Raw genomic sequence first — 115,343 nt, forward strand, 5'->3', positions numbered from 1 at the left:
TGCGAGGCGCATGCTGAGCATGGGCCGACCGCCCTCCCCCATCCCCTCCCGCCTGCGGGAGGGGCGTGTTCGTGGCGACCGACACGCGCCAGCCGGGACCTTATGATCCCGCCGCTCTCGACCGGCACGCCCCTCCCGCAAGCGGGAGGGGATGGGGGAGGGCAAGGTGTCTCACCGAGCCCCCACCCCGTTACCGGATACAGGCATCCAGCCCCTGCCGCCGCACCACGCCCACATAGCGCGCGATGACGTTGCCGTGCCTGCGCACGAACCCGGTCGGCGCCACCGCCGCGCGCTTCTTGGGCAGCGGCAGCACCGCCGCGATCCGCGCCGCCTCGGTCGGCGACAGATGCGAGGCGTCATGCCCGAAATAGCGCATCGCCCCGGCATTGGCACCGTACGTCCCGATCCCGGTCTCGGCGATGTTGAGATAGACCTCCATGATCCGCCGCTTGCCCCACAGCGTCTCGATCAGGAAGGTGAACCAGGCCTCGAACGCCTTGCGGACATAGCCCCCATTCTGGAACAGGAAGGCGTTCTTGGCGGTCTGCTGGCTGATCGTCGAGCCGCCGCGGATCCGCCCGCCCTTGGCGTTGCGATAGGCGGCGCTGGCCATCGCCTTGAAATCGAATCCGTTATGCGAGCAGAAACGGGCATCCTCGCCCGCGATCGCCGCGCGCGCCATGTCGGGGTCCATCTCCGACAAGGGCATCCAGTCCTTGGTCACGCCATGCCCGCCGATCACATCGCCCAGCATGGTGAAGGTGATGGGCGGCGGCACGAAGCGATAGATGCCGACCCAGACGACACTGACGATCACAAAGGCGAGCGCGGCCTTCAGGGCCCAGCGAGCGATGCGGAACATGGGTGGGCTTTAGCGGGGTTTGCGCGGCAGGTCACTTGCAACCGAACCCCGTTCCCCGGCGAAGGCCGGGGCCCAGTTCCTTCACGATCGAAGGCGCGCAAGGCGGTGCGTGGGAGGCAGAGCGACCCGCTCGGAAATGCCTCCCACGCCCATTCAGCCACCGCCCCAAACTCCAAAGCAACTGGGCCCCGGCCTTCGCCGGGGAACAGGTGTCACACCGTCCAGATCAGGACATTGCCGACCAGCACCACCGCCATCACCAGCATCAGCACCCCCTTGCGCCGATCCCCGCGCCGGATCGTCACCACCCCGCCGGCCACACAGGCAAAGGCCGCGAGCATGGCGACCCCCGGCGCCGCCTGGGCGATGGCCTCCGTCATCCGGCCAGCACGCGGGCATAGGCGGCACGGTCGACATTGCCGCCCGACAGGATGACCAGCATCCCGTCCTCCGCCGCCACCTTGCCCGCCAGCAAGGCCGCCAGCGCCGCCGCGCCGCCCGGCTCGACCACCAGCCGCAGCCGTTCGGCGGCGAAGCGCTGCGCCGCCGCCACCTCCGCCTCGGACACCGCGACGCCCTCCGCCCCGCGCCGCGCCAGCACCTCGAAGGTCAGCGGCGACACGCGCGTCGTCTGGAGCGAGTCGCAGGCGGTCGGCGGGGGGTTATCGCCCACCGGCTCGATCCACCCGGCCTCCAGCGAGCGCCGCATATCGTCCCAGCCCTCGGGTTCCACCACCGTCACCCGCGCTTCGGGCAGCGCCAGCGTCAGCCCCGCCGCCAGCCCGCCGCCGCCGCAGGGCGTCACGACATGGGTGGGCGCGGGCAGGCCCAGCGCGGCCATCTGCGCCGCCGCCTCGACGCCCGCAGAGCCCTGCCCCTCGATCACCCAGGGATCGTCGAAGCTCGGCACCAGCGTCGCGCCGCGCGCCTCGGCCAGTCGCCGGGCGATCAGCTCGCGGCTTTCGGTCGCGCGGTCATAGTCGACGATCTCCGCCCCCAGCGCGAGCGTCCCCTCGCGCTTCGAGGGCGGCGCATCGGCGGGCATCACGATGGTCGCGGCGATCCCCAGCCGCCGCGCGGCCCAGGCGATTCCCTGCGCATGATTGCCCGAGGAGAAGGCGACGACCCCACGCGCCCTGGAATCGGCGTCCAACGCGGTTAATCGATGCCATGCGCCGCGCAGCTTGAACGCGCCGATCGGCTGCAAGGATTCGGCCTTGAAGGCCACCGCTTTCCCATTGATATTCAATGAGAATAGCGGCGATGGCGGCAACACCCGCGCGATCTTTTCGGCGGCGTCGCGGACCCCGGCTTTTGTCGGCTGTCTTAGGATTGTCACTTTTTATCTCCGCCTCGCTTTCTACCGCTTTACATTAGAAAAAGTGGACCCTATTTCGCGCCTCCGCTGCCCCATGGGACTTCCAACCGCAAGGCAGCTTTTTGTCACCGTATGCCGTCAGGCAATTGGAGGTCCCTTGAGTTGCACCAGAATCATCGCGCGCTGGGGCTAGCTGCCCACTCGACCGCCGTCCCCTCCAACCTGGAGCGCGGCATCGACATCGCCAAGCGTCGCCCGGCTGATCCGGTCACGCTGCTTCGCCCGCACGCCGCTGCGCGCGCCGCCCGATTCTTCGTCGAGAAGTTTCCGGGTCGCTCGATGTATGCGGTGAAGGCGAATCCGTCGCCGGATCTGATCCAGATCCTGTGGGACAATGGCATCACCCATTTCGACACCGCCTCGATCGCGGAAGTGCGGATGGTGAAGTCGGTCGTTCCCCAGGCCGTCTGCTGCTTCATGCATCCGGTGAAGTCGGAAGAGGCGATCGCCGAGGCCTATTTCACGCACGGCGTCCGCACCTATTCGCTCGACAGCCTGGAAGAGCTGGAGAAGATCGTCCGCGCCACCAACGGCGCGACCGACCTGACCTTGTGCGTCCGGATGCGCGTGTCGTCCGAATATGCGAAGCTCAGCCTGGGATCGAAGTTCGGCGTCAGCCTGGAAGAGTCGAAGGACCTGCTGATCGCGACCCGCCAGGTCGCCGACGCGCTGGGCATCTGCTTCCATGTCGGCAGCCAGACCATGACCCCCGACGCCTATTCGGCGGCGATGGAGCGGGTGCGTGCGGCGATCGTCGCGGCGGCGGTCACGGTCGACGTGATCGATGTCGGCGGCGGCTTCCCCTCGGCCTATCCGGGCATGACCCCGCCGCCGCTGGAGCGTTTCTTCGAGACGATCCACCGCGCGTTCGAGAGCCTGCCGGTGTCCTATTCGGCCGAACTCTGGGCCGAGCCGGGCCGTGCGCTGTGCGCCGAATATTCGTCCGTCGTGGTGCGCGTCGAGCGTCGCCGCGGCAATGAGCTGTACATCAACGACGGCGCTTACGGCGCGCTGTTCGATGCGGCGCATATCGGGTGGAAGTACCCCGTCCAGCTGCTGCGCGAGCCGGATTCCGACGCGCGGGACATGGACTTCAGCTTCTGGGGCCCGACCTGCGACGATCTCGACTATATGCAGGGTCCGTTCCCGCTGCCCGCGGACACGAATACCGGCGATTATTTCGAGATCGGGATGCTCGGTGCCTATGGCCAGGCGATGCGGACCCAGTTCAACGGCTTCACCTGTCACGAGTTCGTCGTGACCGACGACGAGCCGATGTTCTCGGTCTATCGCGACGAGGCCGAGCACGCCCTCCCCGCGAACGTCGTCAAGCTGTAACCCGGCGACTTTAGCACCTCCTTTATCCCCTTCCGCTTCGGCGGGAGGGGAATGGGGTGGCATTGCGGTGTCCGCCGCGATAAGGCCCCTTCGCATACCGGCCCTGCCCCGCGCAGGTCCGGGCCAGCCGGGTTACCGCGTCCCCAATAACGACGACGGCTTCTCGATGATGATGGAACCATCATGACCGACACGATCAACGACAACCGCCCCAACGATCTCAGGAAGGCCGAGCTGCTCTCCAGCGTGGTCGAGCATATTGACATCACCAAGTTCGACGCGCGCCCGATCATCGATTCGATGGGCAAGATGAGCTTCACCAGCCGCGACCTGGCGCGCGCGACCGGCATCTACAACCAGATGCTGGCCGACAAGGACTGCTCGATCTTCCTCGTCATCGCGGGTTCGACCTCGGCGGGCGGCTGCATGGACCTCTATGCCGAGCTGCTGCGCTCGAACATGATCGACGGCGTGGTCGCGACCGGCGCGTCGATCGTCGACATGGATTTCTTCGAGGGCCTGGGCCACAAGCATTACCAGGCGCTGGAAGTGCCGGACGACAACACGCTGCGTTCGCTCTACATCGACCGCATCTACGACACCTATATCGACGAAGAGCAGCTTCAGGACTGCGACCACACGATCGGCAAGATCGCGGACTCGCTGGAGCCCAAGGCCTATTCGAGCCGCGCCTTCATCCGCGAGATGGGCAAGTATCTGGCCGAGCACGGCAAGAAGGACAACAGCCTGGTCAAGCTCGCCTATGAGCATGACGTGCCGATCTTCTGCCCGGCCTTTGTCGATTCGTCGGCGGGCTTCGGTCTGGTCAAGCACCAGGTCGAGCGTGCCAAGGAAGGCAAGCCGTACATGGTGCTCGACGCGATCGCCGACTTCCGCGAACTGACCGACATCAAGATCAAGGCGGGCACCACCGGCCTGCTGATGATCGGCGGCGGCGTGCCGAAGAATTTCATCCAGGACACGGTTGTCTGTGCCGAGATCCTGGGCCATGAAGACGTCGAGATGCACAAATACGCCGTGCAGATCACGGTGGCCGATGTTCGTGACGGTGCCTGCTCGTCCTCGACGCTCAAGGAAGCGGCGAGCTGGGGCAAGGTCGATACCGCGCTCGAGCAGATGGTGTTCGCGGAAGCGGGTTCGGTCATGCCGCTGCTCGCCTCGGACGCCTATCATCGCGGCCACTGGCGTGAGCGCGCGAAGCGTCGTTGGGGGGCTATTTTCGACTGATGTTGGACTTCTTGGAACGTGAGCAGCTTGCCTATCTGATCATCGGCGTGATCCTGCTCGCGGCGATAGCATTCGCGATTCCCTATTCCCGTCGTCGCAAGCGCGAAAAGCTGCGGCGTCGGGGGATCAAGAAGTACGGACATTGAGAAAAAGGGCGGAACCGCAGGGTTCCGCCCTTTTTTCTTGCCCGGCACGCGCCCTCCCGGCAGGCTTGCCCCGATAACGCCGTGCGGCGCGGATGGAGAGGATAGGATGATCGACCGACGCTCTGTGATCGGAGCCATGGCGAGCGTGCCGCTGGCCGCCCGCGCCGCCGCGCAGGCCGCACCGGCCTCCGCCACGGGCATGACGCCCTGGCCGCCCGCCGAGCATTTCCCCCTCTGGCCCGGCCGTCCGCCCGGCGCGCGCGCGACTTTGCCTAGCCCCCGTCCCTCGATGAACGGCCCGGCGGGGCAGCAGCAATTGTGGCTGCGCGGTATCGCCACCCCGATCGTCGCGGTCTTCCGGCCCGAGCGGCCCGACGGTCGCGCCGTGCTGACCATTCCCGGCGGCGGCTATGGCTTCGTGTCGGTCCAGAATGAGGGGATCGACGTCGCGCGGACGCTCAACCCGCATGGCATCACCGTCTTCGCACTCGCCTATCGCCTGCCCTCCGAAGGCTGGGACCATCAGGCCGACGTCCCGCTCCAGGATGCGCAGCGCGCCATGCGGCTGATCCGCGCCAATGCGGCGCGATACGGCATCGACCCGGCGCGGCTGGGTATCGTCGGCTTCTCGGCGGGCGGGCATCTCGCAGGCTCGCTGACCGTGGGTTATGACGACCGGGTCTATGCGCCGGTCGATGCCGTCGACCGCCAATCGGCGCGCCCGCGCTTTTCGGGGCTGGTCTATCCGGTCGCCAGCCTGTCGACGCCGACCACCCATGCCGGATCGCGCGACAATCTGTTGGGCCCCAATCCCGATCCCGCGACCAAGGCGCGCTATGACAGCCCGCGCCGGATCACGGGTACCACGCCGCCGCTGTTCCTGGTCCATGCGGTCGATGACGGGCTGGTCCCGCTCGACCAGTCGCTCGACCTGCTGAGCTGCGCCCGCGCCGCCAAGGTGCCGGTCGAGGCGCATTTCTTCGAAAAGGGCGGGCACGGCTTCGGCGCGCTGGGCGCCCCCGAAGGCGCTCCCGCGCGGCTGTGGCCCGATCTGTTCGACCGCTGGATCAACCAGACGCTGGGGGCGTGATGCCCAAACCCCCGTTCGCCCAGTGCGAACGGATGGGGGATAGCCCCTCAGAACAGCCTTTGCAGGCTCCGCTCCAGCATCAGCATCTGCCACAGCGTCCGGCCATGGTCGGCCCGCCCCGCCCGGTGGTCGGCGGCCATGCGCCCCAGTTCGGCCAGCTGGAACCAGCCCGTCTCGCGCAGCAGCCCCGATTGCGCCAGCCTGGCCGCCTCGTCGGCCAGGGCGCCGCGAAACCACGCGCTGATCGGCGTGACGAAGCCCATTTTCGGCCGGTAGAGGATGTCGCGCGGCAGATAGGGCTCCAGCGCCTTCTTCATCAGCCATTTGCCCTGCCCGCCGCGCACCCGCATCGCGGCGGGCAGGCGGGCGGCATATTCCACCAGGCGATGGTCGAGCAGCGGCTCGCGCGCCTCCAGCCCCACCGCCATCGAGGTGCGGTCGGTCTTGGTCAGGATATCGCCGGGCAGCCAGATCTTCAGATCGGCATATTGCGCGCGGTCGATGGCGTCGCGGGCAGGCGCGTCGCGCATCGCCGCGACATAGCGATCCTCGGCCCGGTGGCCGCCCAGCGCCGCCTTCGCCTCCGCCGAAAACAGTCGCGCGCGCCATTCCGGGCTGGTGACGCCCACCGCCCGCGCATAGGCCTCCGCCCCGTCCATCCCCAGCGCCAGCAGCGTCGTCTTGGCACGCAGCGGGCGCGGGGCCCAATCGGCCTTGGGATAGAAACGCCCCAGCGTCCCGAACAGCCCGCGGCGCAGGTCCGCCGGGAACAGGCCGCGGACCCGCTCCTCGCCCGCATGGAAGACATGGCGGCGATAGCCCGCCATCGCCTCGTCCGCGCCGTCGCCGGACAGCGCGACGGTGACATGCTCGCGCGCCAGCTGGCACAGCCGATAGGTGGCGAGCGCCGAGGCATCGGCAAAGGGCTCGTCGAAATGCGCGACCAGCGTGTCGATCAACGTGAAGTCGTCGGCGCGCACCACCCGCTCGACATGGTCGGTGGCGAAACGCCGGGCCACGGTGCGGGCATAACCCCGCTCGTCATGCCCCGCCTCCTCGAAACCGATGGTGCAGGTGCGCACCGCGCGCGGGGACGCCTCCGCCATGAGCGCGACGACGCCCGAGCTGTCGACACCGCCCGACAGGAACGCGCCGAGCGGAACGTCCGCCACCATCCGGCTGGTCACCCCCGCCCGCATCCGTGCAAGCAGTTCCTCGCCCATCCGCGCGGCCGATCCGGTTTCGCGGTCGGAAAAATCCACGTCCCACCATTGCCGGGGAGACGGAATGGCCCGCCCCCGCTCGATCAGCAGGAAATGCCCGGCGGGCAATTTGTGGACGCCGCCCATGATGCTGGCATCGTCGGGGACATAGCCCAGTGCCAGATAATCCTCGACCGCGCGGATATCGGGCCGTCGCCGGAACAGCGGATGCGCCAGTACCCCCTTCATCTCCGAGGCGAAGGCGACCGCGCCATCGGGCAGCTCGGCCCAGTGGAGCGGCTTCACCCCCAGCCGGTCGCGCGCCAGGAACAGCGCCCCCGCCCTGGCGTCATGCACCGCAAAGGCGAACATGCCGACCAGCCGGTCGAGCATCGACGGCCCCCAATGCCGCCAGCCGTGCAGCAGCACCTCGGTATCGCCATCGGTGCGGAACACCGCGCCGCCCGCGCGCAACTCTTCGCGCAATTCGCGGTAATTATAGATTTCGCCGTTGAAGCAGACCGCGACCTCGCCATCGACCATCGGCTGGGGCGAGCCATCGACATCGATGATCGACAGCCGCGCATGGGCGAAGCCGACACCGGGCGCGGTCCACAGGCCCTGCCCGTCCGGCCCGCGATGCGCCTGGGCGCCGATCATCGCGCGCAGCCGGGCGGGATCGACCGGCTTGGGCGTGGCGGGATGGAACAGACCGGCGATACCGCACATGGGATCAGCGCCGCCCGGTCAGACGGTCGGCGAAGCGATCGATCGGCCCCAGCGCCTGGACGAACGCCGCGATCGCCTGGCGGTCATCCCCCTCGCTCGACACATGGACGGCGACCGCCACCTGGCGCCGGCCGAGCAGTCTGGCCTTCATCGTCTCGATCTTCACCCGTCGCATGTCCGGGGTCAGCGTATCGCCGATCCGGTACCAGCTCGCAACGACACGCTGCATGGTCCGGCGATCGGGCGTCGTCTCGATCAGCCGGGTCGCATCGCCGCCCGCGACGGGCGCCAGATCGGCGACGCGGATCCAGGGATCGGCTTCGTGCAGGATGCCCGTCCCGAACGCGCCCAGCTTGCCGCCCTCGCGCTGCTGCGGGAAGATGCCGACCGCCAGATCGACCTGATGCCCCTGCCCGTCGGCATAGGTGCGCAGCAGCACCTTCGCACCGGGATAATAGGGCCGCCATTCGCTGATCTGCGGCGCGGGGGTCCAGCCGGGCACGTCGGGCAGCGCCATATGCGGGGGCAGCATGGCGACGCGCGACCCGGCAAAGCCGCTCCAGCTGGGGTAGAGCGCGGTGATCATCACCGCCAGGATCGCGGCGAGCAGCGGGTCGATGCGGCGGCGCGGAATGGCGGAGAGGCGCGCGGGGTCGAAGGCGGGATCGTCGGGCGACCGGTCGAAGAACTGCCACCCGATCGCCAGTACCGCCGCCATGACGAAGGCGAAGAACACCCAGCCGAAGATGATGTGATCGACGCCCCCCGCCACCTCGATCGAGGTGAGGTCGGCGGCGAAGATCGTTCCCCAGGCGCGGATGCCGTTGGCCAGCACCGGCACGATCACCGACACGATCAAGAACACCGCGCGCCGCCAGGGCGAACGGAAGCAGAGATTGGCGACCAGCGCCGCAAAGGCGATCATCGCCAGGACGAACTTGGACCCCGAACACGCCTCCGCCACCTCGAACCAGTAGCGCCCGGCATGGATCAGCACCCCGTCCGCGCTGGCGGGGATGCCGCTCCAGTCGAGCAGCGGCATGACGATCGCCACGGTGATCTGCTGAAGCGGCTTTTCCAGTTCCGCGCCGAACGGCACCAGGAACCAGGCATAGGCCAGCGGGAACAACAGCCCGCGCGCGACCATCGGCCCCAGCAGCGTGACGACCAGCGCCTCCAGCGTCGCGACCAACCCCAATTGCCGCACCAGCGCGACCGTGGCGGACTCGCCGAGCAGCCATAGGAACCCGCCCGCCGCGACGAGCAGCAATCCCGGCCACCAGGCGACCGGGGTGAGTTGCTTCAGCTCCGGCCGCCGCTGCCAGATCAGCCAGCCGACGACCGGGCCGATGAACAGGCAATGGCCATAGGTCGTGCTGGTCCACCAGATCTCGACCAGATGCGCGACGTCGCGGCGCAGGAGGAACAGGACGAACAAAGCCGCCACGCCGAGCAGCGCCAGATGATAGCCCCAGCGTCCCGGCTTCACGACACCATATCCTTCATCAGCCGGTCGAGCGGCACCAGCCGCGCGCCCCAGCCGTAACGCTCCATCACCCGCGCGCGCGCGGCGGGGTTGGTGGCGGGGCCGTTCAGCGCGGCGAGGACGCGGGCCGCGAAATCCCGGTCGTCCGCCGCCACCGCGATGGTGCCGCCATGATCGATCCCCTCGGCGGCGGCGCGCGACGCGACGACGGGGCGGGCCATCGCCATCGCCTCCAGCACCTTGTTCTGGATGCCGCGCGCCAGCATCAGCGGCGCGATGCAGACCGCCGCCCCCGCCAGCCATGGCCGCGTGTCGGGCACCTCGCCGGTGACGATCACCGCCTCGCCCGCCAGCCGTCGCACCGACGCGGCGGGCGCGCGGCCGACAATGGCGAAGCGCGCATCCGGCCGGACGGCGCGGATGCACGGCAGGATGGTCTGGGCGAAATGGATCACCGCATCGATATTGGGGCGATAGTCCATCTGCCCGGTGAAGACGATCAGCGGGCCGTCCCGCACCACCGGCGCCACCGCGCCGGGCGCATGGACGGTCGCGTCGATGCCGTTCTCGATGGCCAGGACATGGCCCTGCCCGCCCTGGCTGCGGAACAAGGCGGCTTCGGCCTCGCTGACGAACAGGGTCGCATCGGCATCGCGGGCGACGCGGCGCTCAAAGGCCGACAGACGTTTCGCCTCGCGCGCCAGCATCCAGGCCCTGGGGCCGGTCGCGCCATCCGCCATCGCGGCGAACTTGGCCGAGTCGACGTCCACCATGTCCATCACGGTCGGCCCTTGCCCGCGATACTGCGCCATCTGGCCCGAAAAGACATAGGTCGCGGCCACCCCGCCCTGCCGCACCCCGGCCACCGCCCGCGCCATGGCGGGATGGGCAAAGGCGGTCAGCGAGACCGGGCGGCCGGTCGCCAGCGCCTCGACGGCGGCGCGCGGCATCCCCTTGGTACGGGGGATCACATGGCAACTCGCCAGCAGGTCGCGGAATGCGGGCGGCGGATCGCGCTCGGCCTCGCTTTCGGCAAAGGCGCAGAGATGGATGCGCCAGTCGCGCGCCAGATGCCGCAGGATGTGGAAGCTGCGGATCTTGTCGCCGCGATCGGGGGGAAAGGGCACGCGGTGCGCGAGGAACAGCAGGTCCCTCACCCCAGCCCCCGTGCGATCACCGGCCCCGCGATCCGCGCCGCCCAGACCGGCATCCGCTTCCAGATGGCGATCATCGCGGCATATTTGGGGTTGAGCGGATTGATCGCGCGCGGCCCATGGATGCTGCGGCTGGCATAGACCAGCGGCCGCCCCTCGAACCCCCAATTCTTCTTGAACGCCGCCGCGCCGGTCCCGACCTTCGACCGGCCGAAATCGAAGCGGTGGCAGCCGCGCGACCGCGCGTGCCGCATCAGCGCGAAATACATCAGGTCGTTGGCGCGCAGGCCCCGCGCCGCCTGCGTGCCCCCGCCCCAATAGGGATAGACGGTGCCGCCATGATACAGGCTGAGCACGCTCGCCACCGCGCGGCCGCGATGGCGCACGGTCAGCACGTCCGCGTCCAGCCGCGCCGCCGCCTCGCGGAACAGCCGCGCCGGAAAGACCGGGGTGCCCAGATTGCGGACCGATTCGGCATAGACGCGGTAATGCTCGGCCAGCATCGCCGGATCGGCGCCGGTCTGCACGGTCAGCTCATTGGCCAGCGCCTTGCGCACCTCGGCCCGCTGCTTGCGCGGGATGGTCTTCAACTCGGCCTCGTCATCGGCGGCGATCGAGCGGACGAAACCCAGATAGCTGTCGGCGTCGGGCGTCCAGCCATCCGGCACCGGCCCTCCGCGCAGTTCGACCGACTCGATGCCCCGGTCGCGGGCGAGCGTCCAGGCCGCCTCCGCCAGCAGGTCCACGCCCTCGCCCAGCACACCGCCATCGACCCCGAAGCCCGTCGACACCATCGCCGCGCCGAACAAGGGCGAGCGAATCTCGCTGAGCGGCAACAAGCCGACCAGATCGCCGCTGCGCTCCGCGACCAGGCAATGCGCCTTCTGGCCACAGCCCGCCGCCCCCGCCAGCAGCCAGCCGGTGCGATGAAAGGGCGTGCCACCGGCGGCATCGACGAACGCATCGATCCGCGCACGCTCCGTTTCGCGCGCCAGATCGGCGACGCGCAGGGTCGGCAGCGTCGCGCTCATGCCAGCTGTGCCGCTTCCCTGGCCGCCACCTGATCGACCCGGCCCCAGTCATGCCGCCCGAGCAGCGCGCGCAGCTTGCCCTCCATCGCGCCCAGCCGCGAATAATGGCGGATGCGCGAGCGAAGCGGGGCGGCGGTGACGCGCGGCTGGCCGGGATCGATCTCCCAGGGGTGGAAATAGAACATCGCGCCATGCCGGTCGCGCTCGACCTGCCCGATCGCGATGTCGGTCAGCTTGGCGGGCAGCATCCGGAAGAAGCCGCCGCCGGTCGCCAGCCGCCGCTGGCCGAACTGCGCCACCGTCACCGGCAACTCGATCAGATCGGCATCGGCCAGCGGCCGCCAAGCATAGCGCGGCGAGGCCGCCCAGCCATAATGGTCGTGCCGCAGCGGCGCGACGCTGGAGGAATAACGATAGCCCGCCTCCGCCAGCACGGGATGCGCCCAGGGGGTACGGGTGTCGATCGAGAAGCTGGGCGCGCGATAGCCGGTCACCGCCTGCCCGCCCGCATCCTCGATCGCCGAGCGCGCGCGGAGCAGATCGGCGCGGAACTGGTCGGCGGTCATGGTGAAGACGCGCTGATGGTCCCAGCCATGGCTGGCCATCTCATGCCCGGCGGCGACGATGCGACGGATCAGACCGGGATGGCGATGCGCAACCCAGCCCAGCGTGAAGAAGGTCGCGCGCGTCCCCGTCTCGGCGAACAGCGACAGGACCGCATCGGTATTGGCCTCGACCCGGCTGTCCAGCCGGTCCCAGTCGGCCTTGTCGATCGTCCGTTCGAAGGCGCCGACCTGGAACCACTCCTCGACATCGACCGACATGCCATGGAGCGGCCGGGCCGCGCCGGGCTCAGGCGGCATGGCCCCAGGCGCCCGTGCGGATCGTCGGGCTTTCCTCGCGGCGGGGCTCGCCACGCGCGTCGGCATCGCTCCAGTCGACCATCAGCGTCAGCACCCGGCGCAGCGCCGCCTCCTGCTGCTCCAGCCGCGCCTCCAGCCGCGCGATCCGCTCCTCCAGCGCCGCGACCGGCGACGGATCGGCGGCGGCCGCCGGGGCGGGCTTGGCGGGCTGGGGTTCCGGCGCGGGCCTGGGCTCGGGGATCGGGCGCAGCGATACCGGCTCGGGCGCGGGCGGCGGGGCGACGATGCGCGGGCTGCCGCCCTGCCCCGTCTGGCTGTCGGGCATGATCCGGGTGCGGACAATCGGATCGGCCATCGCGGCGGGCGCGGGCGCGCCGTTCAGCGTCGCGGCGCCCAGCGTCCCCAGCCCGAAGACCGAACGGTCGAAGGCAGGTGCGGCGGCCTGGGGCGGTGCGATCGGGGCGGGCTCGGGCTGTACCCCGGCGTCGCGCGAGGCCGCGAACCGATCGCCCCCCATATCGGCGGCCATGTCGGCGGCGACGCTCTTGACGGTTTCCTCGCCGATCAGCTCGACCCCCTCGACCGCCGCCTGCAACAGCACGCGGCCCGCCAGCACGTTCAGACGGCGCGGGACGCCGCCCGACACCTCGTACAGCGCGTCGAACGCGTCGGCGGCGAAATCGGGGCGGCCGGTCCATCCCGCCACCGCCAGCCGGTGCGCGATGTAATCGGGAACCTCGTCGGCCTCCATCGGGTCGAGATGGTGGATGGCGATGACCCGCTGGCGCAGCTGCTCGATGGCGGCCGAGCCGAGCAGGCGCTCGCGGAATTCGGGCTGTCCGACCAGCAGGATCTGGAGCAGCGCATGCCCCCCTGCCTGGAAATTGGACAGCATGCGCAGTTCCTCGAGCGAGGCGAGCGGCAGCGCCTGCGCCTCGTCGACGATCAGCAGGATGCGACGCCCCTCGCGCGCGACGCCGTTCAGCGCGCGCTCGATCGCGGCCAGCAGGCCCGCCTTGGACAGACCCAGGCTGTCGACGCCCAGCTGTCCGGCGACGGTGCGGAGCAGGTCGTTCGGCTCGATCGCGGTCGACACGATATGGATGACGCGCAGGCGGCGCGGGTCGAGCGTCTCGACGAGATGGCCGACCAGCGTGGTCTTGCCCGCGCCGACATCGCCGGTGATGACGATGAAGCCCTCGCCCTGCGCCAGGCCATAGCCGAGATAGGCCATTGCCTTGCCGTGAGTCGCCGTCTCGAACCAGAAACGCGGGTCCGGCGTCAGCTGAAACGGGCGCTCGCCCAGACCAAAATGCGTCTCGTACATCATCGTGCCTTTCGGCCGGTCAGAACTGGTATCGTGCCGCGATCAGGGCCTGCGCCGACAGCGCGCTGGACAGGTCCCCGACCGTGAAGTGATACAATCCCACCGACGCGGTTGTTCCGAGCCGACCGAAGTTGCGGTAATAGCTGGCGGTCGATCCCAGCGACACCACGTCCTCGGCCCCCGCCAACTTACTGGCATAATAGTTAACGAAGCCGTTAACGTTAAGCCCCGAATTCGGGCCGAGCGCATGGCCGAAGAAAATCTGCGCGTACCAGCTTTCGTCCTCGGTCCCATAGACGACGAGGCCCGGCGCGTTCTGCGGCGCGAAGAGACGGCGATTGGTATAGCCCAGCCCCAGTCCCAGGGTCGAGCGGCCGCGCGTCATCGACACCATCGCATCCAGTCCGCGCGCGCGGTAGAGCGAGGTCTGCACCGATTGCAGCGCGTCGTTCAGGCACCCGCCCGGCGTCGTGCCGCTGGTCGAGAACACGCATCCGTTGAACTGCTGCCCAAAAGCATCGCGCGTCTCGACGAAATTGGTCGGCAGATTGGACAGGCCATCGCGCAACTGCCGCCCGAAGGTCTGGATGCCGTCATAGACCGCGACCTGCATGACGACGTTGCGCGACGCCTGATAGCGCGCGACGCCGGTCACGCTGAGCGAGCCGTAACGCTCGCCGACATGCCCCTCCACCGAGGTCCGGCGATCGGGACGCCAGATCACGCCCGCATCATAATAAACGCCGTCGGTGCGATAGGCGATGCGGCGCGGGCCGGTGGGCGCGGTGACAAAGCGGCCCCGGCTGTCGACCAGCGGGCGTCCGGCGGCGTCGACCGCCGCGTCGCGCTGGCTGCTCTCGATCCGCTCATAGCCGACCCCGGCGGTCAGCGCGACATAGGGGGAAATGGGTTTCAGCACGTCGCCGCGCACGAACCAGCCCTCGTAACGCTGCGCCAGCTGCTCGGCATCGTCGCGCTCATAGGAGGCGTTGAGCGACAACCCGACCGGCAGGACCGCGCCGGGGCGGACATTGGCGCTGACCGTCGCCAGCTGGTTCCAGCTGTCGCTGAAATAGTCGAGGCGCGGCTGGCCCGGCGCGATGCCGCCAAAGCCCGGCGTGTCGACGCGGGTATAGCCCAGCCGGTAATTGGCGCCGATCTGCACCGGACCGGCGCGGGTGGTCAGGACCGGACCGATATAGGCCGAATAGAGCTGCGAGATATTGTCGGTATCGCCGACCAGCACGCCTGGCGCGGCGCCGCGAATGTCCGAGCGCGTCCGCGTGGCGAGCGCGCCGCCGTCCAGGGTCAGGTCGCGCGTCAGCCGATAGGCGCCGCGCGCCAGCCCGCTATGGATGTCATTGTCGGCATAGCGATCGTTCCAGCTGAACCGATGTTCGTAGCGATAGCTGAGCTGCGCCTGCGCGCGCGGGGTGCTCACCTGCGCATTCACGCCCGCCGCCAGGCTGGTGAAGGTCACCACATCGCCGCCGTTCAGATCGGCGCTCAGCAGTTGCCCCACCTCGATATAGGGGGCGATGCGGACACGCGATGCGGTGCCGCCTGCGGGCGCGGGCGCGACGCCGGGGGCTGCGCTGCCCGGCGCGGATGTGGAGGGGGGCGTGGCCATGCCCTGCACCTGCGCCGCCAGCGCCGACGGCCAGGCCGCCAGACCCAGCGCCGAGGCGATCAGGACCGGCCGCGCCGCCGTCACCGGGCGTCGTCCTTGCCATATCCGCCATAATAGCCGAACCGGCGGCTGCCCGGCACGAAGGCGACGCTGTTGAGCACCAGCTGGATATGCTCGCACGCATCGAGCAGCGCGATCGCGCCCGCGACCTCGCTCTCGGGCGTGCGGTCGGCGCGGACGACCATCATCACCTGCCCCGCCAGCATCGCCAGCACCGAGGCGGACGAGGCGGCCAGCGCGGGCGGCGAGTCGAAGATGACCAGGCGGCGCGGATTGGCCGACAACAGCCGCTGCAACACCGTCCGGGTCCGCGCCGAGGCGAGCAATTCGGTGTCGCTGGCGCTGCGCGTGCCGCAGGGCAGCACGGACAGATGCGGCACGTCGGTCCGGATCACCAGATCCTCAACATCGATCGCGCCATCGTCGAGCGCGTCGAGCAGCCCCGGCCCCTCGGCCAGCCCCAGCCGGTCGAGCACGTCGGGCTTGGCGACATCGGCGTCGACCAGCAGCACCTCGGTATCGCGCTCGGCGGCCAGCGACAGCGCCAGATTGACCGCGCAGAAGGTCTTGCCGTCCTGCGGCCGCGCCGAGCAGATCAGGACGGTGCGCGCCTTGTCGGCATCGCCCGTCTCGACCAGGCGGCGGCTGGTGATGATCAGCTGGCGCTTGACCAGCCGGAACTCCTCGGCCAGCGGCCCGACCGGTGCGCCGGGGACGATCATGCCGTTCTCGGCCAGCATCGCGCGGTCGACCATCGCGACGTCGCTGAAGCCGGGATTATATTCGCTCGCCAGGAATTCCTCGTCGCCCGGCTGCGCCAGGAACTCGGCCGGAATGCCGCTCAGGCTGGCGGGAAATTCGGGATCGGGCGCACTGTCTGGCGCGACCATGGCGGGCGGTGTCCGTTCGGGCGCGACGATACCGGGCGGCGTCCGGTCCACCTCGCCCGGCGTGGCAGACGTGGCGTCTTCCTCCCGCTCGCTCTCGGGCATGACGGGCGCGCGGACAAAGGACTGGAAGTCATAGACATTCGCCGCGCGTTCGAGCAGCGAAGGCTCCCGCCGGGGCCGGTTCGGTTTCAAGGGCTTGGTCATGCCGCCATACCCCGCTGCAATAGCTCGATCGCGACCACCATCCCATAGGCCGCGCCCAGCGCCGCCGTCCCGCCGAGGAACAATTTCATCCGCTTGGCCCGCACCTCGGCCTGCGCGCGCGTGACGACCTCGCCGATCGCGCCGATCACCGGCAGCCCCATCGCGCGTTGCAGCGAATGCGGCGTGGTGAAGGTCTGGCGCAGCTTGGACAGGGCAAAGGCGGTCCCGATCCCCAGTCCCAGCGCGGCCAGGAACACGCCGGTCAGCAGCAACAGGCGATTGGGCGCGGTCGGCGTGCGCGGATAGGTGGGCGGGTCGATCACCGAGAAGCGCATCGAGTCGGTCTGGTTCTGCGCCTGTCCGCGCAGCGCGACCTGCTCGCGCTGGCGCAGCAACTGGTCGTAACTGTCCTTCAGCACCTGATAGTCGCGGTCGATCGCCCCCTGCTGCGCCGCCGCCTCGGGATCGGTCGACAGGCTGGCGTTCAGCCGGTCGAGGTCGTTCTGCAACTGGCTCTTGCGCATCTTCAGGCTGGCGAGCTGCGCCTGCTTCTCGGCGGCCATCGACTGGAGCGACATGTAGAGCGGGTTGGGCTGCCCGCCCGCCCCGCCGCCCGGCGGCTCGGCCCGCGCGGCGGCCTGCGCGACCGCCAGCTGGTTCTTCAGCGCGATCACGTCCGGATGGCTGTCGGTATAGCCGCGCGCCCGGGCATCGGCGAGCTGGCCCTGAAGCGTCGCCAGCCGCGCGCGCGCGGGGCCGGCGACCCCGCCGCCCTCGCCCACGGTGCGCGGCGTGCCCGCCAGCTGCCCCTGCACCGCCGCCACGCTCGACTGGGCGGCGGCCATGTCGCTGTCCACCTGCGCCATTTGCGAGCGCGCCAGCCCGATCCGGTCGGCGACCGATCCGCTGCCCGGCAGGCCGCCCAGGAACTGGTTCTGATACTGGGCGCGCTTGGCCTCGGCGATCTGGAGCTGTTTCTGGCGATCGTCCAGCTGCTTGTCGAGAAAGGCCAGGCTCTGGTTCGTGTTGTTGCGATCGCCGACCAGATTGGATTCGACGAAGATGTCGATCAGCTTCTGCGCCACCTGCTGCGCCAGCTTGGGGCTGGACTGGGTGACGGTCAGCTGGAAGATCGTGTCCTGCTGGTTCTCGATCTTGATCGACTGGGCCAGGGCCGAGACGCGCGCGGCGACGTCGGCATCGCTCGACACCGTGCTGGCCAGGTCGGTGCCGCGCACCACCTTTTGCAGGTTGATCGCCGAAATCAGCGTCTGGCGCACCTGATCGACCGAATCCATCTGGCTGGCCTGGGTCGAGGCGATGCCGTCGGGCAGGATCTGCGCATTCTGCACCGCGATGCGCGCGCGCGATTCATACCGGCTGGGGATTTGCGAGACGAACAGCCAGCCCGCGATGCACACCGCCCATGCGACGCCCAGCGCCAGCCAGCGCCGGGTCCAGATCGCATGGATCGCTATGCGGATTTCATCCTGGATGCTCGACATGCGCAGGCGCGACCTTAGAACATCGACTCGGGGATGATGATGACGTCGCCCGGTTCCAGCCGGACATTCGCCTTCGAATCGCCCTTGCGAAGCAGGTCGTTGATCTGAAGCGCATATTCGCGCTGCTTGCCGGTCTCGCGATCGGTGCGCACCAGCTTGGCCTTGTTGCCGGCCGCATATTGGTTCAGCCCGCCCACCGCGATCATCGCATCGAGCAGCGTCATGTTGGCGCGGTAGGGGATGGCGGCGGGCTTTTCGGTCGCGCCGACGATCCGCACCTGCTGGCTATAGGTGCCGGAGAAATTCTCGACGATCACCGACACGATCGGGTTGGAGACATATTCCGACAACGCCTTCTTCATGTCGTCGGCCAGCATCGCGGGCGTCTTGCCGACGGCGGGCATGTCGTTGACCAGCGGCGTGGTGATGCGGCCGTCGGGGCGCACCTGGACCTTGGTCGACAGGTCGGGATTGCGCCAGACGAAGATGTTGAGCTGGTCGAGCGGGCCGATGACATATTCCTCGCCCGGCTGCTCCTTGCGCGCGACATAGCCCGCCGAGGGCAATTCGGGGTCCGGCCGCCCGGTCGAACAGGCGGTCAGCGTCGAGGCCGCCAGGCCTGCGAGCAAGAGGGGACGGGCGAACGATGCCATCGAAGGAGTCTCCTGAACCCTGTTATCCCGGCCGGAACGAAGGGCAAATTGCGCAGCGTCGCTATGCCATGAAGAGGTGAACAGAGCGTTAGTCGCTGTGATCCCTCGGCAATAGCTCGGCCGCAGGAGCATGTCCCAAAAAGGCACAAGGACTGGCGGTGGCGCCATAGGCCCCGGCCAGGAAGATGGCGACGACATCCCCGACATCGCCGCGCGGCAGGGCGATCCGGTCGCCCAGCCGGTCGAGCGGGGTGCAGAGCGGCCCGACCACCGACACCGTCTCGGTCGCCTCGCCGCCCATCGCATGCGCCAGCGCCAGCGGATAGTTGCGCCGGACGACGGTGCCGAAATTGCCGCTGGCTGCGAGCTGATGGTTGAGGCCGCCATCGAGGATCAGGAAGGTCTCGCCCCCGCTCTCCTTGCGATCGACCACGCGCGCCAGATAGACCCCGGCCTCCGCCACCAGCCAGCGCCCCAGTTCGATCGCGAACCGGCTGTCGCGCAGGATAGCGGGGCGCGCCGCCACCGCCGTCTCCAGCGCGGCCCCCACCCGCTCGATGTCGAGCGCGGTATCGCCCGCGAAATAGGGCACGCCGAAGCCGCCGCCCAGATTGACCAGCGGCGGCGCCTGCCCCGCCTCCTCCGCCAGCCGCGCGGCGAGCGCGATGGTGGCGGCCTGCGTATCGATGATCGCCTGCGGATCGAGCGCCTGGCTGCCCGCATAGATATGGAAGCCGCGCCAGTCCGCGCCCGCCGCGACCAGATGGCGGACCAGCGCGGGCACCCGCACCGCGTCGATCCCGAAGGGCGACGGCCGCCCGCCCATCTTCATCCCCGAGCCGCGCAGCTCGACATCCGGATTGACCCGCACCGCCAGACGGGGGCGCACGCCCAGCCGTTCGGCGATGGCGAGCGCGCGGGTCGCCTCGCCTTCGGATTCCAGATTGATCGTCACCCCGGCGGTCAGCGCGGCGGACAGCTCGGCATCGCGCTTGCCCGGCCCGGCAAAGCTGACCGGACGCCCCAGCCGCTCGACCTTCGCCAATTCGCCCGCCGAGGCGACGTCGAAGCCGTCGACCAGCTCCGCCATCGCGGCGAGCAGCGGCGGGAACGGATTGGCCTTGATCGCATAATGCAGGTCGATCGCGGGAAAGGCGGCGCGGAACCGCGCGACCCGTGCCGCGACGATGGCGGGGTCATAGACGAAAACCGGGCCGTCCCGCTGCGCCAGCCAGTCCGGCGCAGTGCGCCCGGCGATCGTCAGCATCCCCCGCTGGCCCGCATATTCGGGGGGGATCGGCCCCATCGGCTTCATGACGTCATATCCTTGTCGGCGATCGCGCGGCGCAGGGCGGCGCGGTCCAGCTTGCCATTGGCGTTGCGGGGCAGTTCCTCGCGCCAGTCGATGCGCGCGGGCTGCATGAAATTGGGCAGGTCGCGCTTCAGCCGCGCGCGCAGCGCGGGTTCGTTCGCCGGATCGCCCGCCAGGACCAGCACGATCGCCTGTCCCTGCGCCTCGTCCGCGACGCCGATCGCCACCGCCTCGCGCGCCTCGCCACCCGACAGTGCGGCTTCCTCGACCTCCTGCGGGCTGATACGGTTGCCCGCGACCTTGATCATCTCGTCATCGCGCCCAACGAAGCGGAGCAGGCCGTCCGCCCCCTCCACTACCGTATCCCCCGACCAGACCGCACGGGGCCAGCCGGGCGCGGGGCGGAAACGCTGCGCGGTCCGCTCCGCATCGCGCCAATAGCCCTGCGCGACCAGTGGCCCGGCATGGACCAGCTCGCCCGGCTCGCCCGGCGCGGCGCGGGTTCCGTCGGGACGCAGCACCATCACCTCGGCAAAGGGGATCGCGCGGCCGATCGCGTCGGGATTCGCGTCGATCAGCGCGGGGGCGAGATAGGTGGAGCGGAACGCTTCGGTCAGCCCGTACATGGCGTAGAGATCGGCCTGGGGAAACCGCTCGCGCAATCCCCGCACCAGTCGCGGGGTCAGCGCGCCGCCCGAATTGGTCAGCCGCCGGATCGGCGCGACCGCCTCCTCGGGCCAGTCGATCGCCAGCAGCTGCGTCCAGAGCGGCGGCACCCCCGCCAGCACCGTCGCGCCGTGCCGCGCCACCGCCTTCACCACGTCGCGCGGGGTCAGATAGTCGAGCGGCGCCACCGCCCCTCCGGCCGCCCAGGTCGAGAGGAGCTGGTTCTGGCCATAGTCGAAGCTGAACGGCAGGACGCCGAGCACCCGGTCCTGCGGGGTCAGCCGCAGATAGTCCGCGACGGCGATCGCCCCGAACCACAGATTGGCGTGGCTCAGCATCACCCCCTTGGGCCGCCCCGTCGAGCCGGAGGTGTAGAGGATCGCCGCCAGCGCCTCCGGATCGGCGGAGGATCGGGGCAGCGCCTCGCCCTCCCCCGCCTCGGTCGCGACCAGGACGCCGGGGGGTATGTCGCCTTCCTCCAGCGTGGCGGCGCGCGGGGCGTGGGTCAGCAGCATCGCGGCCCCGCTGTCCGCCAGGATATGCGCGACCTGCGCCCGCTTGAGCAGCGGATTGACCGGCACATGGACCAGCCCCGCGCGCGGCGCGGCGAGCGGCATCAGCGCGGCGACGCGCGTCTTGGGCAACCATGTCGCGACCCGCGCGCCGGGGGCGAAACCCTGTGCCGCCAGCCATCCCGCCAGCCGCGCGACCGCCGCCTCCACCTCGGCGAAGGTCAGGGCGGCGTCGCGTTCCAGCAGGGCGGGCGCATCGGGTACCCCGCGCAGGACATGGTCGATGGGCAGGGCGACGGGTTGGGGGGCCATGCGCGTCATCTACAGCCGGGGGTGGTGGAAAGTCGAGCCGAGTGGGTGTGGCGGACGGTTGGCGATATGGCGGCCCTCCCCCAACCCCCTCCCGCCTGCGGGAGGGGGCTTTTGACGCGAGCGCTTCCACCCTTTCCTCTCCCCTCCCGCAGGCGGGAGGGGTTGGGGGAGGGCCTGGGACTCCCGCCCCCGCCCAAAGCCCCGAAGCCCCCAAAACCCAAAGCCGTTGCCCAACGCGCCCGCCCGGACTAACGCTGGGGGCGATACCAACAACAGGGCGACAGGGATTGGGACTCCAGGCGAACGGGGATGTGGACGCGACGGTGCGCGGCGTGCTGGCCGATGTGCTGGGGCTGTCGCATGAGCGCGTGGCCGGTTTCACCGCCGAGACGCCGCTGTTCGGCGCGCTGCCCGAGCTGGACTCGATGGCGGTGGCGGGCGTGCTGACCGAGTTGGAGGATCGCCTGGGCATCCTGATCGAGGATGACGAGGTCGACGGCGAAATGCTGGAGACCTTCGGCCAGCTGGTCGCCTTCGCCAGCGCCAAGGCGCCCGCTTGATCGACTATTATGACTGGCCCGGCGGGCGCGAGGCGATGTTGCGCTTCGGCCCCGCGCAAGGGCCGGTCGTGCTGGTCGCGCTCCCCTTCTGGGAGGAAGCGAACCGGACGCGGGCGCTGGCGGTGGCGATGCTGCGGCGGCTGGCCGATCACGGCATCGGCGGCGCGTTGCCCGACTGGCCGGGGACCGGGGAGAGCCTGATCGACACCGAACAGGCCAGCATCATGCAATGGCGCGATGCGCATCAGGCCGCCGCCGAGGCGCTGGGCAACCGGCGCTGTTACGGCGTATCGATCCGGGCGGGGACGCTGATCGACGGCTTTGCCCTGTTGTCGGGGCGCTGGCACCTGGCGCCGATGACCGGCGAGGCGGTGCTGCGCGACGTGATCCGCCTGCGCGCCGCGGCGGGGCTGCGCGGCGACGAGCATGGCCTGTTCGGCGCGGAATCGCCGGTGCGGATCGCGGGCAACCGGGTCTCGCCGCACTTCCTGGCCGGACTGGCGGGGGCTGAGCCCTATGACCAGCCCGGCGTGCCGCGCCGCGTCGTGCGCCTCGGCCATGACCGCGCCCCCGCCGACCGCACCATCGATGCGGTGCCCCCCTGGCGCCGCGCCGAGCCGCAGGAAGACCCCGAACTCGCCGCGACGCTGGCCGAGGATATCGCGCACTGGATCGCCTCATGCGAAGGCTGATCTCCTTCCCCTGCGACGGTGCGATGCTGGTCGGCACGCTGGACGAGGGCGCCCTCGACACCGGCCTGCTGATCGTGTCGGGCGGCAACGAGCCGCGCATGGGCGCGCATCGCGGCCAGGCGATGCTGGCGGCGCGCATCGCGGCCAAGGGCTATCCGGTGTTCCGCTTCGACCGGCGCGGGGTCGGCGACAGCGAGGGCGTCAATCGCGGCTGGGAGTCGAGCGGCCCCGACATCGCCGCCGCCGTCCACGCCTTTGCCGAGGCGAGCGGGTGCGCGCGGATCATCGGCTTCGGCAATTGCGACGCCGCCGCCGCGCTCGCGCTCCACGGGCGCGAAGCCGGGCTCGACGCGGTGCTGCTGTCCAACCCCTGGCTGTCGGACGAACCCGACGCGCTGCCCCCCGCCGCCGCGATCCGCCGCCATTATGCCCGCAAGCTGATGGACCCGCGCGAATGGCTGCGCGCGGCGCGAGGGGCGGTGGATTTCGACCGGCTGCGCCAGGGGCTGAGCAAGATCGCCGCGCCGCCCGCCCCGCTCGACGCGACCGCCGCGCCGCTGCTCGACGCGATCGGTCACTGGGGGGACAGCGCCGCGATCATCCTGGCGCGCGGCGATGCGACCGGGGTGGCGTTCCGCGCGGCGGCGCGCGGCCATGGCTTTCCGATGACCAGCATCGCGACGGACTCGCACAGCTATGCCGACGCGCTGGACGCACTGGAGCGCGAGATCCTGGCCCGGCTGGCCGAGGCGGCGGCATCGGACGGACCGAGCGCTTTGCACGACGGTATAACGGAACTCAAAAATACCGATTAACACGTTTTAGGATAATGGTTTTTTCCGGAACGCCTCTCCGCTCCGTCTATTGGATCGGGCAAGGAGAGACGGTCCATGAACGAACGCCCCACCCCACCCCAACCCGAACAGCAGCAGGACATGCCCGGCGAGACGGAGGCGATGACCCCCCGTCCCGATCATGGCGAACACAGCTATGTCGGCCATGGCAAGCTGACCGACAAGAAGGCGATCATCACCGGCGCGGACAGCGGTATCGGCCGCGCGGTCGCCATCGCCTTTGCCCGCGAGGGCGCCGATGTGGTGATCTCCTATCTGTCGGAGGATGAGGACGCCGCCGAGACCCAGCGGCTGGTCGAACAGGCGGGCCGCAAGGCGCTGCTGATCCCCGGCGACGTCAGCGATCCGGCGCATTGCCGCACCATCGTCGAGCGCGCGGTCCAGACCTTCGGCCGCGTCGACATCCTGGTCAACAACGCCGCGCACCAGGCCAGCTTCCAGGCGGTCGAGGACATCAGCGACCAGGAATGGGAGGTGACCTTCGCCACCAACATCCATGCGATGTTCTATCTGGTGAAGGCCGCCCTGCCGCACATGGGCGAGGGCGCGTCGATCATCAACACGACCTCGATCAACGCGGACAAGCCCAACCAGCAACTGCTCGCCTATGCAACGACCAAGGGCGCGATCCACAATTTCACCGCCGGGCTCGCCCAGATGCTCGCCGAGCGCAACATCCGCGTGAATGCGGTCGCGCCGGGGCCGGTCTGGACCCCGCTGATCCCCTCCACCATGCCGCCCGAGGCGGTGAAGAGCTTCGGCCAGCAGACCCCGATGGGCCGCGCGGCACAGCCCGCCGAACTGGCCCCGCCCTATGTCCTGCTGGCGAGCGGCGAGGCCAGCTACATCAGCGGCGCGACCATCCCCGTCACCGGCGGCACCCCCTTCCTCTGATCCCGAAACGAAGGAGCGATGATCCATGGCTACCCTCCCCAATGACGTGGTCGCGGCGGTCTTCGTCGCCGGACTGAAGAACGCCCATGCCGTCGAGCATCAGGCGCTGGCGCTGATCGACCGGCAACTCGACCATCTGTCCAACTATCCCGACGTCGCCGACCGGCTGCGGATGCACCGGGGCGAAACCGAGCAGCAGATCGTCCGGCTGGAAGACATACTCGACGGGTTCAACGAGAGCCGCTCGGTGCTGAAGGACGCCGCGCTGTCCTTCTCGGGCAACATGGCGGCGCTGGGCCATACCTTCGCGCCCGACGAAATCCTGAAGAACAGCTTCGCCAATTTCGCCTTCGAGAATTTCGAGGCGGCCAGCTACAAATCGCTGCTGACCATCGCCGATGTCGGCGGCTTCGGCAGCGCCGCGCCGCTGCTCACCCAGTCGCTGAACGAGGAACTCGCGATGGCGGCATGGGTCGACGACAACAATGCCGCGCTGACCCGCCGCTATCTCGAACGCCGCGCCGCGGGCGACACCGCCAGCCACTGATCCGACACCCCCCGAACCAAGCGAGGCCGACCATGTATTATCACGACAAGCGCCTGCAATATCCCGTCCGGGTCGACAGTCCCGATCCCCTTTTCGCCCGGATGCTGCAACAGGCGATCGGCGGCGTGGAGGGCGAGATCCGCGTCTGCATGCAATATTTCTTCCAGGCCTGGGGCAATCGCGCGCCCAGCCCGAAATATCGCGACATGCTGCTGAATACGGCGACCGAGGAGATCGGTCATATCGAGATGCTGGCGACCGCGGTCGCGCTCAATCTCGACAAGGCGCCCGCCTCGCTTCAGGAGGAAGGTGCTGCGGACAGCATCGTCGGCGCGGTGATGGGCGGCGAGAATCCCCGTCACGCGATCGAGGGCACACTCCACAAGCATATCCTGTCGACCGGCCTGGCGGCGCATCCGTCGGATTCGGACGGGGTGCCGTTCGACATGAGCCATATCTATGCCAGCGGGAACATCGCCGCCGACATGTATTGCAATGTCGCGGCGGAAAGCACCGGCCGGGTGCTGGCGACCCGCCTCTATCACGCCGCGCACGACCAGGGGATGAAGGACATGCTCCATTTCCTGATCGCCCGAGACACCATGCACCAGGAACAATGGCTGGCGGTGATCGAGGAACTGGGCGGCAAGGATGCGCTCCCCATCCCCAATTCCTTCCCGCAGGCGAAGGAAAATCAGGAGCATAATTACGACTTCTTTCGTCACCTCGGTCGACGGCACCTATCCCGAAGGGCGCTGGACGCAGGGGCCGAGCCTGGACGGGCGCGCCGAATTCTCGGTCTTCCGCAACGAACCCATGGGCGAGGAGCCGGTCCTCGGCCCCGCCCGGCCGGACAGTTGCGCCCAGGCCGAGCAGATGGCGGAAAAGCCGGTCGCGTAGGACCGCCTGCCCTCCTTCCCGCTTCGGGCAGGAGGGGCCGACGCCCAAGCCGCCCCGGTCCACCCCGACCGGGGCGGTGTCGCATCGGGCATCCGGGCGGCTATCCCTCGGGAAATCCACCACTTGCCTCGCATTCGCCTCTCCGCCAGTCTGGCCCGATGATCCTTCCGCTTCTGCTCGCCGCCGCCGCGTCCTCCGCGGCCACCCCCTCGCCCGCCCGGTTGAAGGCCGATGTCGAAACGCTGGTCGGCTTCGGCACGCGCCACACCCTGTCGACCACCACCGACCCCAAGCGCGGGATCGGCGCCGCGCGCGACTGGGCCGCGCGACAGTTCGAGGCGATCGGGCAAGGCTGTGACGGCTGCATCACCGTCGAACGGATCAATCGCCGCTTCACCGGCCCGCGCGCGCCGAACGGCGTGATGGTCGAGGATGTGCTGGGCATCCAGCGCGGGCGCGACCCGAACCGCGTGGTCATCGTCGGCGCGCATATCGACAGCCGCGTCACCGACGTCATGGATGCGACTTCCGACGCGCCGGGGGCCAATGACGACGCCTCGGGCGTGGCGCTGGTGCTGGAGGCGGCGCGCATCCTGTCGAAGCAGCGTTATGACGCGACCATCGTCTATGCGGTCTTTTCGGGCGAGGAACAGGGGCTGTGGGGCGCCACCCTGCTCGCCGACACCGCCAAGCAGCGGAACTGGCGCGTCTCGGCGATGCTGAACAACGACATCGTCGGCAACACAATCGGCCAGGGCGGCGTGCGCGAGGCGCGCTGGGTCCGCGTCTTCTCCGAGGGGATTCGCGCGTCCGAAGACCTGCCCCAGCAGATCCAGCGGCGCGGCAATGGCGGCGAGGATGACGGCCCCAGCCGCGCGCTCGCCAAGGCGATCGATGGCGTGGCGGACAAGCTCGGCGGACTCGACGTCTTCCTCGACCGGCGGCCCGACCGGTTCGGGCGCGGCGGCGACCATGAGCCGTTCCTGAAGCTCGGCTATCCCGCCGTCCGCTTCTCGGTCGCCAACGAGGATTGGGACGCGCAGCACCAGGATCTGCGCAAGGAAGGCAATGTCGCGTTCGGCGACACCATCGACAAGATGGATTTTCCCTATCTGGCCAAGGTGACGGCGATCAACATCGCCACGCTGGCCCGGCTGGCCGCCGCGCCGCCCGCGCCCGACAAGGTGACGATCAGCGGGGCGCTGTCGCGCGATACGCAGGTGGAATGGGCCCCGGTGCCGGGCGCGGTCCGCTATCGCGTCCACTGGCGGCGCAACGACACGAGCCAGTGGAGCCAGTCGCGCGACGTGACCGAGACGAAGACCGTGCTGAGCCAGACCCCGGTCGACGATCACTTCGTCGGCGTGTCGGCGGTGGCGGCGGACGGATCGGAAAGCCTGGTCACCTTCGGCGGGCGCTGACGCCGCCGCATCCCCGTCCATCAGTTGGGATGCCGCCCCGTGGGAGTAGACGGAGCGGCATCCCGATTATCGACCCGGCGTCTCTCGGGTCGAAAATCCCCCCTGGGGGAAGGCTTCAGCGACGGACCAGCTTGCTCCGTATCCGCGCCCGGCGCGGGGCCTGGCGCACGACTTCGGTCGTGGTGGTCGTCGTTGTCGTGGTAACAGGTGCCCCCTGTACCACAATCGTTGTCACTGTGGGAGCGGGATAATAATAGCCGCTATCATAATAACCTGGCTGGCCTTCGGCGAGCGTGCCGACGGTCGTCGTGGTGGTCACGGTGGTCCCGTCCCGCGTCACGATGCGCCGCCCCAGGGCCGGCGGCGGAGGCGGCGGGGGCGGATAGTCACCCGGATAGCCATAATCCGGCGCGCCGTAATCGTCATGGCCCGGCGGCATCCGACGCCGCCGATCCTCGGCCCGGTCGATGGCATAGCCCGCCACCGCGCCGACGCCCGCGCCGATCAGCGTCCCGCCCAGCCGGTCGCCGCGCCCCGCCACCAGATTGCCCGCGACGCCCCCGGCGACCGCGCCGATGGCCGCGCCGCCCAGCCCGTCGTCACGCCGGACCGGCGGCGGCGGCGGATAGCCACCGGCATGACCCGCCTGCCCCGCTCCGTCCCAATCGACGTCATGGACGCTGTCATAGACCGCCCCGCGCGGATCGATCAGGACCGCGTCGTCATAATAGCGCGTCCAGCGATAACCGACCGGCGGCTGCGGCAGGCGATAGACCGCCCAGTCGGACACGCCGAAACGCGGGCTGTTCCAATAGCCCGGCACGACCATCCCGCGCACCGGCCGACGATAGGCGGGCCAGCCGCCCGGCGCATTGGCCCCGCCCCACCAGCGTCCGCCGACCTTGCTGCCCCAGCGATCCGGGCGGACCGGCGGCACGCCGACCGTGCTGGTCGAGACGATCGGAGCCGCCACCGGCCCGGACGCGGCGTCTAGGCCGGGGCGCGGATAGCTGGCCCCGGCCCGACCGGGCCCCTGCCCTTGCGCTGTGACCGGCGCGCCGAGCGCCAGGGTCAGCGTAAGGGCGATCAGAGGCGAGGTGGTGCGCATGGCGTAAAATTCCCCTGTATCAATGCGAAGGACGTCCCCTAAACGCCTTTGCTAAAACACGCTTTGATACCAGCGCGCCATCATCGCCGATAGCGCTGCCCCGCGTCCCGAATCGGATCAGCCGGATCAGTCGGCCGCCGCCGCCAGTCGCGGCGCGAGCAGCGTCACCAGCGCCTCGCACCCCGCCTGATCCTCGGCATCGAAACGGCTGGGCTCGGGGCTGTCGAGATCGAGCACGCCGATCACCCGTCCGTCATGCAGGACCGGGACGACCAGTTCCGACCGGCTGGCCGCATCGCAGGCGATATGGCCCGGAAAGGCATGGACATCGTCCACCCGCTGAGTCTCGCGGGTCGCGACCGCGGCACCGCACACGCCCTTGCCCACCGGGATGCGGATGCACGCCGCCTTGCCCTGAAACGGGCCGAGCACCAGTTCGCCCCCCACCATGCGGTAGAAACCGGCCCAGTTGAGATCGGGCAGATATTGCCAGATCAGCGCCGAGGCGTTGGCCATGTTGGCGACCGCATCCGCCTCTCCGGCGGTCAGCGCGTCGAGCGCGGCATGGAGGTCGCGGTAAAGCTCCGCCTTGGATCCGGCGGCGATATCGAATTGGTACATATCCCGAATGTAGGCGGGTGCGGGCGCGACGTCATCCCCCGCCGACCAGCTTGCGCCGGGCATTTTATTGTCCTACAAATCGCGCGACAAGATAAGGAGAGGCCGTGCCCACCGAGCCATCAGACGTGACGCCCGCCTATATCGCGATCGACTGGGGCACCACCAACCGCCGCCTCTATATCCTGGCCGATGACGGCACGATGCTGGACACGGTACGCGACGATCGCGGCGTGTTGTCGATGCAGCCGGATTCCTATCCCGATGAGATCGCCGCGATCCGGACGCGGTTCGGCAAGCTGCCGATCGTCGCGGCGGGGATGGTCGGGTCGACGCGCGGCTGGCGCGAGGCGGCCTATGTCCCCGCCCCGGCGGATCTGGCGATGCTGGCCGGTGCGGCGACCCGCATCGCCGATCAGGACGTCACCATCGTCCCCGGCATCTCGCTGCTGACCGCGACCCGCGCCGATGTGATGCGCGGCGAGGAGGTGCAGGTGCTGGGCGCGATCGCCGCCGGGCTCGCCCCCGCCGATGCGCTGTTCGCGCAGCCGGGGACGCACAACAAATGGGTGCATACCCGGGACGGCCGGATCACCGACTTCGCCACCACCATGACCGGCGAGCTGTTCGCGCTGGTCAAGGGGCATGGCATATTGGCAGGGATGCTCGATGGGCCCGTGGCGGACGGCCCCGCCTTTCGCGACGGCCTGGCGCGTGGCTTCGGCGCGTGCGACCTGACGGCGGCGCTGTTCGGGGTGCGCGCCTCGGTGCTGCTCGGCCGGATCGCGCCCGAGGACGCGGCGGCCTATGCCAGCGGACTGCTGATCGGCAGCGACATCGGCGCGGTGCCGGACATGGCGGGGCGCACCGTCCACCTTCTGTCCAGCGGCCTGCTCGCCGACCTCTACACCATCGGGATCGCGGCGCGGGGCGGCACCGTCGTCGCGCTCGACAGCCATGCCGGTTTCCTCGCCGGACTTCACGCCATTCGGGAGCATTTGTCATGACCGACCCCGCCGCACGGTTCGCCGCCGCCTTTGCCGCCTGCCCGCTCGTCGCGATCCTGCGCGGCCTGACCCCGGACGAGGCGATCCCCGTCGCCGACGCGCTGGTGGAGGCGGGCTTCACGCTGATCGAGGTGCCGCTGAACTCGCCCCAGCCCTATGACAGCATCGCCGCCATCGCGGCGCATGTCGGGGACAAGGCGATCGTGGGCGCGGGCACGGTGCTGACCACCGAGCAGGTCGACCGGGTGAAGGCGGCGGGCGGCACGCTGATCGTCTCGCCCAACACCGACACCCAGGTCATCGCGCACAGCGTGGCGGAAGGGTTGATCTCGCTGCCCGGCTATTTCACCCCGTCCGAGGCCTTTGCCGCCCTGAAGGCGGGCGCCCACGGGCTGAAGCTGTTCCCCGCCGAGGGCGCTTCGCCGACCTTCCTGAAGGCGCAACGCGCCGTCCTGCCGCGCGAGGTCGCGGTGCTGGCGGTCGGCGGAATCACGCCCGACAACATGGCCGAGTGGCGCGCGCATGGCGCGGACGGCTTCGGCCTGGGCTCCAACCTCTATCGCGCGGGCAAGCCGGCGGCGGATGTCGCCGTGTCGGCGCGCGCTTATGTCGAAAAGGCACGCTGATACCGATGACCGACACGATCCGCCTCGCGCTGGTCGGCATGGGCAAGATCGCCCATGACCAGCATGTCCCCGCCATTGCGGGCAATCCGGCCTTCGAACTGGTCGCCACCGTCAGCCGCTCGCCCAACGGGGTCGACGGCGTGCCGCATTTCCACGACATCGCAGAACTCGCGCAAAGCGACGTGACGGTCGATGCGGTGGCGCTGTGCACCCCGCCGCAGGTCCGCCACGCCATCGCCGCCGCCGCGCTGGAGAACAACTGGCACGTCTTCCTCGAAAAGCCGCCGGGCGCGACGCTGGCCGAGGTGGCGGTGCTGGAGGAACTGGCGGCCAAGGCGGGCGTGACGCTGTTCGCCAGCTGGCATTCCCGCTATGCGCTGGGGGTCGAGCCCGCGCGCGAATGGCTGTCCGCCCGCAAGGTCACGTCGGCGGCGATCACCTGGCGCGAGGATGTGCGGCAATGGCATCCGGGCCAGGCCTGGATCTGGGAAGCGGGCGGCTTCGGCGTGTTCGATCCGGGTATCAACGCGCTGTCGATCGCGACGCACATCATGCCCCAGCCCTTCTTCATCGAGCGCGCGACGCTGGACTTCCCCGCCAATCGCGACGCGCCGATCGCAGCCGACGTGGCGTTCCGCACGACCGACGGCACGCCGGTCACGCTCGACCTGGACTGGCGGCAGGAGGGGCATCAAAGCTGGGACATCGTCGTCGAGACGACCGACGGCACGCTCAGGCTGGCCGAGGGCGGCGCGGTGCTGACCCTGCCCGACGGCTCGACCCCGCACCGCGAAGAGGGGCTGCACGGCGAATATCCGGGGCTCTATGCCCGCTTCGGCGAATTGGTGAAGGGCGGCCGCTCGGACGTCGACATCGCCCCGCTGCGCCACGTCGCCGACGCCTTCATGCGCGGCAAGCGGCGCGAGGTTGAGGATTTCGTGGAGTAAACCGAACCTCGGCTCAGCCTGAGCCGAGGGACGGGATAAAGGAAAGGCCGATCGTCCGCAGGGACGACCGGCCTTTTCCGTTCGGGGATCGGCGGAGCGCCGGGGCACTCCGCCGGGGGCGTGGATCAGAAGTTGATCGTCGTCCCGATCGCGATGTTGCGGCCCAGCGTGTCGTAACGCTGCGGGATGGTGTTGGTCCGCGCTAGGCTGATATTGTACGAATCCGGCACGATCGGCGCGGACTTGTCGAACAGGTTGTTCGCGATCAGGCGCAGCGAGAACTGCTTGGCGATCGCGAAGTTGAGTGCCAGGTCGAAATAATTCTGCGGCGCGACGCGGTAATAGTTGGTCAGCGCCCGATCCGGCGTGCCGCCGATCGCGGAGTCGCCCGAATTGTTGGCGTTGGTCAGCGAGCCGACATAGCGCCAGTTGAGCGATGCGCTGAACTTCTTGTCGACCGTGGTGTAGGTCGTGCGCAGGCCATGGCTCCACTTCGGGATCAGCTGGCCGCAGCCATTGCCATAATAGCCCGCACAGTTGCGCTCGGGCTGAAGCGGCGAATCCTGGCCACCCGCGGCGGTGGTCAGCGAGCCGTTGAAGCCGAAGTCCAGACGGCCGATCGACTCCAGCGTCAGCGCATATTGCGCCTGGAAGTCCCAGCCCTGCGCGATCGAGGTGTAATAGTTGGTCGTGCCCTGGCGGATATAGCCGCCGTTGAACAGCTGGCCGGTGGTCGCGTTGCGGACGATGCCCTGGCAGAAGAACTGGTCGCCGCCCGAACGCAGACAGCCATCGGTGTAATAGCTGTAGTCGTTATAGCCGAGCGAGTTGTCGATCTTGATGCGATAGCGATCGACCGAGAAGACCAGCCCCTTGATGAAGCGCGGCTTCACGACCAGGCCATAGGTCTGGGTATAGGCGGTTTCCGGATCGGCGGTGAAGCCGCCCGAACGCACCGCGCAGGCGCTGCTGCCGTTGGGCGTGGTGCCGTTGCTGCACAACAGGTCGCGGCTGCCGTACAGCGCGTCCGACAGGCCGGTGGCGCGGCAGACCTCACGCGATGCGATCGGCGCGCCATAGGTGACGCCATTGGCGCCGGTGGTCACGGTCGGGGCGCAGAAGTCGGTGAAGGTGCCCGATCCGCCGCCCACGAACTCGACATTGCTCGCCTGGCGGATCTCGACCACGGTCGGCGCGCGCTGCGCCTTGTTGAACGAGGCGCGGAAGGTCAGGTCGCTGACCGGGGCATAGACGCCCTCGATCTTCCAGGTGTTGAACGCCTTGGGATTGCTGCTGTACTTCGAGACGCGATAGCCACCATTGACCTGCACCAGCTCGGCAAAGGGCTTGTGCTCGATCAGCGGGGCCTGGACCTCGATATTGGCCTCGACCACATCCTGGCTGAGGTTCGTGTCGGTGCCGCCCAGCGCGGCGCGATAGGCACTGTCGGCGCGCGACGTCAGCGTGTCCTTGCGATATTCGGTGCCCAGCGCGATCGCCAGACCCTGTTCGGCGAAGGGCGAGGTAATGCCGTACTTGCCGAGGTCGCCGGTGACATTGGCCTGGACGTCGTACAGCGTGCCGGTGGTTTCCGACGTGCCGGTGCCGAACAGATAGTTGATCAGCGCCGGGTTGTTGTTGCCCGCGCTGAAGATGTCGAAGGGCACGCAGCCCGCCGCGCCGCTGGCGCAGACCGGGTTGGCCGCCGTGCCGCCGACATTCACCGCATTCTGCAGCGTGCCGGGAACGCGGAAGCTGGGCGTATAATCCTGATGGTTGCGGGCATAGACGCCGCCGACATCATAGGTCCAGGCGTCGCCCACCTTGCCGCGGACGCCGCCGGTCAGGCGGACGCCGGTGTTGATGAAGGTGTCGGGCCGGTCGTTATTCTCGCCCAGGCGATAGGCGAGCGTGACGGGCACGCTGGTCACGCCGGTGGCGCATCCGATCGCGGTCGCCTGCGTCCCCGACAGATAGGGGTTGTTGCAGTTGACGTTGACGGTGCCGCTCGCGATCGTCGGATAGTTGGTGTACGACTTGTCGCGGAACCAGATGCCCGAGGCATAGAGCTCGGCTTCCGGCGCCAGGTCCAGCGTGGCGAAACCGCCCGCATTCACCCGCTCCGAGGGGCGCTGATAGGCATAGCCGCTGAAATAGTTGGACGCATTGCCCTGCCCCGCGCCGAACGGCACGAAGGTGCGCGTTCCGTCCGGATTGTTGACATATTGCGCGCCCGCATTCGGGCCCGACTGGGGCGTGATGAGGCCGCTGGTCGAGCTGCTGGGCGTCAGGCCGCAGGACAGCGGGCCGTTGAGCTGCAACTGGGTAAGATAGCAGCCCGCGTTCGAGCGCGAGGTCAGCGCGATCTCGTTAGTCTGGCGATAGTTGACGAAGCCGCTGACGTGCAGCTTGTCGTCGAACAGCTTGGTGCCCGCCGTCAGCGTCAGGTCGGCGCGGCCGCCGTCATTGGTCAGGCCCCGCGCGCTGCCGAAACCGGCGGCGCGCGCCAGCGGCGACACGATCGTGTCCTTGTTGTAATGGTTGAAGAAGTTGTAGTTCGCGTCGAGCTGAACGCCCTCGAAATCCTTGCGCAGGACGAAGTTGACGACGCCCGCGACCGCGTCCGAGCCATAGACCGACGAGGCGCCGCCGGTCAGCACGTCGACGCGCTGCAACAGCGAGGTCGGGATGATGCCGACGTCCTGGCCGTTCTGGGTGCCCAGCCGCTTGCCGTCGATCAGGACCAGCGTGCGCTCGAAGCCCAGGGTGCGCAGCTTGATGCGCTGGCGACCGTCGGAGTCGTTATAGGTCTGCTGGCTGTCGGGCGCGACCTGCGGCAGACGGTTGAGCACGTCCTCGACATTGACCGCGGCCTGGGCCTGGATGTCCTGGCGCGTGACCGAGGTGATCGGCGCGGCGGAGGCGAGGTTGGGACGGGTGATGCGCGTGCCGGTCACGACGACGTCGCCGCCGCCCGGGCTGGCCTGCGGGGTGCCGGTGATCGCGGCCGAGCGGGTGGCGGCGGCATTCGCGCTCAGATCGCCCGGATTCTGGTCGGCGCCGGTCTGCGGCGCATCCGCCTGGGCACCGGTGGTTCCGGTCTGCTGCGCGATGGCGGGCGCGGCGAGCATCATCGACGCGGCCGAGAGGGCCAACCATGATGCGGACTGCTGGATTCTCATACGTCTCCCCTAAGGCCCAAGGCTGATTTTGTCGGGCGCGGGAGAAAGACAAACATTTTGAGGAATTTGGTCAATACCTAAACCATACCTTTATGCCCCCAAGGATGGCATTGGCCTGGAACTGTAACCGGAAAGACACAATTATTAACGATTTGAAACCTTTGCATGACAGCGCCGCCATATTCCCCGGCGGCCCCGGACGGCCGCACGCCGCCGACTCGCCTAGCGGGTGATCGCGACGGTCACGCCGGGGCGGGCAATTGGTGTTATATCGGTTTGCAGGCTTGCGGCTCCGCGCGGGGCCGCGCACAATCGGGCGACGAAACGCCCGGCGATCGCGGGCGGGGGGAGCAAGCGTGATGAAAGAAGGTCGACGGGGTTTTCTGGGTGGGATCGCCACGCTGGCGGGGATCGGTACGGGGCTGGCCGCCGCGCCCGCCCGCGCCTTTGCGCAGGCCGCCGGGCCGCGCTCGACGATCGTGTCGACCTGGGATTTCGGCGCACCGGCCAATGACGCGGCCTTTGCCGCCGGGCGGGCGGGCGGATCGCTGATCGACATGGTCGAGGCGGGGGTGAAGGTGCCCGAGGCCGATCCGAACAACCATTCGGTAGGCTATGGCGGCTATCCGGACCGCGACGGCCATGTCACGCTCGATGCCGTCATCATGGACGATGCGGGCGGCGTCGGCGCGGTCGCCGCGCTGGAGGACACGGTCCACGCCATCTCGGTCGCGCGCGCGGTGATGGAGCATACGCCGCACACCTTCCTGGTCGGCGAAGGCGCGACCCGCTTCGCGCGCGATCGGGGCTTCCCGCGTACCAACCTGCTGACGCCCGAGGCGGAGAAGGCGTGGCGCGAATGGCTGAAGACGCAAAACTACAAGCCCGTCGCCAATAGCGAGACCGGCACTTACGGCGCGGGCCGCCCCGGCACGCCGGGCGGCGCGCTGGACCATGACACGATCGGGATGCTGGCGCGCGATGCGAGCGGGCGGATGGCGGGCGCCTGCACGACCTCTGGCATGGCGTTCAAGATGCGCGGGCGCGTGGGCGACTCGCCGCAGGTCGGCTCGGGCCTCTATGTCGAGCGCGGCGTGGGCGGCGCGACCTCCACGGGGCTGGGCGAGGAAGTCACCCGCACCGTCGGCACCGCGCGCGTTGTCGCCTCGATGCGCCATGGGCTGAGCCCGCAGGCGGCCTGCGAGGAAGCCGCCCGGCATATCGCCGCCCTGCGCGGCGATGCGATCAAGGGGGTGCAGGTCGGCTTCCTGGCGATGGACACGGCGGGACGGATCGGCGCCTTCTGCCTGTTGCCGGGCTTCACCTATGCGGTGACGGACGCCGCCGGGCGGACGCGGGTGGAAAAGGCCCCGTCGCTGTTCAAGGCATAACCTTCCTCCCCGGCACGGGGAGGTGGCAGGCCGAAGGCCTGACGGAGGGGGGCTTCTACGCAGGACGTCCTTTGCGGAAAGCCCCCTCCACCACCGCTTCGCGGCGGTCCCCCTCCCCGTGCCGGGGAGGATCTATTCCCCCTCGCCCCCATCGGCGATCAGCGCGTTCAGGTCGCGCAGCGCCTTGACCAGCCCCAGCCCGCGCGGCCCCGCGATATAGCGTGGCGCCCATTCGGGCTGGAACTTCTCCTTATAGGCGCGAAGGCCGCGAAAGCCGTAGAAACGCTCGCCATGCCGGAACACCAGCGAGGCCAGCTTGGCCCAGGTCGGGGCCATACGCCGCCCGCCGACCCCGGATAGCGGCGCCAGGCCCAGCGCGAACCCGCCATAGCCCTGCGCCTGCCCCCACAGCATCAGCTCGACGAACAGATAGTCCATCACCCCACCCGGCGCGTCCTCGACATGGCGCATCAGGTCGACCGACAGCTCGCGGCGATCCCCCGCTTTCCACAAATTGGCGAAGGCGACGATCCGCCCCTCCACCCGCACCAGCGCACAATCGGTCATCGCCAGATAGGCGGGGTCGAAGCGGCCCAGGCTGAACCCCTTCTCGCCATGCCCCTTGGCCATCAGCCAGTCGTCGGACACCGCGCGCAATTCGGGCAGGATCGCCGGCACCTCGGCGGCGGGCAGGATCGTGAAGCTGGCATTCTCGCGCGTGCGGAAACGGTTGAGCGTCTGGCGAAGACCGCGCATCCGCCCGCCCTCCAGCGCGAAACGCCCCAGGTCGATCAGCGCCTCCTCGCCATATTTGATGATCTGGAGCCCCATCTCGATCGCGATCTCCAGCGCGTCGGGGGTGATCTGATACAGCATCAACCGGCCTTGCGCGGCGTCGGCCATGGTGCGCAGCTGCCACAGCAAATCGGCCCAGGCGGCGCGCGGCCCGACCGGATCACCCATCGCGATCCAGCTGGTCCCGCGCACCTGATACATCACGAAGGCGTCGTCCTCGGGCGAGAACAGGAAGCGCTTGTCGCCGAGCAGCGCCAGCGCGGCATCGGTCCGCTCGGCCTGTCCGACGATGGAAAGCACCCGGTCCATCGCGGGGTGGTCGGTCTCCCCCGGCGGCGCGGCGAGGAACAGCCGCCACAGCCCCGCCCCCGCCAGCATCACCGCGACGCCCAGCGCCGCGCGCAGGAAACGCGAGGCGTCGTCGGACAGCGCGAACCGCCACCACAGCGATTCCTGATAATCGACATGCTTATAGGCGAAGAAGCCGATCCACCCCGTCCCGACGATCACCACCGCGACGCTGAACAGCCAGGCGGGCGACAGCGGCCGCGCGACCAGCGAGGTGCGCCGGTAAAAGGCCCGGCGGCTCATCTGGAGCAGCAGCGCGATGGAGAGGCAGACCGCCGCCTCCTCGTAATCGATGCCCTTGGCCAGCGAGAAGACCGCGCCCGCGACCAGCAGCGCACGCGCCGCCAGGCTCGCCCCGTCCAGCCGCCGGTACAGCCCCGGCGCCAGCAGCAGCAGCCCGGTGCCGACCAGGCTGGCGGCGAAATGCGACGCCTCGATAAAGGGCAGCGGCAGGATATGGACGAGGTGATGGACGCGCTGCGGAATGGCGGGCAGCGACCCCGACAGCAGCAGGATCGCCCCGCCCCCGAAACAGGCCGCGCTGAGCAGCGTCGGGGCCACGCCCAGCAGGACGCGGCGAATATCCCGCAACGCCTTGATCGGCCGCCGCCGCGCCTCGTCCCAGGCGAGCAGCGCGATGCCCAGGCCCAGCGGCAGCAGGTAGTAGAGGACGCGGTAGGCGATCAGCGCGGCGAACAGCTCGGTCCGGTCGACCGGCACCGTCGCCAGCACCACCGCCTCAAACACGCCGATCCCGCCGGGCACATGACTGACCAGCGCGACGATGATCGCCAGCGCATAGGCGAGCACGAAGGCGGGCAGCAGCTCGGGCGAGGCGCCCGGCAACAGGACGAACAGCGCCGCGCTGGCGCAAAGCAGGTCGAGCGAGGCGATGCCGATCTGCGCCAATGCCTGCCCCGTCGTGGGCAGCGGCACGCTCCAGGCGCGCCAGCCGACCCGCTTGCCCGGCCGCAGCGCGCAGAGCAGGATCAGCGCCAGCGCCCCCGCCACCACCGCCGCACCGACCCAGCGGACCGCGCTCTGCCCCAGCACCAGCGCGTCGAGCGTGACCGGCCCCTCATGGAACACCAGCCCCAGCCCGGTGACGCTGAACACCCCGAACCAGAAGGTCGCGCTGGCGATCGCGATGACGCGGGCGATGTCGGGACCGTCCAGCCCGGCGGCGGCATAGACGCGGTAGCGCGCCGACCCGCCGGTCAGCAGCGCCAGCCCCAGATTGTGGCTGAGCGTATAGCTGGTGAAGGACGCCATCGCCGCCGTCCGCCAGCGCAGCGGCCGCCCGATCACGCGCAGCGCGATCACGTCGTAGAAGGTCAAGGCAATATAGCTGGCGACGGTCAGCGCCGCCGACAGCATGATCTGGTGCGGGTCGATCGCGTAGAAAGCCGCGCGGACATCGGCCAGCCGGATCTGGCGGGTCAGATGATGCAGCGCCGACAGCCCCAGCGCGACGAGCAGCACCACGGCCGCGACCGCGAGATAGCCGCGCCGTGCCTTGGCATAGCCAAGCGCCCGGTCGAGCCATCCCATGTCCCCCGCCCCTTCCGTCATGCGCCGCCCCCCGGCGAACGCGACACGACGAGACGGCATAGATCGCCGCCCGCCGCCTTATGGCCCGTCATGGCCGCAAACCTTTCATCCTCTACGCACACCCACCCATCGCCCGCCCACACCCCTGCACGACGCAGCGACCCGCCATGGCCATAGGACCGTCCCTGCCCCTGTCACCTTTCGGCCACCTGACAAGTGTGTCATGTGGATACAAGCGATTTGATGACAGAAGCGTCACGTCTCGCCCACCCTCCCCTCAGGTCGCGATCGATAGAAGGACAGGTGTGAAACGCCTCGCCCGCCCTGCCTCCGCCCATGCCGCCTCGCCTGCGGCCATGGATCGGCGCGTCCCGGCCGGACGGGCGTCGTGAAGGGGTTGCGGATCGTCGGCTGGGGCGCGGCGGCCGTCGCGCTGCTGGGCGCGGGGGCGGTGGCGCTGCTCGTCGGGCACTTGCCGCTTCGCGCGGGCATGCGGACGGGCACGACGCTTTATGGCGCGACCTTCGTGCCGATGGGCGACGACCGGCCGGGCCTGGTCGTCACCAGCCTGCGCAGCGACCTGGACGGTGATCCCGGCACGATCGACAATCTGCCGCTGCACGTCGGCGATACGGTGGTGGCGGTCGACGGTCGCCCCGCCACCTCCTTCTCGCTGCTGCGCGACGAGGCGCTTCGCAATCCCGAAGCCCCGCTCCGGCTGCGTATCATGCGCGACCATGGCCTCCACACGATCACGCTGCTAAGGACCGGATCGGGAGGACTGCGTGGCCAACAGGATTTTGTTGATCGAAGATGATCGCTCGACGGCGGATTATATCGCCAACGGGTTGCGTGAAGAGGGATTCCTGGTCGACCATGCGGCCAATGGGCGCGACGGCCTGTTCCATGCGACCGACGGCACCTATGACTGCGTCGTGCTGGACCGGATGCTGCCCGGCATGGACGGCATGGCGGTGCTGGCCGCGATCCGCGCCGCCGGGATCGAATCGCCGGTCCTGATCCTGTCCGCCATGTCCTCGCCCGAGGACCGGGTCGCCGGGCTGACCTCGGGCTCGGACGATTATCTGACCAAGCCCTTCGTCTTCGCCGAGCTGCTGGCGCGCATCCGGCTGCTGATCCGGCGCGGCGGCACGACCGGCAACGCGCCGCAGACCAAGCTGGTGTGCGACGACCTGGAGATGGACCTGCTCGCCCACCGGGTCCGGCGCGCGGGCAAGCCGATCGAGCTTCAGCCGCGCGAATATCGGCTGCTCGAATATCTGCTCCATCATGTCGACCAGGTCGTGACCCGCACCATGTTGCTGGAAGGGGTGTGGGATTTCCATTTCGACCCCAACACCAACGTCACCGACGTGCATATCAGCCGGTTGCGCAAGAAGATCGACGAGGGCTTTGCCCGGCCGCTGCTCCACACGGTGCGCGGGTCCGGCTATAAGCTGGGGGTCGAGAAATAGCCTCGGGCGTCTTCCGTTCGACCACGCTGCGCTTCGCGCTGCTGGTCTTTGCGCTCCAGCTGGTCGGCGCGGGCGCGATGGTGGCGACCGTCCGCCACCTGACCCGCGGCGAGATCGCCGACCAGGCCGAGGACGCCGCCAGCGACCTGAGCGACGAACTGGCGGGCATGTGGCGCAGCGGCGGGCAGGCGGCGGTGCGCGCGGCGGTCGCGCGGCGGCTGACCACCGACCGGGTGCCGCTGTCGGTCATCCTGCTGACCGATGCGCGCGGCCGCTTCGTCACCGGCAATATCGCCGAATGGCCGCCCAACGTCCCCACCCCCGGCGCCGCGACGATCGAGATCTTCCGCATCGGCCATTCGCAGCCCGAGCGAATGCGCGTGCTCGCCACCCGCCTACCCGATGGATCGCGGATGCTGGCGGGGCATGTCGTCGAAAGCGAGCTGCGTGTCGCCCGCGCGATGGAGGAGGCGATGGCGGTCGGCATGGCGGCGGCGATCGTGCTGGCCGCGCTCGCCGCCTGGATCGCGGCACGGATGATCGAGCGGCGGCTGGAGGATACGGTGGCGACCGCCCATGCGGTGGCGGCGGGCGAGCTGTCGCGGCGGGTCGTCACCAAGGGCGGCGACGACGCCTTCGACGCGCTGGCGGGGGCGGTCAATGCGATGCTCGACCGGATCGCGCTGCTGATGACCGAACTCAAGATCGCGACCGACGGACTGGCGCACGACCTGCGCTCGCCGCTGACCCGGTTGCGCGCCACGCTGGAACGCGCGCTGGCCGAGACCCAGGACGAAAGCGCCAGGGTGTCGGTCGGCCGCGCGCTGGAGGAAGGCGACCGGCTGCTCGCGATGCTCGACACCGCGCTGCGCATCAGCCGGGCCGAGGCGGGGCTGGGCCGCGACGCCTTTGTCGAGGCCGATCTCGCCGCCATGGCGCGCGACGTGGCCGACATGTTCGAGCCGCTGGCCGAGGATCGCGGCATGACGATCCGGGCCGAGGCGCCCGACCGGCTGGTGGCGCTGGTCCACCGCGAACTGCTGGGCCAGGCGCTGGCCAATCTGGTCGACAATGCGCTGAAATACGGGTCGGGCGCGGTGACGGTGCGGGTCGAGCCGGGCCCGGTCCTGATCGTCGCCGATGACGGCCCCGGTATCCCGCCCGAGCGGCGTGACGAGGCGCTGAAACGCTTCGGACGGCTGGACGCGGCGCGCAGCGAGAGCGGCGCGGGGCTGGGCCTGTCACTCGCCAGCGCGGTGGCGCATCTGCATGGCGGCACGCTGGCGCTGGAGGATCATGCGCCGGGGTTGCGGGTCCGGATGACGCTCGCGCCCGACGCCCGTTCCGCCTGAACGACCACCTCCGTTCAGCCTGAGCGAAGTCGAAGGCCACGCTCGACGGCAAACGGCGTGGCCTGTGCTTCGACTTCGCTCAGCACGAACGGTGGTCGTCAGGGAATTTACGCCCCGACATTCCCCGTCCGCTCGAGCTTGCCCCAGCCGACGATCCACCCGCCGATCGCCGAGCTGATCGCGCGGAGTACGACCCAGTACATGATCTGGCGATAGACCAGCCGCTGCGCGACCAGCAGATGCGCGGGGTAGCGCACCCGGTTGCCGTCCAGCCGATAGGCCAGCCATCCGCACAGCACGTCGATCGCGGTGAAGGCCGTCCAATAGGCCGCCATCTGGAACACGTCGGTGCTGGTCTGCGCCCAGCCATGCTGCGCCACCCGCACCGCCGTGCCGATGATCGACAGGATCAGCGCCAGGTCGATCAGCGGCGAGATCGCGGCGAAGATGATCTGGAACAGCCAGGCCTGGGGCAGACCGACCCGCGCGAGCCCGGCGGGCTGGCCGGTGCGGATCACCCGGCGATGCTTCCACAGGCATTGCAGCGTGCCGAACGCCCAGCGATAGCGCTGCTTGGCCAGCGCCTTGAAGCTCTCGGGCGCCTCGGTCCAGGCGACGGCGCGCGGATCATAGGTGACGCGCCAGCCCGCCCGCTGGATCGCGATGGTCAGGTCCTGATCCTCCGCCAGCGTATTCTCGGGATAGCCGCCCACCGCGTCGAGCGCGGCACGCCGCCACGCCCCCACCGCGCCGGGCACCACCGTCATCGCATCGAATCCGGCCAGCGCGCGGCGTTCCAGATTCTGCGCGGTGATATATTCGACCGCCTGCCAGCGGGTGACGAGGTTCACCCGGTTGCCGACCCGCGCATCGCCCGCCACTGCGCCCAGCTTCGGGTCGGCGAACCAGCGGGCAAGCTTGGCGATGGTGTCCGGCTCGAACTGGGTATCGGCGTCGAGCGCGATCACCACCTCGCCCGCCGCGTCCTGCAACGCGCGGTTCAGCGCCGCCGCCTTGCCGCCATTGGGCAGGGTGAGCAGTTGGACGCGCGGCTCGTCGGCAAAGGCCTCGCGCACCACCGCGCTGGTCCCGTCCTTCGATCCGTCATCGACCACGATCACCTGCAATCCGGGATAGTCACTGGCCAGCACGCGGGTCACCGACTGGGCGATCACGCGCTCCTCGTTGAAGGCCGGGATGATGACCGAGACGCTGGGGGTGTATTCCGGCGGGACCGGCTTGGACTTGCGCCCCTGGAACCAGGCGAGCCCCGCCATCACCACCGCGCGTGCGATACCCAGCGCGATCGCCAGATAGAACAGCCAGGCGAGCGATGCGGACAGAAAGGCCAGCACCACGAAGATCGCGACGTCGGTGCGCACCGCCAGCAGGTCCTTTCCGTCGACCACCGGCATCGCCTGGTCGCGGCTGACCCCGACCAGCTGCGAGGCAGCCACGAAGCGATAGCCCTGTGCGCGCAGCGTATCGATGATGCGCGGCAACGCCTCGACCGTCTGCTCGCGGTCGCCGCCGCCATCGTGCAGCAGGATGACATTGGCCGAATTGTCGGCCGTCGCGCCGTGGACCTGGTCGATCGTCTGCTGGACGATCTGGTCGGTGCCGGGACGCTGCCAGTCATTGGGATCGACGTGCAGCCCGACGACCGTATAGCCCAGATTCTGCGCGACCAGCGCGGGGTCGATCTCGTCGGCCGTGGTCGGCTCGGCGTCGCCGAAATAGGGTGCGCGGAACAGCGTCGTCGACCGGCCGGTATAGGCCTGGATCAGCCGCTTGGTCGCGTTCAGCTCCAGCTTGATCGTGCGCGCGCCCGTCGTCGCCATGTTGGGATGGGTATAGCTGTGATTGCCCAACTCGCTGCCGCCTGCGACGATGCGGCGGAGCAATTGGGGATGCTGCAACGCATTCTCGCCGATCACGAAGAAGGTGGCGGGCACATGCTCGCGCTCCAGCACGTCCAGGATCTTGGGCGTCCATTCGGCATCGGGCCCGTCGTCGAAGGTCAGCGCGACCGTCTTGGGCAGCGCACCGGCGCGCTGCACGACATAGGGGGTCGGATAGGTGCGATAGACCTCGTTGCGGATCACCCCGTCCTTGTCATAGCGCAGGTCGCGCTGCCCCTCGGTCGGCTGCGCGGTGATGCGCAGGATCTCGCCCGTCCCCTCGACATCGACGTTCAGCGGCGAGGCGACCGCGCCCAGCCGCGGGATGACCCCGCGCGCCGTGCTGCGGAACGCGGCGAAATCCGCCCACAGGCCGGGATCCTCGGACCCCAGCTGCCAGAAGGCGATGTCGTCGATGCCGAGACGCTTCAGCGCCTGGAGCTGGTTCCAGCTGGTCGCGGCGTCGAGCATCCAGACGGTGTGATGCTCGCCATTCTCGTCATAGGCGAAACCCGCATTGCCGCTGGCCGGGTCGAAGCTGACCTTCGCCTGGCTGTCATGCGCGATCAGCCAGGCTTCCTCGATAGACTTGGATTCCGCCGGGCCCTTGGCGGGCCAGTCATAGGCATAGCTGCCGAGCGCGACGATCAGCTTGTCGCGGCCGACCTCGCGCAGCGCCTTTTCGGAGGATTGCAGGAACCAGGGCTGCGCCGCGATCGGGCCGGGGGTGCCGGTCTGCCAATGCTGGTCATAGGCCATCAGGATGATGCGGTCGACAACGCGCGCCAGCCGCTGCAACTGCCACGCCTCGTCCTCGGCGGGGACGGTGACGGCCAGCACCGCGCCCTTGGGCAGATGCGCCTTGATCCGCTGGAGCAGCCGGGGATAGCCCGCCATGGCGCTGGCGGGCAGGTTCTCGAAGTCGATGACCAGGCCCGACTGGCGATTGGCCGTCACCGACTGGCCGAGCCGGGTGGCCAGCTTCTCGGACGCCGCCGGGCTGGCGATGATCCGCGCGATCGTCGTGCCGTCCCATTCGTCGGCGGTCAGGTTCTGAACCATCGGCAACAGCCGGGGCGGCCGGGCGGCGCGGGACAACAGGGTGGCGAGCTTGGGATCGTTACTGATCGTCAGTTCGCCCTTGGCGCCCGCGACGTTCATCAGGCTGGGCACCAGCCAGTCGATCTGCCCCATATGCGCATGGAGCGACGCCAGCGCCGAGTCATTGCCGGGCGTGTAGAAGGCGATGGTCAGCGGGCTATGCCCTTGCGCCACCGACCGGCGCGGCAACCATGCGCCGCGCCGCCCCTTCAGCTGCGCGGTCGGCTCCAGCGTCATCGCCTGGCGCCGCGCGAAGGGCAGCGGCAGCACGCCCGAGTTGGGCACCGCGACCAGTGTGGTCGCAAAGGCGATCGCGGCGACGATCACCGACAGGATCAGGACGGCCACCGCACGCCGCGCCCACGCGCCCCGACGGCCCGTCGGGTCAAAGAAGATCGGCTTGGTCACTGCGTCGGTCCCCGGTTCGTTACCATATGATGCGGGTGCCCCTATGCCGCCCGCATGTTTCCATCCCCCCGCCGATGGCAGACGTCGCGCATAGAGCGGGTGATCGCGATATTACAGATTTTTCATGTGACGGCCGCGCCCCGACACATCGATGCATGGCAAGTAGCCGCCCGACCCTTTAGGAAAGGTTATGTCCGTTCTACTTTCACGTCTTGGCCGCCATCGCGGGCGTATCCTTGCCGGGGTTGCGGCATTGCTCGTCGGCGGCATCGCCATCCTGCTCTATTCAGGCAATTATTTTGCACGCGACCCGGTCATGCGCTTTCCGGCGCAGGGGCGGGCACAGCCGATCCTGGTCCTGTCCCTCTCGGGCGACATGGGGCTGCGCTATGGCATGGGGGGCGTGGTGGCGCGCGGCCTGAGCGCGGCGGGGATCGAGGTCATCGGCATCAATTCGCCGGTGCTGTTCCGGGTTCACCGGACGCGCGAACAGGTCGATGCGGTCATCGCCGACGCGGTCCGCCGCGCCGTCGCGGAGGCGGGCGACCGGCGGCTGGTGCTGGTGGGGCAATCCTATGGCGCGGACATGCTCCAGACCGGGCTGGCGCACCTGCCCGCCGATCTGCGCGCACGGGTGGCGGCGATCGTGCTGGTGGTGCCGGGGCAGACCGCCTTCTTCCGCTCCGACCCGACCGGGATCGCCTATATGGGCAAGCCGGACAGCTATGCCATCACCACCGCGCGTACGATCGACTGGGCCCCGCTCACCTGCATCTATGGGCTGAAGGAAAAGGACAGCCTGTGTCCCCTGCTGAAGGGCGGTCCGGCCAGGGTGATCGGCCTGCCGGGCAATCATTATCTGGACCATGATGACGCAAAGCTGGTCGCCGCCGTGCTGGCGGCGGTGCACGGCGGCCCCTCCCCCGCCGCGCGGCGGTAACGACGGAGGAGGGGCGCGCCGCGGGTCAGGCCGGCAGCGACTCGATCGGCGCGGCGGCGCCGGTCCGCGTCCGCCAGATCGCCGCACAGCCCGGCGCATAGGGCTTGGCCATGACGGTCGACACGGTCATGTAGCGCGCCGTCGCGCTGTCGCGGGTCAGCGTCAGGTGCAGCCAGCCCTTGTCCTCCTGGTCGCAGAAGCGGACGACCTTCGGATTGGCCGCCGCGATCTCGCGGCCGATCCCGGGCATCATGTCGCCCCAGGACGGGCTGGTGATCGAGGTGCCCGCGAACTCGGCCGCGACCAGCGTGCCGTTCGCATCGTACAGGTCGTTCGCCCAGGCCGCATGGCTGTCGCCCGACAGGACGACCGGCCGACTGCCCGCGCGGCGAAAGGCGGCATAAAGCCGCTCGCGCGCTGCCGGATACCCGTCCCAGCTGTCGAAGTTGAGCGGCAGGCCCGCGCGATACCCGGCCTGCGCCTTGGCCAGATTGCGATGCTCGGTTTCGGACAGGCGCTCGGTCAGTTTGGCATAGCCCGCCGGACCCATCTGCTTTTCCAGATCGGGGCCGTCGATCCGCGCCATCACCACCTGGTTGCCGATCACCTGCCACGCCGTGCCCGCCTTGACCGAGCGGGTCAGCGTCCGCTCGATCCAGTCCAGCTGGTTCGCGCCCAGCAGTTCGCGGTCGGGTCGGGCGCGCTCGGCCATCATCGCGGCATATTCGTCCGGCTCGGGCGCGGCGCCCTTGGCATGGACCTGCTTCGACCGGGCGAGCAGCCGCGTCTCGACCATCACCAGCGTCGCCAGATCGCCGAAGTCGAAGCTGCGGTTGATCGCCTCCCAGGGCTGGCCGGGTCGGGGATCGCGGATCGGCATCCATTCGAAATAGGCCTGCATCGCCGCCGCCTTGCGCCGGCCCCAGTCGCCCTCGGTCGCAGGCTGGTGGTTCTCCGCGCCGCCGATCCAGTCGTCATTGGCGACCTCGTGATCGTCCCACACGCAGATGAAGGCGGCGCGGGCGTGCGCGGCCTGCATGTCGGGGTCGCGCTTCACCTGGGCATGACGCTGGCGGTAATCGGCGAGCGTCACGATCTCGTGCGCGGGTTCGGGCAGGCGGTTGAGTTTGTGCCCGCGATCGGTGCCATAGCCGTCCGCGCCATATTCATAGATATAGTCGCCCAGATGCAGCACCGCGTCGAGCCGCTCGGTCTTTGCGATCGCGTCATAGGCGTTGAAGAAACCGCCGGGATAGAGCTGGCACGACACCACCGCCAGCACGACATCCTCGACGGCCCCGCGCGGCAGGGTGCGGAACCGCCCCTCGGGCGAGCGCTGGCCCGCCGCCTCGAACCAGTAGCGATAGTCGCGGCCGGGCTGGAGGCCGGTCACTTCGACCTTGGCGGTGTGGTCGCGCGCGGCGCGGGCCGAGACGCGGCCCGTGCGCAGGCCCACCGCATCATGGCCGCCGATCGGCGCGACATGCCAGGTCAGCGCCACGTCCCGCGCCGCATCGCCCTCCCCCGGGGTGGCGTGGGTCCACAGGATCGCGCCGTCGGGGGCCGGATCGCCGCTCGCGACGCCGTGGTCGAAGCTTACCGCGCCGGTCGCGGCCTGCGCCATTCCGGCGGGCATGGCCAGCGCGGCCCCGCTTCCCATCAGCGCCATCGCGCGGCGTCGGTTCATGATCGTCATCGTGTCAGTCCTTTCGGACCGCACGGCTAATCCCCGCCCACGACAGGGGGATGGCGTGCGGATGACGATTTGGCGACACATGTGGAACGCCGTCACGGATTTGAAACAAGCCGGACACCGACTGGTAATCCCTGCTAGCTACGAAGCCCGAAACAAAGTCCTTCGGGGGGAAAAATGCATTCGACCACAGGCCGCCTGACGGTGGCCACAATCCTGCTCGGCCTGTCGCAGACGGCCCTCATCGCATCGGCGGGGGCGCAGGCGATGATCCAGCCGCAAGGCGATCCGCGCGATGCGGACGACAAGGCCGACGTCATCGTCACCGCACAGAAGCGCGAGCAGCGGATCGCGGACGTGCCGCTGACCGTCACCGCCGTCACCGGCGCGCGCATGGCCGATCTGGGCGTCAATTCGCTGTCCGAGGTCGCGCAATATATCCCCGGCCTCCAGATCCAGGAGCAGAGCGCGAACAGCCCCGGCTTCGTGATCCGGGGCATCACGTCGGACTCCGGCTCGGCACAGCAGGGCGCACGCGTCACCGTCTATTACAACGGCATCGACACCAGCCGGAAGCAGGGCGCCTATCAGGACCTGTACGATATCGAACGGATCGAGGTCGCCAAGGGACCGCAGGCGACGCTGTTCGGCACCGCCGCCGCGGTCGGCGCGATCAGCATCATCTCGGCGCGCCCCCATGCGGGGACCGAAAGCGGGATCGTCGCCTCCTATGGCAATTTCGACCGTACCCAGGTGTCGGGTTTCCTCAATGCGGGCAACGACGTGCTCGCGGGGCGCATCGCCTTCGCCTATAAATATCGCGACGGCTATGTCCGCAACATCGCGGGGGACCCGAAAATCCCCAACCAGAATCAGGGTCGCGTCGACCAGGACGACCTGAATGGACAGGACCAGCGCGGCCTGCGTGGATCGCTGCGCTGGACGCCCAACAGTTCGCTGACCGCCGACCTGATCCTGACCTATGACGGACAGCGCAATCCCGGCACCGCGTTCAAGAGTCGGGTCTTCGCCCCCACCGGCGGACAAACGGGGGATTACGGCTATGCCGAGCTGTCGGGTTCGCCCTTTTCCGCCGAAGTGCCGGGCGCGCGCAAGCTGGGGCTGACGCGCAACGTCTATGACGCCAACCTGACCGTCGCGGTCGATGTCGCGCCGGGCATCACCTTCACCACGGTCAACGGCTATCGCCGGTTCGACGCGCTCGAGGTCTTCGACGCGGATGGCGGCCCCGCCTGGTATCTGGAGTTCGGCGAGGATGCGCGCGGCGACCAGTGGAGCCATGAGGGCCGCTTCGCCTTCGAGGGAGCCAAGGCCCGCGCCTCGTTCGGCTGGAACGCCTTTTTCGAAAACGGACAGCAGCGCGTGCCCTTCTCGACCGAGGAAGGCACCTATCTGGCCTGTTCGGTCGTGCGCGACTTCGCCCCCATCCGCCAGATGCTGAACGCCGCCGGACTGCCGACCGGCACCGCCTGCGTCGCGGCCAACGGCACCATCCCGGCGACGCGCGCCACCGCGATCCTGTCGCGCGGGGCCGCGACCGTCCTGCCTTATAGCGCCAGCTTCGCCAATGACGGGCGCAACAACAGCTATTCGGTGTTCGGCGACGCCAGCTGGATGCCCACCCCGGCGCTGGAGCTGACCGCGGGCGCGCGCGTGCTGATCGAGGACCGGCGTTCGGCCTATAGCTCGGTCATGCCCGACAGCCGGTTGCTGGCGGGCGCGGGCATCTTCACCAGCCTGCTCGGCGCGGCCAACACCAAGGGACAGGTCTTCACCGCGCAGCGCAGCTATGCCGCGATCCTGCCGCGCTTCAACGCGCTCTATCGGCTGGGCGGCGGGGTGAACCTCTATGCGACGATCAGCAAGGGTCGCCGCTCGCCGGTGGTCCAGCTCGATGCGCAGCGCGTCGTGCCGCTCAGCGTCGCCAATTCGGGCGCGGTGCCCCGGTTGCAGATCGTGCCCGAGGAAAGCGTCTGGAATTACGAGGGCGGCATCAAGGGGCGGGTCGGCCCCTTCTCCGGCGCCGCCTCGGTCTTCTACCAGCGTTACAAGGGCTTTCAGGTCTCGGTCTTCGAAAACGGGCTGACCGTCACGCGCAGCGCGGGCTCGGCGAACAATATCGGGGTCGAGTTGGAGGGCAATCTGGCGGTCCATCGCTGGCTGAACCTGTTCGCGACCTTCGCCTATATCGATGGCGGCATCGCCGACGATCCGGCCAATGGCGTGTTCGCGGGCAACCGCTTCCGGCTCCAGCCCGATACGACCGCCTCTGGCGGGGCGAGCCTGCGCATTCCCGTGGGCGCGTCGGCGACCTTCTATGCGACGCCCAGCGCGACCTATCGCTCCAAGGTGTTCTTCGAACTGCCCAACAGCGCGGCGATTTCGCAGGGGGGCTATACGCTGGTCAATCTGCGCGCCGGGCTGGAATTCGGCGACCGGGGCCGGTTCCATGTCGGGGGCTTCGCGCGCAACCTGACCGACAAGCGCTATCTGATCGATGCCGGGAATACCGGCGGCATGTTCGACGCGCCCACCTATATCGCGGGCGAGCCGCGCTTCTATGGCCTGGAGGCGGGCGCGCGCTTCTGACGGCGAACAGACGCGTCCGTTTCCGGTGACTTAACCGCTTTCTAACCCTGTCCGCCCTAGAGCGGCGTCCATGAACGGGCGGGTTGGAAAGCGGATGTCATGCGGCGCTGGCTGATGTTGATCGCGACATTGGCGGTCGCCACCTCGTGCACGCCGGTGCGCCGGGCCCGTCCGCATCTGACGCTGGACGTGCCCCCGCCGACCACGCGGACGCTGCTGCGCCAGCTCGCGCTCGACGTGCCCGAGACCGACCTGCCTGAGACGCTGGCACCGGGCACCCCGATCGAGATGGCCGCCGCTCCCGCCTTCCACGGCATCGCCCGCACCGCGCGGGACGCCGCGCGCGCGCCGCCGAATGCCTGACCGCCGCCATCTATTACGAGGCGCGCTCCGAGCCGGTCGATGGCCAGCGTGCGGTGGCACAGGTGGTGCTGAACCGCGTGCGCGACCGCGCCTTTCCCAAGAGCATCTGCGGCGTCGTCTATCAGGGCTCGGATCGCTCGACCGGGTGCCAGTTCAGCTTCACCTGCGACGGGTCGATGGACCAGCCGCGCGACCCCAACGCCTGGGCCCGCGCGGCGGCGGTGGCGCAGGGCGCGCTGGCGGGGCTCGTCTATGCGCCGGTCGGCGCGGCGACCTTCTACCACGCCAATTACGTCCTGCCCTGGTGGGCCTCCAGCCTGAACCGGATCGGCGCGGTGGGCAGCCATATCTTCTATCGCTGGCGCGGTGCGCTGGAGCGCGACCTGTCCTTCCGACAGGGCTATGCCGGGGTCGAGCCCGCCATCCCGGTCCGCGCCGCCGCCCCGGCCATGGCCGACAGTATCGCCGCCGTCGCGCCCGAAGCGGTCAACGGCGTGACCATCCACCGGGGCGATCCCTCGCGCCTCGTCGCCGATGACGGCCCCGAGGTGGCACCCGCGCTCAAGGTGCCGGTGACGACCGCCGGGGTCCGCATCCATCGCAACGGTTTCGCGCATGACGGCGCCGATGTTTCGCAAGGGGCCATTGTCGGCGAGGAAAGCGATCCGGGCTGAAGCCCGCTCAGCCGATCGTATCGATCCAGCCGGGCAGGTCGCCCAGCCGGTCGAGTTGCCGGAAACGCGGATGATCCTGCGGCACCTCCCCCGCTTCATGGCTCCAGGCCAGCGGCTGGGGGATATAGGCCGCCCAGGCGCCCGCCTTCAGCGCGGGCAGGATGTCCGAGCGCATCGAGTCCCCCGCCATTACGGCCGCCTCCGGTGCGACGCCGTGGCGGTCGAAGATGCGCGCGAAGGTGTCGGGCGTCTTGTCGCTGACGATCGCGACATCGGCGAAATGCGCCCCCAGCCCGGAGGCCGCCAGCTTGGCCTCCTGATGCAGCAGGTCGCCCTTGGTCACCAGCACCAGCCGCCCCCGCTCGGCCAGCGCCGCCATCGTCTCGGCGATGCCGTCGAGCAGTTCGACCGGATGCGCGAGCAACCGCCGCCCCGCCTCCAGCAGCCGTGCGACCAGCTCGGTCGGCAGGGTCGGCCCGGCCAGCTCCACCGCCGTCTCGATCATCGACAGGGTGAAGCCCTTCGCGCCATAGCCATAGAGCCGCAGATTGCGCCCCTCGCATGCTTCCAGCGTCGCACGCGCCACCCGCGCCTCGGCAAAGGGGGCGAGCAGGCCGACCAGCGCCTCCTCGGTCTCGGCGAAATGCCGCATATTGTGCCAGAGCGTGTCGTCCGCATCCAGGCAGATGAGTTCGATCGCCATGCCCATATCTCCCGTTACGCGCCGCTTTCCATCACGATTTCGGGGATGATGCGCAAGCCCGTCCGGGGGCGCGACCGGGTGCCGTCGCCGCGGATCAGGACGTGTGGGGATCGTACCGTCGCGCACCCGCGCCCATCGCCGCCTGGATGCCCGTGACCAGCGCATCCACCGTGAAGGGCTTGGTCAGCAGCTGCATTCCCGGCGCCAGATGCCCGCTGTTCAGCACCGCGCTCTCCGCATAGCCGGTGATGAACATGATATTCAGATCGGGGCGGATTTCCCGCCCCGCCTCGGCCATCTGGCGCCCGTTCATGCCGCCGGGCAGCCCGACATCGGTGACGAGCAGGTCGATCCGCCGGTCCGAGCGCAGCAGGGCGAGCCCGGCGGCGCTGTCGCCCGCCTCGATCACCCGATAGCCCATGTCGCGCAGCACATCGGCGATCATCAGCCGCACGGTCGCCTCGTCGTCGACGATCAGCACCGTCTCGCCCGCGCCGCTTGCGCTTTCGCGCGCGGCGGCGGGGCCGGACTGCTCCGCCTCGACCAGCCCGTCATGGCGCGGCAGATAGAGGTGGACGGTCGTCCCCTCGCCCGGCGTCGACTGGATGCGGACCTGGCCGCCCGACTGTTGGGCGAAACCATAGATCATGCTCAGCCCCAGCCCAGTCCCCTGCCCCAGCGGCTTGGTGGTGAAGAAGGGGTCGAACGCCTTTTCGATGACGTCGGGGGTCATGCCGGTCCCGGTATCGGTGACGCACAGCACCAGATAGTCGCCCTCGGGTATGTCGCCGAAGCGCGCATTGTCATCGGCGAGGTGCCGGTTGACCATCTCGATCGTGATCCGCCCGCCTTCGGGCATGGCGTCGCGCGCGTTGATGCACAGGTTCAGCAGCGCATTCTCGAGCTGCGGCGCATCGACCAGCACGGTCCACAGATCGTCCGCGCCGCGCGTCTCCAGCTTGATGGCCGGGCCGACCGTGCGCTGGATCAGGTCGGTCATGCCGCCGACCAGCGCGGCGATATCGGTCGCGCGCGGAGCGAGCGTCTGGCGCCGCGAAAAGGCGAGCAGCCGGTGGGTCAGCGCCGCCGCCCGTCGCGCCGCGCCCTGCGCCGCGTCCATGTAACGGTCGACATCGGCGATGCGCCCCTGCGACAGCCGCAACGCCATCAGTTCCAGCGAGCCCGAGATACCGGCGAGCAGATTGTTGAAATCATGCGCCAGCCCGCCGGTCAGCTGTCCCACCGCCTCCATCTTCTGCGACTGGCGCAGCGCCTCCTCGGCGCGCATCAGCTCGGCGGTGCGATCGGCCACGCGCTGTTCGAGTTGGTCGGTCAGCGCGCGCAGCTCGGCGATCGCGCAGTCGCGTTCCGCCTCCAGCGCCCGGCGACTGCCGACATCGATCAGCACGCCGGGGAAATGCAGCGGCGTGCCGTCGGGCGCATGATCGACCCGCCCATTCGCCTCCAGCCAGTGATAATGGCCGTCGCGGCGGCGCACGCGATATTGATGCGCATAGGCGCCGCCCCGTGCGATCGCCTCGTCGATCGCCTCGGCCAGTCCCGCGCGGTCGTCCGGGTGGACCGTCTCCACCACCTGCGCCAGGCTCAGCCCGTCATGGCCGAGCGCGGGGTCCAGCCCGAAGGTGCGCGCGAACGGCTCGTCCACGGTGAAACGGTCGGTCGGCAGGTCCCAGAACCAGGTGCCGATGATCGCCCCGGCCTCCAGCGCCAGTTGCACCCGCTCGGCATTCTGGCGGGCGCGGGCCTCGCTCTCACGCAGCTGGTGTTCGACGCGGATCCGCTGGGTGATGTCGAAGCTGACCCCCGGAAAGCGGACGCAGCGCCCCGTCGCGTCGGGAATGCAGCGGCCCTGCGCCGAGACCCAATGGACCGTGCCATCGGCTTCGACCAGCCGATATTCGGAGACAAAGCGCCCCTCCCGGCCGATGCCGGTCTCCGCCATCGCGGCGCCGACCTCGGCCTGGACGCGCTCCCGATCGTCGGGGTGGATGCCCTGGAAGAACTCGGCGATCGGCATGCCCCGCTCGGCCGCCGCCGGATCGACCCCGTACATCGCCGCGAAGCGCGCATCGGAGCGGACCGAGTCGTTGCACACGTCCCAGTCCCACAGGCCGACATGCGCGCCCGAACTCAACGCCAGGTCCAGCCGCTCATCCGCCTCGCGCTGCCGCCGTTCGGCCAGCACCCGCGCGGTCGTCTCGCCCGTGACGCAGACCATGCCCGCAATCCCGCCGTCATCGTCGAAGACCGGCGAATAGGAAAAGGTCCAGTAGCTTTCCTCGGGCCGCCCCTCGCGCGCCAGGTCGAGCCGCATGTCGGTGACCTGCGCGACCCCGCCCGACAGCGCCTTGTCGACCAGCGGCGAGATGTCGTCCCAGATGCTGCCCCACAGGATGCGGAACGGCATGCCCATCGCCGTCGCCGCGCGATAGCCCAGGATCGGCCGATAGGCGTCGTTGTAGAAGGAGATCAGGTCCGGCCCCCAGACCAGATACATCGGCACCGGACAGGCAAGCATCGTCGCCAGCTGGCATCGCAGCGCGACCGGCCATGTGTCCGGCGCGCCGAGCGACGTCGCGCCCCAGTCGAAGGCGGTGATCTCGTCCACCACCTGGCCCGACAGGCCGCGTAGGAATTCCAAAGATGATTGCGCCATCATGCCATTGTCTAACGATGCGTCGCCGGGTGCCATAATACGGTATAGAAGCAACAGTCTTCAGAAATCGTTAGCCTTTTCCTCATGAACCGTCGTCAGGGACCCCTGTCGCGCGCCAAAGTCGATCTGTCCGGGTGACAGGCCGGACCGGGGCGGTTAGGCCGGTCGGGTGACGGCGATCCGAAGCCTGCTCGCGCAACGCCATGGGGCCGTGCTGCTGTGCGCGGCGGCGTTGTTGCTCAGGCTGATCGTGCCGACCGGCTATATGCTCGGCGATGTCGGGGGGCATATGGCGATCACTTTGTGTCCGGGCAGCGCCGCTCCGCCCGCCCATGCCGCCCAGGCCGCCCCGCCGATGACGCATGGCCACGGGCATGGCCTGTCCGCCGCGACCGCCCCCGCCCATGGTTCGCACGACCATCGCGGGCGCGAGCATGGGGCCGACCTGCCCTGCGCCTTTTCGGGGCTGTCCACGGCCGGGCTGGCGGCGGTCGATCCGGTCCTGCTGGCCGCGTTCATCGCCTTCGTCATGGCGACGGGGCTGGTCGCGCCAGCCATATCGCGCCCGGCCGCGCCGCTCCATCTCCGCCCACCGCTTCGGGGACCGCCCGCGCACCGCTGACCGCGTTTCGTCGGGTGTCGCACGCGCGATGCCCCTTTCCGATCCTCGTCCCGTTATCGGCCATGCCGATACGGGCCGGTCGAAAGCGCCTTCATGCTGATATCGTCCCCAATGCCGGACCGGTTCCCGTCCGGCGCCCCCTCCGCCTACCCCGCATCCCACGCCGCCTTTCACCGCACCATCTGGCGATGGCATTTCTGGGCGGGATTGCTGGTCGCGCCCGTCCTGCTGATACTCAGCGCGACGGGCGCCATCTATCTGTTCAACGGCGCGTTGACCGACGCGCTCTACCCCGGGCTGCGGTTCGTCGCGCCGCATCGCGGCGACGTCCCGATGTCGCGGATGATCGCGGCGGCGCTGGCGGCGCATCCCGGCTCCGCCTCGCGGGTCGACATGCCCGACACCGCCGATCGCGCCGCAGTCGTGTTCGTGACGCCCGACCATGGCGAGCCGCTGCGCGTCGCAGTCGATCCCGGCACGGGGCGCGTGCTGGGCAGCGTGGTCTATGACCGCACCCTGGTCGGCTGGGCCGACGCCATGCACCGGTCGATGCTGATGGGCGTGGCGGGCGAGCGGCTGGTCGAGCTGGCGGTCAGTTGGGCGCTGGTCCTGCTGGCGACGGGACTGATCCTGTGGTGGCCGCGCGGGGGCTGGCGCGCGGCGGGCACGCTCTATCCACGCCTGTCGGGGCGGGGACGGCGTTTCTGGCGCGAGCTCCATGCGCCCCTGGGCCTGTGGAGCGTGGCGCTGATCGGATTCCTGATCGTCACCGGCCTGCCCTGGGCGGGGATCAGCGGCCCGCTGCTCCACCGGGTCAGCGCGGCGGCGGGGATCGGCTATCCTCCCTCCTTCCGCCAGTACAATATCCCCCGGAGCATCCCGATGAAGGCGGCGCTGGGCGAGGCACCCTGGACGCTGGAGGATGCGCCGATGCCGCAGTCGGGCATGGCCGCCATGTCGGGCGACCATGCCGATCACAGCCCCGCCACCCCCGGCACGACGCGCGATCCGGCGGTGATCCGGGGGACCGACCGGGTGACGGCGATCCTGGCCGCTCATGGCTGGTCGGGCAGCTATCGGCTGTTCCTGCCCAAGGGGCCGCGCGGCGTCTATACCGTCTTCACCTATCCCGGCCGCCCGGAGGGGCAGAAGACGCTCTATATCGACCGATACACGTTCCGCCCGATCGGGCCGGAGGTCCGCTATGCCCAATATGGCATTGTCGGCCGTGCGGTGGAGTCCGGGGTGCAGTTGCACATGGGTCAGTATTTCGGGCTGGCGAACCAGTTGCTGATGCTGATCCCGTGCCTCGCCATCTGGGGGCTCACGATCAGCGGGGTCGCGATGTGGTGGAAGCGGCGTCCGGCGGGACGGCTGGGCGCGCCGCCGCGGCTGTCGGGCGCGCGGATTCGCGGGCTGGTCGTCGCTTTGGTCGTCGCGGGCGTGATCCTGCCGCTGTTCGGCCTGTCGTTGCTGGTCGTCGCGCTGCTGGACCGCATCGCGGTGGCGATGCGACGGGGAATGGCGCGGGCGTAAATTCGCGGGTCCGCTGAACGGCCGGGGCGCCTGCTCGTTGTCGCTCCGATAGCATGAGTTTCGGAGAGACGATGATGAACGCCACCCGCTCCACCGGATTGTCGCCGCTGATCGCGGGCGGCGCGGCGGCCGCCGTGCTGGGGCTGAGCGCGCTGGTCGGGCGGCGCAACGCCCCCGACCGGTCGCATCCGGGCATCCGCCGCTGGTATGCCCGGCTCGACAAGCCCGGCTTCACCCCGCCCGACAAGCTGTTCGGCGCGGTCTGGCCGGTGCTGGAGACGCTGGCGGGCGTGGGCGGCTATCGCCTGCTGCGCGCGCCCGCCTCGCCGCGTCGCAATGCGGCGGTGGCGCTGTGGCTGGGCAACAGCGCGATGATCGGCGGCTGGACCGAGCTGTTCTTCCGGGCCCGCCGCCCCGGTCCCAGCGCGGTCGCGGCAGGGGCGATGACCCTGGGCACCGCCACGCTGGCCGCCACCGCATGGAAGATAGACCGCCCGGCCGCCGCCAGCGTGGTGCCGCTGGCCGCCTGGCTGGGCTTCGCCACCGTGCTGGCGAGCGAGGTCGCGCGTCGCAACGCGCCGGAAAAATGACGCTTCGATGAAGATTGCATGAACCGTTTCGCGACCGAAGCGTTCGGGCGGGATGCGGGGGACTAGCATCATCGGAACGATTGCGGCGGCCAGCCTGCTGGCCGGATGCAATGTGCATCAGTCGACCCTGGCCCCGTTCGGCGCGGATGCGGTCGATATCCGTCATCTTTTCATCATCATGCTGGTCGGCGCGGTGGTGATCGCGGCGGCGGTCGCGCTGTTGATGCGCCATGCCGTCCGCGCGCCCGAGGGAGCGATCAGCCATCGGGGCGGGATGCGGATCGTGCTGTGGCTGGGCGGGATCATCCCGACGATCGTCCTGCTCGGGCTGCTCGCCTATTCGCTTCCCTATATGCGCCCGCGCCCGGTCGCGCCCGCCGACCTGCAGATCGCGGTCGATGGCGAGCAATTCTGGTGGCGCGTCACCTATCGCCCCGCCGCCGGGACCCCGGTCGAGAGCGCCAACGAGATCCGCATCCCCACCGGCCGCACCGTCGCCTTCCGCCTGGGCGCGGGCGATGTGGTGCACAGCTTCTGGATTCCGGGGCTGGCGGGCAAGATGGACATGATTCCCGGCCGCACCAACACGCTGGTCGTCCGCGCCGACAAGCCCGGCCGCTATCGCGGGCAGTGCGCCGAATTCTGCGGCCTGTCCCATGCGCTGATGGCGTTCGACGTCATCGCCATGCCCCCCGCCGCGTTCGACGCCTGGCTGGCCGGACAGCGCCGCCCGGCGGTGGCAAGCGATGGCGAGGGCGCGCGGCTGTTCGCCGCCAATGGCTGTGGCGGCTGCCACACGGTCGCGGGCGTGACCGCGCGGACGCGAATCGGCCCCGACCTTACCCATTTCGGATCGCGCCGGACGCTGGCGGCGGGCATCCTGCCGATGACCCCCGCCAATGTCGCAGGGTTCATCCGCCACCCCGAAAAGACCAAGCCGGGCGTCCGTATGCCGTCTTTCCCGCAACTGTCGCAGGATCAGGCCATGGCCCTCACCCGCTATCTGCAAGGCCTGAAATGAGTCTCCACGCCCAGGACGATCCCGCCCTCCGCGCCGCGCAGGAGGAGAGGCTTCGCGCGGTATGGAAACCGCCGAGCGGCCTGTTCCTGCGCTGGACCGACACCAACAACAACCGCGTCGGCGTCTGGTACACGCTGACCGCCTTCGGCTTCATGCTGTTCGCCGGGGTGCTGGCGCTCATCATGCGCACCCAGCTGGCGGTGCCCGACAACGACCTTGTCTCGGCGAACACCTTCAACCAGCTGTTCACGCTGCACGGCTCGGTGATGATGTTCCTGTTCGCCGTGCCGATGTTCGAGGCGGTGTCGATCATCCTGCTGCCCCAGCTGCTCGGCGCGCGCGACCTGCCCTTTCCGCGCCTGTCGGCCTTTGGCTATTGGAGCTTCCTGATCGGCGGCGTCTTCGTCTCCGGCTCAATCTTCTTCAACGCCGCGCCCGATGGCGGCTGGTTCATGTATCCGCCGCTGACCACCCGCACCGACCTGTCGGGGCTGGGCGCCGATATCTGGATGCTGGGCCTGTCCTTTATCGAGGTGTCGTCGGTCGCCGCCGCGGTCGAGCTGATCGTCGGCGTGCTGAAATGCCGCCCGCCCGGGATGCGGCTGAACCTGATGCCGCTTTATGCCTGGTACATCCTGGTCGTGGCGGTGATGATCCTGTTCGCCTTCCCGCCGCTGATCGCGGGCGACCTGTTGTTCGAGATGGAGCGGCTGCTCGACTGGCCGTTCTTCGACGCCGCGCGCGGGGGCGATCCGCTGCTGTGGCAGCACCTGTTCTGGATCTTCGGCCATCCGGAAGTCTATATCGTCTTCCTGCCCTCCATCGCGCTGTTCGCGATGATGATCCCGACCTTCGCCCAGCGGCATCTGCTCGGCTATCCGTGGATCGTGCTGGCGGCGGTCGGCACCGCCTTCCTGTCGTTCGGCCTGTGGGTCCACCACATGTTCGCGACCGGCCTGCCCAAGATCAGCCTGGCCTTCTTCTCCGCCGCGTCCGAGGCGGTCGCCATCCCGACCGGCGTGCAGATCTTTGCCTTCATCGCCACGCTATGGGCGGGCAAGGTCAAATGGTCGACGCCGCTCCTCTATGCGAGCGGCAGCCTCGCCATCTTCGTCATCGGCGGGCTGACCGGGGTGATGGTCGCGGTCGCGCCGTTCGACTGGCAGGCCCACGACACCTATTTCGTCGTCGCCCACCTGCATTATGTGCTGATCGGCGGCACGCTGCTGCCGCTGTTCGGCGGGCTTTATTATTACTGGCCGCTGATCACCGGCAAGAAGCTGTCCGACCGGCTGGGGCGGACCGCCTTCTGGATCATGTTCGTCGGGGTCAACCTGACCTTCTTCCCGATGCACCTGTCGGGGCTGGAGGGGATGCCGCGCCGGGTCTTCACCTATCCGGCGGAGCTCAATATCGGCTGGCTCAACCTCGCCTCGACGGCGGGCTCCTACCTGTTCGCGACGGGCGTCCTCGTGCTGGTCATCGACCTAGCTCTGTCGCCGACCCGCGCCAAGGCGTCGCGCAATCCGTGGAATGCGGGCACGCTGGAATGGCTGGCGCATCCGGATGACGAGGATTGGGGCATCCGCTCGGTCCCGCTGATCGAGAGCCGCTATCCGATCTGGGACCAGAAGGATTTCGTCGCCAAGGTCGATGAGGGCCGCTTCTTCCTGCCCGATGCCGAGGAAGGCCGCCGCGAGACGATCATTACTTCGGTCCTCGATGCCAAGCCCGTCTCGGTGATCCGGCTGGGCACGCCCAGCGTCAAGCCGATGGCGACCGCCGTGGCGCTGGGCGCGGTGTTCATCCTGACCACCTATCACCTCTATTGGCTGGCCGCACTGTTCGGGGTGGTGACGCTGGCGGCGATCGTCTGGTGGCTGTGGGATACCGCCGAGATTCCCGAAAAGCCCGAAAAGCCGATCGGTCACGGCATGCGCATGCCGCTCTATATCTCGGGGCCCGCCGCGCCGGGATGGTGGGCGATGTTCATCACGATGATGGCCGATGCGACCGCCTTTTCGGGCCTCGTTTTCGGCTATTATTTCTACTGGACGATCCATCCCGATTTCGGCGCCGGGTTCGACGGGCCGGGGATCGGCGGGCCGATGCTGGCGCTGGGACTGTCGCTGGGCAGCTGGGCGGCGACGCTGGCGGGCGCGCGAGGTCCATGCGCGGGGCAGCGTCGCGGCGGCGCGCCTGATGCTGCTGGTCGGCGCGGGCGCAGCGGGGGCCAGCCTGTTCGCCGGACTCGCCAGCCTGAGCGGGCTCGACCCCGAGGCCAATGTCTATCCGGCGATCGTCTGGGGGCTGGTCGTCTGGACCGTCGTCCACGCTGCCGTCATGGTCATCATGCAGCTCTATACGCTGGCGCGCAGCCTGGCGGGCCGGATGACGCCCGCCCATGACGCCGACATCCGCAACATCACCGTCTATGCGCATTTCTTCGCGCTGACCGCGATCGTCACCTATCTGACAGTCGGGCTGTTTCCGGAGACGGGGCTGTGAGGCGCTGGCTGAAGCGCGCGCATCGGCTGCGCGTCACGCTGTGGACGCTGATCGTGCCGCCGACCGTCTGGGCGGTGCATTTCCTGCTCTCCTATCTCTGGGCGGCCGTCTCCTGCGCCAAGATCGGCGAATGGGCGCTGTTTCCCACCGTCTTCGCCATCGCCACGGCGGTCGCCTTGGTGATCATCGTCGCCTCGGGGCTGATCGCGTGGCAGCAGTCGCGCACGCCGGGCGATCCCCCGCCGCACAATGAAGGGACCGACATCGACCGGCTGCGCTTCCTGGCCTATTCGACGCTGCTACTGGCCGGGCTGAGCTTCATCGCGGTCGTCTTCACCGCCCTGCCGGTCCTCATGCTGGGGGATTGCCGGTGAGGCGCGGCATGCTGATCGCGGGCCTCGCGCTGCTGCCGCTGGGCTGGATGCTCAGCCCGCTGGGCATGACAGGGCATATGGCCGCGCACATGATCGCGGTGGCGATCGCCGCGCCGCTCGTCGCGCTTGGGCTGCAAGGCCATGCGCTCGACCCCGTCGAGCGCTGGCCGCGTCTCGCCAGCCCGATGGTCGCCGCACTGGTCGAGGCGGTGGTGGTCTGGGGCTGGCATGTGCCCGCGCTGCGGCGGCTCGCCGATCACCAGGCGGTCTGGCTGGCCATCGAGCAGGCAAGCTTCCTGATCGCCGGGCTCCGGCTCTGGTCCGCCGTTCTGGCGCCGCGTCACCGCGCGAGCGGGGTGGCCGCGCTGCTCGTCACCTCGATGCATATGACCTTGCTCGGCGCGCTGATCGGGCTCGCCCCACGCCCGCTCTACAGCCATCACGGCGCGGGCGCGCTGGAGGATCAGCAGCTGGCGGGCGTCATCATGCTGCTGGTCGGCGGCATCGCCTATCTGTGCGGAGGTCTCGCGATGCTCGGCCGCTTGCTTCAGGTCCGGCAGGAGGCGCACGCATGACGATCCGCATCACCTGGAAACGCGTCGTCGCGACGCTGATCGGCCTGTTCGCGCTGGGCATGGCCTTTGCCTGGTCGGGGGTCATGAACCTCGCGGCGTCGAGCGGACACTGGGCGATCACCGACTGGTTCCTGCACTGGGCGATGCGCAACTCGGTGCGCACCCATGCCGCCTTCTCCTCGCCCAAGGACCCCGCCGACGCCAGCGGGCTGGTCAGCGCGGCGGGGCATTTCGCCAATGCCTGCGCGGTCTGCCACGGCGCGCCGGGCCAGAAGCCCGCTCCCGTCATGCAGGCGGCCACCCCGCCCGCCCCCGATCTGGCGGTCAATGCGCGCGAATGGACCGACAGGCAGCTGTTCTGGATCCTGCAGCACGGCGTCAAATATACCGGCATGCCCGCCTGGGCGGTGCAGGACCGGCCGGACGAGGTGCGGCGGATGGTCGCCTTTGTCCGCCGCCTGCCCGACATGACCCCGGCCCAGTATCGCGCGCTGGTCGCCGAGGCGTCGCCGGCGGTCGATCCGGACAATTGCACCGGATGCCACGGCACCGACGGTCGCGGGCGCGGGAGCCGCGACATTCCGATCCTGGGCGGACAGAGCCCCGCCTATCTCCTCGCCGCGCTTCAGGGCTATGCGAACGGCACCCGGTCGAGCGCGGTGATGCAGCAGGTCGCGATGCGGATGGACCCCGCCGCGATGCAGGCCGCCGCGCGCCGTTTCGCCGCCATGCCGGGGCTTGGCGATCGTCCTTCCGGCGATGCGGCTGCGGCGCGGATCGTGACGCAGGGCCTGCCCGAGCGGCAATTGCCCGCCTGTGCCAGCTGCCACGCGCCCGGCAAGCCCTATCCGGTGATCGCCGGACAACGCGCCAGCTATATCGCCGCGCGGCTCCGCCACTGGCAGGGCGACAAGAATGTCGTCGATGCGCGCAAGAGCCATGCGACCATGCCCGTCATCGCGCGACGCATCCCCAAGGAGATGATCGACCCGCTGGCCCGCTATCTGGCGGGCGAAGGCGAGCCCCGCTGACCCGGACGGCTCAGCCCATCGCCGCCCAGGACGGTTCCTCGGGGACCGTGCCGGGCGGCAGGCACCGAAAGCCGGGCCGCGCGAACAGATAGCCCTGCATATAGCGGACGCCAAGGCGGCGCAGCGTGTCATATTCGCCGAGCGTCTCGACCCCCTCGGCCATGACGGCCATGCCCATCTTGTCGGCGATGCGGATGACCCCTTCCACGATCATGCGGCGCGGCATCGCCTCGTCGATTCCCCGGATCAGCGCCATGTCGAGCTTGATATAATCGGTCCTGACCTGCCCGAGCAGCGTCAGCCCGGCCTGCCCCGCGCCGAAATCGTCGATCGCGGTGCCGAAGCCCATATGCGAATAGGTATCGAGGATCGTCTTCAACGCCGCACCGTCGCCCGGATCGGCGCGCTCCGAAAATTCGAAGATCAACCGCTCGGGGGGCAGGTTCAGCCGCCGCGCGGTCTCCAGCGTGGGCTCCAGACAGGCGATCGGGCAATAGACCGTGGCGGGCAGGAAGTTGATCGCCAGCCGCGCATCGCCGTCGAGCAGCCCGGCGGCCACCGCCCCCTCGATCGCGGTCACCCGGCATTGCTGGTCGAAGGCATAGAGCGTGTCCGGCGTCACCTGGGCGAGGATGCTCGCCGCGCTTTCCCCCTTGCTGCCCCGGACCAGCGCCTCATAGGCCATGGGTCGGCCGGTCGAGACGTCCATGATCGGCTGAAACGCCATGGCCATGGGAAAGACGGCATATTCGGTGTGAGAGCGGCGATACCCCGGCTGCATGGCAATCTCCTTCGCCGGAAAGCATAGGGCAAAGCCACTAAATCGCCGTTAATTGTCGCAGCCTTGCCGACATAGCCATGCGAGCGGCTGGACTATTCATAATGCTTGGGGGAATCATCGACCACCGTCGGCATCATCTTATGATGCGGCGATATTTTCTGTTCTCTGCGTGAGGATGACAGGGGGATTGCCGCCCTTGGATGACAGCCCCGGTGTGGGGCGCCTTCGCAAGCGTCCGGTTCGTGGCGATGCCCCACCCCAACTCCTCCCCTGAAGGGGAGGGGCTCTCATGGGCGCGGCGCAATGTCATCATGATCGAGGCGCGATGTCGAAGCCGTCGCCGACAGGATCGCGCGCGGCGTTTCCGCCAATGCAAAATGGCCGCCCGATCATCTTCCGGCGGGGAAGAGACGGGCGGCCATTGCCATTTGCATGGTGGGCGCGACAGGGATTGAACCTGTGACCCCACCCGTGTGAAGGGTGTGCTCTACCGCTGAGCTACGCGCCCGGTAACCGGGAGAGGCGCCTTTAGGCGGCGGCGAACCGCCTGTCCAGCCCCAAAATCGAGAAAATCAGTTCACCGAGTCCTTGAGCAGCTTGCCCGGCTTGAACTTGGGCTGCGACGACGCCTTGATCGTCATCGGCTCGCCAGTACGGGGGTTGCGGCCGGTCGACGCCTTGCGCTTGGACACCGAAAAGGTGCCGAAACCGACCAAGCGAACCTCGTCCCCCTTCTTCAGGGCGGCAGTAATCGATTCGAACACGGCATCCACGGCCTTGACCGCATCCCCGCGCGCCAGCCCCGAGGAGTCGGCGACGGTGGCGATCAGCTCCTGCTTGTTCATTCCATAACCCCCTATGATCCCGATATTAAAACGAGCCTAACTGCTGACGCCCGAATATCAAAGTGCCGATAATGCCGGACCCGGCGGCGCTGTCAAACCCCCGTTTCCCGCAAAGCGAAGGATCGCGCAAACAGAAGCCCGTGTCAGGACGATGACAAGGGCCGTCCCTCCTTCGACGGACGGCCCCTGCGATGCGACGATCAGTGGTGGCGTTCGCCCCCGACCGCCGGGATCGGCGCGGGCGGCAGCGCCGCCAACTCGTCCGCATCGGTCCAGTCGATCGCCTCCAGCGGCCCGACGAGCGCCAGGCGCAGCACCTCGTCGACATGCGCGACCGGCACGATCTTTAGGCCCTCGCGGATATTGGCCGGGATGTCGGCCAGATCCTTCTCATTCTCCTGCGGGATGAGGACGGTGGTGATCCCGCCCCGCAGCGCCGCGAGCAGCTTTTCCTTCAGGCCGCCGATCGGCAGCACGCGTCCGCGCAGCGTGACCTCGCCGGTCATCGCCACATCCTTGCGCACCGCGATCCCCGTCAGCGTCGAGACGATCGAGGTGACCAGGCCGATACCCGCCGACGGGCCATCCTTGGGCACCGCGCCCTCGGGCAGGTGGATATGGATGTCCTTGCGATGGAACAGCGACGGCTTGATCCCGAAGCTGGGGCTGCGCGCCTGGACGAAGCTGAAGGCGGCCTGGACCGATTCCTTCATCACGTCGCCCAGCTTGCCCGTGGTCTTCACCTGGCCCTTGCCCGGCACGGTCACCGATTCGATGGTCAGCAGCTCGCCGCCCACCTCGGTCCAGGCGAGGCCCGTGACCGCGCCGATCTGGTCCTCCTGTTCGGACAGGCCGTGGCGATACTTCTGCACGCCCGCGAACTCGTGGAGGTTTTCGGGCGTGATCGTCACTGACGTCGCCTTCCCCTCCAGGATCTGGCGCAGCGCCTTGCGGGCGAGACGCGCGATCTCACGCTCCAGCGTGCGAACCCCCGCCTCACGGGTGTAACGCTGGATCAGTGCACGCAGGCCGTCCTGGGTCAGCGTGAACTCGCCGTCCTTCAGGCCATGGGTCTCGACCTGCTTGGCGACCAGATGGCGCTCGGCGATCTCGACCTTCTCGTCCTCGGTATAGCCCTCCAGCCGGATGATCTCCATGCGGTCGAGCAGCGGCTGCGGCAGGTTCAGCGTGTTCGCGGTGCATACGAACATCACGTCCGACAGATCGATGTCGATCTCCAGATAGTGATCGTTGAACTTGGCGTTCTGTTCGGGGTCGAGCACCTCGAGCAGCGCCGAGGCGGGGTCGCCGCGGAAATCCTGGCCCAACTTGTCGATCTCGTCGAGCAGGAACAGCGGGTTGGAGGTGCCGGCCTTTTTCAGGTTGGTCACGATCTTGCCCGGCAGCGAGCCGATATAGGTCCGGCGGTGGCCGCGAATCTCGGCCTCGTCGCGCACGCCGCCCAGCGACTGGCGGATGAACTCGCGCCCGCACGCCTTGGCGATCGACTGGCCCAGCGAGGTCTTGCCGACGCCCGGCGGGCCGACGAGGCACAGGATCGGCCCCTTCAGCTTGTTGGTGCGCGCCTGGACGCCGAGATATTCGACGATCCGGTCCTTCACCTTCTCCAGCGCATAATGATCCTGGTCGAGGATCGCCTGCGCCGCCGCAATGTCCTTCTTGACCTTGGACTTCTTGCCCCAGGGCAGGCCCAGCAGCACGTCGAGATAGTTGCGCACGACGGTCGCCTCGGCGCTCATCGGCGCCATGGTCTTCAGCTTCTTCAGCTCGGCGGTCGCCTTGGTCCGCGCCTCCTTGGAGAGCTTTAGCGTCGCGATCTTCTGGGTCAGCTCGGCGATCTCATCGCCGTCGCCGTCCTCGCTCTCATTGCCCAGCTCGCGCTGGATCGCCTTGAGCTGTTCGTTGAGATAATATTCGCGCTGCGTCTTCTCCATCTGGCGCTTGACGCGGCTCTTGATCTTCTTCTCGACCTGAAGGACGCCGAGTTCGCCCTCCATCAGGGCATAGGCCATCTCCAGCCGCTTGGCCGGATCGGTCTCCACCAAAAGCGCCTGCTTGTCGGCGACCTTGACCGAGATGTTGGCGGCGACCGCATCGGCCAGTTGCGAGGCATCCTCGATCTCGGCCAGCTGCACCGCGGTCTCGGCGGGCAGCTTGCGGTTGAGCTTGGCGTAATTCTCGAACTGGTCGACCACCGAGCGCATGAGGGCGGCGATCTGCGCCTTCATGTCATGGTCCTGCTCCTCCAGCGCGGCCTCGTCGGCCTCGACCGGGGTCGCGTCGATCGTCGCGGTCAGGAAGGCGCCCGATTCGTCCAGCTCGGCCAGACGGCCGCGCACCTTGCCCTCGACCAGCACGCGGACGGTGCCGTCGGGCAGCTTGAGCAGTTGCAGGACGGTGGCGGTGACGCCGATCTCATACAGATCCTCGCGCGCCGGATCGTCCTCGGCGGGATCGAGCTGGGCGACCAGGAAAATCTCCTTGTCCGCCGCCATCGCCGCCTCGAGCGCCGCGACCGATTTGTCGCGACCGACGAACAGGGGGACGATCATGTGCGGGAATACGACGATGTCACGCAGCGGAAGGACGGGATAGGACTGGTTCATGCAAACTCCGGTCGGCCCCGACCGGGGCCTCTTCATCACACTATATGGGGAGGGTTGCCGTTCCATCAATCGTCGGTGCGATCAGTGGATCGATCGATGGCTTGCCAAGCCGTCGGCGTTGCGCGACACCATGCCGCATGAATCGTATACGGAATGTCGTCGCTGCGCTGTTCGCCTCCTCGCTGCTCTGTGGGGCCGCGACCGCCTTTGCCCAGAGCCCCAAGGGCTTACCCGGCAAGGGCGAGCCGCCGCTGACCGCGCAGACCATGGTGTCGGGCGGCGTTCGCCCGCTCGAGCAACGGGCCATGCGGTTCGACAGCGCCGACCTGTCGTTCGAGATTCTGCCGGACACACGGGAATTGAACGGCATTGCGGTGCTGGACTTTACCGCAAAGTCGCCGCTGGCGCGGCTGGTGATCGATCTCGACCGCAATCTGCCGGTCAAGGCGATCGCGATCGACGGCAAGCCGCTCAAGCCCGCCGCATGGTCCAATCCGGAGGGACAGCTGGTCGTCACCCTGCCCCGCCCGCTTCGCGCCGGACAGAAGGTCACCGCCAGGATCACCTATGGCGGCACGCCGCATGTCGCGGTGCGGGCGCCCTGGGATACCGGCGTGGTCTGGGCCAAGACGCCCGACGGGCGGCCCTGGTTCGCGACGACGACGCAGGGCTATGGCTGCGACCTGTTCTGGCCTTGCCTCGACTATCCGATGGGCGAGCCGGGCGTCGTCACGCTGCACATCACCGTGCCCAAGGGGTTGAAGGCGCCGTCCAACGGCGTGCTGCTGGGCGTCGACACGCTGCCCGACGGACGCACCCGCTGGAACTGGCGGACCAAGCATCCCAACACCTATGCCATCGCACTGAACGTCGGGCCCTATGAGGTGGTCGAGGGTTCGTACAAGAGCCGCTTCGCGCAACACGATCCCGATGTTCTACTGGTATCTGCCCGGCGAGAAGCAGAAGGCGGAGGGTTTGTTCGCCGAGTTCGCGCCGACGCTGGATTTCTTCGAATCGACGGTCGGCCCCTTCCCCTTCGGCGATGAAAAGCTGGGGGTGGTCGAAACCCCCCACAAGGGCATGGAGCACCAGACGATCAACGCGTACGGCAATGAATATGCCAAGGCGCCCGAGGGCTTCGACTGGCTGTTCCAGCACGAGTTCAGCCATGAATGGTTCGGCAACCAGCTGACCAATGTCGACTGGGACGATTTCTGGCTGCACGAAGGCTATGGCAGCTATATGCAGCCTTCTTACGGCCGCTGGCGCGAGGGCGAGGCACGCTATGCGGTGATGATGGATGCCCAGCGCGGCCAGATCGCGAACAAGTCGCCCATCGTCCATGATCGCAGCATGACCGAGCAGGACGTCTATGAGGAAGCCAAGGGCGGCCCCGGCCTCGATATCTATATGAAGGGGTCGTGGATGCTCCACACCCTGCGCAACCTGATCGGCGACAAGGCCTTTTGGGACGTGACGCGGCTTGCCGTCTATGGCCGCACCGATCCCAAGCCGGGGAATTTCACGCCCCGCTATGGCTCGACCAAGGAATATGAGGGCTTTGTCCGGCAGGTGACGGGCAAGGATTATGGCTGGTTCTTCAACGTCTATCTGCGCCAGGCGGCGCTGCCCGAAATCGTCGAGACGCGGGCGGGCAACCGGCTGACGCTGACATGGAAGGTGCCGGGCGGCGGGCCCTTCCCGATGCCGGTCGAGGTGCAGGTGGGCGACAAGGTCGAGACGCTGCCGATGACGGACGGCACGGGCACCTTGACCCTTCCCGAAGACGCGCACGTCGTGGTCGACCCCTGGGCGAAGGTGCTGAAACGCTCGGTAGCGATTGAGCAGTTCCGCGCGTGGAAGGCGGAACAGGCGGCGAAGAAGAGGACGAATTAACACCCGCTCCGTTCAGCCTGAGCGTAGTCGAAGGCCACGGGCCGAACGACGTTCCAGGCGTGCCCGGTCCGACCGGATTCCCTTGGCCTTCGACTACGCTCAGGCTGAACGGATGGGGGGGCCCGACTTAACGTCTTCTTCCCCTCTCCCCTGGACAGGGGAGAGGGTTAGCGAAGCTTGCCAGCCTGCTGGCTAGCGCAGCTTGGGTGAGGGGTTGAGCGAGCCCAAAGGCTCGCGCGCTCGCTTGCGAGCGCCCACCCCTCACCCAGCTCCGACTAAGCCTTTGCTTTCGCAAAGACCAAGTCTGCGCAACCCTCTCCCCTCTGCGAGGGGCGAGGGACGGAAAGGCATCGCTGAATGTCAATCGGTCCTAGGGCACCACCGTCACGAACAGATAGGCCGCGAAGATCACCAGATGTACCGCGCCGCCCAGCACGGTGGTCCGGCCATTGCCCAGCGTCAGCGTGATGGTGAACAGCGACAGCACCAGCAGGATCATCTGCTTGGCCCCGATCCCCAGCGCGAGCGGCAGGCCCAGCATCAGCGAGACGATCGCCACCGCCGGAATGGTCAGCCCGATCGTCGCCAGCGCCGATCCCAGCGCGAGGTTGAGGCTGGTCTGCAACCGGTTCCGCTTGGCCGCCCGGTACGCCGCCAGGCTTTCGGGCGCGAGGACCAGCGCCGCGATGACCACGCCGACGATGGCGAGCGGCAGCCCGGCATTCAGGATCGCCGCCTCGACGATCCCCGACAGCCCCTTGGCCAGCAGCACCACCCCGACCAGCGCGACCAGCAGCATCCCCAATGCTGCCCAGGCGGCCGCATTGGTCGGCGGCTCGGCATGGGCGTCGGCAGGCATGTCCTCGTGCGCGGGGAGGAAATAGTCGCGGTGCCGCACCGTCTGCACCATCACGAAAGTCCCGTACAGGATGACGCTGACGATCGCGACGAAGACCAGCTGCGAGGTCGCATAGGTCGGCCCCGGCGCGGACGAGACGTAATTGGGCAGGACCAGCGACAGTACGACCATCGCGCTCAGCACGTTCAGCGACGAACTGGCCCCGCGCAGCGAGAAGCGCTGCTCGCCATGCTGCACGCCCCCCGCCAGCAGGCAGAGGCCGACGATGCCGTTGAGGATGATCATGATCGCCGCGAACACGGTATCGCGCGCCAGGCTGGAGGCATCGCCCGCATCGGACAGCATCAGGCTGACGATCAGCGAAACCTCGATCACCGTCACGGCGACCGCCAGGACGAGCGTGCCGAACGGCTCGCCGACCCGGTGCGCAACGACTTCGGCCTGATGCACCGCCGACAGCACGCAGCCGACCAGGATGATCGCTGCGACGACCACCCCCACCGTCCCCATCTTGTAGAGCGAGACCGCGATGGCCAGCAGGCCCAGTAACGGGAACACCAGGGTCCACCAGGGCATCAACAGACGCTGGAGCAGCGCGCGCTTCTGTCCGGGGGAAACGATGGCATCGGGTTCGCTCATGGCTGGTCGGGTCTCCTCGTCATGGCATGATGACATTCCTGTCATGCCAATGCGCCAACCACCCTGTTGGCTCCCGATCGGGGCGGGATTCATTGCGAGATCGCAACCAAATGCCGAACCCACCGCCCGCTATCGTCCACCTACAGCGGGACGACATGGCTGGCATAGCGGGGCCACCCCTTCAGGCGACGGGTTTCACTTTCCCCCGACCGGCCGCATCATCGACCAGAAGCGCGGGCCGCCTTTGGGGACCGACCACGGCCCGATCAGCTCGAACCCCAGCCGCGTGTAGAGCCCGACATTGCTCTCGGTCGCGGTCTCCAGATAGGCGGGTACGCCGTCCGCGTCGCATCTGGCCAGCCCCGCCCGGATCAACGCGCCGCCCAGGCCCCGCCCCTGCCGCGCCGGATCGACGCCCGCAATGTGCAGATACCAGAAGGGATCGGCCGGAAAATGCGCTTCGACCGCATCGCCCAGCCGCATCGCGCGGGGCAGCGCCGCCCCCAGCGCGTGCAGCACCGGGATCAGCCGCCGGACAAAGGCCATGGTCGGCACCTGCGCCTGTCCGGGCGGTCGCCAGAAACTGCCCGCATCCGCCCCCTGGCTCACCAGCCGCATCCCGACCGCATCGCTGTCGAACAGCAGCGCGAACAGGCGCGGCAGGCGCTTCGCCCGGTCGGCGGCATCGGGAAAGATATAGGACATGGCCGGATCGTCGGCGAAGGCGCGACCCAGCATCCGTGCCACCGCCACCCGGTCCCCGTCCACCGCATCGCGTATCACGGCCATCGCATGATCCTCATGAAAAACGGGCGCCTCCTTTCGGAAGCGCCCGCTTTCTCGCGTCGGTCACAGGGCCGGCGTTCAGGCCGCCGCGCCGTCCTTCTGCTTGGACTTTTCGGCATAGACGCGGATCGGTTCCTTGCGGCCCTCGACCACGTCCTTGTCCACCATCACCTCGTCGACGCCGTCCATGCCGGGCAGGTCGAACATGGTGTCGAGCAGGATGCCCTCCAGGATCGAGCGAAGCCCGCGAGCACCCGTCTTGCGCTCGATCGCCTTCTTGGCGACCGTGGTCAGCGCCTCGTCGGTGAAGTCGAGTTCGACATTCTCCATCTCGAACAGCTTCTGATACTGCTTCACCAGCGCGTTCTTCGGCTCGGACAGAATCTTGACCAGCGCCGCGATGTCGAGGTCCTCGAGCGTCGCGATGACCGGCAGACGGCCGACGAATTCGGGGATCAGGCCGAACTTCAGCAGATCCTCCGGCTCGGTCTGGCGCAGATATTCGCCGGTCCGCTTCTCCTCGGGAGCCGCGACATAGGCGCCGAAGCCGATCGACTTGCCCTGCAGGCGGTCGCCGATGATCTTTTCCAGACCCGCAAACGCGCCGCCGCAGATGAACAGGATGTTCGTCGTGTCGACCTGCAGGAACTCCTGCTGCGGATGCTTGCGGCCGCCCTGCGGCGGAACGCTGGCGGTCGTGCCTTCCATCAGCTTGAGCAGCGCCTGCTGGACGCCCTCGCCCGACACGTCGCGGGTGATCGAGGGATTCTCGGCCTTGCGGCTGATCTTGTCGATCTCGTCGATGTACACGATGCCGCGCTGCGCCCGCTCGACATTGTAATCCGACGCCTGGAGCAGCTTGAGGATGATGTTCTCGACATCCTCGCCGACATAGCCCGCCTCGGTCAGCGTCGTCGCGTCCGCCATGGTGAACGGCACGTCGAGGATGCGCGCCAGCGTCTGCGCGAGCAGCGTCTTGCCGCAGCCGGTCGGGCCGACGAGCAGGATGTTCGACTTGGCGAGTTCGACGTCGGCGCCCTTCGCGCCGTGGTTCAGGCGCTTATAGTGGTTGTGCACCGCGACCGACAGGACGCGCTTGGCCTGCTTCTGCCCGATGACATAATCGTCGAGCACGTTGCAGATTTCCTGCGGCGTCGGCACGCCACCATCCTTCTTGGACACCAAAGCGGACTTGGTCTCCTCACGGATGATGTCGTTGCACAGCTCCACGCACTCGTCGCAAATGAAGACGGTCGGCCCCGCGATCAGCTTGCGCACCTCGTGCTGCGACTTGCCGCAGAACGAGCAATAGAGGGTGCTTTTCGAGTTGCCACCGCTCACCTTGTCCATCAATCACCTCTCGCACCCATCAAACGGTGCGCTACCGTTGCCGGGGTGCGCATCGTACCGCACCCCGATAAAGTCACAATCGAAATAAACCGTTCACGCGGAACGACCCGTCTTACGCGGACGTCGCGTCGTCGGCCGGGACCGGACGCTTGTCGAACACCTGGTCGATCAGGCCGAATTCCTTGGCCTCCTCGGCGCCCATGAACTTGTCGCGGTCCATCGCACGCTCGATCTCCTCCAGCGGCTTGCCGGTGTACTTGGCGTAGAGCGAGTTCAGGAAATGCCGCATGCGCAGGATCTCGCGCGCCTGGATCTCGATGTCCGCGGCCATGCCCTGCGCCCCGCCCGAAGGCTGGTGGATCATGATGCGGCTGTTCGTCGTCGCCACGCGCATGCCCGGCTCACCCGCCGACAGCAGGAAGCTGCCCATCGAGGCGGCCTGGCCGATACACAGCGTGCCGACGCGCGGCCGGATATACTGCATCGTGTCATGGATCGCCATGCCCGCCGTGACGACACCGCCCGGCGAGTTGATGTACATGAAGATGTCCTTCTTCGGATTTTCCGACTCGAGGAACAGCAGCTGCGCGCAGATCAGCGACGCCATCCCGTCCTCGACACCGCCGGTGACGAAGATGATGCGCTCGCGCAGCAGGCGGCTGAAAATATCGAACGACCGTTCGCCGCGGTTCGACTGTTCGATGACGATCGGAACCAGACCGGCCTGCGTCTGCCGCAGCCCGACGCCGGCCTGTGCCAGCGGGCTCGCGAAATCGCCGGTCTCGAACGGATTGTGCATGGATATCTCTCTTATGCCCAGAAGAGCCCCTATGTCGCGTGATGCCAGCGCATATTCAAGCCCCGGCGACCGCCCCGCATGCCGCGATGCAGCGTTTACCCTTTTTTACGCGCCCGCACGCTAGACCGATGCGCAAGGACGCGAGAGGCGGTATCCGGCAAAATCATGACGTTGGTACGAACGCCGTCTCCAGCCCTGACCGCGGCGCTTCGCGTCATGCGACCGCATGCGCTGCTTCTCGGCGCGGCGAGCGGGGCGGTTATCGGCGCGGTCCTGTTCCTGCTGTTCCTGCTGGCCAATCACGCCGCGATCGGACTCGATCTGCCCGCCGCACGCGCGCATGTCCGACAGGCCTTTGCCGAGGGTGCGTTGCAGGACCGCGACTATCTGAAGGGCGATACCGCGATCGGATGGCATCAATATAATGACTGCCTGATCCTTCGCCTCGCGCTCGACCAGCGCGCCGATGCGACGGCGCTGACCGTCAGCCCGCTGGTCACGCCGCCGGTCGAACCCCGGAGCCAGTGCAGCAGCCTGCGCGGTTTCCTGGCGGGTGAGCGGACGGGCACGACCGGCTATTATCACCGCTATATCCATGGCCACACGCTGCTCGCCCGGCTGTTGCTGCCCCGGCTGTCGGTGGCGGCGATCCGGGGGATCTATCATGGCCTGTCGACGCTGCTGGTGCTGGCGGGGATCGTCACCGGGCTGGTCGCCTTGGCACGGGGACGGCGGCGGGCGGAGGGGCTGTTCTGGCTGATCGTCTTTCTCGCCTTCGCGCGCGGGTTCGGGCTGGAAAGCTATGGCCAGTCGCTAGGCCATGGGCCGGCGGACATCGTGCTGATCGGCTATCTGCTGATGCTGGCGGTGCTGGGCACGGGGCGCGGGATCGGGCCGCGCCTGGCGATGCTGACCGCCGGGCTGTTCGGCGCGCTGACCCTGACCTTCGAGTTCCTGACCGGCGGCATCCCGCTGGGGCTGGCGGCGGTGATCGGCGGCCTGGCCTTTGCCGCCAGGCCGGGCGAGGAACGCGCCTTCGCCCCCCTGCCCGTCGCACCACTGGCGGCCTATCTCGGCGCGATCGCGACGATGGCGGCGCTCAAGATCGCGCTGGTCGCGCAGGTGTTCGGCGTCCGGGCGCTACGCGCGGATGCGGGGCAGCTTCAGGTCCGGCTGGGCCTGGATGCCTCGCATGGCGAGACGTCCGATCTGGGCATCGTCCATATGGCAAGGCAACTGGCCAAGGGCATTGACGGGCTGGCGGCGGGAATGCCGCTGATGGCGGGCGCGGTCGTGCTGATCGCGCTGGTCGCGGGTATGTGGGGCGCGCGGCGGCTGCTCGCCCGTCGCGACCCGGCGATGCGCGCGCGGGTGGTCGCGCTGCTGCTGTCCAATGGCGCCATCGCCGCCATGCTCGTCCTGTTCTGGCAGCATACCATGATCCACGCCTGGTTCATGGAGCGGACCCTGGTCTGGACGATCGCCAGCGGCTTTGCGCTGTTCGCGCTGGCGCTGCCCGCTCAGCCCGCCGAGCCGGGGGCCGGCTGCGCCAGATAGGCCAGCCGCCGCACCTCCTGCCGACCGCGCACCACGGTGTCGAGGATCAGCCCGGTAAAGACGTTCAGCGCCGCCAGCAGCATCAGCCCGGTCGACAGGATCGCGGTCGGGAAGCGCGGCACCTGATGCGTGTCGAGATAGGTCAGGATCAACGGCACCGCGAGCAGGATGGCCGCCGCCGCGAACAGCGCGGCGATCGCGCCGAAGAACCAGAGCGGCCGCTCGATCCGGTAAAGCTTGATGATGGTGCGCAGGATGCGCCAGCCGTCCGAATAGGTGCTCAGCTTCGACGCCGACCCCTCGGGCCGCGCGAAATAGGGGGTCGCCACCTCGGCACAGGGCATCTTGAGTTCCAGCGCATGGACGCTGATCTCGGTCTCGATCTCGAAGCCGACCGACAGGACCGGGAAACTCTTGACGAAGCGCCGCGAGAAGACGCGGTAGCCCGACAGAATGTCGGAGAAGCTGCGCCCGAACAGTCGCGCCAGCATCCCGGTCAGCATCGCATTGCCGAAGCGATGCCCGCGCCGATAGGCGAGTTCGGCCTCGCTCACCCGCTGGCCGACCACCATATCGAGTTGCTCCTCGACCATGCGCGCGACCAGCCCCGGCGCGGAGGCCGCGTCATAGGTCGCATCGCCGTCCGCCATGACATAGATGTCGGCGTCGATATCGGCAAACATCCGCCGCACGACCGCGCCCTTGCCCTGGATGCGTTCCGACCGGACCACCGCCCCGGCGGCGCGCGCCACCTCCACGGTGCGATCCCGGCTGTTATTGTCATAGACATAGATGGTCGCCGAGGGCAGCGCGGCGCGGAAGCCCGCAATGGTCTGCGCGATCGCGGCCTCTTCGTTATAGCAGGGCAGCAGCACCGCGATCCGGGGTTCGTTCACAACCTATCCTCGTCAAAAGGCGGGCGATCCGGCCCCCCGTCACTACCCACAGCCCCTATGCGCCAACGCGGCCGGGCGGGACAGCCCGTACACCCCTGCAAGGGGAGGAACAGATGGCCTTCACGCAGGAAGGGCGACCGCTTGCGCGACCGCCCTTCCCCGTTCGTTCACGAACCGAAGTCCGATGCCGTCCTTACTCGGTCGGCGCGGCCTTCTTGGCACGCGGCTTCTTGGCGGGCGCTTCGGCCTCGGCCTCGCCTTCCGCCGGAGCAGCGGTCTTCTTGGCACGCGGCTTCTTGGCCGGGGCTTCCTCGGTCGCCTCGGCGGCTTCCGCCTCGCCTTCGGCCGGAGCGGCCTTCTTGGCGCGGGTCGCCTTCTTCGGCGCGTCCTCGGCGCCTTCCTCGGCGGCGGCGTCTTCGGTCACGTCGGCCTTCTTGGCCTTCGCCTTCGACTTCTTGGCGCCGTGGTCATGATCATGGTCGTGGTCATGATTGTGGACGTGCGTGCCGGTCGCGAAGCCGTCCTCGCTCTCGATCGCGGCTTCCAGTTCCTCGCGCGTGGTCTCGCGGTCGGTGATCTCGGCCTTGCCGAACAGGAAGTCGACGACCTTGTCCTCATAGAGCGGGGCGCGCAGCTGGGCGGCGGCCATCGGCTCCTGCTGGATATACTGGATGAAGCGCTGGCGATCCTCGGGGCCGTACTGCTGCGCGGCCTGCGCGATCAGGCGGTTCATTTCCTGCGCGGTCACTTCGACGCCATTGGCCTGGCCGATCTCCGAGAGGAGCAGGCCCAGACGGACGCGGCGCTCGGCGATCTTGCGATAGTCGTCGCGCTCCTTCTCCATCTCGGCCTTGGCGGCCTCGGGGTCTTCCTCATGGGTCGCTTCATGCTCGAGCTGCGCCCAGATCTGCGAGAACTCGGCTTCGACCATCGACGGCGGCACTTCGAAGTCGTGACCATCGGCCAGCTGGTCGAGCAGCTTGCGCTTCATATAGGTGCGGGTCAGGCCGTTATGCTCCTGCTCGATCTGCCCCTTCAGCAGGCCGCGCAGCTGCTCCAGGCTCTCAAGGCCCAGATTCTTCGCCATCTCGTCGTCGATCTTGGCTTCGCCGGCGGTCTTCACCGACTTGATCGTCAGGTCGAAGGTCGCGGGCTGACCGGCCAGGTCCTTGGCGGGATAGTCCTCGGGGAAGGTGACCGAGATCTGCTTCTCTTCACCGGCCTTCACGCCGACCAGCTGGTCCTCGAAACCGGGGATCAGACGACCCGCGCCGATCTCGACCGCCATGTCCTCGCCCGAGCCGCCCTCGAAGGCGACGCCGTCCGCGGTCTTGCCGACGAAGTCGACGGTGACCTGGTCGCCCTGCTCGGCGGCCTTGTCGCCCGCATCGTCCCAGCGCTTCTGCTGGTCGGCGAACTTCTGGAGCTGCTCGTCCACCGCCTCGTCGGCGACGGCCACGGTCAGACGCTCCAGCTTCAGCGCGTCGATCGCGGGGGTCGGGACCTGCGGCAGCACTTCGAGCGTGACGTTCAGCGTGGCATCCTTGCCCTGCTCATACTCACCGACCAGCTCGACCTGCGGCTGCATCGCGGGGCGCAGGCCCTGCTCGACGATCAGCGACTGCACGCCTTCCTGCAGCGCGGTGTTCAGCGCGTCCTGGAGGAGCGCCGGGCCGTGCATCTTGCGGACCAGGTTGGCGGGCACCTTGCCGGGGCGGAAGCCGGGCATCTTCATCTGCGGAGCGATGCGCTTCAGTTCGGCATCGACCTTGCCCTCGATATCCTGGGCGGTGATGGTGAGCGTGTAGGCGCGCTTCAGCCCCTCGTTCAGCGTCTCGACAGTCTGCATCTAAAGGCCTTCAATCTGGAGAAATTCCGTGTGGCTGTCGCCCCGTTTTGACCGGGGACTGGTGCGGGCGAAGGGACTCGAACCCCCACATCTTACGATACTGGAACCTAAATCCAGCGCGTCTACCAGTTCCGCCACGCCCGCACGAGGACACCGCCGATGGGCGCGCGTCTATATCACCATGGGCGGCTTCGGCAAGGGACAACAGGCAACATGTGCGGTCGCGATGCGTTTATCCCCTCCCCAGTCCGAATTGGAGAGCGAGAATGGCCACCCAGCCCCCGCCCGAAAGCCCGCAGCCGACCCAGCCCGCGCAGCCCGACGCGCCCCCGCCCGAAATCGTGCCGCCCGGCCCCGATATCGACCAGCCCGCCCCCGGCACCGGCCCCGGCGATCCCGGCACGCAGCAGCCCCCGCAGATTTGAGGAAGACGATGGCGACCAACCCCGAAAACCATCCCGACAGCCCGCCCGCCGAGGCGCCGGACAACAACCCCGACAGCCCGCCGCGCGAGGACGAGCGCAGCGATATCGAACAGGCGGTCGAGGCGCGCTCCGACGCGGTCAAGCGTGGTGAGGGTGGCGAGGAACCAGTGACGTTTACCAGCAGCGGCGAACATGACGGCGTCGGCGGGACCGGCGGCGTGGTGCGGAACCAGGATCTCGACGCGCAATAGCAGGGCGCCAGTCTCGGTGAGACACCCTTGCCCTCCCCCAGCCCCTCCCGCCTGCGGGAGGGGAGAAGCTTGCGGCAAGGCGAGAAGATTATCGAAGGCCGTTCGCTAGATTCGAAGCTCACGACAACGCATGTCGCTCGCCAAAAGCACGCCCCTCCCGCAGGCGGGAGGGGATGGGGGAGGGAAGGCCGCAGGCGATGCCCTCTGCGAGACACCAAACCCTCCCCCCGGCCCCCTCCCGCTTGCGGGAGGAGGTGCAAGAGATCACCCAGCCAGCGCCTTCTTGAGCAGGTCGTTGACCACCGCCGGGTTGGCCTTGCCGCCCATCGCCTTCATCGTCTGACCGACGAAGAAGCCGAACAGCGCCTCCTTCCCCGCGCGATACTGGCCCAGCTGGTTGGGGTTCTTCTCCAGAACCTCGGCGATCACCGCCTCGATCGCGCCGGTGTCGCTGGTCTGCTTGAGCCCACGTTCTTCGACGATCTTCGAGGGGCCGTCACCCGTCTCCAGCATGATCTCGAACACCTGCTTGGACAGGCTGCCCGATAGCGTGCCGTCGGCGACCAGCGCCAGCAGTTCGGCCGCCTGGGCGGGGCTGACCGGGCTCTCGGTGATGTCCTTGCCCAGCCGGTTGAGCGCGCCGAAAAGTTCGGCCGCAACCCAGTTGGCCGCCTGTGCGGGCTTGGCACTCGTGCCTTCCAGCGCCTCCAGCAGCGCGTCGAACCAGCGCGCCGTCTCGACCTCGGCGGTCAGCACGCCCGCATTATACGGGGTCAGGCCCAGCGCCTCGTAACGGCGACGCTTGGCGTCGGGCAATTCGGGCAGGCTGGCGCGGCATTCCTCGACGAACGCGTCGGTCAGCTCCAGCGGCAGCAAGTCGGGATCGGGGAAGTAGCGGTAGTCATGCGCATCTTCCTTCGAGCGCATCGAACGCGTCGTGCCGCTCTCGACGTTGAAGAGGCGCGTTTCCTGGACGATCTTGCCGCCATCCTCCAGCACCGCGACCTGGCGCTTGGCCTCATACTCGATCGCGGCCATGACGAAGCGAACCGAGTTGACGTTCTTCGTCTCGGTCCGCGTGCCGAATTCGTCGCCGGGCTTGCGCACCGACACGTTCACGTCGGCGCGCATCGAGCCTTCTTCCATATTGCCGTCGCACGACCCGACATAGCGCAGGATCGCGCGCAGCTTGCGGAGATAAGCCCCCGCTTCGGCGGGCGAGCGCATGTCGGGGCGGCTGACGATCTCCATCAGCGCCACGCCCGAGCGGTTGAGGTCGACATACGACCGCGTCGGATGCTGATCGTGCATCAGCTTGCCCGCATCCTGCTCGACATGGATACGCTCGACGCCGATCGACTTGGTCGGGCCGTCGGGGTTCTTCTCGTCCAGGCTGATCTCGATCGCGCCCTCACCCACCAACGGGTGGTAGAGCTGGCTGATCTGATAGCCCTGCGGCAGATCGGCATAGAAGTAATTCTTCCGGTCGAAACGCGACCATTTGTTGATTTGCGCGTCGATCGCCATGCCGGTGCGCACCGCCTGGCGGATGCACTCCATATTGGGCACGGGCAGCATGCCGGGCATCGCGGCGTCGACCAGCGAGACCTGGGTGTTGGGCTCCGCGCCGAACGCGGTCGCCGCGCCGGAGAACAGCTTGGCGTTGGAGGTGACCTGGGCATGGACTTCCAGGCCGATCACGACCTCCCATTCCCCCGTCGCGCCCTGGATGCGATATTCGCTCATGTTCGATCTCGATGATGAAGATAGTTGATCGCCGTCAGGACGGCGTTGCTGCCCAGCAGGGCGACGATCCAGCAGGTCGACAGGATGCGCAGGACCGACGTCTCGAAACCGAGATGCCGCGCCTCCCGCAACCCGATATAGGCCGCGCCCGCGCCCAGCACGAGGAACAGGATGCCCAGCCGCACCTCGCCGCGCAGGATCACGCTGTTGCCCACGCACAGGCACAGGATGAACCCCGCCACGCCCAGGAAGAACCGCGCCAGCGTATGATGGTCGAAGGGCTGGCTTTCCATATGGCTGAGCGACACGCCGACATAGGCGCTGAGGATCGCCCCGAACGCGACGTTCAGGGCGCCCTGTGCTTCCCGCAACACCGCGATGTTGCGGGCCGTGAAGGCGCGGTCGCTTACCACCAGGCCTGCGGACGGGCGGTGAAGCCCGCGCGCTGTTCGATGGCGAGCCCGGCGTTCAGCACGCCCTGCTCGTCCAGCGGCTTGCCGATGATCTGGAGGCCGAGCGGCAGCCCGTCCTTGTCCAGCCCACCCGGCACCGACATGGCGGGCAGCCCGGCCAGCGAGGCGGGCACCGTGAACACGTCGTTGAGGTACATGGCCAGCGGATCGGCCTGCTTCTCGCCCAGCGCGAACGCCGCCGAGGGCGCGGTCGGGGTGAGCAGCACGTCACACTCACCGAACGCCCGCTCGAAATCGCGCGCGATCAGCGTGCGGACCTTCTGCGCCTGGGTGTAATAGGCGTCGTAGAAGCCCGCCGACAGGACATAGGTGCCGATCAGGATGCGACGCTTCACCTCGTCGCCGAACCCGGCGGCGCGGGTCGCGGCGTACATGTCCTGCAACCCCGCCCCTTCGGGCAGGTCGCGCAGGCCGTAGCGCACGCCGTCATAGCGGGCGAGGTTGGACGACGCCTCGGCCGGCGCGATGATGTAATAGGCCGGAAGCGCGTATTTGGTGTGCGGCAGCGAGACCTCGACGATCTCCGCGCCCGCATCGCGCAGCCAGTCGATGCCCTGCTGCCACAGCGCCTCGATCTCGGCGGGCATACCGTCGACGCGGTATTCCTTGGGCACGCCGACGCGCTTGCCCTTCAGGTCCGCCGACAGCGCGGCTTCCCAGTTCGGCACGTCGAGCTTCAGCGAGGTCGCGTCCTTGGCGTCGAAGCCCGCCATCGCCTCCAGCATGATCGCGCAATCGCGCACGTCGCGCGCCATCGGCCCCGCCTGGTCGAGCGAGGAGGCGAAGGCGATCGTGCCCCAGCGCGAGCAGCGGCCATAGGTCGGCTTGATGCCCGAAATGCCGGTGAAGGCGGCGGGCTGGCGGATCGAGCCGCCGGTGTCGGTGCCGGTTGCACCCGGCGCCAGACCCGCCGACACCGCCGTCGACGAACCGCCCGACGATCCGCCGGGGGCGAGCGCGGCGGTGTCGTTGGGGCGACGCCAGGGCGAGATGACGTTGCCGAACGCGCTGGTCTCGTTGGACGAGCCCATGGCGAACTGGTCGAGGTTCAGCTTGCCGAGCATGCCTGCGCCCGCGTTCCACAGATTCTGCGAAACGGTGGACTCATAGGGGGGCACGAAGCCTTCCAGGATCTTGCTGGCGGCGGTGGTCGCGACGCCCTTGGTCGCGAAGAGGTCCTTCATGCCGATCGGCACGCCCGCCAGCGGCTTGAGCGTCTCGCCCGCCGCGCGCGCCGCGTCCGCCGCATCGGCGGCGGCGAGCGCGTGATCGGGGGTTTCGACCAGAAAGGCGTTGAGAGCGCGCGCGCCCGCGACCTTGGCGTTGAAGGCCTCGGCGACTTCGCGCGCCTTGAACTGGCCGTCGCGCACGCCGTCGCGAATGGCGGCGATGCCGAGTGTGGTGAGATCAGTCATTATTCGATCACCTTGGGCACCGTGAAGAAGCCATGTTCGGCCTGCGGCGCATTCTGCATGAGGAGGTCGCGGATGCCGCCGTCATTGACGACGTCGTCGCGCAGGCGAAGCTGGTTCGGGATCACCGCGGTCATCGGCTCGACGCCTTGGGTGTCGACCTCGCCCAGTTGCTCGATCCAGCCCAGGATATTCCCAAGCTCGGGGGCGAGGCGCGTCGCGTCCTCCTCGGTGATCGCGATGCGGGCGAGGCTCGCGATCTTCTTCACGGTTGCGGTATCTACGGACATGGATTTGCGGCTAGCATCGCCGCGCGGCTTCGCGCAACGCTTTTGCCGTCTCAGCGATTGCAACGGGGGCAAGTCAGGCGTCATGGATAGCAATTGCGGGCCCGCGCGTTTTGCTGCAACGCACAATGGAGTGAGGATTTGGCGCGCAAATTCCTGTATGTGGTGGCGGCACTCATCATGCTGACGATCGCCGCCGCCTTTGCCTATCGCCTGTTCGGCAACCAGCTGCTCCGCTGGTCGACGGTGCCGTCCGAGTCGTTCCGGGCCCAGGCGGCGCCCCCGGCCGACCTGTACGAGCGCAAGGTCCTGTGGCTGGCGCGGCCCGACATCCCCGGCAATCCCGCCCTGTGGGTTCCGGCGGGCTACACGCCCGGCAAGCCCGGCACCGGGGCCGCCATCTTCTTCATCCACCCCACCTCGTACATCAACAAGTCGCACTGGAATGCGCCGATCGACGATGCGGACACGAATGCGCGCGCCGAACTGTTCCTGCGCGGACAGGCCAGCGCGTTCAATGCGGCGGGCGACATCTGGGCGCCCCGCTATCGACAGGCGACCTTCGGAGCGTTCCTGACCAGCGTCCAGGATGCCGAACGCGCGCTCGACCTGGCGTACCGGGACGTGGATGCCGCCTTCACCGCCTTTCTGGAACAGGTCGACCCCAACCGTCCGCTGATCCTGGCGGGGCATAGCCAGGGCGCGCTGCACCTGTCGCGCCTGCTGACCGACCGGGTGGCGAAAAACCCCGCGCTCAAGCGGCGGATCGTCGCGGCCTATGTCGTGGGCTGGCCGATCTCGATGACCGCCGACCTGCCCGCCATGGGGCTGCCCGCCTGCGAGCGGGCCGACCAGACCGGCTGCATCCTGAGCTGGCAGAGCTTTGGCGAGCCCGCCGATCCGTCACTGATCCTCGACGTCTTCGACAAGACCAATGGCTATACCGGGGCAGCGCGCAAGGACACGGCGATGCTGTGCACCAACCCGCTGACCGGCACGCCGGACGTCGCGGCGCCCGCGACCGCCAATCTGGGCACGCTCTATCCGTCCGCCGACCTGAAGACGGCCGCGATCGCGGCGGGCAAGGTTCCCGCCAAGTGCGAGGGGCGCGGCATCCTGACCATTGGCGAGGGGCCGAATGTCGGCCCCTATGTGCTGCCGGGCAACAATTACCATGTCTATGACTATAGCCTGTTCTGGGCGAATGTCCGCGCCGATGCGGAGCGCCGTTTGAAAGCCTTTCGATGAGCCTGATCACCACCGACCGCACCGAATTCCGCAACGCCCTCCCCTCGGGCGGGCGGCTGATCGGGCTGGATGTCGGCACCAAGACCGTCGGCACCGCGCTGTGCGACGCCGGATGGAGCTTCGCCAGCCCCGCCACCCTCATCCGCCGGACCAAGTTCACCAAGGACAAGGAACAGCTGATCGCGATGATCGCGCAACAAGGTGTGCAGGGGCTGGTCATCGGCCTGCCGCTCAATCTCGACGGCAGCGAGAGCCCGCGCTCGCAATCGACCCGTGCCTTTGCCCGCAACTGCGCCGATCTGGGCCCCATATTGCTGTGGGACGAACGCTGGTCGACGGTGGCGGTCGAGCGGACGATGATCGAGCAGGATATGAGCCGTGCCAAGCGGGCGGAGCGGATCGACAATCTCGCCGCCGCGCACATCCTTCAGGCGGCGATCGACGCGCTGGTGATGGCCTGACCGCAATCCCCATCGACTGACCGCAAAACGATCATTTACCGGCCAAATGTCACATATCGGTCTCCCACCAGTCGCCGACCCGTCACTCAAGCCCCCTAGCTGCGCCGCTTCCTACGAAGCCTTTGGGGGGCCCAGCCGTGCAGCGTTTTTCCACTCTGTCCCGTTCGATGCTGATGATCGGCGCCGCCGTCATCGCCATGCCCGCCTGGGCGCAGCAGCAGGCCGACACGGCGTCGCCCGAGGCCGCGACCAATGGCGACCAGATCGTCGTGACCGCGACCCGCACCACCCGCTCCTCGGTCGAGCTGGGCGCGGCGGAGATCCAGAAGGTGCTGCCCGGCGCGAACCCGGTCAAGGCGATCCAGACGCTGCCCGGCGTGCAGTTCGAGACGGCCGACCCCTGGGGCAATAACGAACAGAACATCTCGCTGTTCGTCCACGGCTTCAACCAGAACCAGCTGGGCTTCACCATGGACGGCGTGCCGCTGGGCGACCAGTCCTATGGCAATTACAACGGCCTGACGCCGCAGCGCGCGGTCATCAGCGAGAATGTCGCGCGCGTCCGCCTGACCGCCGGCGCCGCCGACCTGGGCACCGCCTCGGCCAGCAATCTGGGCGGCGGGATCGAGACCTATTCGAGCGACCCGACCGCGACGATGGGCGTCCGCTTCGCGCAGACGCTGGGCAGCTATGACGCCAGCCGGACCTTCCTGCGCATCGACAGCGGCGAGGTCGAGGGGCTGGGCGGCACCAATAGCGGATACCTCTCGGTCGTCCGGCAAAAGGCCCGCGCCTGGGAATTCAACGCGCGCCAGGGCGGGTGGCAGGGCAATGCCAAGTTCGTCCACAAGGGCGAGAACGGCACGCTGACCGGCTATTTCGACATTTCGGACAAGGCCGAGCCCAATCAGGATTCAGTCGCGCACAATGCGGGCGGGATCGAGCCCTATTACCGCTCGCTGCTCTATCCGAACTGGCAGGCCGCGCTCGCCTATGTCGACGCCAATGGCGCGCCGCCGTCGAACAACCCCAATAATTACATGAACTATTTCGGCGATGCGCAGCGCACCGACTATCTGGGCTATATCAAATATGAGCGCCGCTTCGGCGATGCGGTGACATGGACCAACCAGGTCTATTACCATCATGACGAAGGCCAGGGGCAGATCACCGGCCCGATCGCGGCGGCGGGCCTGCCGGGCCTGTTTCGCATCTACTATCCGGGGCAGGATCTGAAGCAGGTCTTCGGCGGATCGGGCTATGCGCTGCGCACCACCGAATATGGCATCGACCGCAAGGGCGGCATCTCGACGCTGGCCATCCATGCGGGCGATCACGAGATCGAGCTGGGCGGCTGGTATGAGCATAACCGCAACACCATCTTCCGCCGCTGGTATGCGGCCCCCATCGACAACCCGCCCTCGCCCTATGAATGGGCCGACCCCGCCAAGCGCCGCCTGACCCAATATGCCGCGATCACGAAGTACGACCTGATCCAGACGCATGTGCAGGATCGCTGGCACGTCACCCCGACGGTGACGGTCGAGGCGGGCTTCAAGTCCAGCCTGCAGTTCGCCGACGGCCGCGTGCCGACCCAGCCGCTGCCGGGCGCGCTGCCCGGCACGTCGACCGGCTATCCCGAGGGGCGGCTGAACACGAAGAAGTGGTTCCTGCCCGCGATCGGCGCGATCTGGGACGTCTCGGCCAACGACCAGCTGTTCGGCCATATCCAGAAGAATGTCCGCCAGTTCCAGGCCTCGGTCGCGGCGGGCCTGTCGCCCTTCGCGGTCGGCAGCCAGCAGGCGTTCGAGCAGATCAAGGCGAACACCTCGCCCGAGACCTCCTGGACCTATGAGGCGGGCCTGCGCTCGCGCCACGCGCTCGACCTCGGCCCGCTGACCGCGATCGAGGGACAGGTCAGCGCCTATCATGTCGATTTCGACAATCGCCTGCTCCAGATCAGCGCGACGCCGGTCATCGCCTCGGTCATCGGCGGCGTGTCGATCCTGCAGAATGTCGGCCGGGTTCAGACCAATGGCGTGGATGCGGCGGCGACCTTGCGCTTCGGCCCGCATCTGTCGATCTACAACGCGCTGTCCTATAACAGCTCGAAATATCGCGACAATTATGTCAGCGGCACCAGCACCGTGCTGACCGCGGGCAAATATGTCCCCAACACCGCCAAGTGGCTGAACAAGACGGTGGTGTCGATCAATGACGGCCCGTTCGAGATTCAGGCGATCGGCGACTATGTCGGCCCGCGCTTCGCCACCTACACCAACGACCAGGGGATCGGCGGACGCTATCTGGTCAACCTCCAGGCGAGCTACAGCCTGCCGCAGATCGACGGGTTCGGCGTCAAGGACCTGAAGCTGTCGGTCAACGTCACCAATGTGACCAACCGCAAGGGCATCTACGAACTGGTCGTGGGTGCCGCGTCCAGGACCTGGAACAGCTATGCCCAGCCGCCGCGCATGGGCTTCATCACCCTGTCGGGCGCGTTCTGACGCCGATGGTCCCGTCCCGGCCCCGGATTATCGGGGTCGGGACCAACTGCCCGCTTGCCCATCGCGCCGCCGCTCGCTACCCGGCGGCTTTAATGCAGACCTCGGATCATCGCCCCGGCACGCTCATTCAGGGTGGCGCCGTTTTCCCGCACCGGCATCTGACCGGAATCGACGGCCTTCAACCGCATGAGATCATGTTCCTGCTCGACGAGGCGGAACATTGGCTCGATCGCGGCGCGACCGATACGCCCGACACTAGGCTGGCGGGCCTCACCCAGATCAACGCCTTTTTCGAGAACTCGACCCGGACCCTACTGTCCTTCGAGATCGCGGGGAAGCGCCTGGGCGCGGACGTGGTCAACATGCACGCCGCGCAGTCGAGCGTGAAGAAGGGCGAGACGCTGATCGACACGGCGATGACGCTGAACGCGATGCGCGCCGACGTCATCGTCATCCGCCACATGGCGAGCGGAGCCGTCCGCCTGATCGCCGACAAGGTCGACTGCCCGGTGCTGAACGCGGGCGACGGGCGGCACGAGCATCCGACGCAAGCGCTGCTCGACATGCTGACCATCCGTCGCCGTCGCGGCGGCGTCGCGGGGCAGAAGGTCGTGATCTGCGGCGACATATTGCACAGCCGGGTCGCGCGCTCGGACATCCTCGCCCTGACCGCACTGGCGGCCGAGGTGCGGGTCTGCGCGCCCTCCACGCTGATGCCCAAGGGGATCGAACGCATGTTCGTCACCCCCTTCACCGATTTCGACGAAGCCATCGAGGATGCGGACGTGGTCATGATGCTGCGCGTCCAGAACGAGCGGATGGCGGGCGGCTATATCCCCTCCACCCGCGAATATCGCCTGCGCTACGGCCTTACGCCTGAACGCCTCAAGCGCGCCAAGCCCGGTGCGCTGGTCATGCACCCCGGCCCGATGAACCGGGGGGTGGAGATCGACTCGGAGGTTGCGGATGGCCCGCAATCGGCGATCACCGAGCAGGTGGCGATGGGCGTTGCGGTCCGCATGGCGTGCCTGGACGTGCTGACCCGCCGAGCCCGCAAGCTGGAGGGCTGGGCATGAGCGTCACCGCCTTCACCAACGCCGTGCTGGTCTGCCCGGTCGGTGGCGAAACCAAGGGCCAGGCTTTGCTGGTCGAGGACGGCGTCATCACCGGCACCGGAAACGTGCCCGAGGGCGCGACCGTCATCGACTGCGGCGGCAAGATGCTCGCCCCCGGCATCGTCGATCTGGGCGTGTTCAAGGTCGACAATGCCGCCTTCCGCGCGGGCGGGATCGTGCGCATCGGCCTGATGCCCGACCAGTCGCCGGTGCTCGACGATCCGGGCGTGGTGCAACGCGCGGCGCTGATCGGGCGGCCCGACCTGTGGATCCACCCCATCGCGGCGGCGACCCGTTCGCTGGCGGGCACCGATCTGGCGGAGATGGCGGTGTGCGTCTCGGCGGGCGCGAAGGCGGTCGGCACCGGGCGCGGCTGGATCGCCGATTCGGGCGTGATGCACCGGGTGCTCGCCTATGCGGGCGATCTGGGCCTGACCGTCATCGCCCATGCCGAGGATGGTGGCCTGACCGCCGACGCGGTCGCGACCGAGGGCGAGACGGCGAGCCGCCTGGGCCTGCCCTCCGCCCCCGCCATCGCCGAGTCGCTCGCCATCGCGCGCGACTTGATGCTTGCGGAGGAAACCGGGGCCAAGCTGCATATCCGGCAGGTGACGACGGCGGCGGGCTTCGACCTGATCCGCGCGGCCAAGCGGCGGGGCGTGAAGGTGACGTGCGGGATCACGCCTGCGCATCTCCACCTGTCGGACATCGCGATCACCGATTTCCGCACCTTCGCCCGCCTGTCGCCCCCCTTGCGCGACGAGAGCGACCGGCAGGCGGCGCTGGCAGCGGTCGCGGACGGGACGGTCGATGTGATCGGATCGGGCCACGACCCGCATGGCCCGGAGGCGAAGCGCCTGCCCTTCGTCGATGCCGAAGCGGGCATGGCGGGGGCGGAGACGCTGTTGCCGCTGGCGCTGATGCTGGTGCGCGACGAGCGGATCACCCTGCCCCGGCTGTTCGCGCTGCTCGCCGCCAATCCGGCCAGGGTGCTGGGCCTCGACACCGGCACGCTGGAGCCGGGCAAGCCCGCCGACCTGATGCTGTTCGATGCCGAAACGCCGTGGATGGTGTCGGGCGACGCCTTCGCCTCGGCGGGCAATACGCCGTTCGATGGCTTCCCCGTCCAGGGCCGCGCGCAGCGGCTGTGGAAGGCGGGACGGGAAATCTTCTAAACTTCGCGAGGCCCGTCGCCCCAGCACAGGCTGGGGCCTCTGGCGAATCTTTTCCGAAAGCCGAGAAAGGCCCCAGCCTGCGCTGGGGCGACGTTGAACAAAAAAGCCCTCCCCGAGACGTCTCGGGGAGGGCTTTTTGCTGAACCGTGCCTGGCTTAGCCGCGACGGGGACCGCGCGGGCCGCCCTGGGTGGGGCGCGGCGAGTAGCGGCGCGGGCCGCCGGGGCCGCCAGCGGGACGGCCGCCCATCGGACGGTTGCCGCCCGGACCGCGACGCGGACCGCCATGACCCGAACCGCCGGCGGGCGGGCCGTCGGCCTGCTCGATCGCGATATCGTCCTCGGCATGATCCGCCTCGGTCCGCTTCAGCGCGGCGACGAAGCGCGACGCCAGCGCGGCCGGAATCTCGAACAGCGTCTCGCTGGGCTGGATGCGGATCGCGCCGATCTCGTTGCGGGTGATGTGGCCACGACGGCAGATCAGCGGGAGGAGCCAGCGCGGATCGGCATTCTGGCTGCGCCCGACGCTCATCCGAAACCAGACGGTGTCGTCAAAGCCTTCGCGACGCTCGCGCGGGGCGGGCGCATCGCCCTCGATCAGTTCCTCGGCCTGGGGCAGCGCGGCGCGGTGCGCGCGGACCAGCGCGGCGGCGATGTCCTCGGCCGACTTCTCGGCGAGCAGGCGGGTCGCCAGCTCGCGATCGGACTCGTCCACCTCGACCGGCGCGAGCAGCGCGGTCAGCAGGCGCTCGCGGTCCTGCGCCCGGATTTCCTCCAGCGTCGGCGCACGCCGCCACTGGGCGTCGATCCGCGCGCCGCGCAGCATGCCCTCGACCCGGCGGCGACGCGGATAGGGGACGATCAGGATCGCGGTGCCCTTGCGGCCCGCGCGGCCGGTGCGGCCCGAACGATGCTGAAGCGCCTCGGCATCGCGGGGGATCTCGACATGGATCACCAGCGTCAGGCCGGGAAGGTCGATGCCGCGCGCGGCGACGTCGGTCGCCACGCAGACACGCGCGCGACCGTCGCGCAGCGCCTGGAGCGCATGGTTGCGCTCGTTCTGCGAATGCTCGCCCGACAGCGCGACCGCGGAGAAGCCGCGCTCGACCAGGCTGGAATGCAGGTGGCGGACATTGTCGCGCGTGGCGCAGAACAGGATCGCGACCTCGGCCTCGTGCAGGCGCAGCAGGTTGACCACCGCCGCCTCGATATCGGCGGGCGCGACCGTCACCGCCTGATATTCGATGTCGCTATGGCCCTTTTCCTCGCTGATCGTCTCGATCCGCTTGGCGTTGTTCTGATAGCGCTTGGCGAGCTGGACGATCGGGCGCGGCATGGTGGCCGAGAACAGCAGCGTGCGACGCTCGGACGGCGTGCCGTCGAGGATCTGCTCCAGATCCTCGCGGAAGCCCATGTCGAGCATCTCGTCCGCCTCGTCGAGCACCACCGCCTTGAGCGAGGACAGGTCGAGCGCCCCGCGCTCCAGATGGTCGCGCAGACGGCCGGGCGTGCCGACGACGATATGCGCGCCGTGGTTCAGCGCCCGCCGCTCGCGCGAGGCGTCCATGCCGCCGACGCAGGTGGCGATGCGTGCGCGGGCACCGGCATAGAGCCATTCCAGCTCGCGGCTGACCTGCAGCGCCAGTTCGCGGGTCGGCGCGATGACCAGCGCCATCGGCGCACCGGCATGGGGCAGGTTCTCGCCATCGACCAGCAGGTCGTTCGCCATGGCCAGGCCGAAGGCGACGGTCTTGCCCGACCCGGTCTGGGCGGAGACGATCAGGTCGCGACCGGCGGCGTCCGCCTCGATGACGGCGGCCTGGACGGGCGTGGGCGCGGCATAACCACGCGCGGAAAGAGCGGTCGAAAGGACCGTGGGCAGGGCAGAGAAAGGCATGGGGACTCCAACGAAAAAGGAGCGCGTACCGCCGAACCAAGGGACCCATCCCTCTCGGTTGGCGGATACACCCATGCGGCACGGGTGAATGTTTGCGTTCCGTGAAAGCGAGGCCCTATACACGCATTGCCGGAAAACTCAACCGGGCTTGCGGCGAACCGATCGCCCCGCCATGGAGCCGCGCCATGACCCGATGCGTTGATCCCCGATGAGTGTCGCCTTTCGCCGCGAATCCGATGAGGAGCATCTCGAACCCAAGTTCGAGCTGCCGATCCCGCCCGGCCCCAATCTGGTCACGCCGCGCGGGGCCGAACTGACCCGTGCCAAGGTGACCGAGGTCGAGGCCGCGCTCGCCGCCGCATCGGAAGAGGACGAGCGGACCCGGCTCCAGCGTGAGCTGCGCTACTGGAACACCCGCGCCGCGACCCTGGAACTGGCCCCCGCCCCGGCGGAGGACGAGATCGGGATCGGCAGCGTGGTGACGATCCGCCTCAACGGACAGAAAAAGACGCTGACCATCGTCGGCCATGACGAAGCCGACCCCGCCCATGACCGCATCGCCTATGCCGCGCCGCTGGCCCGCGCGCTGATGGGCGCGATGGAAGGGGAAACCGTCGCGTTCGGAGGCAAGGCGGATGCGGTGGAGGTGGTGGAGGTAAGCTGAACGCTCCTCTCCCCTCCCGCAGGCGGGAGGGGCCGGGGGAGGGCCTGGAGTCTCACAGAGACCATCGCCTGCGGGAGAGGAACGCCAAGAGGAGGCCCTGCCCCTATCCCGCCCCGCCAAATCCCCCTAAAGCTCCGCCATGCAACATCATGACGTGATCATCCTGGGCGCGGGCGCGGCGGGCCTGATGGCGGCGGCGACCGCCGGGCAGCGGGGGCGGCGGGTGCTGGTCCTCGACCATGCCGACGCGCCGGGCAAGAAGATCCTGATCTCCGGCGGCGGGCGGTGCAACTTCACCAATATCGGCACCGTGCCCGACCGTTTCCTGTCGGCGAACCCGCATTTCGCCAAATCGGCGCTCGGCCGCTACACCCCGGTCGATTTCCTGGAACTGGTCGAGGCGCATGGCATCGCCTGGCATGAAAAGACGCTGGGCCAGCTCTTCTGCGACGGGTCGGCGCGACAGATCGTCGCGATGCTGCTCGACGAGTGCGACAAGGCCGGGCGGTCGGGCGGCATGGTCGACATCGCTTTGGGCCAGCCGCTCGAGGCGGTCGCGCATGACGGCACGCAATTCCGGGTGACGCGGGGCGGCCGGGTCTATACCGCCCCCCGCCTGATCGTGGCGACCGGCGGGCCCAGCATCCCCAAGATGGGTGCGACCGGCTATGCCTATGATCTGGCGCGCGAGTTCGGGCTGAAGGTGGTCGAACCGCGCCCCGCGCTCGTGCCGTTGACGCTGGGCGGCGACGAGACGCTGTTCCGCTCGCTCTCGGGCGTCGCGGCGGAGGTCGTCGCACGGTCGGGCAAGACCCGGTTCCGCGAGGCCGCGCTGTTCACCCATCGCGGGCTGTCGGGTCCGGCGATTCTGCAAATCTCCTCCTATTGGCGGCATGGCGAGGCGATCGGGATCGACTTCCTGCCCGACTGCGCGGCCGACTGGCTGCTCGCCGCCAAGCGCGCCGTCCCGCGCACCTCGCCCCGCCGCCTGTTGGGCCAGCACCTGCCCGACCGGCTGGCCGAGACGCTGGCCGAGCGCCTCGCGCTGCCGGGCGAGCTGGGCGCGGCGACCGACAAGGCGCTGTCCGCCGCCGCCGCCCGGCTGGCCGACTGGCCGTTCCACCCCAATGGCAGCGAGGGCTATGCCAAGGCCGAGGTGACGGTGGGCGGCGTGTCGACCGCCGGGCTGTCCTCGCGCACCATGGAGGCGAAGGCGGTGCCGGGGCTGTATTTCGTCGGCGAGGCGGTGGACGTCACCGGCTGGCTGGGCGGCTACAACTTCCAATGGGCCTGGGCGAGCGGGCGCGCCGCCGGCGAGGCCGTCTGATCCGCGTCCGGTCCGCCGACTGGCGCGTCGCGCGCGGGCGGTCTATCCTGCCGGGCGAAAGGATCCTTATGCCGCTGCTTGATCTGTCCCGCGCGCGCCCTATCCGCCACTGGCGGGTCCCGCTCTGGTCGATGCTGGCCCTTATCGTCCTCGCCCCCGCCGTCGCGATGCGCTTCACCGGCGAGGTGAAATGGGACGCGGCCGACTTCGTGATGGCGGCGGTCCTGATGGGGACGATCGGCATCGCGTGCGAATTGGCGGCCCGCCTGCCCGCGCAGGCCCCGATCCGCGCCTTGATCGTCCTGGGCTCGACCCTGTTGGTCCTCACGATATGGGCGGATGCCGCCGTCGGCCTGTTGGACTAAACCCTGTCGGGCACCGCCCGCCCGGAGGGTCGATCGGCCTTATAGCGAGGCCAGGCTGATCCCCGGCCGGGCCCAATGCGCCATCCGGTCGTCGGACTGGCGGCGCACGAAGCAGGCGCCCCCGGTCCGGCGATAGCGCCCGCACAGCGCATCCGCCTGATCTCGGCTGAGCCCCCCGACCGACAGGCGGTGCAGCTCGCCCCCCTGATGCCGGATCGTGCCGCTCTGCGGCGCATAATCGGAAAGCCCCGCAAATTGCCGGGTCAGCAGACCCCAGGCACGCTGTGCCCCATCCTCGCGGCCGAAGGCGCCGATCTGGACGTTCCACTCGCCCTTGGGGGCGGCGACGCGGCGTTCCTCGGCCCGGCGGAGCAGCGCGGGCGTGGTGACGAGCGCCGCCGCCATGCGGGTCGCGCGCTTGTACGGCGTCGGCTCCGCATCGATGATGGCGGCCTGTTCGACCAGCGGGCCGGGCGGCGGCGGGAGGTCCTCTCCCCTGGCGGCCATCGCGACCGGCGCGTCGGTGTCGGCCGGGCGGGGCAGCGCCTGCACCATGTCCTGCACCACCGCCGCCGAGGGTGCGGCGTTGAGCGCCAGCGCCAGCGGCTGGCCGCTATCCACCGCCGGGCGGATGCCGAGCAGCGCGGACACCTGATCCGCCGGACTGGTCGTGGCGACGAAATCGGCCCATTCGCGCATCCGTGCCTCGACATCGGCGGGCGCCATGTCGGCCGAGGCGGCCATGCGCGCCATGTCCCATTGCCCCGCCAAGGCCAGCGCCAGCGCCAGATTCTGCCGGGTCTTGACCGACGCACCGGGTTCGCGCGCGGCGGCGGTCAGGATGCGTATGCCGTCGCCGGGCGATCCGGCCAGCGCCACGGCCAGCCCCAGATCGGTGGCGGGGATCATCGCCGCATGGCGCTCCAGCATGGCGCGCGCGCCCGCGCCATTGCCCCCGGCAATCATCGCCAGCGACAGGTTCAGCGCGGCGCGCCCGTCCTTCGGGTCCAGTTGCAATGCGTCGGTAAAGGCCTGTCGCGCCGAGGCGAAGCGCCCCGCCTGGAGATAGCTCTGCCCCAGCAGCGCGCGATAGCCCGCCTGATGCGGGTCGGCGGCGACCAGCCGTTCGGCCAGCGCCACCGCCCCCTCGCCGTCCCGCTGCGCCAGCACACGGCGCGTCCGGTCGGCAAGCGCGGCGGTCGCCTGCGCCTCGCCGCCATGCCCTGCCCCGTCGGCCAGCCGCGCCGTACGGCGATCCGCCGATGTGCAACCGGTCAGGACGCCACCGATCATCAGCGCGCCGATGCTGCAGGCCATGAGAGTGCGGATCGTGGTCATCATCGTCACCAGCCAAAAGCCATGGGGTCGCGGGCGCCGGGCACGCCGCCGCGCCCATGGCGTTATCCGTTTCCCCGATCGGGGCCGACGCTATCCGGCGACGCGCTAAGGAACGGTTAAGCCTTGAGGAACGCTTTACCCGCGCCCCGCCTCGGGGCATGACGGACGCGACAGCTATTGGGGGAAGAAGGATGATGCGCAGGTTCCCGGTCGTCGGCGCGGCGCTGGCCACGCTTGCCACCTGCCTCCTCGCCGCGCCTGCGCTGGCCGATGTGAAGGCGGGCGTCGATGCCTGGGCGCAGGGCGATTATCGCAAGGCGGTGGAGGAATGGCGCGGCCCCGCCATCGCGGGCGACGCCGATGCGCAGTTCAACCTGGCCCAGGCCTATAAGCTGGGGCGCGGCGTACCGCTGGACCCCGCGCTGGCCGAAAGCTGGTTCCGCAAGGCCGCCGCGCAGGGGCATGCCCAGGCCGCCGACAATTATGGCCTGGCGCTGTTCCAGTCGGGCAAGAAGGCCGAGGCGCTGCCCTGGCTCGAAAAGTCGGTCGCGCGGGGCGAGCCGCGCGCGCAGCTGGTGCTCGGCACGATGCTGTTCAACGGCGACGGGGTGACGCGTGACTATCCGCGCGCCTATGCGCTGATGACGCTGGCGTCGCAGGCGGGGCTGCAAGCCGCTTCGCAGACGCTGGCACAGATGGACCAGTATATCACCCCGCCCGACCGCCAGCGCGGCGTCGAGCTGGCCCAGCAATATAGCGCCCGGCTGGCGGCCCTGCCCGCCCCCGAAACCACCGGGCCGAAGCGGGTGACGGTGGGAAGCGAAGCCACGCCGGGCAAGGCCGCCGACGGCCCGGTCCGCACCGCCGCACAACCGCGCCCGGCGGTGCAGCCGGTGCCGGTCCCCCCCGCGCGATCCGCAGCCTCCGGTTACGGGGCCAGCTATCCGGCACCCGGCACCTCTCCGAGCCAGACCCCACCGGTCCGCAAAGCGGCCGCCGCCCCGGCCGAACGGCCCAAGCCCATGGCGTCGACGCGCACCGCCGCGCCGCATGCCGCCAAGCCGACGCCTCCCCGCGCGGCCGGGGGCGGCGCGTGGCGTATCCAGCTGGGCGCATTCCGCGACCGGGGCAATGCCGAGGGGCTATGGCAGCGGGTGCGCGGGCGACTGGCGGGCGCACAGCCGCATTATGTCAGCGCGGGCGGAGTCATCCGCTTGCAGGCGGGCGGCTATGCCGATCGCAATGCAGCCCAGGCCGCCTGTAACCGCTCGGGCCAGCCCTGCGTGGTGGTGGTCCCGTAAACGACGCCCCTTCCTCCCCTTCGCAGGGAAGGAAGGGCATCATGGTCCTTAACCGACCACCCATTCCGAACGCGGAATGCCCTGCGCATAGAGAAGCGCGGTCAGGTCGTTATGATCGACCCGCGCCGCCGCCGCGCCCGCGACGATCGGCTTGGCGCGATAGGCGACGCCCAGCCCGGCGCGACGGATCATCGCCAGGTCGTTCGCCCCGTCGCCCACCGCCATGCTCTCCGCCGCACCGATGCCCAGTTCGTCGAGCGCGGCGAGCAGCGTCTTCTCCTTGGTGTCCGAACCGACGATCGGCTTGCGCACCGTGCCGGTCAGCTTGCCGTTCGCAATCTCGAGGTAATTGGCGATGGCGCGGTCGAAACCGATCTCGGCCGCGACCGGCTCGGCGAAGCGGGTGAAGCCGCCCGATACCAGGATCGCATGGCCGCCCCGCGCCTTCATCGTGCGGACCAGTGCCCGGGCACCGGCCATCAGCGTGACCCGCTCGGCCAGGCATTGTTCGATGACCCGCTCGTCCAGCCCTTCGAGCAGCGCGACCCGTGCGTCCAGCGCGGCGGCGAAGTCGAGTTCGCCGCGCATGGCGCGCTCGGTCACTTCGGCGACCTGCTCCTTGATCCCGGCATAATCGGCCAGTTCGTCGATGCACTCGACGGTGATCATGGTGGAGTCCATGTCGGCGACCAGCAGCCGCTTCTCGCGATGCGCGGCGGGCTGGATGATGACATCGGTCCGGTCAAAACGGCCATGCAGCACGCCCGCCGCAAAGTCGGGGTCCTCGGCGAAGCAAATATCCGCCGCGCGGCCTTCGTCGATCCAGTTCCAGTCGGCGACCGCGCATCGCGGCGTCATCTGCGCCACCGCCTCCGAAATATCGCGCTCGGCGATCGATTCGGCTGCTATCAGCGTGGCGATGAACATGGCGAACTCCTCTGACCGTCCAAAGGTCGCGCTCATCGCAGGGCCGACCGCGAGCGGCAAGTCCGCATTGGCGCTCGATCTGGCCAAGGCGACCGGCGGCACCATCATCAATGCCGATTCGGCGCAGGTGTACCGCGACCTCTCCATCCTGACCGCCCGCCCCGCCCCCGAAGAGGTGGCGCAGGCCCCGCACCGGCTGTTCGGCCATGTCGACGGCGCGGACACCGGCTATTCGGCGGCGCGCTGGGCGGCGGAGGCGCGCGCGGCGATCGCGGACAGCGTGGCGGCGGGGTCGCTGCCGATCCTGGTCGGCGGCACCGGCCTTTATATGCGAACCCTGCTCGACGGCATCGCGCCGGTGCCCGAGATCGACCCCGCCATTCGCGCCGAGGTTCGCGCGCTGCCCGTCGCCGACGCCCATGCCGCCTTGTCTCGCGAGGACCCGACCGCCGCCGCCCGGCTCAATGCGGCAGACACCACCCGCGTCGCCCGCGCGCTGGAGGTGGTGCGCTCGACGGGGCGTCCGCTGCACGCCTGGCAGGCGCATAAGGAAGGCGGGATCGGCGATCGCATCGCGCTGTCCGCCGTCATCCTGCTGCCCGACCGCGACTGGCTGAACGCCCGCATCGACCGACGCTTCGGGGAAATGCTGGACGAGGGGCTGGACGAGGCCGCCGCGCTTCTCGCCCGCCCGGACCTGCCCGCCGACGCCCCGATCCGGCGCGCGATCGGCGTGCCGGAGGTCGCCGCGCTCCTCGAAGGCCGCATGACCCGCGCCGAGGCGGAGGTGGCCGGGGCGATGGCGACAAGGCGTTATGCCAAAAGGCAATTTACCTGGTTCCGCCACCAGCCGGGGCCCGACTGGACCGTGATTCCGGACCCTGACGCCGATGTGCGTCGCAACATAATAGAAACTTTATTGCGCCGTTGACGGTTGACGCGCACTTTTTAAACTTGTAGCCGCGCCTTTCCCGACAAGCCCCGTCAGTGGGCACGGACGCAGAAGGACGAAGACGATGACCGAGAAAAGCGGAGCCGATATCCTGGTCGAGGCGCTGTGCGATCTCGGCGTGGAGGTCGTCTTCGGCTATCCGGGTGGTGCGGTGCTGCCGATCTATGACGCCATGTTCCGATCGAAGCGCATCCGCCACATTCTGGTCCGCCACGAACAGGCGGCGACGCACGCGGCGGAGGGCTATGCCCGTTCGACCGGCAAGCCCGGCGTGGTGCTCGTCACCTCCGGCCCCGGTGCGACCAATGCGGTCACCGGCATCACCGACGCGCTGCTCGATTCGATCCCGATGGTGGTCATCACCGGACAGGTGCCGACCGCGCTGATCGGCACCGATGCGTTCCAGGAAGCCGACACGGTCGGCATCACGCGCCACTGCTCCAAGCACAATTATCTAGTGAAGGACCCCGCGCGTCTGGGCGAGGTGGTGCACGAGGCGTTCCACATCGCGACCTCGGGCCGCCCCGGCCCGGTCGTGATCGACATCCCCAAGGACGTGCAGGTCGCCACTGCCCGCTATCAGAAGCCGGGTCCGATCCGTCACAAGACCTATCGCCCGCAGGTGAAGGCCGACCAAGCCCAGGTCGAGCAGCTGGTCGACATGCTGGCCGCGGCCGAGCGTCCGATCCTCTATACCGGCGGCGGCATCATCAATTCGGGTCCGGCCGCGTCGCAGCTGCTGCGCGAACTGGCCCGCATCACCGGCGCGCCCGTCACCTCGACCCTGATGGGTCTGGGCGCCTTCCCGGCGAGCGACCCGCAATGGCTGGGCATGCTGGGCATGCACGGCACTTACGAAGCCAATATGGCGATGAACCAGGCCGATCTGGTGGTCGCGCTGGGCAGCCGGTTTGACGACCGCGTCACCGGCCGTCTCGACGCGTTCAGCCCGAACAGCCGCAAGGTCCATGTCGATATCGACCGGTCGAGCGTGAACAAGAATGTCCGCGTCGACCTGGCCATCATCGCCGATGTCGGCCATGCGCTGGAGGATGCGGTGCGCATCTGGAAGTCGCGCCAGCATCCCAAGCCCGACACCACCGAGTGGCAACGCCGCATCGCTGGGTGGCGTGCGGTCGGCTGTCTCTCCTTCCCGGAGAATGGCGACGCGATCATGCCGCAGCGCGCGATCCGCGCGCTGTACGAAGCGACTCAGGCCCGCCAGCCGATCATCACCACCGAGGTCGGCCAGCACCAGATGTGGGCCGCGCAGCATTTCGGCTTCGAAAAGCCCAATAAGTGGCTGACCTCGGGTGGTCTGGGCACCATGGGTTACGGCCTGCCCGCCGCGATCGGGGCGCAGCTCGGCAATCCGGGTGCGCTCGTCATCGACATCGCCGGTGAAGCCTCGATCCAGATGAACATCCAGGAACTGGCGACGGCGACGCAATATCGCCTGCCGGTCAAGATCTTCATCCTGAACAACGAATATATGGGCATGGTCCGCCAGTGGCAGGAACTGACCTATGAGAGCCGCTATGCCGAAAGCTATTCGGACTCGCTGCCCGACTTCGTGAAGCTGGGTGAGGCCTATGGCTGGAAGGGCATCCTCATCGAGCATCGCGACCAGCTGGAGGACGGCATCGCCGCGATGCTGGACCATGACGGGCCGGTGATCGTCGACTGCCGCGTCGCCAAGCTCGCCAATTGCTTCCCGATGATCCCGAGCGGCGCGGCCCATACCGACATGATCCTGCAGGCCAATGAGGTATCGGGCACCATGGACGACGAGGCCAAGGCGCTGGTCTGACCTTAAAGCTCCTCCCCGACACGGGGAGGGGGACCGTGACGCGAAGCGGCACGGTGGAGGGGGATCGCCGCGCAGGACAGCATGAGTGGAGAGCCCCCTCCACCATGCTCCGCATGGTCCCCCTCCCCGTTCCGGGGAGGAATTGAATATGCACATCAAGACCGAACAGGTGGAACGCCACACGCTGGCGGTGATCGTCGACAACGAACCGGGCATCCTGGCGCGGATCGCCGGGCTGTTCACCGCGCGCGGCTATAACATCGAAAGCCTGACCGTGTCGGAGATCACCGCCGACAAGGCCGTCAGCCGCATCACCATCGTCACCAGCGCCTCGCCGTCGGTGATGGAGCAGATCATCGCCCAGCTCGACCGGCTGGTCCCGGTCCACAAGGTCACCGACCTGTCGGTGCTGGGCGACCATGTCGAGCGCGAACTGGCGCTGGTGAAGGTGGCGGGCACCGGCGAACGCCGGATCGAGGCGCTGCGCCTGGCCGAAGTCTATCGCGCCCGCGTGGTCGATGCCACGATCGGCAGCTTCGTGTTCGAGGTGACCGGCACCATCGCCAAGATCGACAAGTTCGTCGAGCTGATGGGCGAAGTCGGCCTGGTCGAGGTCGCCCGCACCGGCATCGCCGCCATTTCGCGGGGCAAGGACGCGGCCTAAAATATCATCACAACCACTATCGTCACCCCAGCGAAGGCTGGGGTCTCCTGGCCGGGCACTGGCCCTGACCGCAAGAGATGCCAGCCTGCGCTGGCATGACGGACCTCATCGAAAGGGAAGAAACCAATGCGTGTGTATTATGATCGCGACGCCGATCTGAATCTGATCTCCGAAAAGAACATCGCCATTCTGGGCTACGGCTCGCAGGGCCATGCCCATGCGCAGAACCTGCGCGATTCGGGCGTCAAGAATGTCGCGATCGCGCTGCGCCCCGGTTCGGCCTCGGCCGCCAAGGCGGAAGCGGCGGGCTTCAAGGTCCTGTCGAACCAGGAAGCGGCCGGCTGGGCCGACATCCTGATGATCCTGGCCCCCGACGAGCATCAGGCCGCGATCTATGACGCCGACATCAAGGGCAAGATGAAGCCCGGCGCTGCGCTCGCCTTCGCGCACGGCCTGAACGTGCATTTCGGCCTGATCGAGCCGCCCGCGGACATCGACGTCATCATGATCGCGCCCAAGGGCCCCGGCCACACCGTGCGCAGCGAATATGTGCGCGGCGGCGGCGTGCCCTGCCTGATCGCGATCCATCAGGACGCCAGCGGCAACGCGCATGACGTGGCGCTCGCTTACGCCTCGGGCGTCGGCGGCGGTCGCTCGGGCATCATCGAGACCAACTTCCGCGAAGAGTGCGAGACCGACCTGTTCGGCGAGCAGGCCGTGCTGTGCGGCGGCGCGACCGCGCTGGTCCAGGCGGGCTTCGAGACGCTGGTCGAGGCGGGCTACGCCCCCGAAATGGCCTATTTCGAGTGCCTGCACGAGCTGAAGCTGATCGTCGACCTGATGTATGAGGGCGGCATCGCCAACATGCGCTACTCGATCTCGAACACCGCCGAATATGGCGACATCAAGACCGGCCCGCGCATCATCACCGAAGAGACGAAGAAGGAAATGAAGCGCGTCCTGGCCGACATCCAGTCGGGCCGCTTCGTGAAGGACTTCGTGCTCGACAACCGCGCTGGCCAGCCCGAACTGAAGGCCAGCCGCATCGCCGCCAAGCGCCACCAGATCGAACAGGTCGGCAGCGAACTGCGCGCGATGATGCCGTGGATCGGCGCGAACAAGCTGGTGGACAAGGCGAAGAACTGATTTTTTTGCCGGGGGGTGGGCTCGGTGAGACACCTTTGCCCTCCCCCATCCCCTCCCGTTTGCGGGAGGGGTGCGCCAAGCGGAAGCCGCAAGCGCTTCGGCTAGCCCGCAGTTTGCGACAAAAGCAAAACGACTGCCCCAAGCCTCTCCCCTCCCGCACGCGGGAGGGGATGGGGGAGGGAAAGGGGCCTCGCAGAGACCCACCCCCGGAAACGCATCGTTGCGACCTTGGCCTTTGACGTGCGTTAACCGCACGGCCCACAAAGGCCGCCGTTCAACAGGGAGTACCCACCCATGCGTTTCGTCCTTCCCGCCGCCATGGCGCTCGTCCTCGCCGCCCCGGCCATCGCCCAGACCGCTCCGGCGGGCACGCCCGGCGCGCCGGTCGCCTCGCGCGTCGTCGCGGGCACCTATGCCGTCGACCCCGCGCATACCCAGGTCACCTGGTCGCTCAACCATATGGGCTTCTCGATGCTCGAGGGGCAGTTCGGCGCGTCCGAAGGCACGCTGACCCTCGACCCGGCCCGCCCGCAGGCCGCCAAGGTCGACGTGACCTTCAAGATCGACAATCTGTCGGTCACCGCCGCCCCCTTCGCCAATCACCTGAAGTCGAAGGACTTCTTCGACGCCGCCACCTATCCGACCGCGCGCTTCGTCTCGACGGGCGTGAAGGTCATGGGCACCAAGGCGGTCATCACCGGCAACCTGACCATCAAGGACCAGACCAAGCCGGTCACGCTGAACGCGACCTTCTTCGGTGCGGGCACCAATCCGATGTCCAAGAAGCTGAACATCGGCTTCCGCGCGACCGCCAAGATCAAGCGTTCGGACTTCGGCGTCGGCGCCTATGTGCCGGTCGTGGGTGACGATGTGGACCTGGTGATCAACGCGGCCTTCACCGCGCAATAAGCCATTGCCGTCCGGCCCCGCCTGCCCAAGACCGGGCGGTCGGGGCCGGATCAGAACAGACGCTTCAACCCCGCAAAGCTCTCGAACGTGGCCCGGATCTCGGGCGACGCCGTCGCCGCCATGCCGGCGATGCGGGCGACCAGCCTGGCCTTGTCCTCGCCCTTGGTCGCATAGCCCATCGCCCAGTCGCCAAATTCGCGGGCGTCCACCGTCCGGTCGGACAGGATCACCAGAGCATGGTGACGCGAATCCGCCGCGATGTGGCGATAGACCCGCTCCACCGCCGCCGCCTCGCCCTCCAGCGCCTGGAGGAAACGCCGACCGTCATAATAGAGCAGCCCCGTCACCCCCGCCCGCGCATTGTTGCGGCGCGACGCCTGCAGGATCGCCTCGGGATCGATCGCCGCCGCCGGGCCCTTCACGCTGCTGATATAGACGAGCTGGCGCAACATCGCGGTCCCCCCTCTTTCCGGCCCCCTCTTCCCGGCGGCGCCGGTATTCCGGCCGTCGATGCCGCGCCCGGCTTTAACAAAGCGTTCACGCGGTGCGGCGGGATATGGACAAGCCCGCCGCGACGCGGCATGAACCGCTTCATCATGATCGCCGTGCTGCCGCTTCGTTCGCTTCGACTTATCCGCCCTTAGGGGAGGATCGGCGTGGCCATGCGCGACTTCCCTAAGGGCTGAATGAACCGATAAGCCTGTCCCCGCCGTGCCTCTGGCCAGACGCGGCCGAGAATGCTGGAAGACCCGATCATGTTGCGCGACCCTTCGACCAAATACCGCCCCTTCCCCGCAATCGCCCTGCCCGACCGGCAATGGCCGAACCGCACCATCACGCGCGCGCCGCGCTGGCTGTCAACCGATCTGCGCGACGGCAATCAGGCGCTGATCGACCCGATGGACGCCGAGAAGAAGACGCGGATGTTCGACCTGCTGGTCAAGGTCGGGCTGAAGGAGATCGAGGTCGGCTTCCCCAGCGCGGGCGCGACCGAGTTCGACTTCATCTCAGGCCTGATCAAGAATGATCGCATCCCCGACGACGTGACGATCCAGGTGCTGACCCAGTCGCGCCGCGACCTGATCGAGCGCAGCTTCGAGAGCCTGGAGGGCGCGCGCACCGCGATCGTCCACCTTTACAACGCGGTCAGCCCGGCCTGGCGCAAGATCGTCTTCGGCATGACCCGCGACGAGGTGCGCCAGATCGCGGTCGAGGGCGCCAAGATCCTGCGCGACGAGGCGGCCAAGCGCCCGAACACCGACTGGTTCTTCGAATACAGCCCCGAAACCTTCTCGACCGCCGAGCTGGATTTCTCGGTCGAGGTCTGCGCCGCCGTCATGGACGTGCTGAAGCCGACGCCCGACCATCCGCTGATCCTGAACCTGCCCGCCACGGTCGAATGCGCGACGCCCAATGTCTATGCCGACCAGATCGAATGGTTCGGGCGCAACATCCCCAACCGCGATTCGGTGGTTATCTCGCTCCACACGCATAACGATCGCGGCACCGGCGTCGCGGCCGCCGAGCTGGGCGTGATGGCGGGGGCCGACCGGGTCGAGGGCTGCCTGCTGGGCAATGGCGAGCGGACCGGCAATTGCGACCTCGTGACCGTGGCGCTCAATATGTACACCCAGGGGGTCGATCCGGGGCTGAACCTGTCGGACATCGACGAGGTGGTGAACACGGTGCAATATTGCACCAACCTGCCCGTCCATCCGCGCACCCCCTATGCGGGCGACCTGGTCTTCACCGCCTTTTCGGGCAGCCATCAGGACGCGATCAAGAAGGGCTTTTCCGCGCAGGCCGCGCGCAATGACGATCTGTGGGAGGTCCCGTACCTCCCCATCGACCCCGCCGATCTGGGCCGCTCTTACGAAGCGGTCATCCGCGTCAATTCGCAATCGGGCAAGGGCGGCGTGGCCTGGGTGATCGAGCAGGACAAGGGGCTGAAGCTGCCCAAGCGGCTCCAGGCGGATTTCAGCCGCCATGTCCAGGCGATGGCCGATGCGACCAGCCGCGAACTCAACGCCGCCGACATCTGGGGCGGGTTCGAGGCGACCTATCTGCCGCGCGGCGACGACCGCTTCGTCCTGCGCGACTATGAAGAAAGCGGCTCGGCCGGGCAGCGTATCTTCGTCGGTCGCGTCCAGGTGGACGGCGAGGAGAAGTCGATCTCGGGGCGCGGCAACGGCCTGATCTCCAGCGTGATCGCGGCGCTGGCCGACACCACCGGCCCCGCGCTGGAGGTGGTCGACTATAATGAGCATGCGATCGGCCACGGCGCCGATGCGCAGGCCGCCGCCTATGTCGAGGCGCGGACCGCCGATGGCCGGACCGTGTTCGGCGTCGGGCTGGACACCGACATCGCCACCGCCAGCGTCCGCGCGGTGCTGTCCGCCGCCAACCGGGCCTGACGCCCATGGTCCCCGCCCCGCTCTTCCCCATGACGTTCGTGGAGAGCGGGGCGGTCTCGGCTCTTACGGCGTAAGGCCCCCGACATGGCGGTGCTGAACCGGCTGCCCGAGCGGTATCGCGAAACCCTGCGCGAGCGGGGCGCCTCGATCACGCTGACGGTGCTGGCGCATTTGCTGCTCGCCTGGCTGCTGTTCCACCTGGCGCCCAGGCTGATCGCGCCCGAGCCATCCTCCTCGCTCAGCACCTTCTCGGTCACCCCGTCGGACCGGGAGGCGGGTGCACCGGTGCCCGAGACGCGCATCGCCACGCGCAAGCCCGCGGCGGCGGGCGGCTCCAAGGCCCCCGTCACCCCCAAGCAGCTCGACACCCCCAATCCGCCGACCGAAAAGCCCGCCGACACCTCCGCGCCGACGCCGTGGCAATGGGGCGACAAGTCGCTGTTCGCGGCGGGCGATATTTCCGCCATGCCCAAGGGGGCGGGCAATGGCGTGGGATCGAGCAACGGCGACGATCGCGGCCAGGACAGCGCATCGGCCTATGGCCCCGGCGAGGGACCGGGCGGCCAGCGGCTCTACAATGCCGAATGGTATCCCCATCGCCCGAGCAATGCCGAGCTGAACGGCTATCTGCACAGCGCGCCGCCGCCGAACAGCTGGGCGTTGATCGCATGCCGGACGATCCCCGACTATCGGGTCGAGAATTGCCAGATCCTGGGCGAATCGCCGCGCGGACTGGGCCTGGCCCGCGCGATGCGCGAGGCGGCGTGGCAGTTCCGCGTCCGCGCGCCGCGCATCGGGGGCAAGGTGATGGTCGGCGAATGGGTCCGCATCCGGATCGACTTCAACAGCTCCGGCGGCGGGGACTGATCCTCAATAGGTGAATTGCAGCTGGGTGCGGATCAGGTCGCCGGTCGCGCGGCCGGTGCGCCGGGCATCGGCCTCGCGCCGCTCCATCCGCGCATAGGCCAGCGTGAGCTCCAGCGCCTCGACCAGCTGGATCTCGGCGCCCAGCTCCCACTCGTCGGTTTCCAGACGCGGCGCATCGACATTGGCCTTCCACCCGCCGCGATAATGTTGCCACCGCGCATAGGGGATCATGCGGCCGACCGGGGTCTTGCCCGCGTCCATCATCAGCTGGACATAGCCGCCGCCCAGCGGGCTACTCCGCACCGCGCGAAGCCCCAGGTCATATTGCGGGCCATGGCCGGTCATCCATTCGGTCTGGATGCCGAAGGGTTGCGGATAGAGGATGGCATGGACGCCGACCCGGTCGTCGCGATAGCTGATCGGGCTGATCCCGCCGCTGCGCAATTCGGGGCGATAGCGGTTGAACATCGCCGATCCGCCGACCTCCAGCACCTGCCCCCGGAACAACGGCCCCAGCCCGTCGAGCGCGAAGGGCCAGGTCGCCATCGCGACCTTCATCAGCCGGTCGTTGCGCTCCGGCCGGTTGGTGCCCTGGCCATTATAGACCGCCAGCCCGAACGCGCCGTAATTGCCGAACAGCTTCTGCTTCTTCTTCGACAGCCGGTCCCAGATCGCCTGCACCGCATCGGGGGTGTAATAGGCGTTGATGCCGACATCGCGCTCGCCGGGCACGCCGCTGTTGATCGCATCCGACCGGTCCAACGTCAGCCGGTTGGACGAGGATTGCAGATTTTCCCAGCCGAACGGCACCTTCGACTGGCCGAAGCGCAGCCGCAGCCGCCGTTCGGGGTCGAGGAACCAGTCGACATACACATCGCGCAGCTGCCCGAAATTCTCGCGCCGCTCGGTGCTCGACTGGTTGTTCACCGCCGTGCCGAAGTCATGCTGGAAATAGAGCTGCAACCGCTCAGTGATGTCGCCTTGCAGGACCAGCCGGACGCGGCGCAGGAGAAATCCGCCATCCTCGTTGATCGAACTGTCATGCACCGAACGCAGCCGCGATCCGGTGTCGGAGGGCGCATCCTGCTCGTCGAGAATGCCGTTATAGCGCAACTGGGTATAGCCGCGCAGGCGCAACCGCTCATACCAGGGCGCGCGCGCCGATGGCGGTTTGGCGATCGCGATGCGCGGAGCCGGGGTGCCGACCGCCGGTGCCGACGCGGTGGGCGGCACGGCGGCGATCTGCGGTGCGGGGGGCGGCGATGGCTGGGGGGACGGCGCGGCCGATACCGGGACGGCCGCCGTCCCGCCCTGCTGCGCGGCGGTCAGCGCCTTGATCTGCGCCTTCAGCTCGTCGATCTGGCGCTGCAATTCCTGCACCGTCTGCGCGGCGGCGGGCACCGGACAGGCCGCCAGCATCATCGCGACGGCGACCTGGTACCGGGCCCGATGGGGTTTCGACATGCTCACCGTGCTGATTCCGCCCTGTTCGCCGCGATGCCTGCGGCACCCGCTGATGCGGCGGCGGCTTAGGCCAGCGACGGCCGGTTCCGCAACAGATTGATGACAGTTCGGTGATAAATCCGTGACACCAAGGCCCCGGCGATCAGCGCGTCCGCTCGATCTCGCATCCCACCCGCGCATCGGGATAGATGCCGGTCTTCATCGACCGCACCCGGACCTTCACCACCCGCCGGTCGGACAGGCACAGCGCTGCCACCGCCTCGCACAGGCTTTCCTGAAGCGCGAAGCCCGGCCCCCCTGCCATCGCCAGGATCGACTCGCGCAGGAAATCATAGTCCAGCACCTCCTCGATCCGGTCGGCGCTGGGGGCGGCGGGATAGGTGACGGTCATCGCGACCGACAGGGTGACCGGCTGGGGCTCGGCCTCGTGCGGATGGATGCCCAGGCGCATGGCGACCCGCAGATCGTCGAGCAGGATCGTATAGGTCGCGCTCATCCCCGCCCCTCGAACATCACGTCGCCGTCGCGGCGGCAGAAGCGCTGGCCGCAATCGACATAGAGCGTCTGGCCCGCAATCCCCCTGGCGGTCAGCAGGAAGGACACAGCCTCCGCCACCGCCGCCGCCCCGATCGGGCGACCGAGCAGGTTCTTGCTGGCTGCCTCCGCGAATTCCGCATCCGACTGGTCGCCGCTTTGCAGCGTGAGCCCCGGCGCGACCGCATTGACCGCGATGCGGGGGCCGAGAGCCTGCGCCAGCATCGTGTTCGCCCCCGCCAGCGCGAACTTGGCGCAGCTATAGGCGAAGAAATCGGGGTTCGGATTGGCGAGCTTCTGGTCGAGGATATCGACCACTGCGCCGTCCGCCACATCGTCCTGCCGCGCCAAGGCCGAGGCCAGCAAGGCCGGGGCGGCGGCGTTGATCGCATGGAGCCTGGCCATCAGCGCGGCATCCACCCCCGGCGGACGGTCGAAGACGAAGGCCGACGCCGAATTGACCAGCCCGTCGATCGGCCCGCCCGCCGCCATGCGGGCCCGGGCGAACAGCGCGTCGATCCCGTCCAGCTCGGCGAGGTCGCCCTGCACGACAGGCGCGTCCAGCTCCGCCGCCAGCGCCTTCGCCGCGTCCGCCGAGCCGTTATAATGCACCACCACCCGGTGTCCGTCCGCGACCAGCCGCCGCGCGATCGCCGCGCCCAGCCGCTTGGCCGCGCCGGTCACCAGGACGGTGCGGGTCGTCATCCGCCCAGGCCCATCAGCGACAGCACTTCCTTGCGGCTGCGGTCGTCGTCGCGGAACACGCCCATCATCCGGCTGGTCACCATCGACACGCCCGGCGTGCGCACCCCGCGCGCGGTCATGCAGGCATGGGTCGCCTCGATCACCACCGCGACGCCCAGCGGCTTCAGGTTCTGCCAGATGCAATCGGCGACCTCGGCGGTCAGCCGCTCCTGCACCTGCAACCGGCGCGCGAAGCCGTGCAGCACGCGGGCGAGCTTCGAGATGCCGACGACATGGTTGCGCGGCAGATAGGCGATATGCGCGCGGCCGATGATCGGCGCCATGTGATGCTCGCAATGCGACTGGAAGGGAATGTCCTTCAGCAGCACGATCTCGTCATAGCCGCCGACCTCCTCGAATACGCGCGACAGGTGGACGGCCGGGTCATCGCCATAGCCCGCGCAATATTCGCGCCATGCCCGCGCCACGCGCTTCGGCGTATCGACCAGCCCCTCCCGCGCAGGGTCGTCGCCGGCCCAGGCGATCAGCGTGCGGATGGCCTGCGCCACATGATCGGGCACAACGACCTTGCCGTCCTCTCCGATCAGGTCGCCATCCTCCGGGTCGCCATGCGCGCAGCTCATATCATGTCCTTCACGTCAAAGCCGGTGCGATAGCGGATCGATTGTCGGGGTGCAAAACTCCGTCCCCCCGTAACCCATGGCCCCGCATTCCGTTCAGCCTGAGCGACGTCGAAGGCCAAGGGAATCCGCCCAGGTTCAGGCGATATAGCGTGGCCTTCGACCATGCTCAGGCTGAACGGCGGTCGGGATTTACCCGCGCAACCGCTCCGCCGCCCAGGCGACATGGTCGCCCATGAAGGTGGAGATGAAGTTGTAGCTATGGTCGTAACCCGGCTGCATCCGCAGGGTCAGCGCGATTCCGGCCTTCTCGCACGCGTCCGCCAGCAATTGCGGGCGAAGCTGCTCGGTCAGGAACTGGTCGGCATCGCCCTGGTCGACCAGCAGGTCGGGCAGCCGTGCGCCGTCCTCGATCAGCGCGACCGCGTCGGCCTGTCGCCATGCCGCACGATCGGGGCCCAGATAACCACCCAGCGCCTTCTCGCCCCATGGCACCTGGCCCGGCGCGACGATCGGCGCGAAGGCCGAGACGCTGCGGAAGCGATCGGGGTTGCGAAGGCCGATGGTCAGCGCGCCGTGGCCGCCCATCGAATGGCCGGTAATGGCTTGCGCGCCCATATCGGCGACGGGGAAATGCGCGGCGATCAGCGCGGGCAATTCCTGTTCGATATAGCTCCGCATCTTGAAGTGCTTCGCCCAGGGCTCCTGCGTCGCATCGACATAGAAACCCGCGCCCTGCCCCATGTCATAGGCGTCGTCATTCGCCACGCCTTCGCCGCGCGGCGAGGTGTCGGGGGCGATGAAGATCACCCGATGCTCCGCACACGCCCCCCGGAACTCGCCCTTGTCGGTGACATTGGCATGGGTGCAGGTCAGGCCCGACAGATACCAGAGGACGGGCAGCGTCTCGCTCTCCTCATGCTCCGGCACGAAGACCGAGAAGGTCATGCGCGTTCCGGTCACCTGGCTGTCATGCGCGTAGACGCCCTGAATGCCGCCATGCGCCTTGGAGGTCGAAATCGTCTCGATCGTCATCGGAACACCACCGTCCGGTTGTCATTGAGGAAAACGCGCCGCTCGCCCACCCAGGCGACCGCGCGGGCCAGCACCTGCGCCTCGATATCGCGGCCGATGCGGATCAGGTCGTCGACGCTGGCGCGGTGGTCGACGCGTTCGACCGCCTGTTCGATGATCGGCCCTTCGTCGAGGTCCGCCGTCACGAAATGCGCGGTCGCGCCGATCAGCTTCACGCCGCGCGCATGGGCGCGGTGATAGGGCTGCGCGCCCTTGAAGCCGGGCAGGAAGCTGTGATGGATATTGATGCACCGCCCCGGCAGCGCGGCGACCAGCCGCTCGCCCAGCACCTGCATATAGCGGGCGAGGACGAGGTAATCGGCGCGGCTTTCGTCCATCAGGGCAAGCATCGCCGCCTCCTGATCGGCGCGGTTGGCGTCGCTGACCGGCAGGTGATGCCAGGGCAGGCCATGCCACTCGACCAGCGGGCGAAGGCTGTCATGGTTGGACACCACGCCGACGATCTCGACCGGCAGCGTGTTGGTCCGCCAGCGATGGAGCAGGTCGTTCAGGCAGTGCGAGCCCTTCGACACCGCGATCAGCATGCGGGGGCGTTCGCTGGCGGGCGCGACATGCCAGTCGAAGCCGAACCGCACCGCCGGTTCGTTCAGCGCCGCCCTCACCCCCTCGACCGAGGCGGGAAAACGCGCGCCCTGGCCGGTGAAGACGATGCGCAGGAAGAAGCGCCCCGTCTCCAGATCGGCATATTGCTGGCTGTCGAGGATGAACCCGTCGATCCCCGCCAGCGCGCCCGACACGGCGGCGACGATGCCGACCCGGTCCTGGCACGCCAGCGTCAGGATATAGTCGGCGTCGCTCATGCGGCGGGCAGGCGACAGCCGAGACAGAGCTTGTTGCCGTCCGGATCGCGCAGATAGCCCAGATAGGCCTTGCCCAGCCCGGTATCCCGCTCGCCCAGCGGCCCCTCGATCGCGGTGCCGCCATGGGCGGTCCCGGCGGCATGTGCCGCCTCGACCTGTGCCGGATTGACCGCGCCCAGCCCGATCGTGCCGCCATTGGCATGGGTGGCGGGCTGGCCGTCGATCGGCCGGGTCACGATGAACACCGCACCATTGTGCAGATACAGGACACGCTCGGCATCTGGCGCCTGCCGACCCGGCTGGCCGCCCAGCGCGGTGAACAGCGCGTCATAGAAGGTCTTGGACCGCGCGATGTCGTTCGATCCGACCATGATATGGGTGTACATGTCCATTCCCCCCTTGGGACCGTCAGGCGGCGGGCACCAGATAGCGCGCGCACAGCTTGTTGCCGGTCGGATCGCGCAAATACGCCAGATAGATCTTGCCGACCGGCGGATAGCGATAGCCGGGCGGGTCCTCGATCGCGGTGCCGCCATGCGCCAGCCCGGCGGCGTGCCAGGCGTCCGCCTGCTCGATCGACTTTGCCGCGAAGCCCAGCGTCCCGCCATTGGCATGGGTCGCGGGCTCGCCGTTCAGCGGCCGGGTGAGCAGGAAGCGCGAGCCCTCATGGCTATAGACCAGCCGCCCCCAGGGATCGATCACCCCCTCGGGCGCGCCCAGCGCGCCCAGGATCGCGTCGTAGAAGCGCTTGGCCTCGGCGATATCGTTCGCGCCCAGCACGACATGGCTGAACATCAGAAGATCACCACGCTGCGAATGCTTTCGCCCTTGTGCATCAGGTCGAAGCCCTTGTTGATCTCCTCCAGCGTCAGCCGGTGGGTGATCATCGGATCGATCTCGATCTTGCCGTTCATATACCAGTCGACGATCTTGGGCGTATCGGTGCGCCCGCGCGCGCCGCCGAACGCGGTGCCGCGCCAGTTGCGGCCCGTCACCAGCTGGAACGGCCGGGTGCTGATCTCCTTGCCCGCCTCGGCCACGCCGATGATGATCGAGGTGCCCCAGCCGCGATGGCACGCCTCCAGTGCGGTGCGCATCACCTCGGTATTGCCGGTCGCGTCGAAGCTGTAATCCGCGCCGCCATCGGTCAGCTCTAGGATCTTCGCGATCGTCTCCTCGCGCGACAGGCCCTTGGAATTGAGGAAGTGGGTCATGCCGAAGCGGCGGCCCCATTCCTCACGGTCGGGGTTGATGTCGACGCCGATGATCCGGCCCGCGCCCGCCAGCTTGGCCCCCTGGATGACGTTCAGGCCGATGCCGCCCAGACCGAAGACGACGATATTCTCGCCCGGCTGGACCTTGGCGGTGTTGACCACCGCGCCCACGCCCGTCGTCACGCCGCAGCCGATATAGCAGCTGGTGTCGAACGGCGCGTCCTCGCGGATCTTGGCGACCGCGATTTCGGGCAGGACGGTGAAGTTCGAGAAGGTCGAGCAGCCCATATAATGGAAGATCGGCTGGCCCTTGTAGCTGAACCGGGTCGTGCCGTCGGGCATCAGCCCCTTGCCTTGCGTCGCGCGGATCGCGGTGCACAGGTTGGTCTTGCCCGACAAGCACGACTTACACTGGCGGCATTCGGGGGTGTAGAGCGGGATGACGTGATCGCCCGGCACGACGCTGGTCACACCCGCGCCCACCTCGCGCACGATGCCGCAGCCTTCATGGCCCAGCACGCTGGGGAAGATCCCCTCGCTGTCCAGGCCGTCCAGCGTATAGGCGTCGGTATGGCAGATGCCGGTCGCCATGATCTCGACCAGGACCTCTCCGGCCTTGGGGCCTTCCAGATCGAGTTCGACGATTTCGAGCGGCTTCTTCGCTTCGAAGGCGACGGCGGCGGCGCGGGTCTTCATGAATTCCAGTCTCCTCAGATGGCGTCCTGATGCCCCGATGCGCCCGCATGTGCAACCAACGAACGCCCCGGCGGATTGATGGGCCTGCACAAACCGGGAGAGCGACGATGACCGAATTCAAGAAGGGCGACCATGTCGAGTGGAACAGCCATGGCGGCACCGCCGAGGGCAAGGTCGTGAAGAAGCAGACCAGCGATACGAGCATCAAGGGCCATACCGTCCGCGCATCGAAGGACGAGCCGCAATACATAGTAGAGAGTGACAATGGCGGAAAGGCGGCGCACAAGGCGGACGCGCTGAAGAAGGCGTGATTCACGCGCGTCCCGCCAAGCGGCTGGGATGCTGAAGGATTAAGGGAAGGAATATCATGGCCACCGCAACCACGGGCACCGGCATCCACGCGCCGGTCCAGCCGTCCGAGGAACTGGGCGCGATCGTCGGCAACGATAAGCTGCCGCGCAGCCAGGTCATCAGCAAGGTGTGGGATTACATCAAGGCCAACAACCTGCAGAATCCCGAAAACAAGCGGGAAATCCTGGCCGACGACAAGCTGAAGAAGGTGTTCGGCAAGGACAAGTGCACCATGTTCGAGATGAACAAGTTCATCTCGGCGCACCTGAAGAAGTAAGCTTCTTATCCGGGCCCCCGGCCACCGCGCCGGGGAATCCCCCTCGCGCCGCCCGCGTGCCAGCTATCGCAGGTCGAGGACCAGCGGCTTGCGCGCGGGCGGTGTCGCAGACGGCGTCGGCCGGGGTGCCGCAGGCCGGGACACGGCCGATCCGGCGGCTCTGGCCGCTCCCCTTGCGGACGGCGATGCGGGTGCCGCCGTCGGTGCGGGCACATTGCCCGGCGCCGCCTCCGCCCCGACACGCTCCAGTTCGATCTGGTTCAGCCGCTGCTCGACCAGTTGCGCATCCAGCAGCTTGCGATCCCCCTGCAACGCCGCGACCTGCGCCTCCAGCGTCGCGATCCGCTGTTCCAGCATCTTGACCCGCACCTGATCCTCGGTCTGCGCGACCATCTCGCGCGCCGCCTTTTCCTGGCGTGCGCGCTCCCGGCTTTCCGCCGCATCCACCGCGTCGGTGCGGCCGTCGGAGCCGGACGGCTGGCAGGCGACCAGCGCCAGCGGACAAAGGATCAGGGCGGGCACGCGACGCATGGGCGACAGTCCGGACAAGAGGAGGCGACGGCTTATCCCCTGCCCCCCGGCGGGAAAAGCCCCTGCGAGCCCGCCGGAAAAATCCCTGTCTTCCTAAAGCTATGTTAAGCGAATCATCCTAAGCCGACCGTCAGGACAGGACCGGATGGAAGGCGACAGGATGAAGTGGTTTCATCGCGAAAATACGAATTTGAACGATCGCGTCGCCATCGCCCTGTTCGACCGATCCCCCGATGCCATCATGCTGCTGTCCGAAGGTCGCTTCATCGCCTGCAATGCCGCCGCCGAGCGCATCTATGAGCGTCCCCGCGCCGAGGTGATCGGACAGGACCCGCTGGTCTTCTCCGCCCCCACCCAGGGCGACGGGCGGCCGACCGCGGTCCATATCCAGGAACGCGTCCAACAGGCGCTGCGCGACGGCTCGGCCCGTTTCGAGTGGATGAACACCAGTCCGAACGGCCAGCTTCGCCGCTTCATGGTCATGCTGCTGCCCGCGCCGGTGGTGAAGCCCGACGACCTGCTGGTCATCATCCAGGATCTCGACGAGACCAGCCAGGTCGTCGATGCGCTGCGCACCGGCCTCGCCACCATTTCCTCGGGCGATCTGACCTACAGCATCGATACGCCCTTTCGCAGCGACTATGAACCGCTGCGCAGCAGCTTCAACGACACCGCCGCGATGCTGCGCCGGTCGATCGGCGATATTGATGCCGCCTCGCAGCGGGTGCTCGCCGGGGCGGGGGAGATACGCAAGGCGGCCGACGACCTGTCGATGCGCACCGAGCAGCAGGCCGCCTCGATCGAGGAAACCGCCGCCGCCGTGCATCAGATCAACACGACCGCCCAGCAATCGGCGGTCAGCGGCGCCCGCGCCGCCGACGTCGCCACGGCGGCCCAGACCAACGCGGCCGAAAGCAGCGCCGTCGTCCGCCGCGCGATCGATGCGATGGGCGGGATCGAGCGGACCTCGACCGAGATTTCGGAGATCATCGCGGTCATCGACGGCATCGCCTTCCAGACCAACCTCCTCGCGCTGAATGCGGGGGTCGAGGCCGCGCGCGCCGGTGACGCGGGCAAGGGCTTTGCCGTCGTCGCCAGCGAGGTGCGCGCGCTCGCCCAGCGTTCCGCCGATGCCGCCAAGGACGTCAAGAGCCGCATCGGCGCCTCCGCCGAACAGGTCCGCGCGGGCGTCGAGCATGTCCATGCCGCCGGGACCGCGCTCGACCGGATCGCCGCGCAGGTCCGCGAGATGAGCGGGCTGATCGCCGACATCGCCAATTCGGCGCAGCAACAGGCG

100 protein-coding genes, 2 tRNA genes and 3 pseudogenes (1 of these 105 running past the window's edge) are annotated in these 115,343 nt (G+C 68.5%); 53 read left to right on the forward strand and 52 right to left on the reverse strand.

Features of this window, described 5'->3' with window-relative positions; genetic code table 11:
- Positions 1-190: 190 nt before the first annotated feature.
- The 3 genes from mtgA to QE363_RS15325 form a co-directional block, all read right to left on the reverse strand.
- Positions 191-865, reverse strand: coding sequence for a monofunctional biosynthetic peptidoglycan transglycosylase (gene mtgA, locus QE363_RS15315; protein WP_307100004.1), 675 nt, complete (start codon positions 863-865; stop codon positions 191-193).
- Between the two features lie 212 nt (positions 866-1,077).
- Positions 1,078-1,245 carry a hypothetical protein gene (locus QE363_RS15320; RefSeq protein ID WP_309696616.1) on the reverse strand — a complete coding sequence of 56 codons (168 nt, stop codon included), beginning with the start codon at positions 1,243-1,245 and terminating at the stop codon, positions 1,078-1,080.
- Positions 1,242-2,150, reverse strand: coding sequence for a pyridoxal-phosphate dependent enzyme (locus tag QE363_RS15325; protein WP_309698222.1), 909 nt, complete (start codon positions 2,148-2,150; stop codon positions 1,242-1,244). Before QE363_RS15325 ends, QE363_RS15320 begins: the two co-directional genes overlap by 4 nt.
- Positions 2,151-2,345: 195 nt before the next feature.
- On the opposite strand from QE363_RS15325, the gene QE363_RS15330 reads away from it, so the two are divergent.
- From QE363_RS15330 to QE363_RS15345, 4 genes are all read left to right on the forward strand, one after another.
- A complete protein-coding gene (locus QE363_RS15330) occupies positions 2,346-3,581 on the forward strand; it encodes a type III PLP-dependent enzyme (RefSeq protein WP_309696618.1) in 1,236 nt (411 codons plus the stop codon).
- A 183-nt stretch (positions 3,582-3,764) separates the two neighbouring features.
- A complete protein-coding gene (locus QE363_RS15335) occupies positions 3,765-4,829 on the forward strand; it encodes a 1,9-bis(guanidino)-5-aza-nonane synthase (protein ID WP_309696620.1) in 1,065 nt (354 codons plus the stop codon).
- On the forward strand, positions 4,829-4,975 hold the full coding sequence (locus QE363_RS15340) for a hypothetical protein (protein ID WP_309696624.1): 147 nt from the start codon (positions 4,829-4,831) through the stop codon (positions 4,973-4,975). The genes QE363_RS15335 and QE363_RS15340 overlap by 1 nt, the downstream gene beginning before the upstream one ends.
- A gap of 106 nt (positions 4,976-5,081) precedes the next feature.
- Entirely contained in the window at positions 5,082-6,065 is a 984-nt protein-coding gene (locus QE363_RS15345) for an alpha/beta hydrolase (RefSeq protein ID WP_309696626.1), read from the forward strand.
- 47 nt (positions 6,066-6,112) lie between these two features.
- Here the strand turns inward: QE363_RS15345 and QE363_RS15350 are convergent, their stop codons facing one another.
- The 12 genes from QE363_RS15350 to QE363_RS15405 form a co-directional block, all read right to left on the reverse strand.
- Positions 6,113-7,996 carry an XrtA/PEP-CTERM system amidotransferase gene (locus QE363_RS15350; protein ID WP_309696627.1) on the reverse strand — a complete coding sequence of 628 codons (1,884 nt, stop codon included), beginning with the start codon at positions 7,994-7,996 and terminating at the stop codon, positions 6,113-6,115.
- 4 nt (positions 7,997-8,000) lie between these two features.
- Positions 8,001-9,485: an exosortase A gene (gene xrtA, locus QE363_RS15355; RefSeq protein WP_309696629.1), complete on the reverse strand. Its 1,485-nt coding sequence runs from the start codon at positions 9,483-9,485 to the stop codon at positions 8,001-8,003.
- Complete coding sequence (locus QE363_RS15360; RefSeq protein ID WP_309696631.1) at positions 9,482-10,639, reverse strand: TIGR03087 family PEP-CTERM/XrtA system glycosyltransferase; 1,158 nt, start codon at positions 10,637-10,639, stop codon at positions 9,482-9,484. Before QE363_RS15360 ends, xrtA begins: the two co-directional genes overlap by 4 nt.
- Positions 10,636-11,667, reverse strand: a complete 1,032-nt coding sequence (locus QE363_RS15365; protein WP_309696633.1) for a FemAB family XrtA/PEP-CTERM system-associated protein — start codon at positions 11,665-11,667, stop codon at positions 10,636-10,638. The genes QE363_RS15360 and QE363_RS15365 overlap by 4 nt, the downstream gene beginning before the upstream one ends.
- A complete protein-coding gene (locus QE363_RS15370) occupies positions 11,664-12,530 on the reverse strand; it encodes an XrtA system polysaccharide deacetylase (protein ID WP_309696635.1) in 867 nt (288 codons plus the stop codon). Before QE363_RS15370 ends, QE363_RS15365 begins: the two co-directional genes overlap by 4 nt.
- Positions 12,520-13,857: an AAA family ATPase gene (locus QE363_RS15375; protein WP_309696637.1), complete on the reverse strand. Its 1,338-nt coding sequence runs from the start codon at positions 13,855-13,857 to the stop codon at positions 12,520-12,522. Before QE363_RS15375 ends, QE363_RS15370 begins: the two co-directional genes overlap by 11 nt.
- A 19-nt stretch (positions 13,858-13,876) precedes the next feature.
- The gene (locus QE363_RS15380; RefSeq protein WP_309696639.1) at positions 13,877-15,571 is read right to left on the reverse strand and encodes a hypothetical protein; all 1,695 of its coding nucleotides are present in this window, start codon (positions 15,569-15,571) and stop codon (positions 13,877-13,879) included.
- The gene (locus tag QE363_RS15385; RefSeq protein WP_309696641.1) at positions 15,568-16,641 is read right to left on the reverse strand and encodes an AAA family ATPase; all 1,074 of its coding nucleotides are present in this window, start codon (positions 16,639-16,641) and stop codon (positions 15,568-15,570) included. The genes QE363_RS15380 and QE363_RS15385 overlap by 4 nt, the downstream gene beginning before the upstream one ends.
- Positions 16,638-18,146 carry an XrtA system polysaccharide chain length determinant gene (locus QE363_RS15390; protein ID WP_309696643.1) on the reverse strand — a complete coding sequence of 503 codons (1,509 nt, stop codon included), beginning with the start codon at positions 18,144-18,146 and terminating at the stop codon, positions 16,638-16,640. The genes QE363_RS15385 and QE363_RS15390 overlap by 4 nt, the downstream gene beginning before the upstream one ends.
- Before the next feature lie 14 nt (positions 18,147-18,160).
- Complete coding sequence (locus QE363_RS15395) at positions 18,161-18,799, reverse strand: XrtA/PEP-CTERM system exopolysaccharide export protein (RefSeq protein WP_307100038.1); 639 nt, start codon at positions 18,797-18,799, stop codon at positions 18,161-18,163.
- An 88-nt stretch (positions 18,800-18,887) separates the two neighbouring features.
- Positions 18,888-20,114, reverse strand: a complete 1,227-nt coding sequence (locus tag QE363_RS15400) for a pyridoxal-dependent decarboxylase, exosortase A system-associated (RefSeq protein WP_309696645.1) — start codon at positions 20,112-20,114, stop codon at positions 18,888-18,890.
- Positions 20,111-21,601 carry an AMP-binding protein gene (locus QE363_RS15405; protein WP_309696647.1) on the reverse strand — a complete coding sequence of 497 codons (1,491 nt, stop codon included), beginning with the start codon at positions 21,599-21,601 and terminating at the stop codon, positions 20,111-20,113. The genes QE363_RS15400 and QE363_RS15405 overlap by 4 nt, the downstream gene beginning before the upstream one ends.
- 311 nt (positions 21,602-21,912) lie before the next feature.
- On the opposite strand from QE363_RS15405, the gene QE363_RS15410 reads away from it, so the two are divergent.
- The 7 genes and pseudogenes from QE363_RS15410 to QE363_RS15440 all read left to right on the forward strand — a co-directional run bounded on the left by QE363_RS15410 (position 21,913) and on the right by QE363_RS15440 (position 27,469).
- Positions 21,913-22,161 carry an acyl carrier protein gene (locus tag QE363_RS15410; protein ID WP_387428730.1) on the forward strand — a complete coding sequence of 83 codons (249 nt, stop codon included), beginning with the start codon at positions 21,913-21,915 and terminating at the stop codon, positions 22,159-22,161.
- Complete coding sequence (locus QE363_RS15415) at positions 22,158-22,853, forward strand: hypothetical protein (protein WP_309696648.1); 696 nt, start codon at positions 22,158-22,160, stop codon at positions 22,851-22,853. The genes QE363_RS15410 and QE363_RS15415 overlap by 4 nt, the downstream gene beginning before the upstream one ends.
- On the forward strand, positions 22,841-23,668 hold the full coding sequence (locus QE363_RS15420; RefSeq protein WP_309696650.1) for a serine aminopeptidase domain-containing protein: 828 nt from the start codon (positions 22,841-22,843) through the stop codon (positions 23,666-23,668). Before QE363_RS15415 ends, QE363_RS15420 begins: the two co-directional genes overlap by 13 nt.
- Positions 23,669-23,743: 75 nt before the next feature.
- On the forward strand, positions 23,744-24,601 hold the full coding sequence (locus QE363_RS15425; RefSeq protein ID WP_309696652.1) for an SDR family oxidoreductase: 858 nt from the start codon (positions 23,744-23,746) through the stop codon (positions 24,599-24,601).
- 25 nt (positions 24,602-24,626) lie between these two features.
- Entirely contained in the window at positions 24,627-25,148 is a 522-nt protein-coding gene (locus tag QE363_RS15430; RefSeq protein WP_307100051.1) for a ferritin-like domain-containing protein, read from the forward strand.
- 32 nt (positions 25,149-25,180) lie between these two features.
- A pseudogene (locus QE363_RS15435) lies at positions 25,181-25,810 on the forward strand (manganese catalase family protein); the annotation flags it as partial.
- Between the two features lie 396 nt (positions 25,811-26,206).
- On the forward strand, positions 26,207-27,469 hold the full coding sequence (locus tag QE363_RS15440; protein WP_309698223.1) for a M20/M25/M40 family metallo-hydrolase: 1,263 nt from the start codon (positions 26,207-26,209) through the stop codon (positions 27,467-27,469).
- Between the two features lie 115 nt (positions 27,470-27,584).
- On the opposite strand, the gene QE363_RS15445 is transcribed toward QE363_RS15440, so the two are convergent.
- Complete coding sequence (locus QE363_RS15445) at positions 27,585-28,577, reverse strand: RcnB family protein (protein WP_309696655.1); 993 nt, start codon at positions 28,575-28,577, stop codon at positions 27,585-27,587.
- A gap of 126 nt (positions 28,578-28,703) precedes the next feature.
- Entirely contained in the window at positions 28,704-29,198 is a 495-nt protein-coding gene (locus QE363_RS15450) for a GAF domain-containing protein (protein WP_309696658.1), read from the reverse strand.
- Positions 29,199-29,302: 104 nt separating this feature from the next.
- Between QE363_RS15450 and QE363_RS15455 the strand changes: the two genes are divergently transcribed.
- From QE363_RS15455 to QE363_RS15465, 3 genes are read left to right on the forward strand one after another with little or no spacing between them, the layout of a single operon-like run.
- Positions 29,303-30,202 (forward strand): 2-dehydro-3-deoxygalactonokinase, encoded by a 900-nt coding sequence (locus QE363_RS15455; protein WP_309696660.1) that lies wholly within the window; start codon positions 29,303-29,305, stop codon positions 30,200-30,202.
- On the forward strand, positions 30,199-30,828 hold the full coding sequence (locus QE363_RS15460; RefSeq protein ID WP_309696662.1) for a 2-dehydro-3-deoxy-6-phosphogalactonate aldolase: 630 nt from the start codon (positions 30,199-30,201) through the stop codon (positions 30,826-30,828). Before QE363_RS15455 ends, QE363_RS15460 begins: the two co-directional genes overlap by 4 nt.
- A 5-nt stretch (positions 30,829-30,833) precedes the next feature.
- Positions 30,834-31,775, forward strand: coding sequence for a Gfo/Idh/MocA family oxidoreductase (locus QE363_RS15465; protein WP_309696664.1), 942 nt, complete (start codon positions 30,834-30,836; stop codon positions 31,773-31,775).
- Between the two features lie 125 nt (positions 31,776-31,900).
- Here the strand turns inward: QE363_RS15465 and QE363_RS15470 are convergent, their stop codons facing one another.
- Positions 31,901-34,957, reverse strand: a complete 3,057-nt coding sequence (locus tag QE363_RS15470) for a TonB-dependent receptor domain-containing protein (RefSeq protein ID WP_309696666.1) — start codon at positions 34,955-34,957, stop codon at positions 31,901-31,903.
- A 359-nt stretch (positions 34,958-35,316) separates the two neighbouring features.
- On the opposite strand from QE363_RS15470, the gene QE363_RS15475 reads away from it, so the two are divergent.
- The gene (locus QE363_RS15475) at positions 35,317-36,348 is read left to right on the forward strand and encodes a N(4)-(beta-N-acetylglucosaminyl)-L-asparaginase (RefSeq protein WP_309696668.1); all 1,032 of its coding nucleotides are present in this window, start codon (positions 35,317-35,319) and stop codon (positions 36,346-36,348) included.
- Between the two features lie 132 nt (positions 36,349-36,480).
- On the opposite strand, the gene mprF is transcribed toward QE363_RS15475, so the two are convergent.
- Positions 36,481-39,042, reverse strand: a complete 2,562-nt coding sequence (gene mprF, locus QE363_RS15480; RefSeq protein ID WP_309696670.1) for a bifunctional lysylphosphatidylglycerol flippase/synthetase MprF — start codon at positions 39,040-39,042, stop codon at positions 36,481-36,483.
- A gap of 388 nt (positions 39,043-39,430) precedes the next feature.
- Here mprF and QE363_RS15485 point away from each other — a divergent pair, with 388 nt between their 5' ends.
- The 3 genes from QE363_RS15485 to QE363_RS15495 all read left to right on the forward strand — a co-directional run bounded on the left by QE363_RS15485 (position 39,431) and on the right by QE363_RS15495 (position 41,869).
- Entirely contained in the window at positions 39,431-39,859 is a 429-nt protein-coding gene (locus QE363_RS15485; protein ID WP_309696672.1) for a hypothetical protein, read from the forward strand.
- Complete coding sequence (locus QE363_RS15490; RefSeq protein ID WP_309696674.1) at positions 39,828-40,517, forward strand: response regulator transcription factor; 690 nt, start codon at positions 39,828-39,830, stop codon at positions 40,515-40,517. The genes QE363_RS15485 and QE363_RS15490 overlap by 32 nt, the downstream gene beginning before the upstream one ends.
- A gap of 77 nt (positions 40,518-40,594) precedes the next feature.
- Positions 40,595-41,869: a HAMP domain-containing sensor histidine kinase gene (locus QE363_RS15495; RefSeq protein ID WP_309696676.1), complete on the forward strand. Its 1,275-nt coding sequence runs from the start codon at positions 40,595-40,597 to the stop codon at positions 41,867-41,869.
- Between the two features lie 107 nt (positions 41,870-41,976).
- Here the strand turns inward: QE363_RS15495 and QE363_RS15500 are convergent, their stop codons facing one another.
- Positions 41,977-45,279 carry a glycosyltransferase gene (locus QE363_RS15500; RefSeq protein WP_309696678.1) on the reverse strand — a complete coding sequence of 1,101 codons (3,303 nt, stop codon included), beginning with the start codon at positions 45,277-45,279 and terminating at the stop codon, positions 41,977-41,979.
- A gap of 190 nt (positions 45,280-45,469) precedes the next feature.
- Between QE363_RS15500 and QE363_RS15505 the strand changes: the two genes are divergently transcribed.
- Positions 45,470-46,219 (forward strand): AcvB/VirJ family lysyl-phosphatidylglycerol hydrolase, encoded by a 750-nt coding sequence (locus QE363_RS15505; protein WP_309696680.1) that lies wholly within the window; start codon positions 45,470-45,472, stop codon positions 46,217-46,219.
- Positions 46,220-46,244: 25 nt separating this feature from the next.
- On the opposite strand, the gene QE363_RS15510 is transcribed toward QE363_RS15505, so the two are convergent.
- Entirely contained in the window at positions 46,245-47,915 is a 1,671-nt protein-coding gene (locus QE363_RS15510; RefSeq protein ID WP_309696682.1) for an alkaline phosphatase D family protein, read from the reverse strand.
- Between the two features lie 174 nt (positions 47,916-48,089).
- On the opposite strand from QE363_RS15510, the gene QE363_RS15515 reads away from it, so the two are divergent.
- The 3 genes from QE363_RS15515 (at position 48,090) to QE363_RS15525 (ending at position 51,559) form a co-directional block, all read left to right on the forward strand.
- Complete coding sequence (locus tag QE363_RS15515; RefSeq protein ID WP_309696684.1) at positions 48,090-50,522, forward strand: TonB-dependent receptor domain-containing protein; 2,433 nt, start codon at positions 48,090-48,092, stop codon at positions 50,520-50,522.
- Between the two features lie 99 nt (positions 50,523-50,621).
- On the forward strand, positions 50,622-50,885 hold the full coding sequence (locus QE363_RS15520; protein ID WP_309696686.1) for a hypothetical protein: 264 nt from the start codon (positions 50,622-50,624) through the stop codon (positions 50,883-50,885).
- Positions 50,886-50,938: 53 nt separating this feature from the next.
- Positions 50,939-51,559 (forward strand): cell wall hydrolase, encoded by a 621-nt coding sequence (locus QE363_RS15525; protein ID WP_309696688.1) that lies wholly within the window; start codon positions 50,939-50,941, stop codon positions 51,557-51,559.
- A gap of 7 nt (positions 51,560-51,566) precedes the next feature.
- Here QE363_RS15525 and QE363_RS15530 read toward each other — a convergent pair whose 3' ends face one another.
- On the reverse strand, positions 51,567-52,262 hold the full coding sequence (locus tag QE363_RS15530) for an HAD family hydrolase (protein WP_309696690.1): 696 nt from the start codon (positions 52,260-52,262) through the stop codon (positions 51,567-51,569).
- Positions 52,263-52,356: 94 nt separating this feature from the next.
- A complete protein-coding gene (locus QE363_RS15535) occupies positions 52,357-54,924 on the reverse strand; it encodes a PAS domain-containing protein (RefSeq protein ID WP_309696692.1) in 2,568 nt (855 codons plus the stop codon).
- A 184-nt stretch (positions 54,925-55,108) separates the two neighbouring features.
- On the opposite strand from QE363_RS15535, the gene QE363_RS15540 reads away from it, so the two are divergent.
- The 8 genes and pseudogenes from QE363_RS15540 (at position 55,109) to QE363_RS15575 (ending at position 63,196) form a co-directional block, all read left to right on the forward strand.
- Positions 55,109-55,561: a hypothetical protein gene (locus QE363_RS15540; protein ID WP_309696694.1), complete on the forward strand. Its 453-nt coding sequence runs from the start codon at positions 55,109-55,111 to the stop codon at positions 55,559-55,561.
- Between the two features lie 111 nt (positions 55,562-55,672).
- Positions 55,673-57,097, forward strand: coding sequence for a PepSY domain-containing protein (locus QE363_RS15545; protein ID WP_309696696.1), 1,425 nt, complete (start codon positions 55,673-55,675; stop codon positions 57,095-57,097).
- 53 nt (positions 57,098-57,150) lie between these two features.
- Positions 57,151-57,687: a TspO/MBR family protein gene (locus QE363_RS15550; RefSeq protein WP_309696698.1), complete on the forward strand. Its 537-nt coding sequence runs from the start codon at positions 57,151-57,153 to the stop codon at positions 57,685-57,687.
- A gap of 52 nt (positions 57,688-57,739) precedes the next feature.
- Positions 57,740-58,708: a cytochrome c oxidase subunit II gene (gene coxB, locus QE363_RS15555; RefSeq protein ID WP_309696700.1), complete on the forward strand. Its 969-nt coding sequence runs from the start codon at positions 57,740-57,742 to the stop codon at positions 58,706-58,708.
- A pseudogene (ctaD, locus tag QE363_RS15560) lies at positions 58,705-61,216 on the forward strand (cytochrome c oxidase subunit I). Before coxB ends, ctaD begins: the two are co-directional and overlap by 4 nt.
- Positions 61,213-61,590, forward strand: a complete 378-nt coding sequence (locus QE363_RS15565; RefSeq protein WP_307100101.1) for a hypothetical protein — start codon at positions 61,213-61,215, stop codon at positions 61,588-61,590. The pseudogene ctaD and the gene QE363_RS15565 overlap by 4 nt, the downstream one beginning before the upstream one ends.
- Positions 61,587-62,165 carry a cytochrome c oxidase assembly protein gene (locus QE363_RS15570; RefSeq protein ID WP_309696703.1) on the forward strand — a complete coding sequence of 193 codons (579 nt, stop codon included), beginning with the start codon at positions 61,587-61,589 and terminating at the stop codon, positions 62,163-62,165. The genes QE363_RS15565 and QE363_RS15570 overlap by 4 nt, the downstream gene beginning before the upstream one ends.
- Positions 62,162-63,196 carry a c-type cytochrome gene (locus tag QE363_RS15575; RefSeq protein WP_309696705.1) on the forward strand — a complete coding sequence of 345 codons (1,035 nt, stop codon included), beginning with the start codon at positions 62,162-62,164 and terminating at the stop codon, positions 63,194-63,196. The genes QE363_RS15570 and QE363_RS15575 overlap by 4 nt, the downstream gene beginning before the upstream one ends.
- 10 nt (positions 63,197-63,206) lie before the next feature.
- Here the strand turns inward: QE363_RS15575 and QE363_RS15580 are convergent, their stop codons facing one another.
- From QE363_RS15580 to lon, 4 genes are all read right to left on the reverse strand, one after another.
- Positions 63,207-63,977: an EAL domain-containing protein gene (locus QE363_RS15580; protein WP_309696707.1), complete on the reverse strand. Its 771-nt coding sequence runs from the start codon at positions 63,975-63,977 to the stop codon at positions 63,207-63,209.
- 433 nt (positions 63,978-64,410) lie between these two features.
- Positions 64,411-64,485 (reverse strand) — tRNA-Val (locus tag QE363_RS15585).
- Positions 64,486-64,549: 64 nt separating this feature from the next.
- Entirely contained in the window at positions 64,550-64,822 is a 273-nt protein-coding gene (locus QE363_RS15590; RefSeq protein WP_042489856.1) for an HU family DNA-binding protein, read from the reverse strand.
- 200 nt (positions 64,823-65,022) lie between these two features.
- Entirely contained in the window at positions 65,023-67,449 is a 2,427-nt protein-coding gene (lon, locus tag QE363_RS15595) for an endopeptidase La (protein WP_307100110.1), read from the reverse strand.
- Between the two features lie 137 nt (positions 67,450-67,586).
- On the opposite strand from lon, the pseudogene QE363_RS15600 reads away from it, so the two are divergent.
- A pseudogene (locus QE363_RS15600) lies at positions 67,587-69,345 on the forward strand (M1 family metallopeptidase).
- 370 nt (positions 69,346-69,715) lie between these two features.
- On the opposite strand, the gene QE363_RS15605 reads toward QE363_RS15600, so the two are convergent.
- From QE363_RS15605 to QE363_RS15620, 4 genes are all read right to left on the reverse strand, one after another.
- A complete protein-coding gene (locus QE363_RS15605) occupies positions 69,716-70,843 on the reverse strand; it encodes an ionic transporter y4hA (protein ID WP_309696714.1) in 1,128 nt (375 codons plus the stop codon).
- Positions 70,844-71,038: 195 nt separating this feature from the next.
- Positions 71,039-71,632, reverse strand: coding sequence for a GNAT family N-acetyltransferase (locus QE363_RS15610; protein ID WP_309696716.1), 594 nt, complete (start codon positions 71,630-71,632; stop codon positions 71,039-71,041).
- A gap of 75 nt (positions 71,633-71,707) precedes the next feature.
- On the reverse strand, positions 71,708-72,979 hold the full coding sequence (gene clpX / locus QE363_RS15615; RefSeq protein ID WP_307100117.1) for an ATP-dependent Clp protease ATP-binding subunit ClpX: 1,272 nt from the start codon (positions 72,977-72,979) through the stop codon (positions 71,708-71,710).
- Between the two features lie 112 nt (positions 72,980-73,091).
- Positions 73,092-73,778, reverse strand: coding sequence for an ATP-dependent Clp protease proteolytic subunit (locus tag QE363_RS15620; RefSeq protein ID WP_307100119.1), 687 nt, complete (start codon positions 73,776-73,778; stop codon positions 73,092-73,094).
- 165 nt (positions 73,779-73,943) lie between these two features.
- Here QE363_RS15620 and QE363_RS15625 point away from each other — a divergent pair, with 165 nt between their 5' ends.
- A complete protein-coding gene (locus QE363_RS15625; RefSeq protein WP_309696720.1) occupies positions 73,944-75,335 on the forward strand; it encodes a hypothetical protein in 1,392 nt (463 codons plus the stop codon).
- Here the strand turns inward: QE363_RS15625 and QE363_RS15630 are convergent.
- The 3 genes from QE363_RS15630 to QE363_RS15640 all read right to left on the reverse strand — a co-directional run bounded on the left by QE363_RS15630 (position 75,299) and on the right by QE363_RS15640 (position 78,224).
- Positions 75,299-76,231, reverse strand: a complete 933-nt coding sequence (locus tag QE363_RS15630) for a glycosyltransferase family 2 protein (protein WP_307100123.1) — start codon at positions 76,229-76,231, stop codon at positions 75,299-75,301. The two genes, QE363_RS15625 and QE363_RS15630, sit on opposite strands and share 37 nt — an antisense overlap.
- Before the next feature lie 193 nt (positions 76,232-76,424).
- Entirely contained in the window at positions 76,425-78,080 is a 1,656-nt protein-coding gene (tig, locus tag QE363_RS15635) for a trigger factor (RefSeq protein ID WP_309696723.1), read from the reverse strand.
- A gap of 59 nt (positions 78,081-78,139) precedes the next feature.
- Positions 78,140-78,224: transfer RNA gene (locus tag QE363_RS15640), tRNA-Leu, on the reverse strand.
- A gap of 122 nt (positions 78,225-78,346) precedes the next feature.
- Between QE363_RS15640 and QE363_RS15645 the strand changes: the two genes are divergently transcribed.
- Both QE363_RS15645 and QE363_RS15650 read left to right on the forward strand, forming a co-directional pair.
- Positions 78,347-78,505 carry a hypothetical protein gene (locus QE363_RS15645; protein WP_307100127.1) on the forward strand — a complete coding sequence of 53 codons (159 nt, stop codon included), beginning with the start codon at positions 78,347-78,349 and terminating at the stop codon, positions 78,503-78,505.
- An 8-nt stretch (positions 78,506-78,513) separates the two neighbouring features.
- Positions 78,514-78,756, forward strand: a complete 243-nt coding sequence (locus tag QE363_RS15650; RefSeq protein ID WP_309696725.1) for a hypothetical protein — start codon at positions 78,514-78,516, stop codon at positions 78,754-78,756.
- A 264-nt stretch (positions 78,757-79,020) separates the two neighbouring features.
- Here the strand turns inward: QE363_RS15650 and gatB are convergent, their stop codons facing one another.
- From gatB to gatC, 4 genes are read right to left on the reverse strand one after another with little or no spacing between them, the layout of a single operon-like run.
- Entirely contained in the window at positions 79,021-80,502 is a 1,482-nt protein-coding gene (gene gatB / locus QE363_RS15655; protein WP_309696727.1) for an Asp-tRNA(Asn)/Glu-tRNA(Gln) amidotransferase subunit GatB, read from the reverse strand.
- Positions 80,499-80,915, reverse strand: a complete 417-nt coding sequence (locus tag QE363_RS15660) for a hypothetical protein (protein ID WP_007405060.1) — start codon at positions 80,913-80,915, stop codon at positions 80,499-80,501. Before QE363_RS15660 ends, gatB begins: the two co-directional genes overlap by 4 nt.
- Positions 80,909-82,390, reverse strand: coding sequence for an Asp-tRNA(Asn)/Glu-tRNA(Gln) amidotransferase subunit GatA (gatA, locus tag QE363_RS15665; protein ID WP_309696733.1), 1,482 nt, complete (start codon positions 82,388-82,390; stop codon positions 80,909-80,911). The genes QE363_RS15660 and gatA overlap by 7 nt, the downstream gene beginning before the upstream one ends.
- Complete coding sequence (gene gatC, locus QE363_RS15670) at positions 82,390-82,677, reverse strand: Asp-tRNA(Asn)/Glu-tRNA(Gln) amidotransferase subunit GatC (protein WP_037568622.1); 288 nt, start codon at positions 82,675-82,677, stop codon at positions 82,390-82,392. The genes gatA and gatC overlap by 1 nt, the downstream gene beginning before the upstream one ends.
- 138 nt (positions 82,678-82,815) lie before the next feature.
- Between gatC and QE363_RS15675 the strand changes: the two genes are divergently transcribed.
- From QE363_RS15675 to QE363_RS15695, 5 genes are all read left to right on the forward strand, one after another.
- Positions 82,816-83,922: a DUF3089 domain-containing protein gene (locus tag QE363_RS15675; RefSeq protein WP_309696738.1), complete on the forward strand. Its 1,107-nt coding sequence runs from the start codon at positions 82,816-82,818 to the stop codon at positions 83,920-83,922.
- On the forward strand, positions 83,919-84,383 hold the full coding sequence (gene ruvX / locus QE363_RS15680; RefSeq protein ID WP_167345377.1) for a Holliday junction resolvase RuvX: 465 nt from the start codon (positions 83,919-83,921) through the stop codon (positions 84,381-84,383). The genes QE363_RS15675 and ruvX overlap by 4 nt, the downstream gene beginning before the upstream one ends.
- A gap of 137 nt (positions 84,384-84,520) precedes the next feature.
- Positions 84,521-86,890, forward strand: a complete 2,370-nt coding sequence (locus QE363_RS15685; protein ID WP_309696740.1) for a TonB-dependent receptor plug domain-containing protein — start codon at positions 84,521-84,523, stop codon at positions 86,888-86,890.
- A gap of 92 nt (positions 86,891-86,982) precedes the next feature.
- The gene (locus QE363_RS15690) at positions 86,983-87,966 is read left to right on the forward strand and encodes an aspartate carbamoyltransferase catalytic subunit (protein ID WP_261270972.1); all 984 of its coding nucleotides are present in this window, start codon (positions 86,983-86,985) and stop codon (positions 87,964-87,966) included.
- Positions 87,963-89,180 (forward strand): amidohydrolase family protein, encoded by a 1,218-nt coding sequence (locus QE363_RS15695; RefSeq protein ID WP_309696743.1) that lies wholly within the window; start codon positions 87,963-87,965, stop codon positions 89,178-89,180. Before QE363_RS15690 ends, QE363_RS15695 begins: the two co-directional genes overlap by 4 nt.
- Before the next feature lie 155 nt (positions 89,181-89,335).
- Here the strand turns inward: QE363_RS15695 and QE363_RS15700 are convergent, their stop codons facing one another.
- Entirely contained in the window at positions 89,336-91,075 is a 1,740-nt protein-coding gene (locus QE363_RS15700; protein ID WP_307100146.1) for a DEAD/DEAH box helicase, read from the reverse strand.
- A 208-nt stretch (positions 91,076-91,283) separates the two neighbouring features.
- On the opposite strand from QE363_RS15700, the gene QE363_RS15705 reads away from it, so the two are divergent.
- From QE363_RS15705 to QE363_RS15715, 3 genes are all read left to right on the forward strand, one after another.
- Positions 91,284-91,739, forward strand: a complete 456-nt coding sequence (locus tag QE363_RS15705; RefSeq protein ID WP_309696746.1) for a GreA/GreB family elongation factor — start codon at positions 91,284-91,286, stop codon at positions 91,737-91,739.
- A 139-nt stretch (positions 91,740-91,878) separates the two neighbouring features.
- Positions 91,879-93,066 (forward strand): NAD(P)/FAD-dependent oxidoreductase, encoded by a 1,188-nt coding sequence (locus QE363_RS15710; RefSeq protein ID WP_309696748.1) that lies wholly within the window; start codon positions 91,879-91,881, stop codon positions 93,064-93,066.
- Positions 93,067-93,134: 68 nt separating this feature from the next.
- The gene (locus QE363_RS15715; protein WP_309696750.1) at positions 93,135-93,431 is read left to right on the forward strand and encodes a hypothetical protein; all 297 of its coding nucleotides are present in this window, start codon (positions 93,135-93,137) and stop codon (positions 93,429-93,431) included.
- A gap of 39 nt (positions 93,432-93,470) precedes the next feature.
- On the opposite strand, the gene QE363_RS15720 is transcribed toward QE363_RS15715, so the two are convergent.
- Positions 93,471-94,772, reverse strand: coding sequence for a tetratricopeptide repeat protein (locus QE363_RS15720; RefSeq protein ID WP_309698224.1), 1,302 nt, complete (start codon positions 94,770-94,772; stop codon positions 93,471-93,473).
- Positions 94,773-94,960: 188 nt separating this feature from the next.
- Here QE363_RS15720 and QE363_RS15725 point away from each other — a divergent pair, with 188 nt between their 5' ends.
- On the forward strand, positions 94,961-96,070 hold the full coding sequence (locus tag QE363_RS15725) for an SPOR domain-containing protein (protein WP_309696752.1): 1,110 nt from the start codon (positions 94,961-94,963) through the stop codon (positions 96,068-96,070).
- Between the two features lie 48 nt (positions 96,071-96,118).
- Here QE363_RS15725 and serB read toward each other — a convergent pair whose 3' ends face one another.
- The gene (gene serB, locus QE363_RS15730) at positions 96,119-96,997 is read right to left on the reverse strand and encodes a phosphoserine phosphatase SerB (protein WP_309696754.1); all 879 of its coding nucleotides are present in this window, start codon (positions 96,995-96,997) and stop codon (positions 96,119-96,121) included.
- Between serB and miaA the strand changes: the two genes are divergently transcribed.
- From miaA to QE363_RS15755, 5 genes are all read left to right on the forward strand, one after another.
- Positions 96,996-97,928: a tRNA (adenosine(37)-N6)-dimethylallyltransferase MiaA gene (gene miaA / locus QE363_RS15735; RefSeq protein ID WP_309696756.1), complete on the forward strand. Its 933-nt coding sequence runs from the start codon at positions 96,996-96,998 to the stop codon at positions 97,926-97,928. The two genes, serB and miaA, sit on opposite strands and share 2 nt — an antisense overlap.
- A gap of 85 nt (positions 97,929-98,013) precedes the next feature.
- The gene (locus QE363_RS15740) at positions 98,014-99,759 is read left to right on the forward strand and encodes an acetolactate synthase 3 large subunit (RefSeq protein WP_307100160.1); all 1,746 of its coding nucleotides are present in this window, start codon (positions 98,014-98,016) and stop codon (positions 99,757-99,759) included.
- Positions 99,760-99,907: 148 nt separating this feature from the next.
- Positions 99,908-100,423 carry an acetolactate synthase small subunit gene (ilvN, locus tag QE363_RS15745; protein ID WP_309696759.1) on the forward strand — a complete coding sequence of 172 codons (516 nt, stop codon included), beginning with the start codon at positions 99,908-99,910 and terminating at the stop codon, positions 100,421-100,423.
- A 126-nt stretch (positions 100,424-100,549) separates the two neighbouring features.
- A complete protein-coding gene (gene ilvC / locus QE363_RS15750) occupies positions 100,550-101,569 on the forward strand; it encodes a ketol-acid reductoisomerase (RefSeq protein ID WP_309696761.1) in 1,020 nt (339 codons plus the stop codon).
- Between the two features lie 294 nt (positions 101,570-101,863).
- The gene (locus tag QE363_RS15755; RefSeq protein ID WP_309696763.1) at positions 101,864-102,478 is read left to right on the forward strand and encodes a YceI family protein; all 615 of its coding nucleotides are present in this window, start codon (positions 101,864-101,866) and stop codon (positions 102,476-102,478) included.
- Positions 102,479-102,528: 50 nt separating this feature from the next.
- On the opposite strand, the gene QE363_RS15760 is transcribed toward QE363_RS15755, so the two are convergent.
- The gene (locus QE363_RS15760; protein ID WP_307100169.1) at positions 102,529-102,930 is read right to left on the reverse strand and encodes a BLUF domain-containing protein; all 402 of its coding nucleotides are present in this window, start codon (positions 102,928-102,930) and stop codon (positions 102,529-102,531) included.
- Between the two features lie 303 nt (positions 102,931-103,233).
- Between QE363_RS15760 and leuA the strand changes: the two genes are divergently transcribed.
- Both leuA and QE363_RS15770 read left to right on the forward strand, forming a co-directional pair.
- Entirely contained in the window at positions 103,234-104,892 is a 1,659-nt protein-coding gene (gene leuA / locus QE363_RS15765; protein WP_309696765.1) for a 2-isopropylmalate synthase, read from the forward strand.
- Between the two features lie 84 nt (positions 104,893-104,976).
- Complete coding sequence (locus QE363_RS15770; RefSeq protein WP_309696767.1) at positions 104,977-105,759, forward strand: hypothetical protein; 783 nt, start codon at positions 104,977-104,979, stop codon at positions 105,757-105,759.
- A 3-nt stretch (positions 105,760-105,762) separates the two neighbouring features.
- Here the strand turns inward: QE363_RS15770 and QE363_RS15775 are convergent, their stop codons facing one another.
- The 9 genes from QE363_RS15775 to QE363_RS15815 all read right to left on the reverse strand — a co-directional run bounded on the left by QE363_RS15775 (position 105,763) and on the right by QE363_RS15815 (position 112,887).
- Positions 105,763-107,223, reverse strand: a complete 1,461-nt coding sequence (locus tag QE363_RS15775; RefSeq protein WP_309696769.1) for a porin — start codon at positions 107,221-107,223, stop codon at positions 105,763-105,765.
- A 142-nt stretch (positions 107,224-107,365) separates the two neighbouring features.
- A complete protein-coding gene (locus tag QE363_RS15780) occupies positions 107,366-107,719 on the reverse strand; it encodes a dihydroneopterin aldolase (RefSeq protein WP_309696771.1) in 354 nt (117 codons plus the stop codon).
- Entirely contained in the window at positions 107,716-108,462 is a 747-nt protein-coding gene (locus QE363_RS15785) for an SDR family oxidoreductase (protein ID WP_309696773.1), read from the reverse strand. Before QE363_RS15785 ends, QE363_RS15780 begins: the two co-directional genes overlap by 4 nt.
- Positions 108,459-109,085 carry a GTP cyclohydrolase I FolE gene (gene folE, locus QE363_RS15790; protein WP_307100183.1) on the reverse strand — a complete coding sequence of 209 codons (627 nt, stop codon included), beginning with the start codon at positions 109,083-109,085 and terminating at the stop codon, positions 108,459-108,461. Before folE ends, QE363_RS15785 begins: the two co-directional genes overlap by 4 nt.
- Before the next feature lie 189 nt (positions 109,086-109,274).
- The gene (gene fghA / locus QE363_RS15795) at positions 109,275-110,117 is read right to left on the reverse strand and encodes an S-formylglutathione hydrolase (protein WP_309696775.1); all 843 of its coding nucleotides are present in this window, start codon (positions 110,115-110,117) and stop codon (positions 109,275-109,277) included.
- Positions 110,114-110,977, reverse strand: coding sequence for a formyltetrahydrofolate deformylase (gene purU / locus QE363_RS15800; protein WP_309696777.1), 864 nt, complete (start codon positions 110,975-110,977; stop codon positions 110,114-110,116). The genes fghA and purU overlap by 4 nt, the downstream gene beginning before the upstream one ends.
- Positions 110,974-111,363: a VOC family protein gene (locus QE363_RS15805; protein WP_309696779.1), complete on the reverse strand. Its 390-nt coding sequence runs from the start codon at positions 111,361-111,363 to the stop codon at positions 110,974-110,976. Before QE363_RS15805 ends, purU begins: the two co-directional genes overlap by 4 nt.
- Before the next feature lie 22 nt (positions 111,364-111,385).
- The gene (locus QE363_RS15810) at positions 111,386-111,772 is read right to left on the reverse strand and encodes a VOC family protein (protein ID WP_309696781.1); all 387 of its coding nucleotides are present in this window, start codon (positions 111,770-111,772) and stop codon (positions 111,386-111,388) included.
- Positions 111,772-112,887, reverse strand: coding sequence for an S-(hydroxymethyl)glutathione dehydrogenase/class III alcohol dehydrogenase (locus tag QE363_RS15815; protein WP_309696783.1), 1,116 nt, complete (start codon positions 112,885-112,887; stop codon positions 111,772-111,774). The genes QE363_RS15810 and QE363_RS15815 overlap by 1 nt, the downstream gene beginning before the upstream one ends.
- Positions 112,888-112,994: 107 nt before the next feature.
- On the opposite strand from QE363_RS15815, the gene QE363_RS15820 reads away from it, so the two are divergent.
- Together QE363_RS15820 and QE363_RS15825 are read left to right on the forward strand one after the other, a co-directional pair.
- A complete protein-coding gene (locus tag QE363_RS15820; RefSeq protein ID WP_058734057.1) occupies positions 112,995-113,198 on the forward strand; it encodes a DUF2945 domain-containing protein in 204 nt (67 codons plus the stop codon).
- 56 nt (positions 113,199-113,254) lie between these two features.
- Complete coding sequence (locus tag QE363_RS15825; protein ID WP_307100197.1) at positions 113,255-113,515, forward strand: SWIB/MDM2 domain-containing protein; 261 nt, start codon at positions 113,255-113,257, stop codon at positions 113,513-113,515.
- Between the two features lie 63 nt (positions 113,516-113,578).
- Here QE363_RS15825 and QE363_RS15830 read toward each other — a convergent pair whose 3' ends face one another.
- Entirely contained in the window at positions 113,579-114,046 is a 468-nt protein-coding gene (locus QE363_RS15830; RefSeq protein WP_309696787.1) for a hypothetical protein, read from the reverse strand.
- A 160-nt stretch (positions 114,047-114,206) separates the two neighbouring features.
- On the opposite strand from QE363_RS15830, the gene QE363_RS15835 reads away from it, so the two are divergent.
- Positions 114,207-115,343 carry the 5' portion of a methyl-accepting chemotaxis protein gene (locus tag QE363_RS15835; protein ID WP_309696788.1) on the forward strand. Its footprint extends 213 nt past the window's final position, so the window shows 1,137 of its 1,350 coding nt (coding positions 1-1,137); the start codon lies at positions 114,207-114,209; the stop codon falls past the right edge of the window.

This window comes from Sphingomonas sp. SORGH_AS_0870 (genome assembly GCF_031453175.1).
Classification (GTDB): domain Bacteria; phylum Pseudomonadota; class Alphaproteobacteria; order Sphingomonadales; family Sphingomonadaceae; genus Sphingomonas.

Coding starts and splice junctions, on each gene's coding strand:
- QE363_RS15620 (WP_307100119.1), bottom strand. CDS start 73,778: ATGCACAATCCGTTCGAGACCGGCGATTTCGCGAGCCCGCTGGCACAG.
- QE363_RS15610 (WP_309696716.1), bottom strand. CDS start 71,632: ATGGCCGTGATACGCGATGCGGTGGACGGGGACCGGGTGGCGGTGGCA.
- QE363_RS15715 (WP_309696750.1), top strand. CDS start 93,135: ATGCCGCTGCTTGATCTGTCCCGCGCGCGCCCTATCCGCCACTGGCGG.
- QE363_RS15530 (WP_309696690.1), bottom strand. CDS start 52,262: ATGGCGATCGAACTCATCTGCCTGGATGCGGACGACACGCTCTGGCAC.
- QE363_RS15545 (WP_309696696.1), top strand. CDS start 55,673: ATGCCGGACCGGTTCCCGTCCGGCGCCCCCTCCGCCTACCCCGCATCC.
- QE363_RS15430 (WP_307100051.1), top strand. CDS start 24,627: ATGGCTACCCTCCCCAATGACGTGGTCGCGGCGGTCTTCGTCGCCGGA.
- QE363_RS15725 (WP_309696752.1), top strand. CDS start 94,961: ATGATGCGCAGGTTCCCGGTCGTCGGCGCGGCGCTGGCCACGCTTGCC.
- QE363_RS15505 (WP_309696680.1), top strand. CDS start 45,470: ATGTCCGTTCTACTTTCACGTCTTGGCCGCCATCGCGGGCGTATCCTT.
- QE363_RS15775 (WP_309696769.1), bottom strand. CDS start 107,223: ATGTCGAAACCCCATCGGGCCCGGTACCAGGTCGCCGTCGCGATGATG.
- QE363_RS15390 (WP_309696643.1), bottom strand. CDS start 18,146: ATGTCGAGCATCCAGGATGAAATCCGCATAGCGATCCATGCGATCTGG.
- QE363_RS15370 (WP_309696635.1), bottom strand. CDS start 12,530: ATGCCGCCTGAGCCCGGCGCGGCCCGGCCGCTCCATGGCATGTCGGTC.
- QE363_RS15820 (WP_058734057.1), top strand. CDS start 112,995: ATGACCGAATTCAAGAAGGGCGACCATGTCGAGTGGAACAGCCATGGC.
- QE363_RS15450 (WP_309696658.1), bottom strand. CDS start 29,198: ATGTACCAATTCGATATCGCCGCCGGATCCAAGGCGGAGCTTTACCGC.
- QE363_RS15440 (WP_309698223.1), top strand. CDS start 26,207: ATGATCCTTCCGCTTCTGCTCGCCGCCGCCGCGTCCTCCGCGGCCACC.
- QE363_RS15805 (WP_309696779.1), bottom strand. CDS start 111,363: ATGTACACCCATATCATGGTCGGATCGAACGACATCGCGCGGTCCAAG.
- QE363_RS15770 (WP_309696767.1), top strand. CDS start 104,977: ATGGCGGTGCTGAACCGGCTGCCCGAGCGGTATCGCGAAACCCTGCGC.
- QE363_RS15420 (WP_309696650.1), top strand. CDS start 22,841: ATGCGAAGGCTGATCTCCTTCCCCTGCGACGGTGCGATGCTGGTCGGC.
- QE363_RS15575 (WP_309696705.1), top strand. CDS start 62,162: ATGACGATCCGCATCACCTGGAAACGCGTCGTCGCGACGCTGATCGGC.
- QE363_RS15395 (WP_307100038.1), bottom strand. CDS start 18,799: ATGGCATCGTTCGCCCGTCCCCTCTTGCTCGCAGGCCTGGCGGCCTCG.
- QE363_RS15340 (WP_309696624.1), top strand. CDS start 4,829: ATGTTGGACTTCTTGGAACGTGAGCAGCTTGCCTATCTGATCATCGGC.
- fghA (WP_309696775.1), bottom strand. CDS start 110,117: ATGACGATCGAGACGATTTCGACCTCCAAGGCGCATGGCGGCATTCAG.
- QE363_RS15650 (WP_309696725.1), top strand. CDS start 78,514: ATGGCGACCAACCCCGAAAACCATCCCGACAGCCCGCCCGCCGAGGCG.
- QE363_RS15385 (WP_309696641.1), bottom strand. CDS start 16,641: ATGACCAAGCCCTTGAAACCGAACCGGCCCCGGCGGGAGCCTTCGCTG.
- gatC (WP_037568622.1), bottom strand. CDS start 82,677: ATGTCCGTAGATACCGCAACCGTGAAGAAGATCGCGAGCCTCGCCCGC.
- QE363_RS15345 (WP_309696626.1), top strand. CDS start 5,082: ATGATCGACCGACGCTCTGTGATCGGAGCCATGGCGAGCGTGCCGCTG.
- mtgA (WP_307100004.1), bottom strand. CDS start 865: ATGTTCCGCATCGCTCGCTGGGCCCTGAAGGCCGCGCTCGCCTTTGTG.
- QE363_RS15720 (WP_309698224.1), bottom strand. CDS start 94,772: ATGATGACCACGATCCGCACTCTCATGGCCTGCAGCATCGGCGCGCTG.
- QE363_RS15470 (WP_309696666.1), bottom strand. CDS start 34,957: ATGAGAATCCAGCAGTCCGCATCATGGTTGGCCCTCTCGGCCGCGTCG.
- QE363_RS15520 (WP_309696686.1), top strand. CDS start 50,622: ATGCGGCGCTGGCTGATGTTGATCGCGACATTGGCGGTCGCCACCTCG.
- QE363_RS15375 (WP_309696637.1), bottom strand. CDS start 13,857: ATGTACGAGACGCATTTTGGTCTGGGCGAGCGCCCGTTTCAGCTGACG.
- QE363_RS15700 (WP_307100146.1), bottom strand. CDS start 91,075: ATGCCTTTCTCTGCCCTGCCCACGGTCCTTTCGACCGCTCTTTCCGCG.
- QE363_RS15515 (WP_309696684.1), top strand. CDS start 48,090: ATGCATTCGACCACAGGCCGCCTGACGGTGGCCACAATCCTGCTCGGC.
- QE363_RS15645 (WP_307100127.1), top strand. CDS start 78,347: ATGGCCACCCAGCCCCCGCCCGAAAGCCCGCAGCCGACCCAGCCCGCG.
- lon (WP_307100110.1), bottom strand. CDS start 67,449: ATGAACCAGTCCTATCCCGTCCTTCCGCTGCGTGACATCGTCGTATTC.
- QE363_RS15495 (WP_309696676.1), top strand. CDS start 40,595: ATGGTGGCGACCGTCCGCCACCTGACCCGCGGCGAGATCGCCGACCAG.
- QE363_RS15475 (WP_309696668.1), top strand. CDS start 35,317: ATGAAAGAAGGTCGACGGGGTTTTCTGGGTGGGATCGCCACGCTGGCG.
- ilvN (WP_309696759.1), top strand. CDS start 99,908: ATGCACATCAAGACCGAACAGGTGGAACGCCACACGCTGGCGGTGATC.
- QE363_RS15690 (WP_261270972.1), top strand. CDS start 86,983: ATGCAGACCTCGGATCATCGCCCCGGCACGCTCATTCAGGGTGGCGCC.
- QE363_RS15425 (WP_309696652.1), top strand. CDS start 23,744: ATGAACGAACGCCCCACCCCACCCCAACCCGAACAGCAGCAGGACATG.
- QE363_RS15705 (WP_309696746.1), top strand. CDS start 91,284: ATGAGTGTCGCCTTTCGCCGCGAATCCGATGAGGAGCATCTCGAACCC.
- QE363_RS15760 (WP_307100169.1), bottom strand. CDS start 102,930: ATGTTGCGCCAGCTCGTCTATATCAGCAGCGTGAAGGGCCCGGCGGCG.
- QE363_RS15625 (WP_309696720.1), top strand. CDS start 73,944: ATGACGTTGGTACGAACGCCGTCTCCAGCCCTGACCGCGGCGCTTCGC.
- coxB (WP_309696700.1), top strand. CDS start 57,740: ATGCGGGGGACTAGCATCATCGGAACGATTGCGGCGGCCAGCCTGCTG.
- purU (WP_309696777.1), bottom strand. CDS start 110,977: ATGAGCGACGCCGACTATATCCTGACGCTGGCGTGCCAGGACCGGGTC.
- QE363_RS15740 (WP_307100160.1), top strand. CDS start 98,014: ATGACCGAGAAAAGCGGAGCCGATATCCTGGTCGAGGCGCTGTGCGAT.
- QE363_RS15605 (WP_309696714.1), bottom strand. CDS start 70,843: ATGAGCGAACCCGATGCCATCGTTTCCCCCGGACAGAAGCGCGCGCTG.
- QE363_RS15825 (WP_307100197.1), top strand. CDS start 113,255: ATGGCCACCGCAACCACGGGCACCGGCATCCACGCGCCGGTCCAGCCG.
- QE363_RS15785 (WP_309696773.1), bottom strand. CDS start 108,462: ATGACGACCCGCACCGTCCTGGTGACCGGCGCGGCCAAGCGGCTGGGC.
- QE363_RS15510 (WP_309696682.1), bottom strand. CDS start 47,915: ATGACGATCATGAACCGACGCCGCGCGATGGCGCTGATGGGAAGCGGG.
- QE363_RS15365 (WP_309696633.1), bottom strand. CDS start 11,667: ATGAGCGCGACGCTGCCGACCCTGCGCGTCGCCGATCTGGCGCGCGAA.
- tig (WP_309696723.1), bottom strand. CDS start 78,080: ATGCAGACTGTCGAGACGCTGAACGAGGGGCTGAAGCGCGCCTACACG.
- ilvC (WP_309696761.1), top strand. CDS start 100,550: ATGCGTGTGTATTATGATCGCGACGCCGATCTGAATCTGATCTCCGAA.
- QE363_RS15350 (WP_309696627.1), bottom strand. CDS start 7,996: ATGTGCGGTATCGCCGGTCTGTTCCATCCCGCCACGCCCAAGCCGGTC.
- ruvX (WP_167345377.1), top strand. CDS start 83,919: ATGAGCCTGATCACCACCGACCGCACCGAATTCCGCAACGCCCTCCCC.
- folE (WP_307100183.1), bottom strand. CDS start 109,085: ATGAGCTGCGCGCATGGCGACCCGGAGGATGGCGACCTGATCGGAGAG.
- QE363_RS15460 (WP_309696662.1), top strand. CDS start 30,199: ATGACCGACCCCGCCGCACGGTTCGCCGCCGCCTTTGCCGCCTGCCCG.
- gatB (WP_309696727.1), bottom strand. CDS start 80,502: ATGAGCGAATATCGCATCCAGGGCGCGACGGGGGAATGGGAGGTCGTG.
- QE363_RS15780 (WP_309696771.1), bottom strand. CDS start 107,719: ATGAGCGCGACCTATACGATCCTGCTCGACGATCTGCGGGTCGCCATG.
- QE363_RS15465 (WP_309696664.1), top strand. CDS start 30,834: ATGACCGACACGATCCGCCTCGCGCTGGTCGGCATGGGCAAGATCGCC.
- miaA (WP_309696756.1), top strand. CDS start 96,996: ATGGCGAACTCCTCTGACCGTCCAAAGGTCGCGCTCATCGCAGGGCCG.
- QE363_RS15405 (WP_309696647.1), bottom strand. CDS start 21,601: ATGGCCCCCCAACCCGTCGCCCTGCCCATCGACCATGTCCTGCGCGGG.
- QE363_RS15550 (WP_309696698.1), top strand. CDS start 57,151: ATGAGTTTCGGAGAGACGATGATGAACGCCACCCGCTCCACCGGATTG.
- QE363_RS15580 (WP_309696707.1), bottom strand. CDS start 63,977: ATGCAGCCGGGGTATCGCCGCTCTCACACCGAATATGCCGTCTTTCCC.
- QE363_RS15710 (WP_309696748.1), top strand. CDS start 91,879: ATGCAACATCATGACGTGATCATCCTGGGCGCGGGCGCGGCGGGCCTG.
- mprF (WP_309696670.1), bottom strand. CDS start 39,042: ATGGGATGGCTCGACCGGGCGCTTGGCTATGCCAAGGCACGGCGCGGC.
- QE363_RS15830 (WP_309696787.1), bottom strand. CDS start 114,046: ATGCGTCGCGTGCCCGCCCTGATCCTTTGTCCGCTGGCGCTGGTCGCC.
- clpX (WP_307100117.1), bottom strand. CDS start 72,979: ATGGACAAGGTGAGCGGTGGCAACTCGAAAAGCACCCTCTATTGCTCG.
- serB (WP_309696754.1), bottom strand. CDS start 96,997: ATGTTCATCGCCACGCTGATAGCAGCCGAATCGATCGCCGAGCGCGAT.
- QE363_RS15590 (WP_042489856.1), bottom strand. CDS start 64,822: ATGAACAAGCAGGAGCTGATCGCCACCGTCGCCGACTCCTCGGGGCTG.
- gatA (WP_309696733.1), bottom strand. CDS start 82,390: ATGACTGATCTCACCACACTCGGCATCGCCGCCATTCGCGACGGCGTG.
- QE363_RS15755 (WP_309696763.1), top strand. CDS start 101,864: ATGCGTTTCGTCCTTCCCGCCGCCATGGCGCTCGTCCTCGCCGCCCCG.
- QE363_RS15400 (WP_309696645.1), bottom strand. CDS start 20,114: ATGAAGCCGATGGGGCCGATCCCCCCCGAATATGCGGGCCAGCGGGGG.
- QE363_RS15810 (WP_309696781.1), bottom strand. CDS start 111,772: ATGTTCAGCCATGTCGTGCTGGGCGCGAACGATATCGCCGAGGCCAAG.
- QE363_RS15445 (WP_309696655.1), bottom strand. CDS start 28,577: ATGCGCACCACCTCGCCTCTGATCGCCCTTACGCTGACCCTGGCGCTC.
- QE363_RS15815 (WP_309696783.1), bottom strand. CDS start 112,887: ATGAAGACCCGCGCCGCCGCCGTCGCCTTCGAAGCGAAGAAGCCGCTC.
- QE363_RS15335 (WP_309696620.1), top strand. CDS start 3,765: ATGACCGACACGATCAACGACAACCGCCCCAACGATCTCAGGAAGGCC.
- leuA (WP_309696765.1), top strand. CDS start 103,234: ATGTTGCGCGACCCTTCGACCAAATACCGCCCCTTCCCCGCAATCGCC.
- QE363_RS15695 (WP_309696743.1), top strand. CDS start 87,963: ATGAGCGTCACCGCCTTCACCAACGCCGTGCTGGTCTGCCCGGTCGGT.
- QE363_RS15320 (WP_309696616.1), bottom strand. CDS start 1,245: ATGACGGAGGCCATCGCCCAGGCGGCGCCGGGGGTCGCCATGCTCGCG.